Source organism: Pseudomonas sp. AC247, from assembly GCF_979258015.1.
This window is the reverse complement of sequence record NZ_OZ409829.1, coordinates 962,072-1,074,340: the sequence shown is the minus strand read 5'-3', so window position 1 is coordinate 1,074,340 and position 112,269 is coordinate 962,072. Positions and strand designations below refer to the sequence as shown.

The window sequence follows — 112,269 nt, the reverse complement described above, 5'->3', positions numbered from 1 at the left end:
CGAACAGCAGGCCTTCCTTCGACAGTTTGTCCAGGTACGGCGTGATGTTGCCTGGCGCGCCCAGAGCACCGACCGAGTGACCGGCCATGCTTTCCATCAGAATCACGACAACGTTCTTGATCGGCAGGGTCTTGTCGGCGGGCGGCGTGTAGTCGCGGCGCACGGCGGCGATGTCGGCATCGACCAGTTTGTCGTCCGGCATGACCAGCATCTGGCGCACTACTTTCTGCGCTTCTTCTTGCGGCAGTGTGGCTTTCCAGATGTTGTCGCGGTCTTCGCCCATGCGATCTTTTGCAGCGGCGATCAGCGACAGCGTGCCGTTGAGGCCGAGCTGGTTGGCGAAGTTCGATTCGGTGGTGTAGACGTCACCCCAACGCATTGGCGGGCCTTGACGCAGCGTGCCGCGCGCAGCGACCACGCAGATCAGCAGGCAGACCACGAATACGGCGAGGCGCGCATACCACGGCGCGACCTGACGCGTGCCGACGCTACCGCCGCTGAAAGGCCCGCGCGGACGTGTTGCACGATCAGCGCCCTTGAACGCCAGCGTCAGAATCACTGTGCCGATGACCCACGCCAGCAGATAACGCACGACCGGGAAACCGTACCAGAGCATGCTCATCACGGTTTTCGGATCTTCTTTCACGTACTGGAACACCAGGCCATTGAGGCGCTGGTGGAACTCACGGTAGAAGTCCATCTCCATCAGGCCGAGAAACAACGCGATGCTCGAGGCGACGGTGAGCCACAGACGGAAGAATCCGCGTGCGGCCATCGCGCGGGCACTGAACAGCGCCAGCACCAGCGGAATGCACACGTAGACCACTAGACGCAGGTCGAAACGCAGACCGTTGGCGAAAGCTTCGAGGAAGGTCGAAGCCGGGGTATCGAGGATCATCTCGCGGTTGTAGACCAGCAGCGCGAGGCGCAGCACGGAAAACATCACCATCATGACCAGTGCGCAAAGCAGCGTGTAGGCCAGATGCGATTTGACGGTCGGTTGCAGCAGGCGACTGGAAGATCGCTGCTGATTCAGGGCGTCCGGGTTTGCCATGTCGTTTTAGGACCCATTGAAAGTTGAAGTTGCAAAAATACAGCGGCGCCCTGCCCTCTATTGGTCATTCCAGACCCCGGGGCGTGCGCGGAGCGCAAATGTTGCACGATCACCCGCACCATTGCCATTGATTACTGCCCTGCCCCCAGACACTTTCATTTAGAGCAGGCACAGCGTGTAACAGCGCGGGCGAATTGTCTGGAACACTTTGTGAAAATTTCGTGCAACGCATATCTGGAAACACAATATAGATACAAAACAAAAACGCCCCGAATCGATCGGGGCGTTATCTGCAAAGCACGACGATTACTTCTCGGCGCGCTCTTTCAGGGCTTTAAGTGTGTTGAACGGTGCGTCAACCACGAACTTGTTGGCCACCATCGCCGGCACGCTGCCACCTGGCTCGGTGTGCACTTGATAGGTCACTTCGACCTGATCACCCTTGGGCACGAACTTCCAGAAGCCTTTGACCTGGGCCACACGGACGAAACCTTTTTCTTCCGGAAGGTACTTCGGCACACCGTCCAGGTTACGGGTCAGGCTGCCATCGGCGCCTTCAACGGTGGTGATGTGCAGCACCGAGTCACGCGGGGTAACCGGCCAAGGCGTATTGAACTGAGTGTAAGTCCAGCTCTGGTCGCCTTCGTGCTTGAGCAGTTTTTGGGTCTTGCACTCGTGAATCCAGGCGCAGGCGCCGGAAACGTCTTCCTGCAGTGCGCGCAGTTTGGCGACGGTGGTCTTCATCAGCGCCACGCCCTGATAGGACTTGTAGTCCGAACCCGGCACTTCGCTCAGTGAAACCTTGATGCCTTCTTCGTTCTTGGCGACTTTCCAGTCTTCTGCCTGAGCGACCGAAGTGGCCAGCACAGCGGTCAAACCACACAACACAGCGATACGATGCAGCGAACCCATAGTCTTATTCCTTATTGTTGAAGTTCCGTTCGTTTGACACATCACGCCGCCGTCATTTGCTCCCACCAGCCGATCAGTCTGATCGCTTCTTGCGAACTGCTGCCGCAGACTTCGATGTCGGCAGAGAAGCCGGAACAGACTGCCGGACGCTCCGGGCGGCCGAAAATGCTGCACAGGTTTTCGACCGAGAGTTGCACGCAACGTTCGCCGGCAGGTTTGCCATCAGGCATGCCGGGAATCGGCGAACTGATGGAGGGGGCGATGCAGCAAGCGCCACAGCCTTCACGGCATTTCATGACGAACAATTCCTCGCGACGGGCGATGTGTAAAAGGGACGCGGAACAGAGTAACCGCTAAAACGGCTGTTTTAAATTGCCTGAACCGGGGTTTTTAGCGATTACTGAATGTGACTGACCAGTCTCCGACAAAGCGTCTGGTCTGCGGGTCACAGCGGGGACGAATTTACTGCTTGAATTCGAAATCCAGCGCAGCGCCTTCCACTTCGCGACGCTCTTCATTGCGCAGCTGCAACTGCATTTCGTTGCTGAGCAAACGGCCATTGAGCTGAAAGCCGCTGTTTTTCTCGCCAAACATCTGCGGCAGGATCGGCTCGCGTTTCGGCAGGTCGACGGTGCCCTTGGGTTTCAGTTCTTGAACCATGTCTTTGGGCAGGCTGAGGTCAAGTCTGGCCGCCGGCAATCTGGTTTTCGCCACTTCACTGGCGGGTTTCGACTTGGACGCAATCGGCGCGCGTTTCTTCACGGGCTTGGCTTGCGGCTTCTTAGCGGGGACTGCCTTTTTCGCCGCCGGTGCCTTCTTGGCACTGGTCGTTGCTGGCGGTTTTTCCTGAACCGCAGCCGCCATGACACCGGGCGCATGACCGATCATCAGCATACACAGCACAACCCAGGCGGCAGGAACAATCGCTTTCATGGACCCAACGTGGCTAACGGCAGAGGGCCATATGCTCGCTTGTTGGGCGCGACAAGACAAGCATGAACGTCCGCTCGTTCAGAATCCGCCAGCCGTTTCCTGACACAGTTGGGTCGCCAGCAGCCCCAGAGTCATCAACGCCCGTTCCGCCTCGCGATTCCACGGAATGCCACAATTGAGGCGGATACAGTGGTTGAATTGCTCGGTATTGCTGAAGATCAGCCCCGGTGCAATGCTGATGCCCTGCTGCAACGCGCGGATATGCAACTCCTGAGTGTTCACCCTCCCCGGCAGACTCACCCAAAGGATGAAACCGCCCGTGGGCCGGGTCATTTGCGTGCCTTCGGGGAAGTACTGCTGCACCGCCAACTGGAAAGCGCTGAGGTTTTTTCGGTATTCCTGGCGGATGTACCGTAAATGCCGGTCATAACCGCCGTTTTCCAGATAAGCGGCAATCGCCATCTGCGTCACGCTGCACGCCGAATGGGTGCTGAAGGTCTGCAGACGCTGGATTTCCTGCTGGTACTTGCCGGCAATCATCCAGCCGATGCGCACACCGGGCGACAGGGTCTTGGAGAAACTTGAGCAGTAAATCACTCGGTCCAGGCGGTCGTAAGCCTTGAGGGCCTTGGTTTTGCCTTGCTCGAACATCAGTTCGCCATAGATATCATCTTCGACAATCTGAATATCGAAATCCGAAGCCAGGCGCAGCAACTGCTTCTGCCGCTCTTCGGGCATGGTGCCGCCCAGTGGATTGCTCAGGCGCGTGGTCAGCACCAGCGCTTTGATCGACCATTGGTTGGCCGCCAGTTGCAGGGCTTCGAGGCTCATGCCGGTAGCAGGATCGCTGGGGATTTCGATGACTTTCAGGCCGAGCAGATCCGCCAGTTGCAACAGACCGTAGTAAGTCGGTGATTCGGCGGCAATCAGATCGCCCGGCCGGGTCAGCACCCGCAGCGACATCTGCAGGGCATCGACACAACCGTGGGTGATCACCACTTCCGACGGGTCGACCACTACGCCGGCATCGCGCATACGAATCGCCACTTGCCGGCGCAGCGGTTCAAAACCGGGGCTGAACATGTAACTGAAGGCGCGCGGACTATGGAACCGGGTGACCTTGGCCAATTGCTGATGCAGCGCGCGCACCGGTAAATAATCGACGCTGGGCACAGCGGCACCGAGCGGGAATACGCCTTCACGACGCGACTCGACGAGCACTTGCTGAATGATGCTGCTGCGGGTGACCAGGCCTGGACGCTCGACCCGGGCGATATCCGGCGTTGGCGCGGTCAGCGCGGGGGTCTGGTGGACGTAATAACCGGACTGCGGACGTGCGCGAATCAGCCCCTGATCTTCGAGATTGGCGTAGGCCTGCAACACCGTTGCATGGCTGACGTTGAGCTGCGAACTCATCTTGCGCACCGAAGGCACGCGCTCCCCCGGTTGATAGACACCACGGCGGATGTCTTCGGCCAGTTGCTGAGCAATACGTTGGTAGAGCAAGAGATTGGTCATGACGCAGCACTCGATTTCACGGGCATTTTATTCTTGTGTGAAACAATACCGGAACAGTTTAGAAGTGTACTGGGACAGTTGCCACTTTAGTCGACCATACAGTGCGGTGTCTGCCCCTGACTGTACTGATTTGCGACCCATTCGACAGACGCAAAAAAGCCCGGTGCTTGCCGGGCTATGTACTGGAACGCTGTAGGAGCTGACGAGTGCAACGAGGCTGCGATCGTTTGATCCTTGTTTTTCAAAATCAAAAGCAAAATCAAAAGATCGCAGGCTTCGCCAGCTCCTACATGAGCAAACGCCCTTAACGGGCGGCGCCGAGTTGGCCTTTTTCGTCGGAGAAGACAATTTCCACGCGACGGTTCTGTGCCCGCCCACGCTCGGAAGCGTTGACGTCCACCGGGTATTCGTCGCCATAGCCTTCGACCTGAATGCGCTTGTCCTCGATACCGAGATCCATCAGCACGTCGGCCACTGCTTGCGCGCGGTCGCGTGATAGTTTGATGTTCTCCTGCTTGCCGCCGGTGCTGTCGGTGTAACCCTCGATGCGTACCACGCGTTTCGGATTCAGTTGCAGGAACTGGACAATCTTCAGCACCACGCGATTGGCCGAGTTTTTCAGCTCCGCTTCACCCGTGTCGAACAGCACATCGCCAAGGGTCATCACCAGACCACGATCAGTCTGCGTGGTGGCCAGTGCAACGATCTGTTCTTCCAGCCATTTGCCTTGCTGCTGAACGCTGAGCAGTTTCGATTCACGCAGGGCCAGTTGCAGGCGCTGACGTTCCAGTTCGAGTTTGGCCGCGCGCTCTTCGTTGAGCACCTGATTGGTGTGCTCGCGGGCGATTTCGCTGTAGCGCTGGCTCAGGTAGGCGTAATGCACCACGTCCGAACCGCTGCCCCAATAGGTCGACAGGCGATCGGCGCGGGCCAGGGATTCGCCAGCGCGGATCACGTCTTTCGGCGCGATGCGCAGCACGTTGGAGTCTTCTTTGACTTTCTGGAAGTCAGCACCCGCCTCTTGCAGAGCCGATTCGCTGTGTTGACCGGCGCAGCCGTAAAGGCTGGCGCAACCGGCGAGAATCAGCGCGCCGATGGTTTTGGATTTGACGCTCATTGGGCATCTCCCAGTTGCTTGCGCAGACGGACGATGCGGGTATTGAGCACATTCACCTGTTCTTCACTTTTCTGGGTCAGCACTTTGGCTTCGGCCAGACGCGCATCCAGCTCGGCCTGCTCGGCACGCATGCGCGCATTCCGATAGGACTCGTCAGCCATATTGCCTTTGGCGCGGTCGTACTTGGCTTCGGCCAGTTTCATTTCCGGCATGTCGTCGGCAGTGGCACCGACAGCCTTGGCCTGGGTAATGGCTTGTTCGGTGAGACGCATTTGTTCGTTAGGTGCCGGATCGCTGGCGCAACCGGCCAGGGCCAGAACGGCCATCGCCGCGAAAAGAGGTCGAATACTCACTAAGAATCCCTACTGTTTTGGGGCACTGACAGGTTGTTGCGGCTGTTGCTGCTGCGCCTTCCAGCGCTCGATATTGCGTTGCAGCGCGGCTTCCGTCAGTCCGGACGCGGGCAATTCTGTCATCTTTTTGGCCAGCTGTCCGCGCAACCACGGATCGTTGCAGGCCGAGTTGTGGGAAACCGCGAGGAACAGCCCCGGGCGGTCGATGGGTTGCTCGAACGCCAGCAGATCATTGGCCATGCCCAATGCCTGCGCGGCGGCCATGCCCGAGTAGCGTCCGGCGAGTACATATTCCACTTCGCCAAGGAGCAATTTCTGCAGGGCCTGGGTGAGGTTGGCTGTCTTGGTCAGGGTCAGATTCTGCTCGGCAAAAGTGCCAAATCCTTGCGTCATTCGAGACTTTTCCGACAGCGCGCCGGCGTGACCGTGCAGGTCTTTCGCTTCGCTGTAAACCAGTGTCGAGCCTTTGCGCGTCCACACCAGGTAGTCGTTCTCCAGCAGCGGCGGATAGATGTAGTCGAGGTTTTCCAGCTCATTGAAGGTCAGTGGCGCGTCAGCGAGCATGTCCATGCGGCCGCTGCGCACCTCATCGACAGCTTGCGAGCGTTTGCCGGCGTAGAGCAGCTCGACTTTGATGCCAAGGTCTTTGGCGACTTGTTGCAACAGGTCGGCACTGGCGCCGATCAACTGCTTGGGATTTTGCGGGTCCTGCCACAGGTACGGAGGCGCGTCGGGGCTGCCGGTGACAACGAGGCGCTCGCACTTGCCAGCGGCCATGGCCAAACCGGGCAACAGGGCCAAACCCAACAACCATCCGCAGCGCAGATCCATGGCAAAACGCTCCCACTCAAATCCGAGACAAAAAAAAGCCCGACCAACAGGCCGGGCTCTTTATAAGTGAAGCCGCTGGATTAAACCAGCTTCTCCAGCTCAGGAACTGCTTCGAACAGATCCGCCACGAGACCGTAATCGGCCACCTGGAAGATCGGCGCTTCTTCGTCCTTGTTGATCGCAACGATCACTTTGGAGTCTTTCATACCGGCCAGATGCTGGATCGCGCCGGAGATACCGACGGCGATGTACAGCTGTGGCGCAACGATTTTGCCGGTCTGACCGACCTGCATGTCGTTCGGTACGAAACCTGCGTCAACCGCGGCGCGCGAAGCACCGACAGCAGCGCCCAGCTTGTCGGCCAGGGCGTACAGGTGTTTGAAGTTGTCGCCGTTCTGCATGCCGCGGCCGCCGGAAACGACGATCTTGGCAGCGGTCAGCTCTGGACGATCGGACTTGGCCAGTTCTTCGCCAACGAAGCTCGAAGTGCCCGCGTCGTGTGCAGCGCCAACGGCTTCAACAGCAGCCGAGCCACCTTCAGCAGCAACCGGGTCGAAACCGGTGGCACGCACGGTGATCACTTTGATCGCGGCGGTCGACTGTACGGTAGCGATAGCGTTACCGGCGTAGATCGGGCGCTTGAAGGTGTCAGCGCTTTCTACCGAGATGATCTCGGAGATCTGGTCAACGTCCAGCTGCGCAGCAACGCGCGGCAGGATGTTTTTGCCGTTGGAAGTGGCGGCAGCCAGGATGTGGCTGTAACCAGCGCCCAACTCAGCAACCAATGGCGCAACGTTTTCCGGCAGCTGATGCGCGTAAGCCGCGTTGTCAGCGTTCAGAACTTTGCTCACGCCTGCGATTTTCGCAGCGGCTTCAGCCACGGCGCCAGCGCCTTGGCCAGCAACCAGAACGTGGATGTCGCCGCCGATTTTGGCAGCAGCAGCCACGGTGTTCAGTGTGGCCGGGGCCAGCACTTTGTTGTCGTGTTCAGCAATAACCAAGATAGTCATTTAGATTACCTTCGCTTCGTTCTTGAGTTTTTCAACCAGTTCAGCCACCGACTTGACCTTGATGCCAGCGCTGCGTGCAGCCGGCGCTTCGACTTTCAGGGTTTTGTTGGTGGAGGCGGTGGAAACGCCCAAAGCGTCCGGAGTCAGCACTTCGAGAGGCTTCTTCTTGGCTTTCATGATGTTTGGCAGAGACGCGTAGCGCGGCTCGTTCAAACGCAGGTCGGTGGTGACGATCGCCGGCAGTTTCAGCGAAACCGTCTGCGCGCCGCCGTCGATTTCGCGAGTCACGGCAACGCTGTCGCCTGAGACTTCGACTTTCGAGGCGAACGTGCCCTGACCGTAGCCGCTCAGTGCAGCGAGCATCTGGCCGGTCTGGTTGTTGTCGCTGTCGATGGCCTGTTTGCCGAGGATCACCAACTGCGGTTGTTCCTTGTCGACCACAGCCTTGAGCAGCTTGGCCACGGCGAGCGAGGTCAGATCTTCAGCGGATTCGACGAGGATGGCACGGTCGGCACCCAGAGCCAGTGCGGTACGCAGCTGCTCCTGAGCGGTGGTCGGGCCGATGGAGACGACGACGATTTCAGTCGCAACACCTTTCTCTTTCAGGCGTACGGCTTCTTCCACTGCGATTTCGCAGAACGGGTTCATCGACATCTTGACGTTGGCGAGATCGACGCCGGAATTGTCCGCCTTGACGCGGACCTTGACGTTGTAATCCACAACGCGTTTGACAGCTACAAGAACCTTCATGGATTCCTCGTTACTCTCCGGTGAAAAGAAAGTCGCCTAGGCGAACCTGGCGGTTGATGCTCATCAGGCTAAAAGGGCACCTCTAAAAACGCCGACTCGGGGTGTCTGGTGGCTGCACGGTATGAAGACCTGCGACCGTTCGTCAGGGGCGACCGACGAGTCATGGATCTTCACGCTGTGTAAACTGCGCGCCGGACTGCGCCGCGCATCACCTTTTATTGCCTGTGCCCTGTCTTTAGAGGTGCTCTTGAAACCGCCAGTCTGCCTACGACGAGCGCAAAACCGCCCGTATCTTGACCGGAACGCCTATTCCGGTCAATACAGCAAAATGACCATTCATAAGCCGCGCTTCTTTGATTTCTCTGGGCTGGAGCCAATTCAAACAAACGTTTGTATTGGACGCTCGGAGTGGTGTAGATATAATGCGCCGCCTAGAGAGAAAGGTGGTTTGCCCATTATTACCCTTGACGTTAACGTAAAGGCAATAACGGATGCGACACCGAACCTCCAAATTAGAAAAAAAACTGTGAGCCTTGAGTAGGAGATAGCCTGTGGAACGCGAATACATGGAATTCGACGTGGTCATCGTCGGTGCCGGCCCCGCTGGCTTGTCCGCCGCCTGCCGTTTGAAGCAGAAGGCCGCCGAAGCCGGTAAGGAAATCAGCGTCTGCGTGGTCGAAAAAGGCTCCGAAGTCGGCGCACACATCCTGTCCGGCGCCGTGTTCGAACCACGCGCTCTGAACGAACTGTTCCCGGACTGGAAAGAACTCGGCGCCCCGCTGAACACGCCCGTCACCCGCGACGATATTTTCGTGCTGAAAAACGCCGAAAACGCGCAGAAAATTCCAGACCTCTTTGTGCCCAAGACCATGCACAACGAAGGCAACTACATCATCTCCCTCGGCAACCTGTGCCGCTGGCTGGCCCAACAGGCGGAGAACCTCGGCGTAGAAATCTACCCGGGCTTCGCCGCTCAGGAAGCGTTGATCGACGAGCAAGGCGTGGTGCGCGGCATCATCACCGGTGATCTCGGCGTCGACCGCGAAGGCAATCCGAAGGAAGGCCTGTACACCCCGGGCATGGAACTGCGTGGCAAATACACGCTGTTCGCCGAAGGCTGCCGTGGCCACATCGGCAAGCAACTGATCAAGCGCTACAACCTCGACAGCGATGCCGACGCTCAGCATTACGGCATCGGCCTGAAAGAAATCTGGGAAATTGATCCGGCCAAACACCAGCCAGGCCTGGTAGTGCACACCGCCGGCTGGCCGCTGGACATCATGGGCACCGAGAACACCGGCGGCTCGTTCCTCTATCACCTGGAAAACAACCAGGTGGTGGTCGGTCTGATCGTCGATCTGTCCTACAGCAACACGTACCTGTCGCCGTTCGACGAGTTCCAGCGCCTCAAGCATCACCCGGTGCTGGCGCAGTACCTGGAAGGCGGCAAGCGCATCAGCTACGGCGCTCGTGCGATCTGCAAAGGTGGCCTGAACTCGCTGCCGAAAATGGTCTTCAAGGGCGGCGCGCTGATCGGTTGCGATCTCGGCACCCTGAACTTCGCCAAGATCAAAGGCAGCCACACCGCGATGAAGTCCGGCATGCTCGCCGCAGAATCGGTGGCTGACGCACTGTTCGCTGAAAAGGACGGCACTGAAGAACTGACCACTTATGTGGACGCGTTCAAGAAGAGCTGGCTCTATGACGAGCTGTTTGCCAGCCGTAACTTCGGCCCGGCGATCCACAAGTTCGGCGCCATCGTTGGCGGCGGTTTCAACTGGCTGGATCAGAACATCTTCGGCGGCAAACTGCCGTTCACCCTGCACGACACCAAGCCGGATTACGCTTGCCTCAAGCTCGCGGCCGACTGCAAGAAGATCGACTATCCGAAGCCGGACGGCAAACTCAGCTTCGACAAACTCAGCTCGGTGTTCATCTCCGGTACCAACCATGAAGAAGAACAGCCTTGCCACCTGAAGCTGAAAGACCCGAGCATCCCGATCAGCAAGAACCTGCCACTGTACGACGAACCGGCGCAGCGCTACTGCCCGGCCGGCGTGTACGAAGTGATCACCAAGGAAGACGGCGAGAAGCGCTTCCAGATCAATGCGCAGAACTGCGTGCACTGCAAGACTTGTGACATCAAGGACCCTTCGCAGAACATCACCTGGGTCACGCCGGAAGGCGCTGGCGGCCCGACTTACCCGAATATGTAAGTCGAACCGCTGAACATCAAGGCTCCCGAACCGGGGGCCTTTTTGTTGCCCGCAATTCCGCTAGCAACACAAATCCCTGTGGGAGCTGGCTTGCCAGCGATGGGGCCGTGTCAAACGACATCACGGCAAACTGAACCACCGCTATCGCTGGCAAGCCAGCTCCCACAGGGAGTGTGTAAATCCTCAGGCGGCGCGTTCGTCGCCCGGGCTACGCTCGAAATAGCGCTTATATTCGCGACTGAACTGCGACGTACTCTGATACCCCACCCGATGCGCCACCTGCGCCACACCCAAGCCCTCCGCCACCAGCAACGTCTGCGCCTTCAACAGTCGCAAGCGTTTCAAATACTGCACCGGCGACAACAACGTGCTGCGCTTGAAGTGCTCATGAAACGTCGACACGCTCATGTTCGCGCAACCGGCCAGCGTCTCCACATTCAACGGCTCGGTGTAATGCGCATGCAGATGACTGATCGACGCCGCGACCCGCGCAAATTGTCCCTGCTGTTCCACCAACGCACGCAGCACATCCGCCTGCGGTCCACGCAACGCGACAAACAACAATTCACGCACCCGCGCCGGCCCGAGAATCTGACATTCCAGCGGATCGTGCAGGCAACTGAGCAAACGCTCGACACAACCACGCATGTCATCGTCGAGCACCACGGAGGTCATCGACTCCGGCGTCTGCGCCGGAATATGCCGCCCCGGTGCCAGCCCCATGGCCAGCACCAACTCACCGAGCAACACCCGATCAATCGCCACTGACACCCCGAGCAACGGCGCATCCGGCAAGGCAAACGTCTCGCATTCGAACGGCACCGGCAGCGCCTGAATCAGGTAATGCCCAGCGCCATACTCCATCGTCCGCGGCCCGAGAAACGCCAGTTTGCTGCCCTGCGCGATGATCATCAGGCTCGGCTCATAAATGTGCGGGCCACGGGCGACGTCGCAACTGGCACGCAACACTTGCACACCGGGCAACCCGGTCGGGGAATAACCATCGCGCAGCGCCAGCGGTTCGATCAGCGAAACCAGCCGGGCATTGGCATCAAGATGACGGGTTAATTGCATCAAAGCTCTTCACTGAAAATGGAGCGAAAAAAGGGATGCAAGCATCATCGCAGATCCTTTTGCCAATGCGACCGATCAAACCCGCATGCCGGAGGATTAGGCATGAGACCCGGAGGAATCGTCATGGCCGACCGGTCAGTCAGCGCCCAGAATGCGCCGCCTCACTTGTTCCTGCTTTTGCGAGGTTTCACATGTACACCGCCATCGGCTATGCCGCCCAATCGGCCACCACGCCCCTCGCCCCGATGAAATTCGAACGCCGCAGCCCGCGCGCCGACGACGTCGCGATCGAGATCCTCTACTGCGGCGTTTGCCACTCCGATATCCACCAGGCGCGCAATGAATGGGGCATCGCCGTTTACCCGCTGATGCCTGGCCACGAGATCGTCGGAAAAGTCACCGCGATCGGTGCGAATGTCACCCAGCACAAAGTAGGCGATCTGGTCGGGGTTGGCTGCATGGTCGACTCGTGCCGCACTTGCGAAGCCTGCCAGTCGAACCTTGAGCAATACTGCCTCGAAGGCCCGACCATGACCTACGCCACCCCGGATCGGGTCGATGGCAGCAACACCATGGGCGGTTATTCGGACAGCATCGTCGTCAGCGAACACTTCGTTGTGCGCATCCCGGAAAAACTCGCACTGGCCAGCGCTGCGCCGATTCTCTGTGCCGGCATCACCACCTACTCGCCGCTCAAGCACTACGGCGTCAAGGCCGGCGACAAGGTCGGGATTCTCGGCATGGGCGGTCTGGGCCACATGGGCATCAAGTTTGCCAAGGCCATGGGCGCGGAAGTGACGCTGTTCACCCGCTCGGCGAGCAAGGCAGAAGAAGGTCGTCGTCAGGGTGCCGATCACGTGATCGTGTCCACCGACGCCGAGCAGATGAAAGCCGCTGCCGGTTACTTCGACTTCCTGCTCGACACCATTCCGGTGCAGCACGATCTGAACCCGTACCTCGACACCCTGCGCTTCGACGGTGTGCACATTCTGGTCGGTCTGATCGAGCCGGTTGATCCACCGGTACACGCCGGCAAACTGGTGATGAGCCGTCGCGTTCTGGCCGGTTCGCTGATCGGTGGCGTCGCCGAAACCCAGGAAGTGCTGGATTTCTGCGCCGAACACAACATCACTTGCGACATCGAAATGCTCGACATCCGCCAGATCAACGAGGCTTACGCGCGCATGATCGCCGGCGACGTGAAGTACCGTTTCGTGATCGACATGGCGACGCTCAAGGTTTAAACCTGCTTAAACCTTCAAGCCAAGCTCTGCCGAGAGCCGGGCTGTGACTCCTTTGATCAGGGGAATCAGCTCGGCCATTTTTTCCAGCGGCATGTACGGCACGGTGCTGGCGATACTGATCGCAGCAACAATGCCTTTGCTCGCATCGCGAATCGGCGCCGCCACACAGCGGATCGACGGTTCGTTGTCTTCCAGATCGAACGCGTAGCCACCGGCGACGTACTCGGTCATGCGCTGTTCGAGCTGTTCCCACGACTGCTGGGGATGCTGAGGCCAGAACTGACTTTTCCCACCCGCCGGCAGGCTGATGTCGTACAGCCGCTGCCAATCTTTCGGCGAGTCATCGAGCATCAACGCCTTGCCAATCCCGGTGCGTGCCAGCGGCATGCGATGGCCGACCCGCGAACGCATCTCCGGGCCATTGCGCCCCGGATTCTTCAGCAGGTACAGCACCTCGTCGCCTTCACGAATGCCCAAGTGCACGGTGTCACCGGTCAGCGCCGACAACTCGTCCAGATACGGCGCGGCCAGGGTCACCAGCGGCAATTCTTCGCGTGCCTGAAAACCCAGTTCAATCAGCTTCGGCCCGAGCAGGTAACCGACTTGCGGCACCACGCGCAGGTAACGCTCATCAACCAGGCAACTGGCCAGACGATGGGTGGTGCTGCGTGTGGTGCCGATCAGCCGGGCAATTTCCTTGAGATCGCGGGCGCCACTGGCCACTGCTTGCACCACACCCAGGCCGCGCAACAGCGTCTGGGTGCCGGTGGGCGCGGCGTCCTTGGTTTTTTCCGGAGCGTCTTCCTGCATATCCAGCCTTTACCGTTGAGCGAGGGAACGGGCGGCATTATGGTCGCCCGACGCAGGCCACTACAACTCGATACGCTCGACCTTGCCGACCAGCAGCACGTAGGACAAAGCACCGATCAATGCGAGAACCGCGATATAGGTGATCGCCGGCGCGAACGAATCGCCGCTGGCGAGGAAGCCGATGACGATCGGCGTGGCAATCGCCGACAGGTTGCCGATGAAGTTGAACACCCCGCCGGTCAGCCCGAGCAAGCGTGCCGGCGCCAAAGTCGATACCAGCGACCAGGTGATCGAGGCCAGACCGTTGCCGAAGAACGCCAGCGCCAGAAAAGCAATCACCAGCGGCGTCGACTCAACGAAGTTGGCGCCGATGATCGAGGTAGAAATCAGAAGCCCGCCAATGATCGGCAACTTGCGCGCAAAGCCGACGGTGTAGCCGCGACGGATCAAAAAGTCGGAAAAGAACCCCGAGCACAACACGCCAACGAACGCTGCGAGAAACGGCAGCGACGCGAGCAGGCCGGACTTGATGAAGTCCATACCGCGATATTTCACCAGGTAGGTCGGGAACCACGTCAGGAAGAACCACAGCGTCGAGTTCAGGCAGAACTGGCCGAGGTAAATGCCCCACAACTTGCGCTTGGTCAGAACGATGCCGAGATCGGTCCAGCTGAATTTGGCTTTGACCTTGGCCGATTCCTGCTGAATATCAACCAGACCACCGCCCTCGCGGATCAGGTCGATTTCGGCCTCGTTGGCGCCTTTGAAATCCCGTGGCTCGCGATACACCGCGTACCAGATCGCCGCCCAAATAATGCCGACGGCGCCGGTCGCGACGAACACCATGTGCCAGCCGAATTCGTGTTGCAGCCAGGCCAGAACCGGGGTCAGGAATGCCAGGCCGACGAATTGCCCGGAGGTGTAGAAACCGATGGCCGTGGCGCGTTCACGCTCGGGGAACCAGGTTGTTACAACGCGGCTATTGATGGGATAGGCCGGTGCTTCCAGTGCACCGACGGCCATACGCAGCACAAACAGCGCGATGAAACTGGCGGCGAAACCCAGCATCACCGTGGCAATCGACCACAGCAGCAGCGCGACGCTATAAAGGATGCGCGGCGGCACGCGATCGACCAGCCAGCCGCCGGGGATTTGCATGGCGGCGTAAGTCCAGCCGAACGCAGAGAAAATCAGGCCGACGTGAATCGGATCGATGCCCAGCTCACTGGTCAGCGCTGGCGCGGCAATCGACAGGTTGCTGCGGTCGAGGTAGTTGATGACCACGGTGATAAACAGCAACACCATGATGAAAAACCGCTTGCGGCTGGGCGTGACTAAAGACGCCTGCCCGGTGAGGGTTTGCGGTTGCATGGGGAGAGCCTCTTTTTATGTTTATTGAGGTCGGCCTGAGGCCTGATCGTTCCCACGCTCCGCGTGGGAATGCAGCCCGGGACGCTCTGCGTCCCAAAAGCGGACGCAGAGCGTCCATTGAGGCATTCCCACGCAGAGCGTGGGAACGATCTCACATTTGAACTGTGGTGAATCAGAAGGGACTCACCACTCGGCAAAGCTGCCATCGGCATGGCGCCAGATAGGGTTGCGCCAGCGATGCCCGACCGCCGCACGCTCGATCACGTACTCCTCGTTGATCTCGATGCCCAACCCCGGCCCGTTCGGAATCTTCACGAAGCCTTTGTCGTAATCGAACACCCGCGGATCTTTCACGTAGTCGAGCAAGTCGTTGCTCTCGTTGTAATGGATGCCCAGGCTCTGCTCCTGGATAAACGCGTTGTAACAAACCGCGTCCAGTTGTAAACAAGCCGCCAGCGCAATCGGCCCCAGCGGGCAATGCAGCGCCAGCGCGACGTCGTAGGCTTCGGCCATGTTGGCGATCTTGCGGGTTTCGGTGATACCGCCGGCGTGGGATGCATCCGGCTGAATGATGTCGACGTAGCCTTCGCTCAACACGCGTTTAAAGTCCCAACGCGAGAACAAGCGCTCGCCGAGGGCAATCGGCGTGCTGGTCAGCGGCGCCAGTTCTTTCAGCGCTTCGTAGTTTTCGCTGAGCACCGGCTCTTCGATAAACATCAGCTTGTACGGATCGAGCTCCTTCATCAGCACCTTGGCCATCGGCTTGTGCACGCGGCCGTGGAAGTCGACGCCGATGCCGACGTTCGGCCCGACCGCATCACGCACGGCGGCAACGTTGGCCAGCGCCAAGTCGACTTTCTCGAAGGAGTCGAGGAATTGCAGCTCTTCGGTGCCGTTCATTTTCACCGCAGTGAAACCACGGCTCACCGCCTCTTTCGCCGCACGCGCAGTGTCGGCCGGGCGATCGCCGCCGATCCACGAATACACGCGAATCTTGTCGCGCACCTGACCACCGAGCAGATCACTCACCGACACCCCAAGCGCCTTGCCCTTGATGTCCCACAGCGCCTGGTCGATACCGGCCAACGCGCTCATGTGAATCGCGCCGCCACGGTAGAAACCGCCGCGATACAGCACGGTCCAGATGTCTTCGATGTTGCGTGGGTCTTTGCCGATCAGGTAGTCGGACAATTCTTCGACGGCGGCGGCGACGGTGTGCGCGCGGCCTTCGACCACAGGCTCGCCCCAACCGGTCACGCCCTCGTCGGTTTCGATCTTGAGGAAGCACCAGCGCGGCGGAACGATGAAGGTCGTGAGTTTGGTGATTTTCATCTCTGCTCTCTTTTGTAAATGCAGCTCTTATTAGATGCAGCGCACGCAGCGCCAAAAAAGTCTTAGCGAAGGGCCTTCCACGCGGCCACGTAGGCCTTGGCATTCACCGCCACTTGCTCCGGGGTCATGCCCGGTTTGAACAGGCCGGAACCGAGGCCGAACCCTTTCACGCCAGCGTCGATGAACGCCTGCATGTTGTCCGGGGTGATGCCGCCGACCGGCGCCAGCACCGTCCCGGACGGCAACACCGCGAGCCAGGCTTTGACGACCGCCGGCCCCATCTGCTCGGCCGGGAACAGCTTGAGAATGTCCGCGCCCTCCGCCAGCGCCGCGAACGCTTCCGTTGGCGTGGCAACACCCGGCGACAGAAACAGCCCCGCCGCTTTTGCTGCGCGTAAAACCTTTGCATCGCTGTGCGGCATGACGATCACTTGGCCGCCGGCCTCTTTCACCAACTCAACCTGTTCCGGCGTCAACACCGTGCCAGCACCGATCAGGCAATCGGCGGGCAAGGTCGTACGCAAAATGCGGATACTTTCGTACGGCGAAGGGGAATTGAGCGGTACTTCGATGACGCGAAATCCGGCCGCATACAGGACTTCTCCGACAGCGGCAGCTTCCTGCGGATGCAGGCCACGCAGAATCGCGATCAGACCGTTTTGCGCCAATGCTTGCTTGAGCATGTCAGGCCTCCAGTCAGGGTTAACGGGATGAGGAATCGATCAGTCCGGCGGCCAGCGCCAGTTGCCACAAACCACGCTCGGTGGCCTGTTCGGCCAGCGTCACATTGGCGAAACCACAGGCATCGAGGGCGCGGCTGTAGCGCGCACAGAGTTGCGCGTTGCCAATCAGGATGATCGAAGGAAGATTGAGATTGTTACGGCGACGGCGTTGCGCGCCAGCCAGTGCTGCCAGTTCATGGCCGATCATCAGGCCGGACAGATAATCCGCCTGCGCCGTCTGGCTCAGTTCGCCGGTCAGGCCCAGGGTTCGGGCACTGAACAAGGTCGACAGCACGCCGAGCTCGCCGTCCGCCGACTGCGCGATCTGCACACCGCGGTCAAACGCCTGAGCATCGAACGCCGCGCCTTGCTTCAGGGTCCGGCCGAGAATGCTGTGCTCACTGAGCACGGCGAACACTTCGCCAGTCATGAACGTGTCGAAATGAGTGATGCAGCCATCGACCACGTCCACCCATTTCGAGTGACTGCCCGGCAGCCCGATCAGCAGATCAGCGCCCGCCTCGACCGGCAGATTCTGCAGAACGCCGAGCACTTGGGTCTCCTCGCCGCGCATCACATTCGGCAAGTGCGAACGCTGAATCACGCCCGGCACGATATGCACCCGCGTGCCGCGCAGACTGACAATTGTTTGTAGGGAGTTTCCGAGATTGGCGACGTTTGCCGGCGTATCGCAGTAGGCCGCTTCGCGCCAGCCCTGCGCACTGCCGACCATGCCGCAGGCAATCACCGGCAGATCCGGCTGCGCATCGAGCCAGTCGCCGCACGCGTCGTCGAAGGCCAATTCAAAACCATCGGCGCATTCGCGACCGTTGATGATTCGCGGAGTCTTGGGCAACTGCATGATCCCGGACGACAGCGCGCGCTGCTCCAGCACCACACCGCCCGCCGCGAGTTTGTAAGCACGTAATGAGGTTGTCCCCCAGTCGAGCGCGATCAATTGCGCCAGCATCGCTTCACCTGTTTTGTTTTTGGCAGTGAGTGCGACGGACTATAGACCTCTCAGACTGTAAATCTCAATATGTAATTTTGCATCCCATATTATGGGATTCGTAAGATTTACGTCGCCACGGCTTCCAGTTCCTCTCCAAACAGGAAAAGCCTGAAGTTTTCGGGGTAATTCGAACCAAAGACATGTGTATCGCCCTGAGCATCACTCAGCCCTTCTTCTTCCCTTCCATCCGAACGTTTAATGATGTATCGCACGTTCTGCCGGGGTTTTCGCGTCTGGGCATCGACGATTCGAAACTTGCCTTTCAGTGGTGCAAACGAACTTAATAACCCACTGTAAGGCAGGCCACTGCACACGCCTCCATGAACAATGGTATCTCCTGCGTGATAGCGTCTCTGCGTAATGCAAATCTGCTCGAATTGCAGCCATGACAGCGGCCGCAGTACTGGCGGCAATATTACATACTCTGGCGCCGTGATTACTTTTTCAACCTCAGCAATGATCCGAGAGGTGGGAACATACATAACCTTTGAATAATAAGCCTTATAAAAAGTAGCCGTTATTGTCACCTGACACGGAATATAGTCTTGCTTGCCCAACAACGACAATAACACCTCCTTTCTGATTATTCTGAAACTACTACCCTGATCGACATCCTCTTCAAACCTGAACCATACATCAAACTCATAACGTCGATCACCCTCCACAATACGAACATCGCTGACGGCACCTTTTCCGTAAAGACGAATTTTGTGAAGTATGGAAAAATCAACATCACCATCCAGCGAGCACTTCAACCAAGTACCAACCTGCTCATTAATACCGTGCGCCCTGTATAAATTGACCAAATCCCTATCAGACCTGAAGCGAAAATTATAATCTCCGTCCTTGTATTCAATAGATGTGAATTCAACCCGCGGCGCTGGCACATGCAACTGCATACACGAAGAACAGAGAACAAACAAGACAACTAAAATCAACCTATGCATCACCACCCCAAGAAACCAGATACACAATAAATATAAGTATCAATCTTTCAGAATTCACTCCTAATCCAAAGCACGAACAATACTTTCAACCGGAACATACATAACATTGGAAAAATAAGTATCTATCATTGTCGCACTGGCGAAAAACTTACAAGGCAACTGCTTTTTATTAACCAACAATTTTCTTATTTCTGCGGGCGTCAGATGCCTTTCGCTATTCCCATTGGCAACCGATTCACTGAAAACCACTGGCGAAACAAAATCCAAATGTGACCCTGATGCATCATCTGAAACCCCACCGCTCATAAAGCGCTTCATCTGATGCCCCTCACTAAAATCGGTATCGTCTTCTAGAGCGCAAAGCAATCCCACGCCAATCAACGATTTATAGGGCCCCAAAATATCAATATCAGAAGAAAAGTGCAGATCGTACAAGGGCGCATTACCAACGCGTTCGATTTTAGAGAACTGAAGATTTGCAGGAGGCTTGGCCTGTTTAAATGTGCAGCCTGCCACCACGCACATGCACAATAGAAAAACCGCCCTCATTATCATTACATTTCCCCCCTGAAATGCTTATTGACCGAGTTAATCATGTAATTCAAAGCCGACTTCCCATCCGCCAGCACCGTGGTATACATGACACCCGCTGATTCGTGATTTACGTCCATGATACTGTTCACGTTCGGCCCGCTTTCCACACGCCATTGTTCACCGATTCCGGCGATCCAGTCTGAGAGATTAGCGTCTGATGATTTCGCCAATATATTTATCCACAAACCGGCACTGGGTTGCGGTGTATCCGGGTAGATATTCGAAATACCGCCAACCAACGCGCCCACTCCAACCGGATCGAGAGTAATCAGCATTTTTACGGAGTAGCCCAAGCTACTCAAGTGGCTAGACAGATGAGCGCCATTCCATCCTCCCAGGCTGTGCCCGACAATATAAATAGCGTCACTTTTACATAGCCCCTGAAGCACGTTTAATTTGATATTTTCCTCACCAATTACTTGGTTATACCCAAGATGGTAAGACGTTACTCCAGGAAAATAATCGGCTTTGACCACTGAATCATCAAAGGACTTTTTTGCACGTGCAACGTTATTCTTCGGCCCAAAGCCATAATAGCTTTCCTTATCACCAGCGCCTCCGATGAAGAAAGCCGATGCCCGTCGCATGTATTTGAATTGTTTGACCGCCTCGTCTGTTGGGCATGTGAGCGTATGTGAGCCAAGGTTTTTTTTGTCATTCGCAGCCGTGTTATCCGTTCCCACTGCAGTTACTCCGCAAACAGTTCGATGGTTTCAGCTAGATGGGAGCTAACTGCATGTGTAAATCCGGCCGCATCGGTTACGCCGTGTTCTTCACTGCCATCCCCACGTTTGATTGTGTAAGGATGATTGGCAACAGGCTCGCCCGAGAACTCATCAACCAGCTGCATCTTGTCCGTAAAATGCACCGGCATCGGCAGCAATCCGCTAAACGCTGCCCCGCCGCCACTCTGGCCGATAATCACCGTCCCTGAACCACCAACCACGACATTGCCGTGGCCTCCGGTGCTATCGAGCGTGGCCGCGTTCAGGCCGTTGATGAATACGGTGCCGGAAACGGCTCCGGTAATCGGGCTGCCACACGCCGATTTATCGGTCATGCGCGCAGCCGCGAGTCCGTCGAAGAACACGTCGGGCGAGCCGGAGGCGATTGGATTGTTGCCATGGCCTGGCAACGGGCAGGCGGTCGGGTCGGTGACGCGTGCAGCGGGTTTACCACTCAATTCAAAGCTCCTTGCTTCTGGGGTTCCGGGTGCGGCTGGTGGAGATCGACGTCGGTCGCGGCAAAGCGCCAGCGGTTGTCGACGGGATCGAACAGGGCGTGGCAATGCTCACGGCTGTCGGGGGGTGTAGCGAATTGCAGAAGCTGCCAGGCTTCGTCGACCTGCCATGCCAGCTCGGCAGATGTCGCATCGTCGAGTTCGTTGAGCCAAGCGTTGTAGTTGCTAAGGTGATTGCGCTGGTAAGTCGATTGCAGCAGTTCGGCCATCTGTGTGCCGAGGTCCAGATGATGTTCGGCCGTCCACTGACCGATCTCGGAATAGGCGTACCAGCCCATCGGCATCAATCCGCCGTCCTTGAGCAGCGAATGCTCGGCAGGGGCGACGAAACCACAACAAATGTGCAGCGTCAGCCAGCCTTGATGGGCGTCGATAAACGCTGTCGGATCGAAAGTGCGCAGCGGTATCACGCGGTAATCGTCGAGCCCGGCACTGCGCGTCATCAACTCGGCATCGAGGCGTGACACGAACGCACGAATGGCGATTGCGCCCGTACGATTTGTGATGCACAGAATATCGACCGGTTGCCGCTGGGGGTTGTCAGTGGAGCCTGAGTTTTTCACCAGGCCATACAGACGCATTGTCGCCCGTAGTCCGCTCATCGCCGGTCACTCGTTGACGCAGCGAAGGCTCCACGGGCGTGGAGAAGTTGTGCCAGAGGCATTGCAGGTGTCGTCCGTGAGCGCGCAAAAATGGCGCGTAGAATGCCGGACTAGAGCGCTGGCGACAATCGAATTAGTACTGGATTGCCATCATTGTTTTCAGCCCTCGGCAAACTCGCGCAGGACCTTACTATCCATGCGATAGCGCACTCATCCCTGTTCCGAGATTGCGCACTGCCGACCATGCTGAGCTAACCACCGGACAATCCTGCTGCACATCGAGTCAGTCGCCCGCATATCAAGGAGCGGCATCAATCCATTTCGTCGACCGATCAACACTGGTCACGCCCTCTTCAGCGAACACTTTCACGACTTCATAATCTTCTGCGCCAAGGTGATGAGTGTGACCATGCTCGTCAGAAACCCCCGGTTCCTGACGGCCATCCCCGCGCACAATGACGTATGTCGTCAGCGGTTTTGGCGTCAGATCCGACGAGGACACGATGCTCAGAGCCAATCGATACGGTGCAAACGAGGCAAGTAATCCGACGTAGGGCAGGTCGTCGCAAAGGCCAATACGATCGAGTTCGTCATACGGTGTTTCGGCAATGTGTCGCCAGCGCACGATGCAAATCGGGGCCTCTGGCAACAGCGTACGCATGCGATCCTCGGCCAGTAGAGTGACCCGTGGCGGTGCTACCCGCGGACTGCGCACTTGATCAATAAAGCGTGAAGTTGGCAGGTACATGACTTTCGAGTAATACGCCACGAACGGGAACGCCGTAATCACTACCTTGCACGGTATGTATTGCTGCGGTTTGAGCATGCGCACCAGTTCAATCGGCCTGATGTCATTAAAACCATCATTGATGCCGTGATTCTCGACCCTGATATGCGCAAGCATCTCGTACCGCCGATCTCCCTCGATCAGACGCATGGCGCTGACGCGTCCCGACGCCTCCATCTCGATTCGATGTTCGATGGAAAAATCAGCATCGCCATTCAGCGAACAATGAATCGTCGTACTGATCTGGCCTTGCCTGCCGTAATCCTCATACAGACTGATAAGGTTTCGGTCAGAGGTGAAGCGCAGGTCGTAATAAGAAGAGTTGGCGCGCTCGATTGAAACAAACTCAAGTCTGGCGGGGGGAACGTTCAGGTGCATGCACGCCGTGCAGGATAAAAAACTGCCAATCAGCATCCACTTGAAGATACGCATATTCAACGGTTTACCCCCCGCTCTATCACGAGAATAAATTCGGAACTCGGAATACCGACGGGAGATCCTGTCAATTAACAACAACCCGATCTTGATGCACACAGCAGTTCAAATAATCAGCGCTCACGTGCTGAGCGCCCTTATAAAATCCATGGCCGGGATACGCATAAAATCTGAAAAATAGGTTTTGTATTTCGTTGTATGCACTCTAAAAACGCACACAACCACGTCGCTCACCCTTAAAGCTCTGCGCAATTCATCTCCCGCAAGAATACGTTGTGTACCCCGCACAGCTCCGGTCTCTCGAAAAATGACCCGGGAGATATAATTTCCTTTCGAAGCGTTTCCGCTCAACTCAACGATGCCGCTGCCGTAGCGTTTCTGGTAATGGCCAATCGAAAAATCCGCATCGCCGTCCAAGGCACAGACCAGCTCTTGGCCGATCCTGGATTGGAACAATGTCAAAAGATCCGTATCACTTGAAAACCGTACGAAAAACGAACTTGCGCTCGGCGTCATTGCAACACTTTCGAAGTCAAGCTTCGCTATTGGCCTGCCGTGATTCGAAGTACATGAACTGCAAAGCAAAAAGACGAGCGCTATATACCAGTGCATTGCCGCCCGCAGTGTGCTCATCGCCGGTCACTCGTTGACGCAGCGAAGGCTCCACGGGCGTGGAGAAGGGGTGCCTGAAGCATTGCAGGTGTCATCCATGAGCGCGCAAAAATGGCGCGTAGAATGCCGGACTGGCAAAGTGCCGACAATCGAATTCACGCCAACGTTGTTCAGCCCTCGGCAAACTCGCGCAAGACCTTGCCATCCATGCGGTAGCGCACCCACTCCTCCTGCGGTTGCGCACCAAGGGATTTGTAGAAATCGATGGCCGGCGTGTTCCAGTCGAGCACGCTCCATTCGAAGCGACCGCAGTCATTGGCGCAGGCGATTTTCGCCAAGTGCCGCAGCAAGGTTTTGCCGGCGCCGCCGCCACGTTGTTCGGGGGTGATGTAGAGGTCTTCGAGGTACAGGCAGTTGCTGCCCAGCCAGGTTGAATAGCTGAAGAAGAACACCGCAAAGCCGATCGGCAAGCCGTCACGCAGGCAGATCAGGCCGTGGGCGGTGGCGCCTTCGCTGAACAGGCTGCGCTCGATGTCGGCGACACTGGCGATGACTTCGTGGCGGGCTTTTTCGAAATCGGCCAGTTCGGTGATGAAGGCGAGGATTTGCGGGGCATCACTGGGGGTCGCCGGGCGGATTTCGATCGTCATGGACGGGCCTTGTCGGAAAAGGAAAACGCCATACTAAGGCCGTGGGCGGCGCTCGTCACACTCCAAACGTGGTAGAGAACCCTGTGGTGAGGGGATTTATCCCCGACGGGTTGCGCAGCAGCCCATTTTTTGGGGGTCGCTACGCGCCCATCGGGGATAAATCCCCTCACCACAGAAGTATCATCAAGCGAAATCCACGACAGCCTGCAAGGATGCTCATGAACGAAACTGCTTTTGCTCCGCTCGCCTCACTCGCTGCCAAGCTGCTGCCCCACGCCCTGGAACCCTCAAACGACGGCGCGCACGACCTCGCGCACCTGCAGCGGGTCTGGCACAACGTGCGCACGTTGCACGAAGACGAAGGCGGCGATCTGCAAGTCTTGCTCGCCGCCGTACTGCTGCACGACTGCGTGGCCGTCGAGAAAAACTCGCCACTGCGTGCACACGCCTCACGTCTGGCGGCAGAAAAAGCGGCGGCGGTGCTCGCGGCGATGCATTGGCCCAGCGAAAAAATCGCCGCCGTCGCCCACGCCATAGAAGCCCACAGTTTCTCCGCCAACATCAGCCCGCTCACCCTCGAAGCGAAAATCGTCCAGGACGCCGACCGTCTCGACTCGTTGGGCATGCTCGGCGTCGCCCGTACCTTCTACATTGCCGGGCGCATGGGCTCGGCGCTGTACGACCCGCAAGATCCCCAAGCGAAGCAACGCGACTACGACGACAAACGTTTTTGCCTCGATCATTTCCAGACCAAACTGCTGCACCTCGCCGACGGCTTCCAGACCGCTGCCGGCCAGCGTCTGGCGCAGATACGTCATCAGCGCTTGAAAGGCTTCATGGAGCAATTGCTGGAAGAAATCGGCATCGTCTGAGCGTTACTCCGGCCAGTGCTGAACCTGACTTCGCCAACCTCAGACCTAACCCGCGCGGGCGACGTGTTAAACAGATGACGCTCAATTTTTTCCGGTCAAGGAACGCGTCATGTCGCAAGCAACGCCACAAGTGTCAGGCAAGCTGTTTGGCCTGTTCTGCCTCGCCAGTTACCTGTTGTCGCTGTCGTATGGCTCGACGTTTTTGCTGTCGCTGCTGATCAGTTCGCGCGGCGGCAATGAACACGATGCCGGCAGTGTGATTTCGGCGGCGATGCTCAGTACGTTTGTCGCGGTGCTGGTGTCCGGGCACTTGTCCGACATGCTCGGCGCGGCGCGGTCGATTGCGCTGTTCGGGTTGTTGCTGGTGACGGCGAGCCTGGGTTTTGCGATGACGCCGGGGTTCGGCCATCTGCTGCTGTTCTTCGGTTTGCTGTTAGGTCTGGGCTGGGGCGTTTTCTACACCTTGGGGCCGATCATCGTTGCCAGTCTGGTGACCCCGGCGCAGCGTGCGAAGTACTTTGCCTTGCTTTCGGGCAGCATGATGACCGGGATCGGCAGCGGCCCGTTGCTCGGGCGCGCCGCCAGTGCGCTGGGCTGGCCGGTGACTTCAGCGTTTTATCTGGCGGCGTTGGCGAGCCTGATCGGTGTGCTGCTGTTCTGGCGCCTCGGTGCTCGATTGAAAAGCACCCAAGCCACGTCGGCGGCAAAAATCACCTGGCAAGCGACCACTCAAGTCCTCGGCTCGCGCGCGGTGTTTCCGATCATCATGGTCGGGCTCGGCGGCTGTGTATTTGGCGGACTGTCGAGTTTCCAGACCAGTTACGCGACCGCGCGCTCGCTGGATTATTCGCTGTTCTTCCTCGGTTTTATGAGTGCAGCGATCAGCAGCCGGATGCTGATCGCAGGTTATGTGGTCAAGCGTGATCCGCTGCGCGCTTCCTGCCTGTTGTCGGGGCTGATGCTCGGCTCGATCGTGCTGTTCGCCTTCGGCGTGCACAGTGGATTCACCTATCTGCTGGCGGCGCTGATGCTCGGCGTCGGCTATGGCCTGACGTATTCGGTGATCAACGGCCTCGCCGCCAACGAAGCGCCGACTGGCAGCACTGCGCAGGTGTTGTTGCTGTTCAGTCTTTCGTATTTTATCGGCGTGTTCGGCTTTCCGTTGCTGGCCGGGAAAATCATCGTCGAACTGGGGATGGCGACGCTGCTGCTCACGGTATTGGCCGTGGCGCTGGTGAACTGGCTGATCACCGTGGCTCGTCTGCTCTGGCGTCGACTCAACGTCAAAACGGCGACGCCGGCCTAGACCGTTCGTCGTTCATCAGGCACCAATCCGATCACCGGGCAGACCAACGACAGGTAAGGATTCCAATCACTGGAGAAGCCCTATGATCCCGTCAAGGTTGACCGCTTTCGTATTCAGCGCCCTGCTCTGCCCTGCGGTTTTCGCCGCATCCGCCACCGCTGCGGGCACCGGCCCTACCGATCCGACCCCACCCCGCGCCCCCGCCATCAACAGTGCTCCCGGCATGAACACCGATGGTTCCGGCGTACCGTTGATCAATCAGCCGCCCGCCACCGGCACTGATCCGCGTACCCAGGGCAGCGACCCGGGTCGCCAGGGCGGCATGAACACCCCCGATGCCCCTGCCACGCCAGACAACGCGGGGCCCGGCATCGGCTCGAAAACCACCACCGGTGGCTCCGGTTCCGAAGGCTCCGGTCAGTAGTTCGCCGACGCGAGCGTCCTATTCAATCCAATGAAGAGGTAACCATGAACGTCGATAAAAACCTGGAAAAAGAAGTCCTCACCCGCCTGCTGCACGCCCACCCGAGCGGCCTGGGCAAGGAGGTGCTGGACAATTACCGGGGCGAAAAGGTCGTGGCTGGCGCCCTCGCCGCCCTGCAGGATCGCGGACTGATTCACCACGGTCATGTGACCTGCAACGAGGCCGGCGAACATTCGTTGAACCTGCCAATCAAGCTCAGCGCTGCCGGTGTCGAGGCTGCACGCAAGCTCGAAAGCTGAGCAATGTGATCGTATGATCGTGTGATCGTGTGATCGTGTGATCGTGTGATCGTGTGATCGTGTGATCGTGTGATCATTAATCATGTAGGAGCTGCCGCAGGCTGCGATCTTTTGATTTTCAAGATCAACAGATCGCAGCCTGCGGCAGCTCCTACATGGCAATTCATCTGCCGATGCAAGGAGAAATCCCATGCCTCGTGGAAGCAAAGACAAATACACCACCGAACAGAAGCGTAAAGCCGAGCATATCGAAGACAGCTACGAGAAAAAGGGCGTGTCGAAGGATGAAGCCGAGGCGCGGGCCTGGGCGACGGTGAACAAACAATCGGGCGGCGGCGAGAAACGCGGCGGTTCCGGACGCAAGAAACCGGCGCGCGCCAAGTCCGAAGACCGCCAGGAATCAGCGCGGCGCGCAGTGGCCAGTCGCGAGGGACATTCGCGTAAAAGCCCGGCTTCGCGGGATGCGCAGACGGTTGATAGTTTGATGAAGGAGGCGCGGGACAAGAAGATTCCCGGGCGGTCTTCGATGCGTAAGCAGGAGTTGATCGAGGCATTGCGCAAGGCCGGCTGAAAGTCCCCTGTAGGAGCTGCCGAAGGCTGCGATCCCTTGACTTTGAAGATCAACAGATCGCAGCCTTCGGCAGTTCCTACATTGGATTGATGTGCGACACAGATTCAATGTGGGATCTGGCTTGCCGGCGATTGCTATAAATCAGGCGCCGCTGGACTCACGGATAAATGCATCCACTTCAGCCGCCCCCGGCGAGGTCGCCGGCCCCCAGCGCGTCACCGCGATAGCCGCCGCCGCGTTCGCCCGCCGCGCCGATTCGTGCGCCGTCAAACCCTGCGCCAACCCCGCCACAAACACCCCGGCATGCGCATCGCCAGCGCCATTGCTATCCACCGCTTTGACGGCAAACCCCGGCACATGCCGACGCTCACCGCGCTGATGAATCCAGCAGCCTTGCGGACCGTCGCGCACGACCATCAACACGTCTTCAGGCAGATGCTCAGCCAGTCGATCCAGCGCCACAGCAAGCTCTTCAGCGCCGGTAAACCTGAGCGCCTCGACACTGTTGCTCGTCCACACATCAATGCGCGGCAACAGCGCCTGCATCATCGGCGAGTCGGGCGACTCCACCAGCGGGCCTGGATCGAACACCACGTTGATCGAGCCCGGTAGCGCCAGCGTCCAGTCGAGCAGCGCTTGCGCCTTGCCTGCGTGCAACAGGCTGTAGCCGCTGAGATAAACGTAATCGCCGGCCTCGGCGGCGACGCTGTTCAGATCCTCCTCGGTCACCTCACCTTCAGCGCCGATGTAGGAAATGAAACTGCGCTCCGCCGACGCATCGGTCAGCGCCACACACAAACCGGTGTCGCGCTGCGCACGTTCCTTGATGCCGATATGAATGCCTTCAACGTTCATCGCCTCACGCGCGAGATCGCCGAAACGCCCGCTACCGTGGCGACCGAGGTAGACCACCGGCAAGCCATTACGCACCGCTGCGGCCATCACGTTGAAACCGCCACCCGCTTCGAAACCCGCCGACTGCGCGAGCACATCACCGCCAATCTGCGGCAGTTTATCCACGGCCATGACCAGGTCGATGATGACCTGGCCGGTGTGCAACATCTTAGGCATGAGCATTCTCGGTTGGCGCGGCGCGGCGATCTTTCGCCCCGCCGAGGACGAAGTAAATGCCACCGGCGACGACAAAGGTCACGATCCAGCCGAGGCCGTTATGGCCCAGCCAGGAGTCGGACAAAAAGCCTTTGAACCAGACGTTCTCGGCGGTGGTGCCGATGGTGGTGAAGCTGAAGCCGAGGACGATGGCAATCGCCCACGCGCCGAACGCGCGCCACTCGATGCCGCCGTTGTACCAATAGGCGCTGCGCGGGCTGACGTCGAGCAGGTCTGTCGGGCTGTAGTAGTGACGGTGAATAAGGTCGACAACGAAGATCCCGACCCACGCGGTGATCGGCACCGCCAGCAGGGAAATGAAGGTGATGAACGGGCCGTAGAAGCTGTCGGCGATCAGCATGAAGTAGATCGAACCGGCGAAGATCGCGACGATATCGACCACCACCGCGTAGACGCGTTTTACCTTCAGACCGAGGGTCAACGTGGTCAAACCGGCGGAGTACACCGACAGGTTGTTCGACAGCAGCAGACCACCGAACGCGGTGATCAGGTACGGCACGGCCATCCACGTCGGCAGCATGTCGCGGATCGCCACGATCGGGTCAGTCGCCGAAGCGAGGTCGTTGTTGCCCACCGACAACAAGCCGCCGAGGGTGATCAACAGCACCAGCGGAATGCCCGCGCCGAATGCAGCCGACGCGACCAAGCGTACGGCTTTGACGCTGCGATGCTGATAGCGCGACATGTCGGCGCCAGCGTTGGCCCAACCGATGCCGGTGCCGGCGGCCATGGTACCGATGCCAATGATCATGGCGCTCATCGGTGCTGGCGTGGCGTTGAACACCGCGCTCCAGTCGATGGTCGCGCAGAGGAAGCCGCCGACGAGAATGTTCAGCGCGCCGAACACGTAGGTCGCCCACTTCTGGATCACCAGCAAGGTCGCATGGCCGAGGCCCGACACCGACAGGGTCAGCAAGACGAAAATGGCGATGAAGATCAGCGTCAGTACCGGTGCGCTTTTTGCTTCCACCGGCGAGCCGAACAGGATCGAGCACAGTGACAGCAGCACGAATGCGGCGGTGGTGGTGTTGACGGTTTCCCAGCCCAGACGCGACATCAGCGAGACCAGCGTCGGGCCGATATTGCCGCGTACGCCGAAGATCGCTCGCGACAACGTCAGGCTCGGCGCACGGCCACGGCGACCGGCAATCGAGATGATCCCGACCACCGCGAACGAACCGGCAGCGCCGATGATCGCGACGATGATTGCCTGCCAGATCGCCAGCCCGCGAAACGCCACCAGCGTGGCGCCCAACGGCAGACCGAGGATGGAAATGTTGGCGGCGAACCAGACCCAGAACAATTGCAGCGGATGACCGTTGCACTCGGCTTCCGGCACCGGTTCGATGCCGCGGGTTTCCAGTTGCCCGGCGCTTTGCCCGGCGTTTGCTGAACTCATGAAGGTGCTCCTGTTTGCCTTTTTTGTGGTTGTGGCAATGACGCAAAACGACAAGACATCGCGGCCGTCCTCGGCCTGTCTGCGCGATCCATTGCGGGTTGGAAATTCGAAATTTGCGGTGCGCCTATCGCTGGCAAGCCAGCTCCCACAGGGATCAGGGTGTACACAAATGTGTGTTCACAGCAAAAACCTGTGGGAGCTGGCTTGCCAGCGATGGCGTCAGTTCAATCAGCGCAAGGCCAACAGCCCCTGCACCAATGGCTCAAGCTGAAGATGATTAACGGTTTTCACCGTCTCGATCATCTCGGCAGGCCAGCTCTCAAGGCCCAGGCAGGCCCCGAGCATCGCGCCGAGAATCGCCGCGATGGTGTCAGTGTCGCCACCCAGACTGGCAGCCATGCACAGCGCATCAAACGCGCTCATCTCACCGACCGCAACTTGCTGCGCCAGCGCGAACGAGACCACCACCGATTCCTGCGACGCCACCGAAGTACCGATCACGTCGTAGAGCAAATCCGCCAGCAGAGCCTTGTCGCTATCGACACTGATCGTGCGTGCCCAACTGATGCGCGAGGCGATTCGTCCACCGGCGACCCAGTGACCATGCGCTTCCGCTTGCTGAGCGATTTGCTGACCAAGGTTCAACGCCTCGCCCAGGTCCATGCCGTTGATGCCGGCCGAAACCACCGCCGCCACCGCCGCCGCGCTGGAAATCCCCAGCGTGGTGTTGTGAGTCACCTGACAGGCCTGCACCACCGCCGCAATAAAGCGCTCGGGATCGGCAACATCCGCCGCGATCCCGACGGGGGTGATGCGCATTGCCGCGCCATTGGTGGTGCCGTAACGCCCAGCCTCTACCGGCGAATGACCAGCAAGGATCATTTCGATGGCGCGTTTGGTCGATGGCCCGAGCAAATCCTGCGAGCCCTTGGCCTGCATCTCGGCTTCCCACTCGATCAGGCGTTGCGCGAGGATCGCCGGCTCGATATGGCCTTTGCCTTCAACCAGCAACTCGCCGACCAGGATTGCCTGTTCGGTATCGTCGGTGATCGAGCCTTTGGGCATGTTCGCGGCGATGGGTTGCAATGGCCCGGCGTCCTGTAGATCGGTGATCTGGCCGAAACGCGCCTTGATGGTTTCGCGATTCAGCGATTGCGTCGGCATGCCCAGCGCGTCGCCGAGGGCCAGGCCATAGAAAGCGCCGAGGGCACGGTTGAGCGGGGTCATTTCGATTCTCCAAATTGCAGGTGCAGACGGAAATGCACCGGGTCGAGCAGGCTTTCGACCTGCTCCATGAAACGGTTCTGCCGGTCGTAGGTGGTGCGCAGGGCTTTGAGGAACACCGTGCCTTCCGGGCGGCCGAGCAGTTCAGCGTCGACGGCGTTCAGCGGTTCGGCGCCGATCCATTGATCACCGCGCTCGCCGATGTAGCCGTAAGCGGCCAGGGTGATGGTCAGGGAATTGTCGATCAGACCGACGCGCGGCAGGCTTTCCAGGCCGCCGGTGGCCGGCATCAAAGAACGCTCAAGGGACACCAGCGTGCCTTCGGTGGAACGGCGACGACGGTCGAGGGTGATGAATTGGTCGGTGCCGAACCGCGACAGCAGGTCGGGGCGGATCACGGCTTCCAGGCGCAACACTTCAGTGTTGATCATTGCGCCGCTGTCGGCCAGCGCCTGCGCCCAGCCGTTGCGTTGGTCGAGGGCGACACCATCGAAGGTGACGATCGAGCCGACGCCGCCTTGCGTAGCGATGTATTTGCGCCGCTTCAGTTCGGCCAGCGCTTCGCGCAACGTGCCACGGCTGACGTTGAATTCTTGAGCCAACTGATGCTCGCCGGGCAACAGAAAGCCGTCCTCCATGAGACCGCTTTCGATGCGCCGGACGAGCTCGTCGACCACCCGTTGTTTCTTGTCAAATCGTACCTGTCTAATCATGTACAAAGTGATAACCGAAACGGGCGCTAACGGGCAAGAACAATTTCAGCAAGCTGACAAAAGGCGCATACCCCTGTAGGAGTGAGCCTGCTCGCGATAACGGCGGCACATCCAACATCAACGTGGCTGAAAGTACGCTATCGCGAGCAGGCTCACTCCTACGGTTTTTGCAGTGAACCGGTGTTCACTGCTGACCGCGAATCCCTGTGGGAGCTGGCTCGCCAGCGATGGCGGCGGAACATCCAACATCTGACCGCGAATCCCTGTAGGAGTGAGCCTGCTCGCGATAACGTCGGCACATCCAACATCAACGTGGCTGAAAGTGCGCTTTCGCGAGCAGGCTCACTCCTACAGTTTTGCGGTGAACCGGTGTTCAGTGTTGACCGCGAATCCCTGTGGGAGCTGGCTCGCCAGCGATGGCGGCGGTACATCCAATATCTGACCGCGAATCCCTGTAGGAGTGAGCCTGCTCGCGATAACGTCGGCACATCCAACATCAACGTGGCTGAAAGTCGCTATCGCGAGCAGGCTCACTCCTACAGTTTTGCGGTGAACCGGTGTTCAGTGTTGACCGCGAATCCCTGTGGGAGCTGGCTCGCCAGCGATGGCGGCAGAACATTCAAAGTTGATGTTGAATGATCTACCGCAATCGCTGGCAAGCCAGCTCCCACAGGTTTGCGTGTCGGGAATGGGGTCAGCGTTGTTTGAGGCGGTCAATGACGACGGCCAGCAGCAGGATCGAACCGCGGATGACGTATTGGTAGAAGGTATCGATGTTCTTCAGATTCATCGCATTCTCGATGATCGCCAGAATCAACACCCCGGCAATCACATGCCGAATCATGCCAATACCGCCGCTGAGCGACACCCCGCCCAACACGCAAGCCGAAATCACCGTCAGCTCAAAACCCTGCCCAATCATTGGCTGCCCGGAGGTCATCCGCGACGCCAGAATCACCCCCGCCAGCGCACCAATCACACCGTGCACGGCAAAGATAATGATCTTGGTGCGATCAACGTTCACGCCCGCCAGCAGCGCCGCTTCCTGGTTGCCGCCGATGGCCATGGTGTTGCGCCCGTAGGTGGTGTAATTCAGCAACCAGCCAAAAAACAGAAAGCAGACAATGGTGATCAGAATCGGCACCGGCACGCCAAACAACTGACCGTTGCCGAAGACGAAAAATGATTCCTGCGAAACACCCACCGCTTTGCCATTGGCAAAAATGTAAGCCAGACCGCGAACAATCTGCATGGTCGCCAACGTCGTGATCAACGCATTGACGCGCAACTTGGCAATCACGATTCCGTTGATCAGCCCGACAATCAGGCCCATCACCAACGCTGCACTGACACCGAGAAAGACGCTGTTGGTGTCGCGCATCACCACCGCCGCGACCACGCCGGCGCAGGCAATCACCGAGCCCACCGACAAGTCGAAATGCCCCGACGCCAGGCAATACAACATCGTGCACGCGGCGATCCCGGTGGTGGAAATTGCCAGGCCGAGACCACGCATGTTCAGCGGCGAAAGGAAGTTGTCGATCAGCAGCGTACAGGCAACAAAAATGCCCACCGCCGCCAGCAGCATGACCCAGTCATCAAGGAAGCGGCGCATGTCCAGCGGTTTGCGCTCTTTGGGCAGGGTTTCGTTTTGGGTTGTCATCATAGTCACCTCTCAGTTCGCCACGCCGTCAGCGCGGTGGCGCGGCAAAGCCAGTTGCAGCAGGTTGGATTCATTGGCCTGGTCACGGCTGATTTCGCCGCGCAGGGCGCCTTCGCAGAGCACCAGAATGCGGTCGGAAATGCCCATCACTTCCATCAGGTCGCTGGACACCACGATCACCGAAATGCCCTCGGCGGCGAGGTTGTGGATGATCTGGTAGATCTCCGCTTTGGCGCCGATGTCGATGCCGCGCGTTGGTTCGTCGAGCAGCAAGACCTTCATCGGCATCGACAACCAACGGCCGAGAATGGCCTTCTGCTGATTGCCGCCGGAAAGGAATTTGATCTGCTGACCGGCATGCGGGGTTTTCACTTTCAGCGCTTTGATTTGCTTATCGGCGTTGCCCTTTTCCCATAAACCGCGAATCAGGCAGCCGAGCCCCGAATGCGCGCCACGGGCACTGATGTTGATGTTCTCGGCAACGCTGGCCAGCGGGATGATGCCTTCCTTCTTGCGATCCTCCGGGCACAGCAGAATCCCGGCGGCAATCGCGTCGCGCGGTGAGCGCAATTTCAGTTCATGGCCACGCAATTCGAGGCGTCCAGCGGTGTTGCGTTCCAGTCCGCTGAGCAGGCGAAACAGCTCGGTGCGCCCTGCCCCGACCAATCCAAACAAGCCAAGAATTTCACCCTTGTGCGCTTCGAAACTGATCGGCTCACGCAGACCCGGGCCTAGCAAGCCATCGACCTTCAGCGCGACGGCGCCGCGTGGACGATGGCGATAATCGTAGATGTCCTGAATGTCGCGACCGACCATGCAGGTCACCAGTTGATCGTGGGTCAACTGGCTCATGTCCTCGAAGGTGCGCACGTAGCGACCGTCCTTGAACACCGTCACCGCGTCGCAGATACGGAACACTTCTTCCATACGGTGCGAGACGTAGAGCACCACTTTGCCCTCGTCACGCAGACGACCAATGATCGCCATCAAGCGGTCGATCTCACGGGCCGAGAGGCTGCTGGTCGGTTCGTCGAAGGCGATCACATGGGCGCCGCGTGACAGCGCTTTGGCGATTTCCACCAGTTGCCGCTGGCCGAGGGACAGGCGTCCGACCTTGGTCTGCGGATCGATTTCGTCGGCCAGACCTTTCAAGCAATTCAAGGCTTGCTGACGCAAGGCGCCGCGATTGATCAAACCGAAACTCGCTGGCAGATGGCCGAGAAACAGGTTTTCGGCGACGGTCATTTCCGGCACCAGATGCAGCTCCTGGTGAATCACCGCGACGCCGCTGCCGATGCTGTCGGCGGTCGACCTGAACGCCATGGTCTGCTCGCCGATCTGCAACTCGCCGCTGCTCGGGATGTAAGCGCCACCAAGGATTTTCAGCAGGGTCGATTTGCCGGCGCCGTTCTCGCCCATCAAGGCGTGAACCTGCCCCGGATGCGCGACGAAGCTGATGGCGTCCAGCGCCTTCACACCGGGAAAGGTTTTGCCGATCCCGTTGAAGCGCAGGCTGCCGCTGGAGCTGTGTTGTTGTGTCTGTACTTGCGCGTGCATAAAGCCACCTCTTCACACCGAAAAACGGCCCGGCTGCCCGGGCCGTCGCTGCATCAGTTCCACAAGCCGATTTTTTCCAGCTCTTGCTTGAAGTTTTCGCGGGTGATCAGGGTGACGTCGTCCATCGCGGTGTACTTCGGCGGTTCTTTGCCGGTGGTGACCCACTCGTACATCATCTCGGCGGTTTTGTAGCCCTCGATGTGCGGGCTTGGCAGCATCGAGCCGAAGAAGCCGCTGTTAGGCTTTTTCAGTTCGCCAATGGCGTCGGTGCCGTTAATGCCGATGCCGATCACGTTGGTCGCAGCAAAACCGGCCGCTTCAGTGGCGCGCACGCCGCCGAGCACGGTGTTGTCGTTCATGCCGCCGATGATCAGGTTTTTCGCCGCGCTCGGCAGTTTCACCAGCGCCGAGTTGGTGGCGTCCATGCTGCCCGGTACGTCGAGGGTTTTCAGCGCGGCAAAGAGGATGTGATCCTTCGGCATGCCGGCGTCTTCAAGGGATTTCACCGAGCCGTCAGTGCGTTTCTTGCCGGTGTCGAGTTCGTTGTAGGTGTTGACCACCGCGTAGGTGTCTTTCCAGTCCCAGTTGCGTTTTTTCGCTTCGGCGACCATCGCGTTGCCTTGCTTCTGGCCGACTTCAAACGCGGCCATGCCGAGGTATGGCACGTCTTCCATGAACTTGCCGTTGGCGTCGACGAAACGGTCATCGACAGCAATCACTTTCAGGTCATTGAGTTTGGCTTTGGCCATGATCGCCGGGCCGAGCGAGACATCCGGCGGGCAAATCACGAAACCCTTGGCGCCGTTGGCAGCGAGGCTGTCGATGGCCGAGAGGGTTTTCTCGCCATCCGGCACGGCGATCTTGATCAGTTCAAAGCCCTTGTCCTTGGCGGCTTTCTCGGCGAAGGCCCACTCGGTCTGGAACCACGGCTCTTCAGCCTGCTTGACCAGAAAACCGATTTTCACGGTGTCGGCAGCGAGCAGCGAACTGCTCAGGCTGAATGCAGTGACCGCCAGGGCGGTAGTGCACAGGGTACGAATCCCGAAACGACGTTTCATAAGCTGACTCCTTGTTATTTTTTTTGAGCAATGTTTGAAAAGCGTTAAAGCGTGTTCCTGCAAAGCCTGTTGAAAATAGTCATATCGTATGATGATTGGATTTCACCCGGATCTATCCGTGTGAAAGCTGCAGCGCTCAGTCGTGGTACATCACCGAGCGGCCACCATCGATGGTGATGCATGACGCGTTGATAAACGGTGCTTCATCACTGGCCAGTAACACCGCAGTCATCGCCACTTCCAGCGGCTGACCGATGCGTTTCGGCGGGTGCAGATCGAAGGCGCGCTGACGTTCGGCGTGCGGGTCGGCGAAACCGTTCCAGTAATCGACGTTCAACTGAGTTTCAATGTAGCCCGGCGCAATCGCGTTGACGCGAATGCCTTTCGCCGCGTATTCGATGCCGAGCGCGCGGGTCAGGCCGAGCAAACCGTGTTTGGCCACCGGGTACGGGAAGCAGCCGGGAATGATGTGGCTGGAATGGGTCGAGGCGATGTTGATGATGCTGCCGACGCCTTGCTCGATCATCTGCGGCAGCACCGCTTTGCAGCCGAACCAGGCGCCATCGAGGTCGATCGCAAAGCAGCGATGCCAGTCTTCGTCAGTCATTTCCAGCGGATCACGGAACACGTTGACCCCGGCGCAGTTGACCAGCACGTCGATACGACCGTGCAGTTCAACGGCGCGTTTGGCCATGGCGTGCAAATCGTGCTGACGCGAGACATCCGCCTTCAGCGCCTGCACGTCAAAGCCCTGCTCGCGCCAGTGCGCGGCGACCTTTTCGACTTTTTCAGCCTGGATATCGCTGATCACCAACTTCGCTTGCTGCGAGGCGAAGGCAGCAACGATGGCTTCGCCGATACCTTGCGCGGCACCGGTCAGCAGCACGACCTTGTTTTTCAGACGCTCGCCCTTCGGCGGTGCGGGCACCGGCGGCAGGGAAAGAGGTTCAGCCATGGATCAGAACTCCTGTTTCGCAGGCACAAAAAAACCGGCCATCTGATATGTCCGGTCTGGAAGGCGTTTTGAACGAAACAGGCAGGCGTCGCCGACGGCATCGAGCCGTTGCGAGACGCTGACTCCACTCGGGAGTGCGATAGACATTCGCTGCATCACTTCACCTGTTTTGTTCTTTTTAAGTGTGAGTGCGTGTTACTGCTGCAGCCGACTATAAACCCGACCGCCAAATAATCTCAATATATAATTTTGCATCCCATATTTTGGGATCATCCAGCAAAACGGGTGCAGAGTTTTCCGGGCACATCGACGCGCATCGACAGCACCGCGCCATCCAGCGGATGGTTGTGCGGACTCTTGGCACTGGTGATGTACAGGGTTTTCAAATCTTCACCGCCAAACACGCAACTGGTTGGCCGACTCACCGGCAGATCGATCCGCCGGTCGATATAGCCCTCCGGCGTCAGGCGCAACAGGCAACTGCCGTCCCAACGGGCATTCCACACGTAGCCTTCGGCGTCCATCGCCGAGCCGTCCGGGCCGCCCTGCTGATCGGGGCCGTACCAGATGTAAGCGGTGTCGAGGTTGCCGTCGGTGTGAATGAAATAGCGGTACAGCGTGCTGTCGAGGCTGTCGCCGAACAGCAGCGTGGTGCCGTCGTTGCTCCACAGCAGCGTGTTGGGAATGCCCAGACCGCGCAGCAACGGCGTGACGCGTTTATCCGGATCGACGCGAAACAGCCCACCGGAACGGCGGATGATCGGCAGATCCTCGCCCTGCTCGCCGATGTTGTTTTGCATGGTGCCGAGCCACAACCGGCCCTGAGCATCGCACCGTGCTTCGTTGGGACGATTGCCCGGTTGCGGGTCGGCGACGCAGAACAGCGTCAGGCGCGGTTCGAGGCCGGGGGAATCGAGATCGAGGCGATAGACGCCGCTGCTCAGGGTCACCAGGGCGTCGCCGCTGTTGCACGGGATGAATGCGGAAATGTGCTCGGGCATCTGCCAGATCTGCACGTTCTGGCCGATCAGGCGCAAAGCCTGTTTGCCGGCAATGTCGACCCAGTACAGCGCCTTGGTCGGCGCGTCCCAGAACGGGCCTTCACCGAGTTGGGCGCGGTGTTGGGTCAGGGCGGTCCACGGCATATAACGGTCTCCATTGTTCTTGTTTTTTACTGTAGGAGTGAGCCTGCTCGCGATCGCGGTGGATCAGTCGAAGCTGCTTTGCCTGATACGACGCAATCGCGAGCAAGCTCACTCCTACAGGGGAATTAGTTGTTAGCCGGCTTTTTTGTCGGCCATGACTTTTGGATAGAAGCGTTTTATCGCCAGGTCTGCATTGTCGATCAGGGTCATGCACGCCCACACGCCGCGCGCGGAATCGCGGGCGGCGATGGCATCGGCCATGTCTTTGTGGATCGGCAGTGTGCGGCGCAGTTCATCCGGATCGGCGGCAGAGACTTCGAACGACACCGCCAGCAACGCGCCGAGGGCCGGGACCATTTGTTCAATGAACTGGTTATGGCTGGCCGCGAGAATACATTCGTGGAAAGCCTGATCGGCGCGGTTGTAATCGATGCCGCTGTCCACCGCTCGTTCAAGGGCATTGAACGCCAGTTGCACGGCTTCGATCTGCTCCTGCGTTGCCCGCTCGCACGCCCAGCGCACCGCCATCGGTTCGATGGTGCGGCGCAAGTCGAGCAGGTCATCGACAAAGTTTTCCGGCAAACCGTTGCGCGACAACCAGCCGACGACTTGTGGATCAAACAGGTTCCAGCGCCGCACGGGCAATACGCGGGTGCCGACTTTCGGCCCGACTTCGAGCATGCCTTTGGCGACGAGGGTTTTGATCGCTTCGCGGATGACGGTGCGGCTGACCCCGAGTTGCTCGCCCAGATCGGCTTCGACCTTGATGGTCTGCCCCGGTTTGACCTGGCCAGCGGCGATCCAGCTGCCTAGCCAGTCAACGGTCGACGCATGAAAGCTGCTGGACATGAACACCTCAAAGCGGGACGCGATGGGTGATCAAGCTAATGATCATATGATTGGGTGTCAACGACAAAAAAAGATCGCAGCCTTCGGCAGCTCCTACAGGTGTACGCCATGTAGGAGCTGCCGAAGGCTGCGATCTTTTAAGGTTCGAGGCCGATGCGAAAGAACTCGCCGCCGCTCCATACGCCCAACCAACGTTGGCCATCGATCTCACGACTGACCGCCAGTTCCACCAGTTGGTAGAACACATTGCGGTGGATCAACGCTTCGAGGTTGGTGCGTACATGCACGTAAGGCGCAGGCTCTTGCGTTGCCGGATCAATCTCGACGCGAATCGGATGCTCAGGCCCGGCCTCAGCCGTTTCATCCACGTTGGTGGTAAAACGCAACAGTTGCGCCTCCCCCTCGCCTTCAACCTCGACAGCAATCGCCACAAACGGCGCATCGTCGACCTTGATCCCGACCTTCTCGACCGGGGTGATCAGGAAATAGTCATCGCCATCGCGGCGCATGATCGTCGAGAACAGCCTGACCATCGGCTTGCGCCCGATCGGCGTGCCCAGGTAATACCAGGTGCCGTCGCGGGCGATGCGCATGTCGATGTCGCCGCAAAAGTCCGGGTTCCACAAGTGCACCGGCGGCAGGCCTTTGGTTTTCGGGATCTGTCCCAACAGGTCATTGGCTTTTTGCGGGCCACTCATGGCGTTCTCCTTTGAATTATTGGTCGCCGACTCCCAGCAGGCTGCGCGCGTATTGCGCCAGCGGCGGGCCGATCAGGTCTTCGGGTTTGCTGTCGTGGAACGTCAGTAAACCGCCACGACTCTTGATGCGTGCAGTATCAATCAAATACTGGGTGCTGGTCTCGATCAACATGATCTGAATCACGCCGCCGTCGATGCCCAGGCGATCCACAGCTTCCTGATCGAGCCACTCATCGGAGTTGCCGATGCGGTCGTCAGCCTTGGCGAAACGGGTGTAGAGCAGATAGTGCGCGCCGGCGTCACGGGCTTCACCCATTGCCTGATCGAGGCCTTCCGGCGCGCGGGCACGGCGCACCATCGGGAAATATTCGACGAAGCCCTTGAAGGCTTCCTCAGCCACTACGTTGGGGCGCGGGTAAGAACCGCCCGGCGGCGCAAACGAACCTTGCGCGATGTAGATGAACGAGTCCGGCTGAATGCGGAAGTTGTTCACGCGGCGGCTGTCACTGTGATCCAGCAGCCCCGCATCGCTCATCTGATAGCGAGTGCCCTCGGCCATATCACTGACAGTCATACAGCCGCCAAGCGCCAAAACGGCCAGCAGCAAAACCAGGCTACGCATCCTATTCCTCCAGAGGCCGGTGACGGAAAACCGGCGAATGGCCGTTGGATGCAGCTTTTGCGCCAGCTCGGGATCTTGGTTGATTTATAGAACGCATTCGCGGGCAAGCCTTGCTCCTACAGGATCGCATAACTCTGTAGAAGCAAGGCTTGCCCGCGAATGGGGAGTATCAGCCGCCAATGATCTTCATGACGGTGGCGCCGCCGGAAAACGCCACTTCCTGCTTGTCCCCCAGCGCCTTGACCAGCAGACGCTGCAGCGCTGGCAGTGCCTGATGACGCGGCTTATCAAGCAGATCGCCGACGTAATGGCGGTTGCTCGACGACAGGCAGCCGTGCAGCCACCCGGTCGACGAGAGGCGCAAGCGCGAGCACGTCCGACAGAACGGCACGCTTTCGTTGGCGATCACGCCGAAATTGCCCAGGCCAGGAATCGCATAGCGCACGGCGGTCGCGTCGATCGGCGCGTCAGTCTGTGCGTACTCGTAGCGCTCGCCGATCAGGCTAAGCAATTGTTCAAGGCTGACGAACTGTTGCAGGAAAGCATTGGAGTCTTTGGCCAGGTGGCCCATGCGCATCAGCTCGATGAAGCGCAACTCGAAGCCGCGTTCAAGGCAGTAATCGAGCAACGGCATCACCTGATCGAGGTTCTGCCCGCGCAACGGCACCATGTTGACCTTGATCTTCATCCCCGCCGCAGCGGCTTGATCCATGCCATCGAGCACAGTGGCCAGGTCGCCGCCACGGGCGATGCTGCGGAACGCACCCGCGTCGAGGGTATCGAGGGACACATTGATGCGGCGCAGACCGGCATCGACCAGCAGCGGAAGTTTCTTCGCGAGGAGTTGACCGTTGGTGGTCAGGCTGATGTCTTCCAGGCCCATCTTGCCGACGGCGGTCATGAACGATTCAAGCTTCGGGCTGACCAGCGGCTCGCCGCCAGTGATGCGCAAGCGCTCGATGCCGGCGGCCTCGATCAGGTACTCGACGCCGCGTGCCATGGCCTCAGCCGACAGTTCATCCTGCGCAGCCACCAACCGCTTGCCGTTGGGCACGCAGTAGGTACACGCGTAATTGCAGGCTGAAGTCAGGCTGATGCGCAAATTGCGAAAACGCCTGCCTTGACGGTCAACGATCATGATCACTCCGGCGATAGAATTTCGAGCCGCTAAAACTTGACTCACAAATCAAGTTTTAGCAAGCCCTATGCCTGAGTATATTCCTGCGGTACTGCGTCATGTAGCGAAATCATGGCGCAATAAGGCAGCTGAATGGCTCAGCTGCTCGGCGTTTCCGGGTCGCGCTTGCGCTTGTTGCCCATGCGCACGCCGATGTCCATCAGAAACTGGAAGAAACCTTCCTGATCTTCCAGCACATTGCTCCAGAACGGCGAGTGATACAGCGCCACAGCGCCATGCACCAGCGCCCAGGATGCGCAGTAGTGGAAATACGGCGGCACGTCTTCGAGCTTGCCTTCGCTGATACGGCCCTTGATGAGCAGGGTCAGACGTTCGAAGTTCGAGGCACGAATCTTGTGCAACTCCTCGACCATCTCCGGCACTTGATTGCCCTTGACCACCTTCTCTTCGAGACGGTCGAACAGGCGATAGCGCTGTGGGTCACGCATGCGGAATTCGAAGTAGGCGCGGGACAGCGCTTCCTTGTCCTTGTCGACATCAGCCGAATGCAGCAGCTCGTTCAAATCGCGCTCGTAATCGAGCATCAGGCGCAGATAGATCTCAGCCTTGGATTTGAAATGCTTATAGATCGTGCCTTTGCCGATACCCACGGCATCAGCAATCATCTCGACGGTGACACTGTCTTCACCTTGGTCGAGGAACAGCTTGAGCGCGGTATCGAGAATTTCTTGCTCGCGGCGACGAAACTCACGGACCTTACGAGGTTCTTTGTGCATAAGAAAAGGTCTGAAGGGTCAAAATTCGAAGCCGCGTATTATGCCTAACTTGCGCAAAAATGCACGGATCATCCGACCATATCTGTGTTTCTTGTTCATTTTGAGAACGTTTTGGGCGCAATGAGAACTCAACTGAAGCAAACGTATTCCAAATTTGTTTAAAAACCCCGACCGGCTCACTGGACTGCACGCCAGACTGATCAATACTTCAACTGTCGGGCGACATCTCCCCCAAGTGCCGCGCCGATAAAGGTACCAACGGACCGCGTGCCTTTGTTTTACTCCTAATGGTCTTAACCCGGATTCACCCCCCAGAACCCGGGTTTTTTTTGCCCGCGATTTGACCTTTATCCCACATCACACCTGTAGGAGCTGCCGCAGGCTGCGATCTTTTGATCTGGCTTTTTTAAGATCAAAAGATCGCAGCCTGCGGCAGCTCCTACAGGGCAGAATTGACCGAAGCCAGAGGAAACAGACGCTTGAAGTTCTCGGTGGTCTGTTCGGCAAAGCGCTCGTAATTCTCACCGCGCAACATCGCCAGGAATTCCGCAACCTCACGCACATACTGCGGCAGGTTTGGCTTGCCGCGATACGGGATCGGCGCCAGATACGGCGAATCGGTTTCCACCAGCAGGCGGTCGGCCGGAACCTTGCTCGCGACATCGCGCAACGCATCGGCATTACGGAACGTGACGATCCCCGACAGGGAAATGTAATAACCCATGTCCAGCGCTGCTTTGGCCATGTCCCAGTCTTCGGTGAAGCAATGCAGCACACCGGCCTGCGGCAACGCCGCTTCGCGCAGCAGTTCAAGGGTGTCGGCCCGCGCGCCACGGGTGTGGATGATCACCGGTTTGCCAGTCTGCTGCGCCGCTTGCAGGTGCAGACGAAACGACTCCTGCTGCAATTCAGCGGCTTCCGGCTCGTAGTGATAGTCCAGACCGGTTTCGCCGATCGCCACTACTTTCGGGTGATTGAGTTCGTGCAGCAACCAATCCAGCGCCGGCGCCGCGCCCGGTTGTACATCCAGCGGGTGCACGCCAACCGAGCAATCAACGTCGTCGTACCGTTCAGCCAGGGCTTTGACGTCGGCGGCGTTGTCGGCACTGACGCCGATGCACAGAAAGTGCCCTACTCCGCGCTGCCGGGCTGCATCGAGTGCGGCATCCAGCGAGCCATCATGGGCGGCGAGGTCGAGGCGATCGAGGTGACAATGGGAATCTACGAGCATAAAAAGGACGGCTACTTACATCGTATGAGTGGGACGGTCGGACTTGAGGGCTCCGGCCAGATGGGTTTCGATGCGACTGCGCGCGGTGTTGTCGCCATCATTGAACTGCACGCCGACACCGGCGGCGCGATTGCCTTGCGCCCCTTTGGGCGTGATCCAGGTGACCTTGCCGGCCACCGGAATCTTTTCAGCTTCGTCCATCAGATTGAGCAGCATGAACACCTCGTCGCCCAACTTGTAGCTCTTGTTGGTCGGGATGAACAAGCCACCGTTCTTGATGAATGGCATGTAGGCGGCGTAAAGCACCGATTTGTCCTTGATGGTCAGGGACAAAATGCCGTTGCGCGGCCCTGGGCTGACGGGTTCATTCATGTTGACCTCCACTGCTGATGTTCAGAGTCTAGGTACACATTGTTATCTTTGGCCAGGCAATCCCGCCCATTGCACCAACAACGCTTCCAGCAACAGCGCCGGATTGAGGTTGGCCTTGCTCATGACTTTCTGCCGCTGGGCGAGAATCCAGTCCTGAATCTCGAGGACTTTGCCCTGCGCACTTTTCTGCGCCAGGTACTGCACGACTTTACGCATATCGGTAAGGCCGAGGCCTGCTTCATCCTGCGTCAATTGATAGCGCAGGATCAGGCTCGACCAATCACAGAACCAGTCGAACAGGCGCAGCATCGGAATGCTTTTCCATTCTTCAGCCAGTTGCGTCGGCGATTGCTGCTGCTTGAGCAACTTCTTCACGCCTTCGACCACTTGCGCGCGCTGTTCACGCACGCCCTGGGATTGCAGACTGACTGCCATCAACGGCGAACCGGCCGCCAGCGTCAGCAGTTCGACACGTTCTTCTTCAGAGCAATCCGGCAACGCCTGAGCCAGCCATTGCAGGCTCATCGCCTCGCCCGGCAGCGGACAAGCCTGCTGCACGCAACGGCTTTTGATCGTCGGCAGCAAACGGCTGGTCTGATGGCTGACCAACAGCAACACAGTATCGCCGGAAGGCTCTTCAAGGCTTTTCAGCAAGGCGTTGGCGGCGTTGATGTTCATCGCCTCGACCGGCTCGATCAGCACCACTTTGCGCCCACCCAGTTGCGCGGTCTGCACCACGAAACTGACCAGATCGCGCACTTGATCGACCTTGATGGCCTTATCGGCTTCTTCCGGTTCGAGGATGTAATTATCGGGATGACTACCGGCCCTGAGCAGCAGGCAGGATTTGCACTCGCCGCACGCTTCTGGCGTCGGACGCTGACACAGCAGACTCGCCATCAAGCGCTCGGCCAGCGCGCGCTTGCCGATCCCGGCGGGGCCATGCAGCAGATAGGCGTGCGCGTGCTGCTTGCGGCCGGCCAGTTGCTGCCAGAGGCTGTCCTGCCATGGATAGGCCTCAGCCACGGGCCAGCTCCAGCAAGTTCGGCATCAAGGTATCCAGCGATTGTTGAACTTTGGCTAACGGCTGACCGGCATCGATGCGCACATAGCGCGCAGGGTCGGCTTCAGCGCGCTTGAGAAACGCATTGCGCACCGCCTCGAAAAACGCCCGGCCTTCCAGCTCGAAACGATCCAGACGGCCACGAGCGCTGGCGCGAGCCAGGCCGATTTCCACCGGCAGATCGAAAATCAGCGTCAGGTCAGGACGCAGATCGCCCTGAACAAAGGTTTCCAGCGTGGCGATACGCTCCAGCGACAAACCGCGACCGCCACCCTGATAGGCATACGTCGAATCGGTGAAACGGTCGCACAGCACCACCGCGCCACGGGCCAGTGCCGGGCGGATGACTTCGGCCAGGTGCTGAGCACGCGCGGCAAACACCAGCAACAGCTCGGCGTCCGGGGTCATGACTTCGTCGGCCGGCGCCAGCAACACTTCGCGAATCCGCTCGGCCAGCGGCGTACCGCCGGGCTCACGGGTCAGCACCACCTCAATACCGGCGGCGCGCAGGCGCTCGGCGAGGTATTCGCGATTGGTGCTTTTGCCGGCACCTTCCGGGCCTTCCAGGGTAATAAACAAGCCAGTCACAGGCAGTCCTTAATCAAAGTCATTGCGCGTTTTGTGGAGCAGCGGCTTCCGGGGCCGGGGTCGGCGCAGGTTCCTCGGCGGGAACTTGCGGCAACGCCTCCGGCGCCGTATCGGGCGAAGCCGCAGGAATCGTTTCCTCGGCAGGCGCAGCGGCTTCAGGCGTCGCCGTCGGGGCCGGGCTCGAACGATAATCTGCGCGGCGCTTGAGCTGGAATTCACGCACCGCACTGTTGTGCGCATCAAGATCGTCGGAGAACACATGGCTGCCGTCGCCGCGTGCGACAAAGTACAGGCTGGAGCCTTCCACGGGGTTCAGCGCCGCGTGAATCGCTTCACGCCCGACCATCGCAATCGGGGTCGGCGGCAAGCCGGGAATCACGTAAGTGTTATACGCCGTCGGCTCTTTCAAATGCGCACGCGTGAGTTTGCCGGTGTAGCGATCGCCGAGGCCATAAATGACCGTCGGATCGGTCTGCAATTGCATCCCCAACGCCATCCGGCGCACGAACACGCCAGCGATCTGCCCGCGCTCCTGCGGCACGCCGGTTTCTTTCTCGACCAGCGAGGCCATGATCAACGCTTGATACGGCTCGCTGTACGGCGCATCGGCCGAACGTTTTTCCCATTCATTGGCCAACACTTCGTCGAGACGCTCGAAGGCTTTCTTCAGCAACTCGGCGTCGGACATGCCGCGCACGAAGCGGTAAGTGTCAGGGAAAAAGCGGCCTTCCGGGAACAGACCCTTATGACCGATCTTCGCCATGACGTCGCTGTCACTCAAACCATTGAGGGTCTGGGTGAGTTTTTCGTCTTTGGCCAATGCCGCGCGCACTTGATGGAAATTCCAGCCTTCGACCAGTGTCAGGCTGTATTGCACCACGTCGCCACGCTTCCACAAGTCGATCAGGCCGTTGACGGTCATGCCCGGCTGCATGCGGTATTCACCGCTGTGGATTGGTGTACCGGCGAGGTTGAAGCGCCAATAGACCCGCAACCAGAACGCGTCCTTGATGACGCCATCGGTTTCGAGTGTAAGGAAAGTACGGGTCGGGGTGGAGCCTTTCGGCACATCCAGCAGTTCTTCCTGCGTGATGTTCAGGGGCTGTTCCAGCGCGGAGTGAATCTTCCAGGCGCTGGCGCCCAACAGCAGCCCTGCCAGAACCAGTCCGGTTTCCAGCAGCAGCAAAAGTTTACGTCTCACGAATCAGGCATCCAGTAGGGCGCGGGCAATGGTTTGCAGTTTACGGGTGAGCGGGCCAACCGGCCAGCTCAGTGCAGCGTAGGCGCGTACCGGCCAGACGCCATAAACGCTGTTGCAGAGAAACACTTCGTCAGCCCATTGCAGCTGTTCGAGGCTGATGTCGGCGATTTGTGTGGGGATGGCCAAGGACTCGGCCTGAAACAATATTTCGGCGCGCATCACACCGGCGACGCCGCAGCGCTTCAAGTCCGGGGTGATCAACACACCGTCGCGCAGCAGAAACACATTGCTGAACACCCCTTCGATCACTCGACCGGCCTGATCGAGCATCAAGCCTTCGGCGTGCTCGCTGTCCTGCCATTCGGCACGGGCGAGAACCTGTTCAAGGCGATTGAGGTGTTTGAGCCCGGCAAGCAACGGCTGCGTAGCCAGACGCGTGCTGCACGGGAACAGGCGCACGCCGTGCTCGGCATGAGCAGCAGGATAAACAGCAGGAGGATTGCCTTGCAGGATGCGTCGGCCCGGCGCCGCCGGATCGGGCGCATAACCGCGCAAACCGTCACCACGGCTGAGGATGAGCTTGAGCACGCCCTCGCCCATCGCTGCCGCATAGCTCAGCAGCTCGTGGCGAATCAGCTCGATATCGGCCGCGATGGCCAGACGCGAACAGCCATCGGCCAATCGCGCCAGGTGCCGATCCAGCAGGATCGGCTGGCCACGATGCACAGCGATGGTCTCGAACAGACCATCGCCGTAAGCCAGGCCGCGATCTTTCAGCGACAGACTGTCAGCCGGTTGACCGTCGACCCAGCTGTCCATCAGCCTGCGAACCGACGGAACGCCAAGGTGCCGTTGGTGCCGCCAAAACCGAAGGAGTTGGACAGTACGACATCGATGTCCATGTTGCGCGCGGTGTGCGGCACGAAATCGAGATCGCAGCCTTCATCCGGCTCTTCAAGGTTGATGGTCGGCGGTGCCACCTGGCTGTTGATCGCCAGCACGCTGAAGATCGCTTCGACCGCGCCCGCTGCACCCAACAGGTGACCGGTCATCGACTTGGTCGAGCTGACCGCCAGTTTGTAGGCGTGCTCACCGAACACCGACTTGAGCGCATTGGCTTCGGCGAGGTCGCCGGCCGGGGTCGAGGTGCCGTGGGCGTTGATGTACTGCACTTGATCGACGTTGATCTTGGCATCGCGCAATGCATTGGTGATGCAGCGTGCGGCACCGGCGCCGTCGGCCGGTGGCGAGGTCATGTGGAACGCATCGCCGCTGGTACCGAAGCCGATCAGCTCAGCGTAGATGGTCGCGCCGCGTGCCTTGGCGTGTTCCAGCTCTTCGAGAACCAGTGCGCCGGCACCGTCGGACAGGACGAAACCGTCACGGCCCTTGTCCCACGGACGGCTGGCGCGGGTCGGCTCATCGTTGCGCGTCGACAGCGCACGGGACGCGCCGAAGCCGCCCATGCCCAGACCGCACGCAGCCATTTCGGCACCGCCGGCAATCATCACGTCGGCCTCGTCGTACATGATGTTGCGCGCCGCCATGCCAATGCAGTGCGTACCGGTGGTACACGCGGTGGCGATGGCGTAGTTAGGTCCCTGTGCACCCAGATGGATAGACAGAAAACCGGAAATCATATTGATGATCGAGCCAGGCACAAAGAACGGAGAAATCCGGCGCGGGCCAGTCTCGTGCAGGGTGCGGCTGGTTTCTTCGATGTTGGTCAGACCGCCAATGCCCGAACCCATGGCCACGCCAATGCGTTCACGGTTGGCGTCGGTAACTTCGAGCCCGGCATTGCGCACAGCTTGAAAGCCCGCGGCGAGACCGTACTGAATGAACAGGTCGAGCTTGCGCGCTTCCTTGACCGACAGGTATTCCTCGACATTGAAGCCCTTTACCGAGCCGCCAAAGCGGGTGGAATAGGCAGAAAGGTCGGTGTGTTCGATCAGACCAATGCCACTGCGGCCAGCCAGAATGCCCTGCCAACTGCTCGGCACATCCGTGCCCAGTGGCGACAACATACCCATACCGGTGACTACGACGCGTCTACGCGACACAGCACTCTCCTTTTTCAAATGACGACGACTTTGCATCAGGCCTAAAGAAAAAACCGCACGCCATGATGGCAGTGCGGTTTTTCCATGACAGCAAACAACGATTACAAACTATTACGCCTGGTGGCTAGTAACGTAGTCGATTGCAGCTTGTACAGTAGTGATCTTCTCAGCTTCTTCGTCAGGGATTTCGGTCTCGAATTCCTCTTCCAGAGCCATCACCAGCTCAACGGTGTCAAGGGAGTCGGCACCCAGGTCTTCAACGAAGGAAGCAGTGTTGACCACTTCTTCTTCTTTAACGCCCAGTTGCTCGGCAACGATTTTCTTGACGCGCTCTTCGATGGTGCTCATACCTTGTTTTCACTCCTAATGGACAAATTCAGGCAGCTGGCCAGTGGGTAAGTGTATAGAAAGACTTTTCAGCTTTTCAACTGAAAGCTTCACTCCTCAAACCCTGCGGCCCTCTGCCTATAAATAGATTGCAGCTTTATAACGGATTTTAGACAGCTCGTATGACATTTTTTTGAAGCAATCCGTCACATTTTACTTACATGTACATCCCACCGTTCACCGGGATTGTAGCCCCAGTGACGTATGCCGCACCGTCGGATGCAAGAAAAGCGACCACAGACGCGATCTCTTGAGCTTGTCCCAGACGACCCAGCGGAATCTGCGTCTGCAAGGCTTCACGCTGTGCTTCAGGCAGTTCGCGGGTCATATCGGTGTCGATGAACCCTGGGGTTACCGAGTTGACCGTAATCGAACGCGAACCGACTTCACGCGCCATTGCACGGCTGAAACCTTCCAGACCGGCCTTGGCGGCTGCATAGTTTACTTGGCCAGCGTTGCCCATGGCACCCACCACCGAGCCAATACTGATAATTCGGCCCCAACGCGCCTTGGTCATGCCGCGCAGAACGCCCTTGGACAGGCGGAATAGACTGTTCAGGTTGGTATCGATCACGTCGTACCACTCATCGTCTTTCATGCGCATCATCAGGTTATCGCGGGTGATACCGGCATTATTGACCAGGATCGCCACTGGCGCACCAAACTGTTCCTGAATGCTTGCCAGTACCGCGCTGACGGACTCGTCGCTGGTGACGTTCAGCTCAAGGCCAGTGCCCTGAATACCGTTTTCCTTCAGGGTCGCAGCAATGCGCTCAGCACCCGACGCGGAGGTCGCGGTGCCAACAACGATGGCGCCCTGACGACCCAATTCCAGCGCGATGGCCTGGCCGATACCGCGGCTTGCACCGGTGACCAGTGCAACTTTACCTTGCAGACTCATGCAAGTTTCTCCTGATTCAGGCTTGCGCTGCACGAGCGGCAGCGAAAGCGTCTGGGGTATTGAGGTTGGAAGTCGCCACGCCTTCGGCGCAACGTTTGTTCAGACCGGCCAGCACTTTGCCCGGGCCGCATTCGACCAGATTGGTCGCGCCCTTGGCGGCCAGCGTCTGTACCGACTCGACCCAGCGCACTGGCTTGTAGAGTTGTTCGAGCAGATCACGCTTGAGGGTTTCCAGATCAGCCGGCACTTGCGCGCTGACGTTCTGTACCACCGGGATCTGCGGCGCCTGCCAGTCGATGGCGGCGATGGCTTCGGCAAAGCGCTCGGCGGCCGGACGCATCAGTTCGCAGTGCGAAGGCACGCTCACCGGCAGCGGCATGGCACGCTTGGCGCCACGGGCCTTGCAACCTTCAATGGCGCGCTCGACGGCAGCCTTGGCGCCGGCGATGACGACCTGGCCCGGCGAGTTGAAGTTGACGGCGCTGACCACCTCGCCTTGCGCAGCTTCAGCGCAGGCCGCCAGCACATCAGCGTCTTCCAGACCGAGAATGGCAGCCATGCCGCCCTGCCCGGCCGGAACCGCTTCCTGCATCAGTTGACCACGGCGCTCAACGAGCTTGACCGCGTCAGCCAGCGTCAGGCTGCCAGCAGCAACCAGCGCGCTGTATTCGCCCAGGCTGTGACCGGCAACAAAGGCCGGGCGCGCGCCACCTTCCGCCAGCCACAGACGCCACAGGGCGATCGAAGCGGTCAGAATGGCCGGTTGGGTTTTATCGGTTTGATTGAGCAGCTCTTCCGGCCCCTGCTGGGTCAGTGCCCACAGGTCATAACCCAGAGCCTCAGAGGCTTCTTTGAATGTTTCGAGGATCAACGGATATTCCGCGCCCAGCTCGGCCAACATGCCGAGGGACTGCGAACCCTGTCCTGGAAAGACGAATGCGAGGGAAGCAGACATGTAACAAGCCCCTAATGATCTTGTCGTCGGAAAATGACGCCCCGCTTGGGGACGCAAGAAACTGACAGTTGGATGGCCCTTTGAACCGGGCGGTCACATTTAAGCATTGTCCGACGAAAACGCCTAAGACAACAAATCCTCCAGACGACCGTGGAGGCGCTCAGGCAAGTTCTCCTGAATCTCGATCAGCGCACGCTGAATCGCACTCTGAAAGCCCTGCACCCCGGCCGAACCGTGACTTTTCACGACGATACCCTGCAAGCCGAGAAAGCTTGCGCCGTTATGTCGCGCCGGCGCCAGATCCGCCTGCAAGCGCTTCATCAATGGCAGCGCCAAAGCACCGACCGCACGGGAAGCGAGATTCTTCTTGAACAGCGCCTCGATACGCGCCGCGATCATTGTCGCCAGGCCTTCGCTGGACTTGAGCAGGATGTTGCCGACAAAACCGTCGCACACCACGACATCGGCCTCACCACGGTACAGGCCATCGCCTTCGATGAAGCCGATGTAGTTGATGCCACGAGCAGCCTGCAACAACGTCGCCGCGAGCTTGACCTGCTGATTGCCCTTGATGTCTTCAGTGCCGATGTTCAGCAGCGCCACACGCGGGCGATGGATACCCAGCGTCTGCGCTGCCACCGAGCCCATCACCGCAAACTGCAGCAGATGCTCGGCACTGCAATCGACATTGGCGCCCAGATCGAGCAACTGACAAAAACCCTTCTGCGTTGGAATCGCCGCCACCATCGCCGGGCGATCAATACCCGGCAGCGTCTTCAGCACAAATCGCGACAACGCCATCAGCGCACCGGTATTGCCGGCACTGACACACGCTTGCGCCTTGCCATCACGCACCAGCTCCAGGGCGACACGCATTGATGAGTCCGGCTTGCCACGCAAGGCCTGGGTCGGTTTTTCATCCATGGTGATGACTTCGCTGGCCGCAACAATCGTCAGGCGCGCGCGATCAGCAGCCGATTGGCCGTGGATCAGTTCTTCAAGAAGGGAGGGTTGACCGACGAGGGTCAGGTGTAGCGAGGGCGTAGCAGACAGGCAAGCGAGGCTGGCCTGAACAATGCTGCGGGGACCGAAGTCCCCGCCCATTGCGTCAATCGCGATGACTTGAGCGGACAAGTGATTACTCGTCAGCGCCCTTGTCGATCACTTTACGGCCACGGTATACGCCTTCTGGCGATACGTGGTGACGCAGGTGAACTTCACCAGTGGTTTTTTCTACAGACAGGGTGCTAGCCTCGAGAGCGTCGTGCGAACGGCGCATGTCACGGGCAGAGCGGGATTTTTTGTTCTGCTGAACAGCCATAATTGATTAACTCCTAAACGTTTGGGTCACGCTTTAACTGCGCCAATACACTGAACGGGTTGGACCGCGTTGACTCGTCCTCGCTCGGTTCGGGCTCATCGAGACCCGCCGGCTGCTGGCATTCTTCCGGATGATGAGCAGGCACAATGGGCAAGGCGAGCAGAAGCTCCTCCTCGATCAGTGACTGCAGATCCAATGGATCTTCGCCCAGTTCCAGCACGTCATAACCTTTCGGCAACGACTGGGTATTCGCACCCTCTTTCACCACAGCATAACTGCATTCGCTGTGGATCGGCAGGGTGACCAGCTCAAGACAACGCTGGCAAACCATTTTGACCTCGGTGTCGATAAAGCTGTGGATCACCACAGATTTACGTTCATCTCGTTCAAAAACGAATTTCGCCTGCACCGTACCGACATCGTCGGAAAGCGGGTCGCAGAGTCTCTTCAAATCGGCTAGCAGCAATTCACCTTGAAGGGTGGTGCCACGATCAGCCAATTTGCGCGGGTCAACGTGAGGTGGAATCGGGTCATTCAACATAGGCGCAGCATTATAGGGATGCACCCACCCATGTCAAAGGAAATTGTGCCCTGTCCGTCACTTGCGTGCCTCCGCTAGAATCTGCACCTGCCTCAGGAGACGCGAATGCTGCCTTTATTACTCGCTTCAAGCTCGACCTATCGTCGCGAATTGCTCGCCCGCCTGCACCTGCCGTTCGTCTGCAGCTCGCCGGATATCGATGAAAGTCATCGCCCGGGCGAGTCAGCCATCGAACTGGTCAAACGCCTCGCCGAACAAAAAGCCCGGGCGCTGACCGACAGCCATCCCGCTCATCTGATTATCGGTTCCGACCAGGTTGCCGTGCTCGGCGAACAGATCATCGGCAAGCCGCACACGTTCGAGAAAGCCCGCGAGCAACTGATGGCCGCCAGTGGCGCCAGCGTGACCTTCCTCACCGGCCTGGCGCTGCTGAATAGCCAGACCGGCGAATGCCAGGTCGACTGCGTGCCGTTTACCGTGCACATGCGTCAGCTCGATCAGACGCGCATTGAGCGCTACCTGCGCATTGAGCAGCCGTATGACTGCGCTGGCAGCTTCAAGGCCGAAGGGTTGGGGGTGAGTCTGTTTCAGTCCACTGAAGGGCCTGACGCGACCAGCCTGATCGGTTTGCCACTGATTCGGCTGATCGACATGTTGCTGGTTGAGGGCGTGCAGATTCCTTAAAAGCAAAAGATCGCAGCCTTCGGCAGCTCCTACATGGGAATGTAAAACCCTGTAGGAGCTGCCGCAGGCTGCGATCTTTTGATCTTTACAACGAATTAACGCAACGAAGGCCCGTGGAACCCCATCCACATCGCCAACTGCTCAGCCACGCTGGCACCGAGCTTTTTCGAGAAGCGATCAAACGGCGATTCCTGAACGGTGAAATCCACCAACTCCTTCTCGCCAATCACATCCCGCGCAACCGAACTGGCATTGCCCAGCCCATCGATCAACCCCAGCGGCAGCGCCTGCTCGCCCGACCAGACCAAACCGGAGAACAGCTCCGGATGCTCTTTGTCTTTCAAGCGATCGCCACGACCCTGCTTGACGCTATTGATAAACTGCTTGTGCGTGGTATCCAGCACCGTTTGCCAGAACGCCGTCTCATCAGGCTTCTGCGGCTGGAACGGATCAAGGAACGACTTGTGCTCGCCCGACGTGTACGTGCGACGCTCGACGCCCAGCTTGTCCATGGTGCCGACAAAACCGTAACCGGCCGCCGTCACACCAATGGATCCGACCAGACTGGCCTTGTCGGCGTAGATCTGATCCGCCGCACTGGCGATGTAATAGGCACCGGAGGCACCCAGATCGGAAATCACGGCATACACCTTGATATCCGGATGCAGGCCTCGCAGACGCTTGATCTCGTCATACACATAACCGGACTGCACCGGACTGCCGCCCGGGCTATTGATGCGAAGGACAACGCCTTTGACCTTCTTGTCATCGAACGCGGCACGCAGACTGCCGACAATGTTATCGGCGCTCGCAGGCTCCTTGTCGGCGATCACCCCGGTGACATCGATCAACGCAGTGTAGTTATCACTGCGGGTCGCACTCTTTTCCATGTCCATCAGCGGCGTGAACAGGATCAACGCCACAAACAGATAAACAAACGTCAGCAGCTTGAAGAAAATCCCCCAGCGCCGCGAACGACGCTGTTCCTGCACACCAGCCAGCAGCGTCTTTTCCAACAGCTTCCAGCTTTTCTCGTCACCGCCGTCGGCACTTGCCTTGGCCGGTGCTTTCCATTCGTCGGTCATGCCATCTACCCCAGCAAAAACGTATTAAGCCTGCTGCGCCAGCCAGGCATGCAATTCGGAAAAACGGTCGATCGACAGGCGCGGCTCGAACTGCTGCAGCGATTCGATCGATTGCGCGCCATAACTGACCGCCACCGAATCCATCCCCGCGTTACGCGCCATCAGCAGATCGAAGGACGAATCCCCGACCATCAGCGCCTGCTCGGCACGCACACCGCAATGAGCAAGGATCTGCTCCAGCATCAGAGGGTGTGGCTTGCTCGCAGTTTCATCGGCAGCGCGGGTGATATCGAAATAATCTTCCCAGCCATTGGCCTTGAGCACCCGATCCAGGCCACGGCGATTCTTGCCGGTAGCGACAGCCAAGTGATAACCCTGCTCACGAAAGGACGCCATCGACTCGACTACGCCTTCGAACAACGGCGAAGGCACGGCTTCAGCGGCGATGTAGTGATCCGCGTAATACTCGCGAAACAAGGTCATTTCGGCGTCGCTGATCTCGGGATACAGCGTGCGGATAGCCTCGGGCAAACCCAGGCCGATGATGCCTTTGACGGCAAAATCATCACGCAACTCGAAGCCGGAACGCCCGGAGGCAGAGTGCATCGCCTCGACAATCCGATGGATGGAATCAGCCAGCGTGCCGTCCCAATCGAAAATCAGCAGCTTGTAATCAGATGGGCGCACTCAATCGCTCCACGGTCTTGGCCCACATTTCGTCGACCGGTGCTTGCAGGGTCAGCTTGCCACCGTCCGGCAGCGGCACGGTCAACATGTAGGCGTGCAGGAACAGACGTTTGCCGCCCAGATCGCGGATTTCCTTGGTGAAGTCTTCATCGCCATATTTGCTGTCGCCAGCAATGCAATGACCGGCATGCAAAGTGTGCACGCGAATCTGGTGGGTGCGGCCGGTAACCGGTTTGGCTTCGACCATGGTGGCGAAATCACCGAAGCGGCGCAGCACCTTGAACATCGTCAGGGCTTCTTTGCCTTCTTCGTTGACTTCAACCATGCGTTCGCCGGAACGCAGATTGCTCTTGAGCAATGGCGCGCTGACTTTCTTGATCGAGGTTGCCCAGTTGCCACGGACCAGCGCCATGTAGCGTTTGTCGACGCCATCGCCGCGCAATTGCTCGTGCAAGTGGCGCAACATGCTGCGCTTTTTGGCGATCATCAGCAGGCCGGAAGTGTCACGGTCGAGACGGTGAACCAGCTCTAACTCTTTGGTATCCGGGCGCAACTGACGAAAGGCTTCGATCACCCCGAAATTCAAGCCACTGCCGCCGTGAACCGCAATGCCGGCGGGCTTGTTGATCACGATCAGGGCTTTGTCTTCGAAGACAATCGAGGCTTCCAGGCGCTGCAACAGCCCTTGGGCCAGCGGCACCGGTTCGTCGCGCTCAGGCACGCGAACGGGCGGCACGCGCACGATATCGCCGGCCTGCAGCTTGTATTCGGGCTTGATCCGACCTTTGTTCACGCGCACTTCGCCTTTGCGCAAAATGCGGTAAATCAAGGTCTTGGGCACGCCTTTGAGCCGGGCGAGGAGAAAATTGTCGATTCGTTGGCCGGCATACTCCGGCGAGACTTCAAGCAATTGAACGCCTGGAGTCGAAGGGGCAGTAGTTGTCATGCCGCGGATGATAACAATTTTTATGGAATTGAAGCACTTAATCATTGCTGCTATAGTCGCGAACGCCGCCAAAAGCGGCCTGGACAGCGGCACCACGGTCAAAAACCGGCCCTGACCAACGCAATTCACCAGGACGCGAGGCCGTCCTACGGGGCTTTCGCTACGTAACGGTGGAGTTTGCAGTTGTAACAAGCGCAGGTGACATGAGGCCTGAATTACACCGTCGAGCAGAGTTTTTACTCGCCTGACAGGCACACATTCAAGGCCAGTTCACAAAGTGCAGTCAGCTGCAGATGACCCCGAGCGAATGCTTCGGAAACATCGCCTGAATTAGCCATGATGCGTGACCTCCCCTTTCGGAGCTCACGGTAAATGCCAACCCGCTGCGGATTCTGCGCGCGGCAGCACCCGAATTATCAGGGATACGTGTAGGGTGGAGATGCACAACCGCTGGACTGTGTAGCAATAGGCTTTATCAAGACGCTTCATCTCGTCCACAGCCACGGTTGATTCCTCCTCCTGACTGAGTGCTTAAGTAGCCACAGCAAGCAGGACGCGTACGTCGCTATATCGGCCCAATTGGCCGCATATCGCTGGACACGGGAATGGCCAACCACTCCCGACGCACCTGACACCGACCGTGAGAAGTCGTGTGTGCCGAACGCCGTTTCCGGCAGCCCGGAAACCGACGGTACTACATGAAAAGAATGCTGATTAACGCAACTCAACCCGAAGAGTTGCGTGTTGCACTGGTAGATGGCCAACGCCTCTACGACCTGGACATCGAATCCGGTGCACGCGAGCAGAAGAAGGCCAACATCTATAAAGGCCGCATCACTCGCATCGAACCAAGCCTTGAGGCTGCCTTTGTCGATTTTGGCTCTGAGCGCCATGGCTTCCTGCCCCTCAAAGAAATCTCCCGCGAATACTTCAAGAAAGCCCCTGAAGGCCGCGTCAACATCAAGGACGTCCTGAGCGAAGGCCAGGAAGTCATCGTTCAGGTCGAAAAAGAAGAACGTGGCAACAAGGGCGCCGCCCTGACCACCTTCATCAGCCTGGCCGGTCGTTACCTCGTGCTGATGCCGAACAACCCGCGTGCCGGCGGTATCTCCCGTCGCATCGAAGGCGAAGAGCGCAACGAACTGCGTGAAGCGCTGAACGGTCTGGTTGCACCGGCCGACATGGGTCTGATCGTGCGCACTGCCGGCCTTGGCCGCAGCAGCGAAGAAATGCAGTGGGACCTCGATTACCTGCTGCAACTGTGGACCGCCATCAAAGAAGCCTCGCTGGATCGCTCCGCGCCATTCCTGATCTACCAGGAAAGCAACGTGATCATCCGCGCCATCCGCGATTACCTGCGCCAGGACATCGGCGAAGTGCTGATCGACAGCGTTGAAGCCCAGGACGAAGCCCTGACTTTCATCCGCCAGGTGATGCCGCAGTACGCCAGCAAGATCAAGCTGTACGAAGACAGCGTGCCGCTGTTCAACCGTTTCCAGATCGAAAGCCAGATCGAGACCGCTTTCCAGCGCGTCGTTGAACTGCCTTCCGGCGGCTCCATCGTCATCGATCCGACCGAAGCCCTGGTGTCCATCGACATCAACTCGGCACGCGCCACCAAAGGCAGCGACATCGAAGAAACCGCCCTGCAGACCAACCTTGAAGCGGCTGAAGAAATCGCCCGTCAGTTGCGCCTGCGCGACATCGGCGGCCTGATCGTCATCGACTTCATCGACATGACCCCTGCCAAGAACCAGCGCGCCGTGGAAGAGAAAGTCCGCGAATGCCTGGAAGCCGACCGTGCTCGCGTACAGATCGGCCGCATCTCGCGCTTCGGCCTGCTGGAAATGTCGCGTCAGCGCCTGCGTCCATCGCTGGGCGAAAGCAGCGGCATCGTCTGCCCGCGTTGCAACGGCACCGGCATCATCCGTGACGTTGAATCGCTGTCGCTGGCGATCCTGCGCCTGATCGAAGAAGAAGCCCTGAAAGACCGCACTGCCGAAGTTCGCGCACAAGTGCCGATCCCGGTGGCCGCGTTCCTGCTCAACGAAAAACGCAACTCGATCACCAAGATCGAACTGCGCACCCGTGCCCGCATCGTCATTCTGCCGAACGATCACCTCGAAACGCCGCACTTCGAAGTTCAGCGCCTGCGTGACGACAGCCCGGAAGCCGCGACCAACCAGTCCAGCTACGAAATCGCCGCCGCCGCTGCCGAAGTTGAAGAAGTTCAGCCAGCCGCCGCGACCCGCACCCTGGTTCGCCAGGAAGCTGCAGTCAAGACTGCGCCGGCGCGTGCCAACGCTCCGGTGCCGACCGAAGCCGCCGCACCAGTCGCTGTTGCACCGGCTCCGGTTGCCGTGCCAGAACCAAGCCTGTTCAAAGGCCTGGTGAAATCGCTGGTCAGCCTGTTCGCCACCAAAGAAGAGCCAGTTGCCCCGGCCGTGGTTGAAAAACCGGCTGCCGAGCGTCCGGCCCGTAACGAAGAGCGTCGCAACGGTCGTCAGCAGAGCCGCAACCGTAATGGTCGCCGCGATGAAGAACGCAAACCGCGCGAAGAACGTGCTCCGCGTGAAGAACGTGCCCCACGCGAGCCGCGTGAAGAACGCGCTCCACGTGAAGCCCGCGAAGTGCGTGAGCCGCGCGAAGCCCGTACCGAAGCAGCCCCGGCCGCTCGTGAAGAACGCGCGCCACGTGCGCCGCGTGAAGAACGTGCACCGCGCGCTCCGCGTGAAGATCGCAAGCCACGTGGCGAGCGTGAAGAACGTGTACGTGAACTGCGCGAGCCACTCGACGCCGCCCCTGCCGTGACCACCGAGGTGGCTGCTGAAGAGCGTCCGGTTCGTCAGCCACGCGAAGAGCGCGCACCGCGTCCGCCGCGTGAAGAGCGTCAACCGCGCGCCGAACAGGCCGCTGCTGCCGTCGCGGAAGAAGAAGTGAACACCAACGAAGAGCAACTGCCGGAAGACGGTTCGGAGAGCGCCGAAGGCGATCGTCCACGTCGTCGTTCGCGCGGTCAGCGTCGTCGCAGCAACCGTCGTGAGCGTCAGCGTGATGCCAACGGCAACGTGATCGAAGGTTCGGAAGAATCCGAAGCCGGCGAAAACGCTGAAGAGCCAAGCACTGCCGATCTGGCCGCCGGCCTGGCTGTTACCGCAGCCGTTGCCAGCACCGTGATCAGCGCTCCGGCCGAAGCCCAAGCCTTTGAGCAAGCCGAACGCGCCACCGCTGCTGTTCAGGAAACCGCTCCAGTGGAAGCGCCGGTTGTTGAAGCGACCACTCCAGTAGAAGTGGTTGCTGCTCCGGAAGTCGAAGTGGCTCCGGTTCAGGAAACCCTGCCTCAGGTAGAACCAGCGCCAGTTGTGGAAGCCGAGCCGGCGGTTGAAACCGTCACTGAAACCGTGACCGAAACCGTGCGTGAAGTTCGCGAAGAGCAGACTGCCTTCAACTGGGTAGCCGAGCCGGTTGTCGCTGAAACGCCAGCGCCAGTGGTTGAAGCACCGATTGTTGAAGCGCCAGTGTTCGAAGCACCGGTTGTTGAAGCACCAGTGTTCGAAGCGCCTGCGCAAGCGCCTGTTGTCGAAGAGACCCAGGCTGCCGAGCCAGTGGTTGTCGCCGAGCCAGTTCCAGTCGTCGAAGCGCCTGTAGTTGCCGAAGCGCCTGCTCCGGTTGCTGAAGTCGCGCCAGTCAGCGCTCTGACCCCAAGCGGCCGCGCGCCGAACGACCCACGTGAAGTGCGTCGCCGCAAGCGCGAAGAAGAGCGTCTGCAGAAGGAAGCCGAACAGGCTGCCGCTGCTGCTCCGGTTGCTGAAGTGGTCACTGAACAAGCGGCTGTTGAAGCCGTGACTGCTGAAGCACCACGCTCCGTTCAGGACGCGGTCGAGCAGCACGAAGAGGCCCAGGAAAAAGAACACGAGCCTAAACCACTCGCCTGATTCCAAAAGCCGTTAAAAAGCCCCGCCCGGTGAAAGCCTGGCGGGGCTTTTTTTATTCCCTTTATAAGATCAAAAGATCGCAGCCTTCGGCAGCTCCTACAGGAGTCGTATGTAGGAGCTGCCGAAGGCTCGGGCCGCGTTCGGACGATCTTTTGATCTTGCTGTTATTTAAAAACCAAAGCCTCAGGCACATCGATATCCCACAACACTCCGGGATCATCCACCACCACTTCAACCACCCTGCCCTGTTTGAACAACGGCCGAGCCCCGCGATCTCCGCTCAATGCCAACAACCCCGGACCAAACGCGCGACCAAACCCCACCGGATGCCCAAACTCGCCATCCTGCACCGGCACGCTCACCGCATCATCAGCTATGGCTGCGACCACCCGCTCAATACTCGACGGCAAGATAAACGGCATATCCCCCAGCACAATCAGCCACCCATCGACGTCAGGGCAAGCCGCAACACCCGCTGCAATGCTGTCGCCCATACCGGTGGACTCGATCGTCACAACCTCACAACCATAAGCTTGAGCCATACGCATCGCTTGCGGTCGCGCTTCAGTGGTGACCAGTACGCGCTTGTCGAGACTCGCTGGCAGATTCACCAGAATCTGCTCGATCACCGAACGCACCGCGCCATCGCGTCCCGCACAGTCGGCCAACAATTTGTCCTTATCAACACCCGCCACCTGGCGAAAGCGACTGCCCTCGCCCGCCGCCAATACGATCACTGCGATGGATCGACTCATGCGTCCTCCAGGGGTTTCTTCTGTTTCAACTCGACACCGTTCTTGATCGCGACGATCTCCGCCAACAGCGATAACGCAATCTCCGCCGGCGAATGACTGCCGATGTGCAAACCGATGGGGCCATGCAGTCGATCAATCGCCTGTACCGACAAGCCTAGCTGAGCCAGATTATCCCGGCGCTTCAGACTGTTGACCCGCGAGCCCAGCGCACCGACATAAAAGGCTGGCGAATCCAGCGCCGTGAGCAGTGCCATGTCATCCAGCCGTGGGTCATGCGTCAACGCGACAATCGCCGTACGTTCGTCGGTCTGGATACTCAGCACCGCTTCATCCGGCATGCCTGCAACGAAACGTCCGTGATGCTCTTCCCAGCCATAAACGAATTCAGTACGTGGATCGCAGATCAGCACTTCGAAATCCAGCAGCCGCGCCATGTCCGCTACATAGCGCGACAATTGCCCGGCACCGATCAACAGCAATCGCCAGCGCGGGCCGTAGATCGCGCGTAAGGTCTTGCCGTCGAATTCGAGCGAATCGGTTTTGCTCGCCGCCGACAGCACAACCTCACCGGTTTCGATGTTCAGCTCACGGGCAACGATCTCGTGCGCTTCGCAACGCGCCAGCAACTCGGCAACCCACTGGGGATCGCCGACCCGTTCTTCGGTCAAGCGCAACGTGCCGCCACACGGTAAACCAAACCGCGCGGCTTCCTCACGGGTGACACCGTAGGTAATCAGTTGCACGGGCGGGCCATCGCTGGCGATACGCCCGTCGTGCAGGCGCGCGATCAAATCATCCTCGACGCAACCGCCCGACACTGAACCGATCACCACGCCATCCTCGCGCAAAGCGAGCATGGCACCGGGTGCCCGAGGCGCCGTGCCCCAGGTCTGCACGACACTGAAAAGCACCACCTGCTGCCCGGCGCGGCGCCATTCAAGCACGCTGCGCAGAACGTTGAGGTCGACGCTGTCCATTACGCCTCAGCCTTCTGCCAGCCCTGCAACTGATAACGCACCGGCAGGTTGCGAATACGCTTGCCGGTGGCAGCAAAGATCGCGTTGCACAGCGCCGGCGCAATCGGCGGCACACCGGGCTCACCAACTCCACCCAGCGGCACGTCGCCCGGCGGCGTCACCAGATGCACGGCGACTTCTTTCGGCGCCAGCGACATGCGCGCCACCTCATACATATGGAAGTTGTCCTGCTGGACCTTACCGTCCTTGAAGCTGATTTCACCCAGCACCGCGTTACCCAGGCCCATCACGCAAGCCCCCTCGAACTGCGAGCGAATCCGCTCAGGGTTGATCTGCGGCCCGCAGTCGACGGCAATATCCGCCTTGTGCACGATCAGCGTGCCATCGTCTTTAACTTCGACTTCGATCACTGCCGCCACGTAAGTGACGAAGCTGTAATGCACGGCCAGCCCCAGACCACGCCCCTTGGGCAGTTTGCGCCCCCAACCGGCGGCTTTGGCAGCGGTTTCCAGCACGGTGCGCATGCGCCCGGTATCGATCGGATAACGCTCGGGAGATTCGCCGTAGTTCCACTCTTCACTCAGCGTGCGCGGGTCAATCTGGCGATCAGGGCCGAGCAGTTTGATCTGGTACTTGAGCGGATCCTCGCCGGCCTTGTGCGCCAGTTCATCGACGAAACTCTGGATCGCAAAACCATGGGGAATGTTCGACACCGAGCGATACCAGCCGACCCGCGTGTGCACGGTCGCTTCGGGGTTTTCCAGGCGCACATTGGGAATCGCATAAGCCATGTTGGTGAAGCCCATGCCCAGCTCGAACGCCGCTTCATGGTTCATGCCCGGCGCGAACAGCGCGGTGATGCTCGGTGCCACGGTGCGATGCAACCAACCGGACGGCATGCCATCCTTGCCGACGCTTGCTTTCAAATATTCGGCGGACACGGTGTGGAAGTACGAGTTGTGGATGTCATCTTCACGCGTCCACTGCACCCGCACCGCTTTGCCGGGAAACTCCTTGGCGAGGATCGCCGCTTCAACGACGAAGTCCGGTTTTGACTTGCGACCGAAACCACCACCAAGCAGCGTGACATTAAAGGTGACGTTGTCGAACGGCAGCCCGAGACGCTCAGCAATCCGTTCGCGGGTGACTTGTGGCGCCTGACTCGGCGCCCAAGCCTCGCAAACACCGTCCTTGTAACGGGCGATGGCAACCATCGGCTCCATTGGAGCCTGCGCCAGATGCGGCAAATAATACGAAGCTTCGAGGGTGCTGGCAGCGCCGCTCAAAGCCTTGTCGATATCGCCGGTGTTGCGCACGACTTTGCCGGGTTTCAGCGACGCGGCTTCGAGTTCCTTGCGATAGGCGATCGAGTCGTAACTGGCGTTGGGGCCGTCATCCCATTCGATTTTGAGCGCTTCGCGGCCCTTGATTGCAGCCCAGGTATTGCTGGCAACCACCGCCACGCCACCCAGCGGCTGAAACTCCGAAGGCAGTGGACGGCCTTCAATCTGAATCACTTTCAGCACGCCGGGGACTTTCAGTGCGGCGCTGTCATCCAGCGATTTGACCTTGCCGCCATACACCGCCGGACGGGCAATGGTCGCGTACAACATGCCGTCGAAATGCACGTCGGCACCGTACACGGCGCGGCCGTTGACGATGTCGTCGCCATCGATGGCTTTGGTGCCTTCCTTGCCGATGTAGCGAAATTCCGATGGTTGCTTGAGGCGCAGGCTGTCACGCGCCGGCACCGTCAACGCACTGGCTGCGGCGGCGAGTTCGCCGTAACCCAGCTCACGCCCGGATGGCTGGTGAATGACTTTGTGCAGTTGCGCGTGGCATTCGCCGACCGGCACTTTCCACTGCGCGGCCGCCGCTTGTTCGAGCATCGTCCGGGCCGCAGCGCCGCAACGCCGCATCGGTTCGTACCAGTGCCGCATGCTGCGCGATCCGTCGGTGTCCTGATTGCCGAAACGCACTTCATCGCCCGGCGCCTGCTGCACTTTGACCTTGGCCCAATCGGCGTCCAGCTCATCGGCAACGACCATGGTCAGACTGGTACGCACGCCCTGGCCCATCTCCGAGCGATTGCAGACCACGGTGACGGTGCCGTCAGCCGCAATGCTCACATAGACTTTCGGATCATCGATCCAGCCGTTGGGCATGCCGTCAGCGCCGAATTTCTTTTCTTTCTCGTCGGCCAGCGCATCCTGCCAACCCCAACTCGCGGCCAGCACCAACGCGCCTGTCGCGCCGACGCCTTTGAGGAAACCGCGGCGACTGAGATTGCTCAGGGCGAAATCGTTCGGAAGGCGGCTCATGCTTTCGCCTCATTCAGATGCGTGGAGGCCTGGCGGATTGCAGTTTTGATCCGGTTATAAGTGCCGCAGCGACAGATGTTGCCGACCATGGCTTCTTCGATCTGCTCGTCGCTCGGGTTCGGATTGGTTTTGAGCAATGCGGTGGCCGACATGATTTGCCCGCCCTGACAGAAACCGCACTGCGCGACCGCCGTGTCGAGCCAGGCTTGCTGGACGACTTGCCCGACGGGGTCGGCATGCAGGTTGTCGATGGTGGTGACGTTCTGCCCGATCACCGAGCCAATCGGCGTGATGCAACTGCGTGCCGGCAGACCGTCGATGTGAATGGTGCAGGCACCACACAGGCCCATGCCGCAGCCGAATTTGGTGCCGTTGTAACCGGCGACGTCGCGGATGGCCCAGAGCAGCGGCATGTCTTCCGTGACATCAAGGGGATGGTCTTGACCATTGAGTTTCAGGGTAATCATGGGCACGCCCGCATATTGTTGGTGGTTATGGGGTCGAGCAATCTGCCGCCGTTGCATCGGCGGTGGTTCACGCAGATCGACTCAGGCTAATGAGGCTCTCTTGTGTCGACGCGAACGTCTGCACCGGGCCTTTGGTGGAGCAAATGACGGTTATCGTTAGCTCGCTAAGTTAACCCAGCATTAACGAAAAAGCCCTGCACTTTTTCATCAGTGCAGGGCTCTGGATGGCGCTTGGAAAGCGTAGCCTCAATAGCGATTGGGCTCCATTTCCAGGTCGACATTGAAACGTTCGGCAATGTCTTTCTGGATACGTTGCGCCAGATCGAACAATTGCAGGCCGGTCGCGGTGCCGTAATTGACCAGCACCAGCGCCTGCAATTTGTGCACGCCGGCATCGGCTTCGCGGAAACCTTTCCAGCCGGCGCGCTCGATCAACCAACCAGCGGCCAACTTCATCTGGCCGTCCGGCTGCGCGTAAGCCACCACATCCGGGTGCTGCGCTTTGATCTGCGCGACGATGGCCGCCGACACCAGCGGGTTTTTGAAGAAGCTGCCGGCATTGCCGAGCACCGCCGGATCCGGCAGTTTTTCACTGCGGATGCTGCAGATGGCGCGGCTGACATCGGTCGGCGTCGGATGCTCAATGCCCTGCTCGGTCAGGCGCTGACGCACCGGGCCATATTCCAGATGCAATTGCGCGACGCGATTGAGCGTGAAGCGCACCCGCAGGATCAGCCAACGCCCCGGCTGCTGCTTGAACAGGCTGTCGCGGTAGGCGAAGTTGCATTCTTCCAGGGTGAAATCGCGCAGCTCGCCGGTCTGACGATCCAGCGCGGTGAGCCCGGCGAACACATCCTTGATCTCGACGCCGTAAGCGCCAATGTTCTGCATCGGCGCAGCGCCGACGGTGCCCGGAATCAGGCTGAGGTTCTCCAGTCCGGAGAAACCTTGCGCCAACGTGTGCTGTACGAACGGATGCCACGGCTCGCCCGCTTCCGCCTCGATCACCACGCGACTGCCGTCGTCGCTGATCACACGAATGCCACGGGTGGCCATGCGCAGCACCAGCGCCGGAATGTCTGCGGTCAGCAGCAAATTGCTGCCACCACCGATCACCAGCAACGGCATGTCGTGGGCAGTGGCATAAGCCAGCGCTTCGCGAACGTCAGCATCGTTGTGGACTTCGGCGAACAATTGCGCGCGAACATCCACACCAAAACTGTTGAAAGGTTTGAGGGAAACCTGCGATTGCACCTGCAAACTCATAACCGGCCCTTCACTTCGATCAACAATTGGTCACAAGCCGCTTCAATCAGATCCAGCACCTGCTCGAACCCTTGATCGCCGTCGTAATACGGGTCCGGCACTTCATCGACCAGCCCGGCATAACGGCGCAGGAACAGATCCAGCTCGGCTTTACCGGTGGACGGCTGCAGGGTCTTGAGGTTGCGCAGGTTGCTGTTGTCCATCGCCAGAATCAGATCGTAACTGGCGAAGTCGGCACGGCTGACCTGTTGCGCGCGTTGCGCCGACAGGTCATAACCGCGCACTTTGGCGACGGCCTGACTGCGTTTGTCTGGCGGATTGCCGACGTGCCAGTCACCGGTGCCGGCGGAGGCCACTTCGACCTGTTCCGCGAGCCCTGCTTCACGCAATTTGTGGCGCAATACGCCTTCGGCCGTGGGCGAACGGCAAATGTTGCCCAGGCACACAAACAGAACGCGCATCAGGCCCCCAGCAGGCGACGAACGCGCTCAAGGTCTTCAACGGTGTCGACGCCGGTTGGCGGAGCGATCAGCGCGTCGGCAACATGAATGCGCACGCCGTGCCACAGGGCACGCAGCTGTTCGAGCGACTCAGTGTTCTCCAGCCAGCACGGGCCCCAGCTGACGAAATCCTCGAGGAAACCGGCGCGGTAGGCATAGATGCCGATATGGCGACGGTACGGCACGCCTTCGGGCAATTGCTCGCGGCTTTTGGCGAAGGCATCGCGTGCCCACGGCAAAGTCGCGCGACTGAAGGTCAGCGCCAGACCGTTGATGTCGCTGACGACCTTGACCACGTTCGGGTTGAACAGGGTGTCGACGTCTTCGATCGGCTCAGCCAGGGTGGCCATGCGCGCTTCGGTGTGGGCAGCGAGGTTGGCAGCGACCTGATCGATCACGCTTGGCGGAATCAGCGGCTCGTCACCCTGCACGTTGACCACGATCGCGTCGGGCTCAAGGCCCAGTTTCGCCGCGACTTCAGCCAGACGATCGGTGCCGGAGTTGTGATCTTCACGGGTCAGCACCACTTCGGCGCCAAAGCCTTTGCAGGCCTCGACGATGCGCGCATCGTCAGTCGCAACCACCACACGGGTGGCGCTGCTTTTGCTCGCCTGTTCCCAGACGTGCTGGATCATCGGCTTGCCGGCGATGTCCAGCAACGGCTTGCCCGGCAGGCGGGTCGAGGCATAACGCGACGGGATGACAACGGTGAAGGCGGTGGTCATTTATCCAGACGCTCGTCGGTGGTCAGGGTGCGCGCTTCGCTTTCGAGCATCACCGGGATGCCGTCGCGGATCGGGTATGCCAGGCCGGCACCCTTACTGATCAGTTCGGTCTTGTCGGCACTGAGCTTGAGCGGGCCTTTGCAGATCGGGCACGCGAGGATGTCGAGCAATTTGGTGTCCATGAACATTCCCTGGATAAAGAGTTAAGGCAAAAGACGATCGGGCAACAGGCGCATCAGCTGTGTGTCGAACCAGGCCACGAAGGCCGGCGACGGCACGGCATCAACCGCCAGATACCACCAGTCGGCAGCAGCAAAGGCACGGCACTTCACCGCGTCCTTTTCGGTCATCACCAACGGCAATGACGGGGTGAAATTCAACGCCTGCACGCTGTATTCGGCGTGGTCGGCAAACGCATGCGGGACTGCGCGCCAGTCTAGCGCTTCGAGGGTATTGAAGAAACGTTGCGGATTGCCGATCCCGGCGACCGCGTGCACGGCCTGGCCTGCTGGAAAAAGATCGAGCGGTTTACGCTCGCCGCTGCGCAGATTGACCAGCGCGGTCGGCTGCAGATGGAAAGCGAAACCGTCGTCGCGATCAGCCGTGGCACCGTTGAACAATACGCCGTCGACACTTTGCAGACGCTCGATCGGCTCGCGCAACGGCCCCGCCGGCAGGCAACGTTTATTGCCGAGTCCACGGGCAGCGTCGATCAGCACCAACTCCAGATCCCGCGCCAGACGGTAATGCTGCATGCCGTCATCGGAGAGGATCAGATCCAGCGGTTCACTGGCGAGCAAGGCTTTGACGGCGGCGCTGCGATCGGGGTCGATCATCAATGGCACGCCGGTGCGCTGGACGATCAGCAGCGGTTCGTCGCCAGCAACGTCGGCGGCCTGATCAGCCTCGACCCGCCATGGCAACTGCGGCGGCTTGGCGCCGTAACCACGGCTGACTACGCCAACACGCAGACCGCTGCGCCGGCAGTGTTCGATCAGCCAGAGAATCATCGGCGTCTTGCCGGTACCACCCACGGTGATGTTGCCAACCACGATCAACGGCACTGGCGGCTGGTAAATCTGGCCTTCACCGTCGAGAAAACGCTGACGTTTGTTGACCACCACGCGGCGGTACAACATTTCCAGCGGCCGCAGCAGCGTCAGGGCCGGGTGACCCTGATACCACGCGGCGAGCAAGCGATCGGCCAGGCTCATCAGGATTTCGGCGCCGCCTCAACCGTGGTCATGCGCAGATGGCTGAAACCGAGCTTGCCGGCCGCGTCCATGGCGGTGATCACTGATTGATGCTGAGTCTTGCCGTCGGCACTGATCGACAACGGCATAGTGGTGTCGCCGTTGGATTCTTTCTGCATGGCTTCCATCAAGGTCGCCAGATCATTTTTCGGCAAAATCTTGTTGTTCACCGAAAACACGCCTTCAGCGCTGATGGCCACGTCGATCTGCTTGAGTTGCTGATCTTCGGCCGGCGAGCCACTGACCGCTTCCGGCAGATCGACGCGCAACTGGGTTTCGCGGGTAAACGTAGTGGTCACGACAAAAAACAGCAGCAGGATGAACACCACGTCGATCAACGACGCGAGGTTGATGTCGATCGTTTCCCGAGGCTTGCGACGGAATTTCACGCGCGGCCCTCGGCCAGGTCAACGTCACGGTCGCCCTGCACCACTTCAACCAGTTTGATCGCTTCCTGCTCCATGCCCACCACCAGCTCATCGATGCGGCGTTGCAGGAACCGATGGAAGAACACCGCCGGAATACCGACCATCAGGCCTGCCGCAGTGGTGATCAGCGCTTTCGAGATACCACCGGCCAATACCGAAGCGTTGGTGGTCATGCCGGAACCGGTGAAGGCGCTGAAAATATCGATCATGCCCAGCACCGTACCCAGCAGGCCGAGCAACGGCGACATCGCAGCGATGGTGCCCAGCGCATTGACGTAGCGTTCGAGCTCGTGAATGACGCGGGCGGCGGCCTCTTCAATGCACTCTTTCATGATCTCGCGACCATGCTTGGAGTTGGCCAGACCGGCGGCGAGGATTTCGCCCAGCGGCGAGTTGGCACGCAGTTCCTTGAGTTTTTCTTTGTTGAGCTGCTTGTCCTTGATCCACACCCAGACCTGGCCCAGCAGATGCTCGGGGGTGACGCGACTGGCGCGCAGGGTCCACAGGCGCTCGGCGACAATCGCCATGGCCGCGATGGAACTCAGAATGATCGGCAACATCATCCAGCCGCCGGATTTGACCAATTCCCACACAGTGACAGTCCCCTCGAAAAAGTGCGCCACTTTACCATACCGATCCGCGATTAAGACCCGCCCCTCCGACGACCGTGATGTGCCATCCATGCTGGCACCGATCAACGGGCGAGCGCAGGCGGATCGCGCCAGAAACGCCGCTGTTGACGCATCGTCCACGGTGGCGTGAAGCGACCCAGTTGCAGATGAATAGCGCCCTGCTCGGCACTGTCATAGATGCGCAGGCCTTGTTTACGATAGCGCGCCAGTACGGTCGGATGCGGATGGCCGAAGGAATTGCCGTGACCTCGGGAGATCAACACGGCTTCAGGCTTCAGCGCCTTGAGCAGGGCCATGGACGACGAGCTGCGGCTGCCATGGTGCGGGGCCTGCAACCATTGCGTGGGCACGGCCAATGGACTGTCGAGCAGAACGCGTTCGGCGTGAGTGTCGATATCGCCCGTCAGCAATAGACGTTCGCCACTGGCCTCGATCTGCAACACGCAGGAGCGCTGGTTGCTGTCGTGGGCGTCCGACCATACCCAGAGCTGAAAACGCACGCCATCCCACTCCCATTGCTCACCACTTTCGCAGGCTTGAGCGCCAAGCTCGGCCGGCAGTCCCGGCGGATCGCCACTGAGTACCCTGCCGACCTTCAGGCCTCGGGCGACGGCCAGCGCACCGCCGGCATGATCGGCATCGGCGTGGCTGAGCAGCATCAGATCGAGGTTCTCCACGCTGAGTTTGCGCAACGCCGGCAGCACCACGCGCTCGCCCAGATCGAAATCGCCGAAACGCGGGCCGGCGTCATAGAGCAGCGCGTGGTGACGGGTTCTGATCAGGATCGCCAGCCCCTGACCGACATCCAGTTGCCAGACGTCAGCCAGACCTTCGTCCAACCGCTCACGCGGCGGCACCACCAGCATCAGCAACAATGGCCAGCCCAGCGGCCGCATCGGCACGCCGCGCGGCAACAGCAACAACACGGCACCCAGACTGCCGAACGCCCACATCCATGTGGATATCGACGGTGCTGTCCACGCAGGCCAGATCCCGGCAATCACCGCCAGCGCGCGAAACAGCCCATCGATCAATCCACCGGCCAGCCACAGCAAGCTTTCGCCGACATAGGGCAGCGGCAACAACAACGTGCCGAGCAAGGCCGGCGGCAGCACCACCAGGCTGACCCACGGCACCGCCAGCAGATTGGCCAGCGGCCCGCTGAGGCTGATTGGCAGGTTCAGCGCCAGCAACACCGGGCATAAGCCGATGGCAATCAACCACTGCGCTCGCGTCCAGGTTTGCCACCAGCGCCACGCGCCCAGCCGACCGCTGAAGGTGAAAACCAGCACCGCCACAGCAACGAAAGACAACCAGAAACCCGGGCGCAAGCTGGCCAGCGGGTCCAGCAACAACACGCCGTTGAACGCCAGCAGCAGCGGCCACCACGCCCCCAGATGGCGAAAGCGCAGGCGCCACAGCAGCACCAGCCCGACCATCACGCAAGCGCGCTGCACCGGCACATCAAAACCGGCGAGCAAGCCGTAACCGACGGCAGCGGCGAAAGCCAAGCCACAGGCCCACGGCAGCCACGACCAACGCAGCGGCCACAACCCGTAACGAGCGAGTCCTGCAACCAGCAGGTACATCACCGCCGCGAGCAATCCGATGTGCTGGCCGGAAATCACCAGCAAATGCACGGTGCCGGTGTCCTGCAGGACCTGCCAATCCTCGCGACTGAGCCCGGAACCGTCACCGAGCACCAGCGCCGCCAACGCGCCTTCGCGACCTTGCGCATCGACTTCAAGCAAACGCTGACGAAGGCTGTCGCGCCACGCCCATCGCGCCGTGCTCAGACGCTCACCGTCCTTGATCGTGCCCGTTGCACCGATGCGCTGCGCCAACAGCCACGCTTCGTAATCGAAGGCATCAGGATTGAGCAGGCCGGCGGGACGCTTGAGCTTGACCGCCAGACGCCAGCGCTCGCCGCTGTTGACCGGCGGCCCGGCATACCAGGCCAGACGCATCAGCGGCGGCAACGTTGCGTGACGCGAACGCGCATCGGCCAATTCAAAACGCACGACGCCATCACTGTGTTGCGGCAGGCCGACGACTCGCCCCTCCAGCCAACGCGTCTCGCCGTCGAGATGGCTCGCCAGTTGATCATCCAGTGCCCAGTGCGCGCCGACACCGGCCCAGGTGAAACCGAACAGCAAAAACGCCAATGGATAGCTGCGAAACGGCAGCAATATCAGCCCCACCGCCGGCAATACCACCAGTAACCCGACCGGCGGTAAACCCGGCAAAAAAACCACCACCAGCAGACCGACTGCCAGCGCCATCATCCCTGTGCGCATAAGCCCGTCCTTGAGAGTCGCACCTCTAGGCATAGCGGCTGTTCGGCATGGCCGTCGTCAACAATTGTCACAAAGTCTGAATGGGCGCCCCCTAGAATCCAGACATACTTGCCGCCTTAACCGACCGAGAAGCCTTATGCCCCGGCGCTTATTCAAACGTTACATGCCCGACCCGACGAGCATCAGGGAACACAAATCCTTACGCTTTCTCGGCAAGTTGCTGCATGACCCCAACCTCTGGCACCTCAATCGCCACTCGGTCGCGCGGGCGATGGCCGTCGGTTTGTTCGCCGCTTTCCTGCCCATTCCAGCACAGATGCTGGTGGCGGCCGCGCTGGCCATCACTGTGCGCGGGAACATGCCGATTGCCGTCAGCCTGGTGTGGCTGACCAACCCGATCACCATGCCGGCGGTGTTTTTTTGCACCTATCAGGCCGGGGCGTGGTTGATGGATGTGCCGGCGCGGCATCTGCCGGATGAGCTGACCTGGGAGTGGATCAGCGGGGAGCTGTCAACGCTGTGGCAGCCGTTTCTGCTGGGTTCGGTGGTGTGCGGGCTGGTACTGGGTGCCCTCGCCTACTTCGTGGTGATGATGTATTGGCGCTGGTGGGTGGCGCGACAGTGGGCGCGGCGCAAGAAAAGCCGCCAGCCTTGAACGCAAAACGGCCTCCGCAATGGGAGGCCGTTTTGTTTGGTGCTGCCGGACACGACCTGCAGGAGCTGCGGCACGCTGCGATCTTTTGATCTTGAAGGTCACAATCAAAAGATCGCAGCGTGCCGCAGCTCCTACAGGGATTGTGTGTGGATCAGGTACGCATCCCGCGGCCACTCACAAGTAAACGCGCACAACCGAGATACAGCACTACAGTCGCCACCAGCATGAAGGTGATCGCGATGCCGATCTTGATATCCGACACACCGAGAATGCCGTAACGGAACGCATTGACCATGTGCAGCACCGGGTTCGCCAGCGACACGGTCTGCCAGAACGGCGGCAGCAAGGTGATCGAGTAGAACACCCCACCCAGATACGTCAGCGGCGTCAGTACGAACGTCGGGATGATCGAGATGTCATCGAAGTTGCGCGCAAACACGGCGTTGATGAAGCCCAGCAGCGAGAAGATCGTCGCCGTCAGTACTACCACCAGAATGGTCACGCCGAGGTGATGCACCTGCAAATGGGTGAAGAACAGCGACAGAATCGTCACGATCACGCCCACCATCAGACCGCGCAATACACCGCCAATGGTGAAGCCGATCAGAATCGTATGCGGCGATACCGGTGAGACCATCAATTCTTCGATGGAACGCTGGAACTTGCTGCCAAAAAAACTCGAGACCACGTTGCCGTAAGAGTTGGTGATCACCGACATCATGATCAGGCCCGGCACGATGTACTCCATGTAGGTGAAGCCACCCATGTCGCCGATCTGCCGGCCGATCAGGTTCCCGAAGATCACAAAATACAGAACCATGGTGATTGCTGGCGGCAGCAGGGTCTGCGGCCAGATCCGCGTAAAGCGTTTGACCTCGCGGTAAACGATGGTCTGCAGGGCGACGAGGTTGGGACGGAATTCGGAACTCATACCGCCACCTTCGACAGATTTTTCTCCACCAGGGACACGAACAGCTCCTCAAGGCGATTGGTTTTGTTGCGCAGACTCAGCACTTCAATGTTCTGCTGCGCCAATTGGGTGAACAACGCCGTGATGCCCATGGATTTGTCGACCTGGACTTCCAGGGTATGGCTGTCGATCAACCGCGCGGGGTAGCCGAGCAATTGCGGCGTGACGCTCAAGTCGTTTTTCAGGTCGAGCAAGAAGGTTTCGACGTGCAACTGGCCCAGCAACTGTTTCATGCTGGTGTTCTCGACGATGGTGCCGTGGTCGATGATGCCGATGTTGCGGCACAGCTGCTCAGCCTCTTCCAGATAGTGCGTGGTGAGGATGATGGTGATGCCTTTCTGGTTCAGTTCGGTGAGGAACGTCCACATCGAGCGGCGCAACTCGATGTCGACACCTGCGGTCGGCTCATCGAGGATCAGCAGACGCGGTTCGTGCACCAGCGCGCGGGCAATCATCAAACGGCGCTTCATGCCGCCGGACAGCGAACGCGACGGCACATCGCGCTTGTCCCACAGGCCCAGTTGCGTCAGATACTGCTCGGCGCGTTCCTTGGCGACTTTCGCCGGAATGCCGTAGTAACCGGCCTGAGTGACGACGATGTCGAAGGTCTTCTCAAACTGGTTGAAGTTGAATTCCTGCGGCACCACGCCGATCGAGCGCTTGAGCTGCGCAGGATTTTTGTCGAGGTCGTGACCGAAGATATTCACCGTGCCGCTGGTCTTGTTGACCAGGGTCGAGAGAATGCCGATGGTTGTGGATTTGCCGGCACCGTTAGGGCCGAGCAAGGCGAAAAAGTCACCTTCGGCGACGTCCAGATCGATACCACTCAAGGCCTGGAACCCGTTGCCGTAGGTTTTGGTTAGCTGCCGGATGGACAGAGCGGAACTCATATCTGATTTACGCACCATTGAAGGAAAAAAGAAGACGGCGGCGAAGGATCGAACCGCAGCGCAAGTGCGCAATGGTGCTTGCCGCCGCCGTACAAGTACAGTCAAGTGTGTCGATAGTAGGTATTAAGTCAACGCGGTCATGACTGCTTTCTGGTAGGCCGGACGCTGCTTCAGGCGCTCGTACCAGGCCTGCAGATGCGCTTGCGGGGCGCGTTCGATGGGCATCTCGAACCAGGCATAAATGAAACTGCCGAGCGGGATATCGCCCATGCCAATGTCTTGGCCGGAAAGATACGGTTGGCTGGCCAACGCCTCGTCGGCCATGCTCAGCAACTCGCTGCATTCCTTGATCGCGGCGTTGATCGCTGGCCAGTCCTGCTTGTCCGCCGGGGTGCGCAAGACGCCCCAGAACACCGTGCGGAACGGCCCGGCAAAACTCGACGTGGTCCAGTCCATCCACTTGTCAGCGATGGCGCGGGCTTGCGGACCGGCCGAATACCAAGTGCTGTTCGGCGCATGCTTGCCCAGCAAGTAGCGCACGATGGCGTTGGATTCCCACAGCACGAAACCGTCGTCTTCGATCACCGGCACGCGACCGTTCGGGTTCATCGCCCGGTACTGCGGTGTGTCGACCACACCGAACGCGCCACCGGCATCAATCGCCTCGTAGGCCAAGCCGAGTTCCTCGGCGGCCCACAATGGCTTCCTGACATTCGATGAGTTTTTCCGTCCCCAGATCTTCAGCATGACCGCCTCTTTGCAAATGCGTGGGCGGCCAGCATACGCCGGATCAGACGCGGCTTACATCGTTGTGCATGTCGCCCAACAGTTGTGGCTGCTGATCGCCGAACAGGTGCGGATAGCATTTCTCCAGGTGTTCGAAGAAGAAGGTTTCCGGCACATCGGCGAACTGACCGTGATCGACCAGGTACTCCATCAATTGTGCGCCTTCACGATTGAACGGATGGAAAACGCTGTCATTGATGCCGTCGAATTCCAGCGGCGCGACGTTGAACAGTTCGCACAGTTTCTGGTTGAACGCCGGCGTTGCCTTGACCCAACGATCGTTGAGGAAAAACTCGGTGTAACCGTGCATGGCGAACATGTCGCTTTTCAGCAATTCGAGCAGACGCGGCGTCGATAAATGATTCTTCACGTCGGCCAGACCGATCCGCGCCGGGATCCCGCAATGCCGCGCGCAACCGGCGAGCAGCGTGGCTTTGGGCACGCAATAACTCTCCCCCGCCGCCAACGCGTAGCTGCCGCGCAGGGTTTGCGGATCGCGACTGAAAGTGTAGGGGTTGTAGCGCACCGCTTCGCGCACGGCGTAATAAAGATTGATCGCCTGCTCGACCGGGTCGCGACTGGCACCCCGATGTCGTTCAGCGAACTCCACCACCGCCGGGTGGTCACTATCGGTGAAGCGGCCGGGACTCAGATACTCGTGCATGACGGCAGTCTCCTGAATGAATCTGGAGTCTAGCGACAGCTCAAGCACAGAGATAACGACGTTTCGGCCAAACATGGATGCAAAGACGCGGGATCACCGAACGATTTCCCACACGTGTTGCCCACCGAACCTACGAAAACGATCCGGGGTTTCCCACGATTTCAATCACCTTGGTCTGACCACCCGGTTTTGCAGATGCGGTCTAAGCTCTGGAGGGTCGATTTGCCTTGGTTCACGGAGGACTGAAATATGCTGTTGTTGTGGATACTGGTTTTGGTTGTCGGCGTGGCGTATATCGCCCACCGGCGTATCGCCCCGTTGCCCGCGTTGGGCATCGTTGCCGTCTACTTATTGGCAATGGGCATTTTCAGTCACGCACCGGGCTGGTTGCTGCTGGTGTTCTGGGTGCTGCTAGCGGTGGTCGCCGCGCCGTTGCTGCTGCCTGACCTGCGCCGCAAACATTTCACCGCGCCGCTGTTCAACTGGTTCCAGAAAACCTTGCCGCCGATGTCGCAGACCGAACGCGACGCGATCGATGCCGGTACCGTGTGGTGGGATGGCGAGCTGTTCAGCGGCCGTCCGGACTGGGACAAACTGCTGGCCTATCCCAAGGTGCAACTGACTGAAGAAGAACAAGCCTTCATCGATGGCCCGACCGAAGAACTCTGCGCGATGGTCACCGACTGGCAGATCGGCCAGTCGATGGATCTGCCGCCCGAGGCCTGGACGCACATCAAGGAACACGGTTTTTTCGCCCTGATCATTCCAAAAGAATTTGGCGGCAAAGGCTTCTCGGCCTACGCCCACTCGCAAGTGGCGATGAAACTCGCAACCCGCAGCGGCGACCTCGCCTCCACCGTGATGGTGCCCAACTCCCTCGGCCCGGCTGAACTGTTGCTGCATTACGGCACCGACGAACAACGCAATCACTACCTGCCCCGTCTGGCCCGTGGCGACGACATTCCATGCTTCGCCCTCACCGGCCCGCTCGCCGGTTCCGATGCCGGTGCAATGCCCGACACCGGGATCATCTGCAAAGGTCAGTGGGAAGGTCAGGAAGTCATTGGCCTGCGCCTGAACTGGGAAAAACGCTACATCACTCTCGGGCCGGTGGCGACACTGCTCGGCCTGGCGTTCAAAGCGTATGACCCGGAACACTTGTTGGGTGAGAAGGAAGACCTCGGCATCAGCCTCGCGCTGATCCCGACCGACACCGACGGCGTCGAAATCGGCCGTCGTCACCTGCCACTGGGCGCTGCGTTCATGAACGGCCCGAACTCCGGCAAAGACGTGTTCATCCCGCTGGACTTCCTTATCGGCGGTCAGGAGATGCTCGGCAAAGGCTGGATGATGCTGATGAACTGTCTGTCGGTCGGCCGTTCGATCTCGCTGCCAGCGGTGGGTACCGGCGCCGCCAAGTTCACCAGTCTGGTCACCGGTCAGTACGCGCAAATCCGAGAACAATTCAACGTGCCGCTGTCAGCGTTCGAAGGCATTCAGGAAGCGATGGCGCGCATCGGCGGCAACGCGTGGATGATGGACGCCGCGCGGATGCTCACGGCCAACGCGGTCGATCTGGGCGAAAAACCGTCGGTGCTGTCGGCGATTCTGAAATACCACCTCACCGAACGCGGCCGCGAATGCATCAGCCACGCCATGGATGTCCACGGCGGCAAGGCGATCATCATGGGCCCGAACAATTACCTGGGGCGCAGTTGGAACGGTGCACCGATCTTCATCACCGTGGAAGGCGCGAACATTCTGTCACGCAACCTGATGATCTTCGGTCAGGGCGCGATTCGTTGCCATCCGTTCGTGCTCAAGGAAATGGCCCTCGCCGGCCGCGAGGACAAGGATCAGGCGCTGAAAGAGTTCGACGGCCTGCTGCTCAAGCACATCGGCTTTGCCGTGAGCAACGCTGCCAGCACGTTGGTGCTGAACCTTGGTTTCGGCCACTTCGAGCATGCGCCGGGCGACAAGATCAGCCAGGGCTATTTCCGCGCGCTTAACCGTCAGGCTGCAGCCTTTGCGATGCTCGCCGACTTCAGCATGATGCTGCTCGGCGGCGAGCTGAAACGCCGCGAGCGTCTGTCGGCACGACTGGGCGATGTGTTGAGCAACCTGTACCTGGCCTCGGCGGCGCTCAAGCGTTATCACGATCTGGATTCGCCGGCATATATGGAGCCGCTGTTCCGCTGGGCCATGGAAGAAAGCCTCGGCCAGGCGGAGCGGGCAATGGACGAGTTGCTGCGCAACTTCCCCAACAAAGTCTTCGGTTGCCTGCTGCGCGTCATCGTCTTCCCGTTTGGCCGTCGTCACAAAGGCCCGTCGGACAAACTCGGTGCCGAAGTGGCTGGCGTGATTGGTCGCGCGAAGGGCGATCCGGCGCTGGAAGAACTGCTCGCCGGTTGCTATCGCCCACAGTCGCCGGACGATGCGGTCGGTGCGCTGCAACACGCCAGCGATCTGCTGACGGCTGCGCAACCGCTGCATAAAAAGCTGCATGTGTCGCTGAAAAGCGGCCAGGTCAAACCGGTCGCCGGCGAACACGCGATCGACGCGGCACTGGAGGCCGGCGTACTGCAAGCGGTGGAAGCGCAGAGCCTGCGTGATGCCGAAGCGGCGCGACGCAAGGTGATCGATGTCGATGATTTCGACAAAGAGGAGCTGAAACAGGCAGAGGGCAAAGTCCGCTGATCCTAAGACCCATGTCCAAGCGGGCGCAGGAGCTTTATACTCCCGCGCCCGTTTTGCTCTTGAGGACTTATCTCGTGTCCAACGTCGTTGCCGATCATCTTGTGTTGCTCGACCACCTGCGCAGTATCCTGGTCGCCGTAGGTGAGGCCGAACAGGTTCCCGAAGAAAGCCATGCCTTGTTTCTGGAGCGTTTCGACGAACTGCTCGCATCGCTGCCGATCGATCCGATCGAAAGCCAATACCTGGGCCAGGACATCCTGACTCAAGTGATTACCCGTTATCCGCAAATCGCTCACCTGATTCCGCGGGATCTGCTGTGGTTCTTCGCCGGTGACTGCCTGCATTATCTGTCCGATGAAGAAATCGACATGTACCAGGCGCTGGAAGAGCGTCGTTACGAAGCTGAACAGAACGACGAACCGTTCGACTGGAATCAGGAAAAGCAGTTGCTGGCGATGTCCGCTCAGGACAGCAAGCACTGATTTAACATCAAAAGATCGCAGCCTTCGGCAGCTCCTACAGGAAGGCGCATTCCTCTGTAGGAGCTGCCGAAGGCTGCGATCTTTTGCTTTTGCGCTACAACAACCCTTCACTTTCCGGCAGCTCATACGCCATCGCCGCGTTATTCACACTGCCCGCCTTGCCCGGCTTGCTCAACGTCGGCTCCCTCTCCAGACACTCCACCAGATAGTCGATGAACACGCGCAATTTTGGCGGCAAATACCGCGTGGGCGAATGCAACAGCCAGAGTCCACCGTGGTAGGAAGCCAGGAACGTCCAGTCCGGCAACACCTGCACAATCAACTTCTGCTCCAACGCATAACGCGCGGTGAAGTACGGCAGGCTGCCAATGCCGATGTGCTGCAACACCGCGCCCAACCGCACACCCGTATGGTTGGCGGCATATCGACCACGTACTCCGACCGTTACCGACTTACTGCCCTTCTTGAATTTCCAGCGCGCATCGCTCGGGGTTTCGCCCAGGTAAATGCAGCTGTGGTTGAGCAAGTCATGCGGGTGCGTCGGCGTGCCGTGTTCGGCCAGGTATTGCGGGGTGGCGCACAGCATATGGTCGATGGTCAGCAATTGCCGACCGACCAACCCGGCCGGTGGCCGGTCGGTGATGCGAATGGCCAGATCAACATGATCGTCGATCAGATCAACCTGACGGTCCTCCAGCAGCAACTCGACATCGACCTTGGGATAGCGCCGCAAAAACTCCGGCATGTGCGGATGAATCACAAAGCGCCCGACCGCTTTCGGCACGCTGACCCGCACCAGCCCTTCGGCTTCATGCGTGAACTGGCCGCTGATTTCCATCACTGACTTGGCCGCGCTGACCATCTCCTGACAGCGCTTGAACACTTCTTCGCCGCCGTCACTCAAGCGCAGCTTGCGTGTGGTGCGCTGCAACAAGCGGGTGGCCAGAGCTTTTTCCAGGCGGGAAATACTGCGACTGACTGCGGACGGTGACGACCCCAGTTGGCGGGCTGCTTCAGAGAAGCTGCCGGTCTCCACGACCTTGACGAAAATCGCCATTTCACCGAGCAGCGGTAGCGGCAGATTTATGCTCACAGCGCACAAGTCCTTTGATGTTTGAACGGATTATCACGTTATTACACGATTCATATAATAAAAACAGAAACTTTAATAAGGGCATGGAATATGACGCTTCGCCTCTTTTTCCATAGCGATGACCTCAAGGCTAATGTGGAAGTGCTCGATTGCACGGCCCATGAGCAAGAATTCGCCGTGGTGCTGCGCGCCACGCTGTTTCATCCGCAGGGTGGTGGCCAGCCTTGCGATACCGGCTGGATCGGAGAAGCCCAGGTTCTGCGCGTGGTGCAGGATCCGGAGCGGATCATTCATTTCGTCGACCGCCCTGTTCCGCTCGGCATGACCGCTATCCGGGTTGACCAGCCGCGGCGCGAGTTCAACACGCGCATGCATTCTGCCGGGCACCTGATCGGCCATTTTGTCCAGGCCATGGGCTGGATGCCGATCAAGGCGCATCACTGGCCAGACGAAGGCCGGGTGCAATTCAAACCGAGCGACAGTGCACAGGAGGTCGACGCGCAGACCCTCCAGTCCGGGATCGGGCAGTGGATCGACGACGATCTGCCGCGCCTGACCTCGCTGCGTGAAGGCGCACGGGAAATCGGTTTTGGTGAACTGCCGGCCTATGGCTGCGGCGGCACCCACGTTCGTAGCCTGAAGGAGTTGGGCACAGTCACGATCGCGTCCCTGTCGCAGAAGAAGGGCACGCTGTCCGTCCACTACCACGTGGATTGAGCATTTCGGGCGCTGCCCTGCGCAGCGTCCGACGCCGGGGAACCGCACTCGCAGGTTCCGTTGACTATCGATAGATGGACCTAAAAAAATGATGCTAGACGTCGAGCGTCTCGATGAGACGTGCATAAAAAAACTGGCCAACGAAGAAGTCCTCGCCATCCGCGTCAAAGGCTTTTTGCCCACGCCGCTGGCCATCGAAATTGGCGACAAGATTCTCGCTCCAGGCTTTGAGGGGTACATCAACGCACCGAGCATCGGCCGCATCGGCATGGCGTTTTACGAAGCAGAAAACCAGCCGCTGTTGATCGAGGATTACTTCGAACGCGCCACCGGCAATATTGCTGAATTGCGCAATCGCTGCGCGCCCTACTCTTCGCCGGTCGATACCTTGCGCTGCATGCTCGACGAATCCTGGCCGGCCGGCGCGCATCTGGAAAACCTCTACGGTCGCAAAATGTATGTCGGCCTGTCGCGGGTGGTGAAGCCCGGGGTGTGCTTTCTCGCCCACCACGACATTTTTGCCAAGGACGCGCCGGACAGTTTTCAGGCACGCAGCCTCGAAGCGCAATTTGCCTGCAACGTCTACCTGAACATGCCGACCGAGGGCGGCGCGTTGCAGATGTGGGACGACGACATCAGCCCGGATCAGTTCGACGAAATGCGTGGTGACAGTTACGGCATCGACCCGGCGCTGCTCGGTCCGCCAGCGCTTGAAGTACGACCGCAACCCGGCGACTTCATCATGTTCAATTCGCGCTGCATGCACTCGGTGACCCCGGGCGTGGCAGATCCGCGCTTGAGCCTTTCTTTCTTTGTCGGCTATCGCGGCAATGCTTCACCCCTGACTTTCTGGAGCTGAGATGTATTCGAATTACCTGGGCGAGTTTCTGGCGCTGGCCACCATTCACTTTCTTGCCGTGGTCGCTCCCGGCCCGGACTTCGCCGTGACCATCCGCCAAAGCGTACGCTTCGGACGGCTGGTGGGGATTTGCACGGCACTGGGCATCGGCGCGGGAATTTCCGTGCACGTTCTGTACACCTTGCTCGGCGTCGGCGCGTTGATGCACACCACCCCATGGTTGTTGACCGTGGCCAAGGTAGTCGGCGGTGCTTACATTTTGTATCTGGGGGTCAGCCTGATCCGCAGCAAACCGAAAACCACCCTTGAAGGCGAAAAAGCCGCCGATGAACCGTTGGTGGAACAATCGTTGTTCAAGGCGTTCAGTACCGGTTTCCTGACCAACGCCACCAACCCCAAGGCAACGCTGTTCTTTCTGGCGATTTTCACCACGATCATCAGTGCCAGCACGCCCCTGCAAATCCAGGCCTTTTATGGCTTGTGGATGTGTTTTGTGAATGCGTTGTGGTTCGTGATCGTCGCGCTGTTTTTCTCCAGCAACAAGGTGCGCGTGCTGTTCATGCGCATGGGGCACTGGTTCGAACGCAGCATGGGCGTGATCCTGATTCTGTTCGCCGGGCGCTTGATGCTGTCGATGTAAGCGACAAAAAAGTCCCGGCAATCGCTTGCCGGGACTTTTTCATTTCTGCGCCTCTTTTGCGTTTCTGTGCGACAGATCAAGTTTCAGGACTCCCTGGGTAATCGCCCACAGTGTTAGTTTGCAAAATGTTTCTGACGCAACCGTCAGAAATATTTCTCATCAATTGCCCGCAAGGAAAGCCTCCGTAATGGATTTCTCCCTCAAGCAACTGGCCGCCGCTACCCTGATGCTGGCCAGCCTCGCGTCATTCACTAGCGCCGCTCAAGCCAACATCACGCCACAGCAAAGCGCGGTCATCCTGAAATCCTTCGACGACAAAACCGTCACGGATTTCCGCGAGTTTCTGGGCAGTCTGGCCAAGAGCGACATCGCCAAAAGCGAAAATCTCGGCCCGGCCATCAGCGCCTTCCTCGACAACAAGACCCTGACCGCTGAACAACTGAACGAAGTTCACCGTCTGCTGGGTATCTACACCCGCGTGAAATACGGCAAAGCTGCGCTGGAAACCCTGCGTGAACTGGTCGAGATCCCGACCTTTCAGAAGGAAGGTGTGGCCCAGCACGACAATCCTGAGTTCATCAAGATTGCCGCGAAGATCCAGAGCCTGGCCGAATCGTTCAATCTGAAATTCCGCAACGTCGACAACCGCGTTTACGAAATTTCCCTCGACGGCGCAGGCGATGAAGTTGTCGGCATTCACGCCCACGCCGACGTGGTGCCGGTGACGCCGGAAAACTGGGTGCTCAAGGACGGTACCAAGCTTAACCCGTTCAAAGTCACCCTGATTGGCGATCGCATGTACGGACGCGGCACCGAGGATGACAAGAACGGCATCGTTGTCGCGTTGTACGCGATGAAAGTGATCAAGGAAGAAAAGCTGCCACTGGCACGCAACTTCAAACTGCTGGTCGACACCACCGAAGAGACCACTGGCGACGCCATCCCTTACTACTTCGAAAACAACCCGACGCCGGCCTACAACATGGCGCTGGACGGTGGTTACCCGGTGGTGATTGCCGAAAAAGGCTACGGCACCGTGATGGCCAAATTTGCCAAACGCACAGCCGAAGGCAAAGGCGCGGAAATCACCTCGATGACCGGCGGCCTGGCGACCAACCAGATTCCTTCGGCGTCCGTCGTCACATTGCTGACCGACAAACCTGCCGAACTGGCCGCCAGCCTGCAAAAGGCCGGCAACGAGTTCGCCAAGCACAATGGCGGCAACTTCGAAGTGGCGGCCAAGGTTGACGGTAAAGACGTCAAGCTGACGGTGACCGGCGTTTCTGCGCACTCCTCCGAACCGGAGTCCGGCGTGAACCCGGTGGCGCGCATGCTGGTGTTCATCAATAGCCTGAACGGTAAAGTTGCCCTCAAGCACAACCAGTTCACCGATGCCGCCCGCTACGCCGCCGACAACTGGGGCCTGGATTACTTGGGCAACACTTTGAAGGTGGGCTTCTCCGACAGTTTCATGGGTCCGTTGACCACCTCTCTGACGTATGTCGGTGAGGATGACAAAGCCTTCAAACTGGCGGTCAACCTGCGCGTGCCGAAGGGCAAGTCGCCAGAAAAACTCAAGGCTGAAATCGCTGACAAACTCAGTGCCTGGACGAAGAAAACTCACGTCGCCGTGGCCTTCGATTACTCGGTTGCCGAACCGATGTACCGTAATCCGGAAGGTGAATGGGTCAAGGCATTGCTGGCCGTATCTACAGAAAACCTCGGCATGAAGCACGAGTTCGGCACCTCTGCCGGTGCCACGTCGGTGCATGAACTGCCTAACGGCGTGCAATTTGGCCTGGCACGCCCTGAGGTGAAATACACCGGGCACACCGATGGCGAGTTCAAGACCGTTGACCAGTTCTTGCTGGACCTGCAAATCGTCACCGAAATGATGGGCCGCATCGGGCAACTGCCGAAGCTGTGATCGATCGTTCGAACCCGGTCAGCGCATGGCCGGGTTCTGGCAGACGCAAAAAAAGGACCGTGAAGGTCCTTTTTTGTGGGCGACGACAAATCGCGCACAAACAAAAACGCCGATCATCACTGATCGGCGTTTTTGTTGAATATGGAGCGGGAAACGAGACTCGAACTCGCGACCCCGACCTTGGCAAGGTCGTGCTCTACCAACTGAGCTATTCCCGCAATGGCGTCCCCTAGGGGACTCGAACCCCTGTTACCGCCGTGAAAGGGCGGTGTCCTAGGCCACTAGACGAAGGGGACACAGGCTACAACTTTCACTAATAAAAACGCCGCTCACTGAGCGGCGTTTCTAGAATTTGGAGCGGGAAACGAGACTCGAACTCGCGACCCCGACCTTGGCAAGGTCGTGCTCTACCAACTGAGCTATTCCCGCAAATGGCGTCCCCTAGGGGACTCGAACCCCTGTTACCGCCGTGAAAGGGCGGTGTCCTAGGCCACTAGACGAAGGGGACACGCTACCCGGAACACATGGTGTGTGTTTCGGTGTCCAGATCCGCGTCCGAAGATTTGGTTCTGGTTTCACTCAGCACCGCCCGAAAGCACTGCTGTTTAAAAATGGAGCGGGAAACGAGACTCGAACTCGCGACCCCGACCTTGGCAAGGTCGTGCTCTACCAACTGAGCTATTCCCGCATTGGCGTCCCCTAGGGGACTCGAACCCCTGTTACCGCCGTGAAAGGGCGGTGTCCTAGGCCACTAGACGAAGGGGACACACTACAACTTCACTCCCTACCGCGTTTCGCTGTGCGCTTTACGCTGTAAGTGGCGCGCATTCTATGGATGGATTGAGAGGTCGTCAACCCCCCGATATAAATTTATTTAAATCAATGACTTCGCCCTGCTTTACGAGGCCAACCGGGCTTTTCCGTCGCCCGACGTTTGACGCCTATATTCCGCCACCCGCCAAGACGTTATAGTCAGCGCACAGTGATGGCAATCTGCACATCAAGCGCCAGCATTCATATAAGCAGCTCGCGGCCGATACAGATTGAACCTGCCGATCCAACTCGTCGAGCGGCGCTAGGCGCCTAAATGCCCAGCCACTACACTCGCATGCGAACCCTATAAAGAGGTCTTACCGGTGACACCACTCATGATCACCCTGCTAGTCATAGCCGGGATCGCAATTCTGATCGCCATTGGCTACATGAACCATGTGGTGGAAAACAACAAACTGGAGAAGGCCCGCACCAAAGTCGAACTCAACGACCGCCTGCGCCGCTGCGGCGAACTGACCGAGACCTTCCCCGGCCAGTTCATGACCCCCGGCCTCAAACTGCTGTTGACCCGTCTGGAACTCAACGTCTGCCAGCGCCTGTTGAACCTGGAAAAAACCAGCGCCACCACCAAAGCTCGTATCACTGAACTGAGCGCACTGGTCGCTCAGGGCGAATCAATCCCGGTCAACAACCCGCCGGCGCCGATCCTGACCGAAGCCAAAGCCAAGGACGTGCGCTTCCTCCTCGAAGCCTTGCACGGCCAGATCACCCGCGCTGCCCACGACGGCTTCCTGCCGCCAAACGAAGCCAAGCAGTGGATTCGTGAAGTCCGCCACATCCTGGTGCTGCTGCACATCGAGTTCTTCAACAATCTCGGCCAACAGTCCCTGCAACAAAACCAGCCCGGCCAGGCCCGCCTCGCCTTCGAACGCGGCGTGCAATACCTGCGCAAACAGCAGGATCCGCAGATATACGCCGAACAACTGCAATACCTGGAAAAACTGCTGGCCCGCGCCAACGCCCAGGTCATGGACAAAATTGCCCCGGTCGAAGGCGAAGAGAACCAACTGACAGCCGGCCTCAAAGACGTCGAGGCGGACGCAGACTGGAAGAAGAAAGTCATCTACGACTGATCGCAGGGGATGAAAGAGAAGCCACCGAGGGGTAATGCCGATCAGTTAAGCCTTCTCGCTTGACCTTTGGCCGCAAGAAATCAAAATCCGATGCCTGTACTGGCATCGGATTTTTTTATGCGTCTCGCTCGGGCACTGGAACTGACCCACAACATCGCCTCTACCCCCAACGCCATTGAGGGATTGGATGCTTTGCTCGATCCTTCTTTGGTCGAACAGGCGCTTGAACAAGCTGGTGTGGCGACGCTGCGCAAGCGTCGTTTGCCTCTGGAAATGATGCTCTGGTGCGTGATCTCCATGGCGTTCTTCCGGCGCATGTCGGCCTGGGATGTGGTTAGTCGCATGAATATCATGTTGCCGGGTCAGCGCCCGTTGGTAGCGCCCAGCGCCGTAGTCCAGGCTCGTCAGAGATTGGGCAGCGAAGCTGTACGACAAGTCTTCGATTTGACCCAGAAAAGTTGGCATGAGGCAGCCGGTCACCCGACTTGGGCCGGTCTGCGTTTGTTGGGTGTCGATGGCGTTGTCTGGCGCACGCCCGATACGCCGGAAAATCGGGCGCGCTATGACTCCGCCAGCAACCAGCATGGCGACACCGGTTTTCCTCAGGTGCGCATGGTCTGCCAAATGGAGTTGACCAGCCATTTGCTGATTGGAAGTGCGTTTGACGGCTACCGCAGCAACGAAATGAAACTGGCCGAGCAACTGATCGAAACCACCCCCGATCACTCGCTGACGCTGTTTGATCGTGGTTTTTACTCGTTAGGTTTACTGCATCAGTGGCAGCAGGCAGGTGTCGAACGCCACTGGCTGATGCCGCTGAAAAAAGGCTCGCAGTACGAGGTGATCCAGCGTTTGGGGCGCCAGGATGCGATTATTTTGCTGAGCACTTCGCCACAGGCCCGCAAGCAATGGCCTGGGTTGCCGGAGCGGCTGACCGCGCGACTGCTGAGCAAAACCGTCAAGGGCAAGGTGTGTCAGATTCTGACCTCGATGACTGACCCACTGCGTTTTCCTTCCGACGAGATTGTTGATCTATACAGCCAGCGCTGGGAAATCGAATTAGGCTTTCGGGAAATGAAGCAGACGCTGCTCAACAGCAGCTATACGCTGCGCAGCAAGACACCCGAGATGATCGAGCAAGAGTTGTGGGGTGTGTTGTTGGGCTACAACTTGTTGCGCTATCAGATGGTGGAAATGAGTCGCCACTGTCCTGGCATTTACCCGTGCGAAATGAGCTTTACTGCGTGTACCTGGGCGATTCTTGGGTTTATCAACAGCGTCTCGGCCGATCGTTCCGGGAACATCCCCAAGTATTTGGCCGAGCTTCATGCTTCAGCGCCGCACTACGTTCTGCCGCATCGACGGGAGGAGCGCGTTTACCCTCGGGCCATCAGGCTTAAATCCCCGAAATATCCGATCAAAAATAAAAATGCCAGTCAGCTTAACTGACTGGCATTAGCCACCGAGGGGTGGCTTTTTTTGTGGGTGGTCGAGGGAGATTGGGGGGGAATGTCAGGCCGCTATTGCTGGCAAACCAGCTCCCACAGGGATTGGGTACTGTTTTAGAAATGGTTAGAGCGCTATCGCGAGCAAGCTTTGCTTCTGCAAAAGAAGATCAAAAGATCGCAGCCTTCGGCAGCTCCTGCATGAAACTTGTGCACATTCAATCGTGGAGGGGCTGCCGAGGGTCAGAGCCGAAAGTGGCCGACCATCGAGCGCAACTCATTGCCCAACTGCGCCAGCTCAACACTCGACGCCGCATTCCCGCGCATCGCCAGCGACGACTGATCCGCACTCGCCCGAATACTCGTGACGCTGCGATTAATCTCCTCAGCCACCGAACTCTGCTCCTCGGCCGCCGCCGCAATCTGCTGATTCATTTGCTGAATCAACGAAACCGCTGCCGCAATACTCCCCAGCGCACTCTCCGTCTGCAACGCATCACTGACTGCCAGCTTCACCAGCTCACCACTGCCCTGAATCTGCTGCACCGACGAATGCGCCGCTGCCCGCAACGCACTGACCAAGCGCTCGATCTCCTCGGTCGATTGTTGCGTGCGCCGCGCCAACGCACGCACCTCATCCGCCACCACTGCGAAGCCCCGGCCCTGCTCCCCGGCCCGCGCCGCTTCGATTGCCGCGTTGAGCGCCAGAAGATTGGTCTGCTCGGCCACGCTCTTGATCACCTCGAGCACCGTTCCGATATTCTGAATTTCCGCGCTCAGGCTCTCGATGCTGGAGCTGGCCGATGACGCCGAGTCCGCCAACTGCTCGATCCGCGCCATGCTCTGACGCACCACCTGCTGACCACTCTCGACCTTGCCATCCGCCGTTTGTGCGGCTAACGCCGCTTCTTCGGCGTTGCGCGCCACATCGTGAACGGTTGCGGTCATCTGATTCATGGCCGTGGCGACCTGCTCGGTTTCCTCTTTTTGGCTGCTGACCTCAAGATTGGTCTGCTCAGTCACCGCCGACAGCGATTGCGCCGAACTGGCCAGTTGCTCGATGCCCGCCTGCAAGCCGCTGACAATCGTGCTCAACCCCGCGCCCATCTGTTGCATGGCCTGCATCAACTGGCCAATTTCGTCCCGTCGCGTCACTTGCACCGTGGCGCTCAAATCGCCGGCAGCAATCTGCTGCGCCACCTGAATCACGCTGCGCAACGGCGCCACGATCAAGCGGGTAATAACCCATGCGGCGATCAGGCCCACCAACAATGCCAGCGCCGACGACCCAAGAATCAGCAACGAATTTTTCTTCAGCTCCGCCTGCATCGCACCGTCTTCAGCGACATAGGCCTGATTGACCCGCTCCACCACTTGCGCGGCGCGCTGGTGCAATTGTTCGTAGACGGTTTTTTCCTGCGCCAGCAGCCCGGTGTATTCGGCCAGTTTGTCGTTGAACCCGGCGATGTGCCCGGACACCTCATTGAGCACCGTCAGATAGCCCTCGTCCTTGACCGTTGCCTTCAGCTCCTCGGCCTGCGCCTGAGCCTGTGCCGCCTGTTCGATGTTGCCCTTGCCCGCACTGTCGGCATCGCCCTTGCGGCTTTGGTCCAGACGAATTCGCGCCTCGTTCATCGCTTGCAGCATCAAGCGCGAAACCTGGCTGACCTGGCTGGCTTGCTCGATAAACTGCGCACCGTCCTTGCCCTCGGTGTCTTTCAACGTATAAGCACCATCATCGGCCAGCCCGGCCTGCAACACATCGAGATTGTTGGCCACGCTGGACACCGACCAACTGGCCATCTCCAGCGCCAGATCCTTGGCTTGTGTCAGCGATACGAACTCATCGAACGCCTTGCGATAGGCGCCCAGCGACTGCTCGACATCACTCATCACCGGCACATTGGCGGGCGACAGCGCCTTGAGTTCGTTGGCCTGGGCAATCAGCCCATCGACGCCTTGACGCAAGGCATCGGCGGTTTTCGGGTCACCGCGCAAAGCGTATTCCTGCTCCAGCAGGCGCACCTTGAGCAGGCCACTGTTCAGCGCAGACATCTGCTTGAGCCCCTCGAAGCGCTGACTGATGGTCTGCAGGGACCAGACCCCGATGGCCGCGACCAGCGCGGTCAACAACAGCACCAGGACAAACCCGACACCCAGTTTTTTCGCCATACCGAGGTTGGCAAAACGTCCTTGCACGGCCGAAATCATTGCGCGTAGTCCCCTGCCATAGTCTGTGCACGAAGATTCGCAACGGCCACGAACCAGCACAAGTCTCTGGCGTCGGAATAATGGCAAAAAGCTACGCTCGCGTCGTTTTCAGAACACTCGAGGTCGATCCGCACAGGTACTGCGAAAAAACTGCCGAGCCCGAGGGTCGCAGGCGTAGGCGACGTTGATCCGGTGCCACTCGCTGGCCTCACCGCTGGGGCTGAAGGCGTTCGGCGCAGACAACACCACATCATTACGCTGCGCGTGTCGGCGCAGACGCACATGATCGGTCATGGAAGAACGCGCCCAGATGAACAACCCGCCGGTCGGCTTGCCGAAAACCTCCCAGTCAGCGTCTTCGAGCGCTTGCAACGCCGCTGCGCGATCGGTATTCAAACGCTGGCACTGGCGCTGCACCAGTTTGCGATAAGCGCCGCTACCCAAAAGGCTGGCCAGCACCGCCTCGCTGAACCCGCAAGCGCCCAGGCAACTGATCATCTTGACCTGCGCCAGCCGGGCGATCAGCTCGGCGTCAGCCAGAATGAAACCGACCCGCAGCGAACTGCTCAGGGTTTTCGAAAAACTGCCCACATAAATAACCTGTTCATCCAGCGCCGCCAGTCGCGTGCCGTTACCACTGTGCAGATCGGCGTAGACATCATCTTCAATCACGCGCACGCCGTGCAGCCTGCACAGCTGCAGGATCTGCTGCGCCACAGTCGCCGTCAGGCTGGTGCCGGTCGGGTTGTGATGATGACTGTTGATGAACATCGCGACCGGCTGAAACTCCCGCAGCAGCGCCTCGAGTGCGACGACATCGGGCCCCAGCGGGGTGCGGCGCACCTCAAGCATGTGCACGCCATGCAAGCGCAGCAGGTTGAACAATGGCGCATAACCCGGGGTTTCAACCACCACGCAATCCCCGGCCCGCAACAGCGTCCGCACGATCAGATCAAGCGCGTGGCTGGCCCCCGCCGTGGTCAGTAGCTGGCTTTCATGGGCTTCGATGCTGAGGGTTTTAAGGCGTTTGACGATCTGCTCTCGCAGAGTGAAAAGGCCCAATGCCGAGCTGTAGCCGAACAGACTGGCCATGTCGGTGCGAGCGACCTGCCTGATCGCGTAGCTCAGGTCGTCAGACTCTCGCCAGCCCTGAGGCAAACCCCCGCTCCCCAGCTTCAAGCCCCCCACTGTTGCACACATCCCTGCGCAGCCGACCTCGCCGGCCGTTCTGCTCAGTGTTTTGGGTGACGCCGCCACCATAAATCCCGCGCCCTGACGGGAGGCCAGAATGCCTTGGGCAACCAGCCGTTCGCAGGCCTCGGTCACACAGGACTGACTGAGCAGATTGCCCCGGGCAATTTGTCGAACCGAGGGCAGACGCGTGGCGGGTGGCACGCCACTTCGCATGATCCAGTCAGTGAGTCCGTCAACAATCTGCTGCACTACCGGCACCAATGCCTGGCGGTCAATTCTCAATTCCATGAGCTCGTAAACTCCTGTCCGTTTTGCTGGCGGCAGTAAATCACAGCCGCGCCGCACAGGCTGTGCGACAACGCCGTCAAAAGCGACCGTTCTAACGCCTTGATACACATTGTTTAGCGGATACACAGAGCAGGACGCCGGCATAAAAAAACCCGCACCAGGGCGGGTTGGTTTTCAGGCACTGTTTCAGAACGCGGTGACGCCACCGTCCACGGCCAGCGAGTGCCCTGTGGTGAAGGCGGCGCCGTCGCTGCACAGGTACAGCACGGCGCTGGCGATCTCCTCGACTTTGCCGATACGGCCGACCGGGTGCATGGCATTGGCGAACTCGCCCTTCTTCGGATCAGCCTCATAGGCACGACGAAACATGTCGGTGTCGATCACCGCCGGGCACACCGCATTGACGCGGATTTTCTTCTTCGCGTATTCAATGGCTGCCGATTTGGTCAGGCCGATCACCGCGTGTTTCGACGCTGCATAGATGCTCATTTTCGGCGCTGCGCCAAGTCCGGCCACCGAGGCGGTGTTGACGATCGCCCCGCCGCCCTGCGCCAGCAGCAATGGCAACTGATACTTCATGCACAGCCAGACGCCTTTGACGTTGACGCCCATGATCGCGTCGAACTCGTCCATCGAGCCTTCCGCCAGTTTGCCTTTCTCGATTTCGATGCCGGCATTGTTGAAGGCGTAGTCGAGACGGCCGTAGGTATTGATCACCTCGTCCATCAGATTTTTCACTTCGCTTTCGACGGTCACGTTGCAACGCACGAAGGTCGCTTCGCCGCCGGCTGTACGAATCAGCGCCACGGTGCCCTCGCCCCCCGCGGTATCCAGATCGGCCACCACCACTTTCAAGCCTTCGGCGGCGAATGCCTGGGCGGTCGCACGGCCGATGCCGTTGGCCGCGCCTGTGACTACGGCAACCTGACCGGAAAACGTCATGCTCATTGTTATGTCCTCGAACGCAAAGATGCAGGGGGATGCTTGTCGTTGCAGCATAGCGACAGCGGGTTATCAGACGTCAGCACTATCCAGTGGCTGTTTAAGTGCTCATGCGTCGCAGTGATAAACCTGTGCGGGTGACTATCACTGCACTGGATCGACTAGCATTCGCCGCATCAGCCAACCTTGCGACGTTGCCGTCGAAGGTCTATCAACAAAGCTTCATTCAACTCGAGTGCCTGTCATGACTTCCCAGACCAATCGCCAGTTCCTGCTCGCCAAACGCCCGGTGGGTGCGGCCACCCGCGAGACTTTTACCTATCAGGAAGTACCGGTCGGCGAGCCGGCGGCGGGACAGATTCTGGTCAAGAACGAATACCTGTCCCTCGACCCGGCCATGCGTGGCTGGATGAACGAGGGCAAGTCCTACATCCCGCCGGTCGGTCTCGGTGAGGTGATGCGCGCACTGGGCGTAGGCAAAGTCATCGCCTCGAACAATCCAGGGTTTGCTGTCGGGGACTACGTCAACGGTGCCATTGGCGTGCAGGATTATTTCCTCGGCGAGCCCAGAGGTTTCTACAAAGTCGATCCGAAACTGGCGCCGCTGCCGGTGTATCTGTCCGCACTGGGCATGACCGGCATGACCGCGTATTTCGCCCTGCTGGATGTCGGCGCACCGAAGGCTGGCGACACCGTGGTGCTGTCCGGGGCGGCGGGTGCGGTGGGCAGCATTGCCGGGCAGATCGCCAAGATCAAAGGTTGCCGTGTGGTCGGCATTGCCGGCGGCGCCGACAAGTGCAAGTTCCTGGTTGATGAACTGGGTTTCGACGGCGCCATTGATTACAAAAACGAAGACGTGATCGCCGGCCTCAAGCGCGAATGCCCGAAAGGCGTGGACGTGTATTTCGATAACGTTGGCGGTGACATTCTCGACGCAGTACTCAGCCGTTTGAATCTGAAAGCACGCGTTGTGATCTGCGGTGGGATCAGTCAGTACAACAATAAAGAGGCGGTCAAAGGCCCGGCCAATTACTTGTCGCTGCTGGTCAACCGTGCGCGCATGGAAGGTTTTGTGGTGATGGATTACGCGGCGCAATACGCCAGCGCGGCGCAGGAAATGGCCGGCTGGATGGCCAAGGGGCAGCTCAAGAGCAAGGAAGACATCGTCGAAGGCCTGGAGACGTTCCCGGAGACGCTGATGAAGTTGTTCAGCGGTGAGAACTTTGGCAAGTTGGTGTTGAAGGTTTAACGTCGAAGATCAAAAGATCGCAGCGTGCCGCAGCGCCTACAGGGGTTTACATAACCTGTAGGAGCTGCCGAAGGCTGCGATCTTTTAACGTTTTCGACCACAAGACAGGCAAGATCAAAAGATCGCAGCGTGCCGCAGCTCCTACGGGATCAGGCGATTTCGGCTACAACTGCTGCCAGCGCCTTGGCCGGGTCAGCCGCCTGGCTGATCGGACGACCAATCACCAGATAATCGGAACCGGCATCCAGCGCCTGACGCGGGGTCAGAATGCGGCGCTGATCGTCCTGCGCGCTGCCCGCCGGGCGAATCCCCGGGGTCACCAGTTGCAGCGACGGGTGCGCGGTTTTCAGCGCCGTCGCTTCCAGCGCCGAGCACACCAGACCGTCCATGCCAGCCTTCTCGGCCAACGCGGCCAGACGCAACACTTGCTCTTGCGGCTCGATGTCCAGGCCGATACCGGCCAGGTCTTCACGTTCCATCGAGGTCAGCACAGTCACGCCGATCAGCAATGGCTGCGGGCCGCTGCGCTTGTCCAGCTCTTCACGGCAGGCGGCCATCATGCGCATACCGCCGGAGCAATGCACGTTGACCATCCACACGCCCATCTCGGCGGCGGCTTTCACGGCCATCGCGGTGGTGTTGGGAATGTCGTGGAATTTCAGATCGAGGAATACTTCAAAACCCTTGTCACGCAGGGTGCCGACGATTTCCGCGGCGCAACTGGTGAACAGTTCCTTGCCCACTTTGACCCGGCACAGTTTCGGGTCCAACTGGTCGGCCAGCTTCAGTGCGGCGTCACGGGTGGGGAAATCCAGGGCGACGATGATAGGAGTCTGGCAGGCGGACATGAATGGGCTCTCAGGCAGGTCGAAATCGGCGCGCATTGTAGCGGAACCGGCGGCGGCGCGGCACCCGATGATCGGTAAATCGTCGCGCCGACCGTGATCAGCATAGCGCTCGCTGCTATTGTGTCGACTCCGATACACAACCGACACGCCAGCAACAAGCGCCCGCGCTAGCCTCGCCAGCCGCAACACGCCCTTACATCAGCACTTCCCGCCTCACGGCCGGACGCCTATGCTGAAACCACAACCTCGCAGCCCATCTTTGTGGTTGGCGGCCTACCTGGCAGACGAACAGCCTCATGCACAACACCCAAACGACCGCGACTGATGAGCCTAAAGACGACAAGCGCTGGAGCATTCGCGCATTGATCGTCGACGACGATGTGCCGATCCGCGAGCTGATGATCGACTACCTCGCCCGTTTCAACATTCACGCCAGCGGCGTCACTGACGGTGCAGCGATGCGCATGGCGATGCAGGCCGAACATTTCGACGTCGTCGTGCTCGACTTGATGCTGCCGGGTGAAGACGGTTTGTCGCTGTGCCGCTGGTTGCGCGCCGAATCGGACATCCCGATCCTGATGCTCACCGCACGTTGCGAGCCGACCGACCGCATCATCGGCCTGGAACTGGGCGCCGATGACTACATGGCCAAGCCATTCGAACCGCGCGAATTGGTCGCGCGCATTCAAACCATTCTGCGCCGGGTACGCGATGACCGTACCGAGCAACGCGCCAATATTCGCTTCGACAATTGGCGCCTGAACAGTGTCTTGCGTCAGTTGATCGCCGACGACGGCCTCGTGGTGCCGCTGTCCAACGCCGAATTCCGTTTGCTGTGGGTTTTCATCGAACGCCCGCGCCGGGTGCTCAGCCGCGAACAATTGCTTGATGCCGCCCGTGGTCGCTCGATTGAAGCGTTCGACCGCAGCATCGACCTGCTGGTGTCGCGCTTGCGGCAGAAACTCGGTGACGATCCAAAAGCTCCACAGTTGATCAAAACCGTGCGCGGTGAGGGTTATCTGTTCGACGCCAGGGATATCGGCTGATGCGGGCGCGCTTCGACACGCTGTTCGGTCGCCTGTTTGGCGTGCTGTTCGTGGCGATTGTCCTGGCGCACCTGTTGGCTTTTGCCTGGTTCCACCATTACGGACCGCCGCCCCCTCCGCCGCCGCCTGAATTCTCCCAAGCGTTTGACGGCCAGCGGCCCGCGCAAAGTCCACGCTTCGAAATCCGTCCGCCGCGCCCCTGGTTTGGCGGGCCGGTAGTACCACTGACCTTTCAATTCATTACTTTGATGATCGCTGCCTGGTACGGCGCGAAACTGCTCAGTCGGCCGATCCAGCGTTTGAGTGACGCCGCTGAACGCCTCAGCGAAGACCTCGACAGCCCACCGCTGGACGAGTCCGGCCCCCGTGAGGCGCGGCAGGCGGCGCACACCTTCAACCTGATGCAACAACGCATTCTCGAGCAGGTTCAACAACGCGCGCGCATGCTCGGTGCCGTCTCCCACGACCTGCGCACACCGTTGTCGCGCCTGAAACTGCGCCTGGAAAACATCAGTGACGACAAGCTGCAAAGCCAGATGCGCCAAGACCTCAACGACATGATCGGCATGCTTGACGCCACCCTCACCTACCTGCACGAACAGCGCACCAGTGAAGCCTTGCAGTTGATGGATGTGCAGGCGCTGGTCGAATCGTTGTGCGAAAACGCTCAGGATCAGGGCGCTGACGTTGAGGTCAACGGCCATTGCGCACCCTTGCCGGTGCAACCGATGGCGCTGCGCTCGTGCCTCAACAACCTGTTGGACAATGCCCTGCGCTATGCCGGCCAGTCACGCATCGAACTGCACGATCAACGTGAACAGTTGCTGATCCGCGTGATCGATCACGGCCCGGGAATTGCCGAGGACAAGCGTGAAGCGGTGTTTGAACCGTTTTATCGCCTGGAAGGTTCGCGAAATCGCAATTCTGGCGGTGTCGGTCTGGGCATGACCATCGCCCGCGAGGCCGCGCAGCGTTTGGGTGGACAACTCAATCTGGAAGAAACCCCCGGCGGCGGCCTCACCGCGATCATTCGCCTGCCGCGCCCCTGAAAACACCACTCCCCCTGTAGGAGTGAGCCTGCTCGCGATAGCGATTTATCTGTGAGAGTTGCTTTGAATGACACACCGCTATCGCGAGCAGGCTCACTCCTACAGGGTTCGTGGTGTGCTTTCAGTCTGTGTACCCCTCGGTACAAACCTCACATACCCCTGACAACTTAATCCCTGAGGCTGCATAAGCCGGTACACCCACCGGTTTTCCATTCCAGGGAGTGAGTCCGATGATCGGTAGCGTCAGCAACTACACGAGCTATACCAGCACCAGCAGCACGACCACGCAAAATGCACGCAGCCAGCAACTGCAAAAAGAACTGTTCGCCAAACTCGACAGCAACGGCGACGGCGCGGTGGATCAGGACGAACTGAACAGCGCCCTGTCGCAAAAGTCCGACGACGGCCTGCTGGTCAGCCTGAGCAAGCAATTCGGTGATCTGGACAGTGACGGCAGCGGCGGCCTCAGCGCCGAAGAAATGACCGCCATGGCGCCACCACCGCCACCGTCCGGCAATCAACCGCCGAACACCGACCTCGCCGACGCCCTGATCAGCGCCCTCGACCTCGATGGCGACGGCGCCATCAGCAGCGACGAACTCAGCAGCGGCCTGACCAGCGCCGGCAGCACCGCCGACAGCAGCAAAATCTTCTCGGCTCTGGACAAGAACGAAGACGGCGTCGTCAGCCAGGACGAACTCACCGCCAGCCTGACCCCACCGCCACCACCGCCACCGTCAATCAACAGCGACGAATTGTTCGGTCAACTCGACGCCGATGGCGACGGCAGCGTGAGCGCGACCGAACTGAGCAGCGCACTGCAAGCCAGCGACAGCACCTCATCGAGCAGCACCGACACCAGCGCCGCACTGCTCAAAGTCCTGGACAGCGACAGCAGCGGTGGTGTGAGCAGCGACGAGTTGAAAGCGGCATTGCAAGCGGGACGCGAACGTCCAGATGACCAACAGACAGCCTCGACCCAAAGCACCACCGAAGCGCTGAATCGCATGATTGCCAACCTGAGCAAACAGTATTCGCTGGAGCAAACGGCGTCGGTGGGCAAGTATTTGAACGTCGCGACGTGAGCTGACCGGGTGAACGGTGATCGTTTCCAGGCTGGGTCTGGAAACGATCATTTATGTGCCTTGCAGAGGATATTGGCGGGCTGCAATGCCCCATCGCGAGCAGGCTCACTCCTACAGTTTGAATAGTGTGCATTCAGAGGGAAATGGGTTGACTGGCAGGCCATCATCGCTGGCAAGCCAGCTCCCACAATTTGATTCGGGTGCATTCAGAGGGAAATGGGTTGACTGGCAAGCCGTCATCGCTGGCAAGCCAGCTCCCACAATTTGAATCGGGTACGTTCAGAGGTAAATCGGACGGCGGTCAGGCCGTCATCGCGAGCAGGCTCACTCCTACAGAAATCAAAAGCCGACCGCGTGCTTCTAACCACTCAACACAATGAGCGTTAGCTCGAGTGCAGCTCTTGATCTGAAGGCCCGTCGGCAGGCTGAGTGGAGGGATTGATCCGGGGGTGGGAGCGCAGCGACCGTTCGACGAAGTCGAACACATCGAGAGGAGGTGCAGCGCAGCAAACCGGAGGCGATGCCCCCGGATCGATCCCGGAGCGAAGGAACCCCGAGCCCCAGCGAGCGGGCCGAACGTCAGGGCACAGACCTTTTGGTTACTTTTGGGGCGTTTGCCAAAAGTGACCCGCCGTAAGGGCGGAACCCTAAGCAGCCGTTACCGCAGCAACGGATCCACCCCAAAAAATCAACGCCGCTCCTCAACCCGCGACTGACTCTTGCTCCAATCCGTCAACAAACTGTAAGCCACCGCCAACAACGTAGGCCCGATAAACAAACCGATAAACCCAAACGCAATCAACCCGCCAAACACCCCGAGCAAGACAATCACCAACGGCAAATTCCCGCCACGGCTGATCAGATACGGCTTGAGCACGTTATCCACGCCACTGATGATGAACGTCCCCCAGATCCCGAGAAACACCGCCATCCCATACTCACCCTTCCAGGCCAGCCAAGCCGTGGCCGGCACCCACACCAACGGCGGCCCCATCGGAATCAGACTGAGCAGGAACGTCACAATCCCCAACACCAGCGCCCCCGGCACCCCGGCAATCAGAAAGCCGATCAACGCCAGAATCGCCTGCGCCGCCGCCGTACCAATCACCCCGTTGACCACCCGCTGCACCGTACCGGCCACCAGCTCGATGTAATAACCGGCACGATCACCGATCAACCGCTCCAGCAGACTGTGCACAAACGCCGCCAGTCGCGGCCCGTCACGGTAGAAAAAGAACACAAAGACAATGCTCAGCGTCAGCTCGAGAATCCCGCCCCCAATCTGCGCACTGCGCGCCAGCAACCAGTTGCCGACCTGCCCCAGATACGGCTTGATCGACACCATCAATGCCGCGCCCTGCTGATCGATGCTGTTCCAGAGGCCGACCAGCCGTTCGCCCACAAACGGCACAGTGCCCAGCCAGACCGGCGCCTCCGGCAGGCCATCAACCTGAACATCCTTGATAAACGCCGTGGCATCGCGCACATGATCGGCCAGGTTGAACCCCAGCCAGACCAGCGGCGCCGCCACCAGCAACATCCAGCCGAGGGTCAAAATCGCCGCGGCCAACGCCTCGCGCCCCTTGAGCAATCGGGTCAGCAAGCGCATCAGTGGCCAACTGGCGAACGCCAGCACCGCGCCCCAGAACAGCGCCGACCAGAACGGCGCCATCACCCAGAAGCTGGCGCCAAACAACACCAGCAGCAGGATCTGCACCAGCAGTCGATCGTTATTGAGCATGTGAGATCTCGAAAAAGTCAGTCAGGCCAAGAGTAGGCGAACACGCCACGCGTGCTCGCCCGGCACAGCTTAACGCAACAGATCGATGCGCAGGCCCACGCCATCGATGCTGCCTGTCTCCATGCGTGCCGCGCGCACGCCCTGATTGATCAGGGCCTGGCGCCACGCTTCGGCTTTCGGCCCGGACACCGTGACCCGCTGGGTGGTATCGAGGTTCAAGCCACGGGAGATCAGCCGCAGCCAGGTGTCATCCGGATCATTCACCAGTTTCGGGAAATCCAGCTCGCCGGTGCTCTTGAGCTGGCGCAGCAAGGTCGCCGAGGTGGGCAACAGCTCGCCCAACGGTGCCGCAGCCTCGAACTGCTCGACATGCAGATAGGCTTTGCGATTGCCGCGAGTGATGCTGTAGAGCGCCACCAGCGTGTTGTCGCGCGGAGCGGCCAGTCTCAACAACAGATACGCCTGTTGTTCATCGGCGCCGTACAGCTTGGAGTTGCCGAACACCTCATTGGCCCACAGGCTGCTCTCGCCGCAATCGCGGGCCTGACACCAGAACAGCAACTCGGCGTCCTGTTTTTGCAGGGCCTCGCGGGCGGCGGTGAAGGCTTCGGTGGCGGAGTGTTCGGGCGGCAATTCATAGGTCACCGACGTGGTCTGGCCACGGGCAGTGACCTGGCCGTCGAAACGTAATTGGCCGCTGATCTTGCGGATCGAGCCCAGCGGGTAGATGCGCTCGAGCTCGACGCTCGGCCGATAGTCGACAATTTGCGCATCGGCCAGGCGCGGCACGATCTGCAGATCCTGACTGCCAGGCACATCGGCGGCGAAAGAAACGGAACTGAAACAGCACAGCGCCAACAGACTGAGTGACCGCGTAGTCAGGCTCATCGGATCGGCATGACTGTGTTATTCGGGGTCGCAGCGGTATAGAAATCCATCGTGGTTGTCTCCCATTTCAACCCGCCCAGCCTCGACAGTTGCCTGCGGCAAGTCAAGGAATGGCGAAGAAGCGATTGAAACAGTCTGCGACAAGATCCGCCCCGGCCTCGTCGTTCAGGTGCAAATGGTGCCCGCCTGGCAACTGTTCCCGGCTAAAGGGTAGACGCTCCAGCAACTCCGGGTGCCTGGCCAGCATGCCGTCGGCGGCGACCACCAATTGCGCGGGGCAGCCGATGCGCGCAACGAACGCCATTGCCTGCTCCTCGGTCAGGCGCAGTGGCGACGGCAAGGTCAGGCGATTGTCGGTGCGCCACGTGTAACCGCCAGGCACCGGCATCAGTCCACGCTGAGCCAACAACTGCGCCGCTTCGCGACTGACCGCTACCAGACCTTTCATGCGCGCTTCGATCGCACGGTCGAGGGTGTTGTAAACCGGTTTGCGCTTCTCGCGCAGATCCAGTTGCGCTTGCAGGGCCATGCCCATGCGTTCGGCAGCATTTTCGCCTTTGTCCGTAGGAGGAATCACGCCGTCGATCAACGCCAGATGCGTGATGCGCTCCGGCAATGAGCCCGCCAGCACCATGGACACAATGGCGCCCATCGAATGCCCGAGCAGGCCGAAACGCTGCCAGCCCAGTTGCTCGGCGACTTGCAACACGTCATGGGCGTAATCCCACAACGCATAGCCAGCCCCCTGCGGCCGATGCCCGGAATGCCCGTGCCCGGCCATGTCCAGCGCAATAATGCGCAAGCCCTTCAGCTTCGGCGCCAACCGGGCGAAGCTGTTGGCGTTGTCGAGCCAGCCGTGCAGGGCAATGACCGGCACACCGTCCTCGGGCCCGAACAAATGCGCCGCCAGTTCGATGTGTGGCAGGCTCAGGCGCACTTCTTCAAAGGTCGGGCTCATGCGCAATCCTTGTCCTGACGGTTTTCCCAGCGGCTGAACAGGGTTTTCAGCAACCGCGCCGTGTCCTGCGGGCGCTCGAGCGGGAACATATGGCCGCCGGGCATGCTCAGCGCTTCGCCTTGCGGCATGCGCGAGACGAAACGGGTGTGATGGCGCATCACCACGCTGCTCTTGTGTCCGCGCACCACCGCCAGCGGCACCTGCAATTGGCGAGTGCGGCCCGGGCTGGTGTGCGGCACACCGCGATAGATGCTGATTTCGGTTGCTGGATCAAAACGCAGGCGCAGCTTGTCGCCGACCGGATGCAGACCGTGTTGCAAATAGGCGTCGAAGCACTCCGGGTCGAAACCGCGAAACAGGGTTTTGCCGGCAAAGTAGCTGCGCGCGCTGTCGAGATCGGCAAACTCTTCACGTCGGCCCAACGTGCGGCCGGCCGGTGTCAGCCTGTCGATAAAACCGAAACGCTTGGCCGCGCGTATCACCCACTGATCGGTACGGGTCAGCACCGGCGAATCAAGCATCACCACGCCGCGATACAGTTCAGGGCAACGCAGTGCTGCGTGCAGGTGCAGGACGCCACCAAAGGAATGACCGACGCCCCACACCGGCTGATCCTGCTGTTGCAAGTGATGGATCAGCTCATCGACCAGGTTGTACCAGTTGTCATCAGCGGGGAAGCGCGGGTCATGGGCATGCTGTTCCAGATGCGCGACCCGGTACTCGGGCGCCAGCGCCGCGAACAACTTGCCATAGGTGCCCGAGGGAAACCCGTTGGCGTGGGCGAAAAAGATCGGTTGCGACATACGGGCAAATCCATGAGCGGGAAACGTGGCGTTGATTGTCCGCAAGAGCTTGCGCCACAGCAATGACCATAACTGCCAGAAAGGGTGGTGGAGATGCTTCAGAAGCAAAAGATCGCAGCCTGACATAGGTACCCCTGCAGGAGCTGCCGAAGGCTGCGATCCTTTGATCATGAAAACCCATCACCGCGCCGGCGGCTGCTCACCCAACGGCACCACCGCCATGGTCAGCCGCGACACACAACTGGCTTTACCCTCATCGCTGGTCAACCGAATATCCCAGACATGCGTGGTGCGCCCGATATGAATAGGCTTGGCCACCGCCGTCACCCGGCCACTGCGCAAGCCGCGCAAATGGTTGGCGTTGATCTCAAGCCCCACGCAATAGAATTTGCTGGCATCGATGCACAGATAGCTGGCCATCGAGCCGACAGTTTCCGCCAGCACCACCGAGGCGCCGCCGTGCAGCAAACCGTAAGGCTGATGCGTGCGATGGTCGATGACCATGCTCGCCGTCAGCGACTCTTCGTCGAACGCTTCGAAGCGGATGTCCAGCACTTCGCCGATGGTGTTTTTCTGGATTGCGTTCAACTGCTCGATGTCGGGAGTGGTACGCCACAAGCTCATCGCAGACTTCCTTTGTTGTTTTAGTCGTCGCTCAATCCTGCCACAGCACCGCCTCACTGCGCTCGCTCCATTCTTCGAAGCGGGCACCGTAAGTGGCTTCGATGACATTGCGCTTGAGCTTCAGGGTCGGGGTCAGAAAGCCGTTTTCCACCGCCCAGCTGTCCTTGACCACCACCAGACGCCTCAGTTGCTCATGCTTGTCGAGCACGGCGTTGACCTCTTCCAGCAGTTTCTCCAGGCTCGAATGCAGGCTCGCCCGGGCCTCCTGATGATTGACCGTCGAGAGCACGCACAAACCCAATGGCGCACTCAGCCCCTCGCCGACGACACACACCTGTTCGATGCGTGAATGCACGGCCAGGCGATTTTCGATCGGCGCTGGCGCGACGTATTTGCCCTTGCTGGTCTTGAAGATTTCCTTGAGTCGCCCGGTCAGGCGCAAACGCCCTTCGCCATCCTGCTCACCCTTGTCGCCAGTGCGCAGAAAGCCATCCTCGGTAATCGTCTCAGCGGTTTTCTGCTGCTCCTTGAAGTAGCCGAGCATGATCGCCTGACTGCGTATCTGCACCTCGCCGGAGGCGTCGATTCGCACCTCGACATCCGGACACGGCCTGCCGATCCAGCCTTGGCGGTATTGCCCCGGCAGGCAAATGTGCGAATAACCGCAACTTTCGGTCAAGCCATAGACCTCCAGCACATCAAGGCCGAGTTTCTGGTACCAGTCGAGCAGCGTCTGCGGCACCGCCGCCGCGCCGGACAACGCCACGCGCAAGGCATCGAGCCCCAGCCCCGCAAGCACTTTGTGCCCGACGCGCTGGCCAATGAACGGCAGTCCGAGGAGCCAATCCAGGCGTTTCGCCGGGATCTTGCTGTACACGCCCATCTGGAATTTGGTCCAGATGCGCGGCACGCCAAACAGCGCGGTCGGCCGTGCACGCTGCAGGTCAGTGATAAACGTGTCGAGGCTTTCGGCAAAGAACACGGTCTGCCCGGTGTAGATCGAGGCCAGCTCGACAAACATGCGCTCGGCGACGTGGCACAGCGGCAAATACGAAAGCAGCCGGTCATTTTCATTAAGGCCGAACAATCGCGTGCCACGGCTCGCGGCAAACCCGAAATTACCGAAACTGTGCATCACGCCCTTGGGCAGGCCGGTGGTGCCAGAGGTGTAGATGATGGTTGCCAATTGCTCGGCGGGTGGACGCGGATCGTCCTGAATCGGCGAACTGCGCTGCAAGTCTGTCCAGTTGAAATCGAACGCGCCGGGCGGGTGCAGCGGCAGGCTGATGGTCGGCAGATCCGCCGGCACGCCTTGCGACATGCTCGGCCAGTCATCCAATTTGCCAATGAACGCAAGAACGCTTTCCGAGTGATTGAGCACTTGCGCGACGGAGTCAGCGGTAAGGTTGGGATACAACGGAACGGAGACGTGCCCGGCCATCCAGATGGCCAGATCGGCGATGATCCAGTGCGCGCAGTTTTTCGAGATCAGGGCGATGTGGCTGCCTTGCGGCAACTCGCGGGCGCGCAGCCAGTGCGCAGCACAGCGGGCCTGGTGACCGACGTCGGCCCAACTCAGTGTTTCGACCTGTCCGCCGCCCGTGGGCTGCACGAGGAAGCGCTGGCGCGGATGCCGGGCTTCACGTTCATAAAACACGTCCAACGGCAAACGGAAGGCGGCAGACATGCGACTCGCTCCTGTTTTTAGGTCTGGAGCAAGCGTAGTCAACCAAGCAAGTGCTTGGTTGGAAAATTCACACAAATAATTTCAGGTGTACGCGGCACCTGTAGGAGTGAGCCTGCTCGCGATTGCGGATTATCAGGCGGTATTTATGTCGACTGACACGGCCTCATCGCGAGCAGGCTCACTCCTACAGGGGGCGGTGTTCACAACTTCAGGGGTGTTTGAGGCTGTTAAGGGTCATCGAGCCAATCAACAGTTCAGGACTTTCCAGCTCGGCCAGCCCCGCGGTGCTGACTTTCTCCGGCGGATACCCGGCGCCATGCTGCAGATAACTGAGCAGATTGCCCACCAACGGGTTATGGCTGACCAGCAGCACATTGCTCACCGAGACCAGTTGATCGGTGACCTTGTCCGGATCGACCTCCGGGGTCAGCCATTCGACCGTGCGAATCTCCGGTTCGAAACCCAGCGCCTCGCGAACAATCTGCGCGGTCTGCTGCGCACGCAGATAAGGGCTGGCGTAAATCGCCGTCAGCGGCTGGCCGATCAAGCGTGCGGCGCTGCTCAAGGCTTCTTTGCGACCGTGCTCGGTCAGCTCCCGTTCGGAGTCGGGGCACGAGCCATAAGGCACGGCCTCACCGTGACGCAATACCCAGAGTTTCATAGCTTGGGTTCCTCATCTCGGACCGGATGCGGTGCAGGGGCGACGGCGTGCGGCGCTTCACCTTCCGGGGTACGCGGCGTTGGCCAGTCGGAGAACGGCCACGGTTTCTGGTCGCTGTGGAAACTGCCGAAACGGCCGATCTGCGCCAGGAACTGGCTCAGGCTGTCGCCGAAATTCATCAGGCTGGCGCTCGGCGCGCCATAGATCAAACGATAGATCAGTTGCACCAGCACCACCGCGCCGAGGATGAACTGCGCCACTTGCCAGACCAGCACGTAGACGATCATCCACAGCACCCGCAGGAGGATGGATTCGTACTTGGCTTCGGTTTTCGGATCGTTCATGGCTTGCTCCGTGCTGGGGTCTCAGTTGAAACCACTGGTGGAAATAAAGTCGACGTCGGTTTTCGGCTCGGCTCGCATCAGTAGACCGATCACCTGCTCCAGCGTGCGTCCCTCAAAGAGGATCGCGTGCAGCCCGGCGACCAGCGGCATGTACACACCGACTTCCTGCGATTTGGCCTTGAGCACCTTCAAGGTGTTGACCCCTTCGGCGACTTCACCGAGGCGCGACACCGCTTCGTCCAGACTCAAGCCCTGACCGAGGGCGAAACCGACCTGATAGTTGCGACTCTTCGGCGACGAGCAGGTGACGATCAAATCGCCGACGCCGGCCAGACCGAGGAAGGTCATTGGGTTGGCGCCCTGATTCACCGCAAACCGGGTCATCTCGGCTAGGGCGCGAGTGATCAGCATGCTTTTGGTGTTCTCGCCCATCTCCAGCGCCACCGCCATGCCGGCGATGATTGCGTAGACGTTCTTTAACGCCCCGCCCAGCTCGACGCCGAAGCGGTCGGCGCTCGCATAAACGCGGAAGGTGCGGCCGTGTAGCGCGGCTTGCACTGCTTTGCACAGATCTTCGTCTTCACTGGCGACCACTGTGGCGGTCAGCGCGTGTTCGGCGATCTCGCGTGCAAGGTTCGGCCCGGACAGCACGCCGATGCGTGCCTGCGGGGCAATTTCTTTGAGAATCTGGCTCATCAGTTTGAAAGTCTGGGCTTCGATGCCTTTGGTCAGGCTGACCAGCATTTTGCCGCTCAGACGCTCGGCGTGGGCAGCCAGCACCGTGCGCAGCGCGCTGGACGGCAGCGCGACAAAGCACAGATCGCAGGCGTCAAGCGTGGTTTGCAGGTCGGTGACTGCGGTCACACCTGGGAGAATCTTGATGCCTTTAAGGTAACGCGGGTTTTCGCGATTGACCCGGATGGCCTCGGCCTGCTCGGGGTCACGCATCCACTGCAGGACTTGATGGCCGTTCTCGGCCAGTAAATTGGCCACGGCGGTACCAAAACTTCCGCCTCCCAGGACCGCAATCGGGCGCTGTTCAGTCATATGCAATCCGTTAATCCATACCAGTGGCGATGCCGGCATTATACGGGGCGACCCGATGGCGGCCAGCCCCTGCGTCAATTACCGGCACTTGTAGGAAGAAGACCAATAAAACCTAGGAAAATGCCTGCAACGTGACTGGAAAAGTCGCTGCCCTCGGTTAACATGCGCGCCAATTCTTTGCTTTCAAGGCTGTGTCGTGTCTGTCGGTTCCCCTCCCCCGCGTTCATCCCTGTTACTGGCGCTGCTGTTCAGCCCGGTTTTGCAGGCGGACGACCTGTTCATGGACGGCGAAGCGCTGCCGCAGGTACTGACGGCCACCCGGCTGAAACAGACGCCGGCGGAAGTGCCGGGGAGCATGACCGTGCTCGACAGTGAGTTGATCCACACCAGCGGCGCGCGCGACATCAGCGAACTGCTGCGCCTGGTGCCAGGCATGATGGTCGGCAACATCAGCGGCAATCAGGCGGCGGTCAATTACCACGGCACCAATGCCACCGAAGCGCGGCGCATGCAGGTATTGATCGATGGCCGCTCGGTGTACCGCGCCGGTTTGGCCACGGTGGACTGGAGCGATATTCCGGTGGCCATGGAAGACATCGAGCGCATCGAAGTTTTTCGCGGCCCGAACACGGTCAGCTACGGTGCCAACGCGCTGATGGCGGTGGTCAACATCATCACCCGCCACCCGGCGGACAGCCACGGCACGCGATTGAAGATCACCCGAGGCCAGCGCGGCATCAATGACTTCTATGCCAGCCAAGGCACCGGCTGGAATGGCGGTGATTTGCGCCTGTCGCTGTCCGGCCAGGAAGACGACGGTTTCGACAGCGACCGTAGCGGCGCCGATTACCGTGACAGCCGTCGCTTGAACCGTTTCAGTCTCGCCGTCAGCCAGCCCCTCAGCGACAACCAGAGCCTCGACTGGCAGGTCAACGCCAAGGACGGCAGCAACCAACGGCCCTACACCTACCATCCGGTGTTCTCCGGGATTACTGCCGCCGGGAACAATTCCGACGTGGTGGCCAAGGATTACGCAGGTTCTGTGCGTTGGAACCTCGACATCAACCCCGAGCACAGCCTTTATGTGCAAGCGTCGGCGCAACACTGGGACCGCCAGCAAACCTGGCGCGCCTGCGATGCCGAAGTGTCGTTCAGCCCTGAACTGACGCAACTGTGGCAACTCAACCCGAACTACACCGAACGTCTGGCACGCAACATCACGCAGTTCACCGGCCCCGGCGCGGCGCCCGGTACGCCACAGGAAATGGCCCTGGCCAACCGGGTGCTCGATCAATGGCGCAACGGTGCCAGCCAGACACTGTGCGGCGACATCGACCAGAGCGCTCGCGAGTCGCGATACGACCTCGAGCTGCAGGACACCCTCAGCCTGTCCGACAGCCTGCGCCTGGTCAGCGGCATGAACTATCGTTACGACCGCGCCGATTCCGAAACCTATTTCAACGGCACGCTCGACGACACCACCTGGCGCGCGTTCGGCCAACTGGAGTGGCGCGCCACTGAACATTGGCTGTTGCAAGGCGGGGCGATGTTTGAAGACACGCAACTGATCGGCAGTTCGCTGACGCCGCGATTTGCCGTCAACTACCTGATCAATCCACGCCATGGTCTGCGCGCGGTGTACTCGGAAGCCATTCGCTCGCCGGACATGTTCGAGAACAATGTGAACTGGAGCTATCAGGTCAGCAACCTGCGGCCCTCGGCTTACGGTCAGTCGTCGGCGCGCTACTTCGTCAAGACCCGTGGCCCGGGCGATCTCGATCAGGAACACATGCGCTCACGGGAGTTGGGCTACAACGGCTATTTCGCCGACCTTGGCCTCGCGCTCGACGTGAAGCTGTTCTACGACGAAATCACCGGGATGATCAGCGAGCCACTGCGTAACAACCAGTACATCGCCAGTAACGCCAACAGCTCACGTTTTCGCGGCACCGAAACCCAGCTCGACTGGCGCGTAAGCCTGGCCGACCGCTTGCGCTTCACCTATGCCTTCGTTGATGCCGAGGCAAGCAACCCGCTGGATCAACAGTTCACTTCGCGCAACAGCGGTTCCGCCGGTTGGCTGCGCGATTGGGGCCATGGCTGGAACAGCGCCCTCTTCTATTACGGCGACAATGCGCTCAACGGCTACCGCTTCGAACGGGTCGACACACGCATCGCCAAACGCATTCCGCTGGGCAAAGCCCAGTTGCAATTGGCCGGCGTGCTGCAACAGCGCCTTGATCATGAGCCGACCACGTTCGTCGACAACAATTACGACGAACGCCGGGTCATGTATTTCAGCGCCGAGCTGGAGTTCTAGGATGCGATTTGGCTCGTCACGGAAGACGCCAACCCTTGGCCACTGGCTGGCCGGACTCTGTCTGTTTGTGACCGCGTGGCTGCACGGCGTCGCGGTGCAGGCTGCCGACATCCTCTTGACCGGCGCCGAGGAAAGCCCCGGTGTGCAGGCGTTCGTCCAGGCACTCAGTGAACTGCGCCCCACTGACAATGTGCGTTTCCAGCCGCTGGCCAGCTTGCCGGCACCGGGCAAATTACCGGCCAGTCTGCGCCTGATTTTGCTCGACCTGCCCAGCCTCGACTGGCGCCTGCAAGATGCTCAAGGCCCGGTGACACTGGTATTGCGCATCACTCGTTTGCAGGCACGAGAACGCCTGGGCACGACTCATCCGCCACACTTGAGCCTGTTGTGGAGCGATCCACCGTTAAGCCGCCAACTGCAATTGATCCGGCGGATTCTGCCGCAGGCGCGCCGCGTCGGTGTGCTGTTCGACCAGCACAGCGAGTTCCTGCTCAAGGAGCTGACTCTGGCGGCCAAGCCATTGAATCTGCAGATCGTCAGCGAGCGCTGGGACAACACCCACGACAGCCGTCCCTTGCAAGCGGTGCTGAAGAATAGCGACGTGTTGCTGGGCCTCGACGATCCCGATTTGTACAACCCGAAAACCGCGAAAAACCTGCTGCTCAGCAGTTACTCGCGGCAGGTGGCATTGGTCGGCCCCAACGTTGCTTTTGTCCGTGCCGGCAGTCTGGCCAGTAGCTACAGCGACCAGAACGACTGGCTGACGGTGCTCGATCAATTACTCGACCAGCCACCGGCCTCCTGGCCGCGAACCCTCTACCCGACACATTTCAAGGTCTCAAGTAATGCGCAGGTGGCTCGTTCCTTAGGCATCGAACCGCCCAATGATGCGTCCGTTGCCAAAGCATTGGCTGAAGGAGAACGCCGTCCATGATTTTCCGTCGCCGCTGGGACATCAATACCCGCACCCAGCTGATCAGCCTGGGCCCGGCGCTGTTGCTGACCTTGCTGTTGATCAGTTTCTTCACGTTTGTGCGGATTCAGGATTTGCGCCAGGAGCTGACCCACACCGGCCAACTGATCGCCAACCAACTGGCGCCGGCCACCGAATACGGGGTGATTTCCGGCAACAACGAAGTGCTGGAAAGCCTGCTCAAGGCCACGCTGGCCACGCCCAACGTGCGTTTTCTCGAAGTGCAGGACAGCGCCAACCGGATTCTGGTGTACGTCGAACAACCGGCGGCGGCCCACAATCGCCCGCATCAGGTCGAAGTGTTTCAGGCACCGGTGCGGCTGCAACGGATCTCTCTGCACAATGATTTTTTCCAGGACGGCAAGGTCACTAACGGCGCCGCGAACGAAGATTATCTGGGGCGGGTGATCGTCGGCTTGTCCAACGATGCCTTCAGTCAGCGCCAGCAGGAAATTCTGCTCAAGGCCGGGATTCTGGCGCTGTTCGCCCTGCTTTTCACGTTTGTCCTTGCGCGGCGTCTGGCCGGCAGTCTGTCGCAGCCGATTCGCGACATCGGCCACGCGGTCAAGGCGATTCAGGACGGCGACTACAAAACTCCGCTGCCGATTGTCGATGACACCGAGCTCGGCGCATTGTCGCAGCACATCAATAACCTCGCCCAGGCACTGGAACAGGCCAGCCGCGAACAGCATCAGGCGATGGCGCAATTGATCCAGACCCGCGAGGAAGCGGAAAAAGCCAACAACGCCAAATCCGACTTTCTGGCGATGATGAGCCATGAACTGCGCACACCGATGAACGGCGTGCTGGGCATGCTGCAATTGCTCGAAACCACCGAGATGACTGAAGAACAGGTCGAGTACGCAGCCCTGGCGTCCGAATCCACCGAACACCTGCTGAAAGTCATCAACGACATTCTCGACTTCTCGCGGATCGAGCGTTCGGAGCTGGAGCTGGAACACATTCCGTTCAACCTTGCCGAACTGATTGGCGCCTGCGCCCAGTCGTTCCAGCACAGCGCGGCGCAGCGCGGGCTGGCGCTGAACCTGCGGATTCCCGAGGACATGCGCGGCTTGCAGGTGCAGGGCGATCCGACGCGGATCCGGCAGATCCTGGTCAATCTGGTCGGCAACGCACTGAAATTCACCGAACAGGGCCGGGTCAGCATCGAGGCGCAATGGCAGTCGCTCGATCACGAACTGCTGTGGTTCACCTGCTCGGTGCGCGACAGCGGCATCGGTATTTCCGCGGAAAGCCTGGAATTGATGTTCAACGCCTTCCAGCAGGCCGACAGTTCGATTTCCCGCCGTTACGGTGGCACCGGCCTGGGCCTGCCCATTGCCCGGACACTCGCCGAGCGCATGGGCGGTACCTTGCGTGCGCAGAGTGAGGAAGGCCTCGGCTCGGTGTTCACCCTGGAAATCCCCTTGGCGCTGTATAAAGAGGCGCTGCCGCCACTGGCGGCACCGCGAGCGTTCAACGGCGACAGCCATGGCGAAGGACGCAATGTGCTGCTGGTCGAAGACAACCCGGTCAACCAGACGGTTATCGAGGCGATGCTGCGCAGCCTGGGCTTTACTGTCAGTGTCGCCACCGATGGTGCGCAGGCCGTGCGCAGTGCCGAGAGCAATGATTTCGAAGTGATTCTGATGGACTGCCGCTTGCCGATCATCGACGGTTACGAAGCGACCCGACAGATTCGTCGCCTGCCCGGACGCGCCGACGTGCCGATCATCGCGCTGACCGCCAACGCCCTGCAGGGCGACCGGGAAACCTGCCTGTCGGCTGGCATGAACGATTATCTGGCGAAGCCGTTCAAACGTAATGATCTGCAGCAGATTCTGCAGCGCTGGGTGTCGTAGTGTGGGCCTTTCGACCATCTGCGACTGGCGTGAAAAGCGAAAGTGCGGCAGTCTTAGGCACCCGAACGAGCCTCAAAAGAGGCTTGAATAAAAATTTCAGTGCACAAGTGTACATTCATGTCCTTGGTGCTGTGACTTTCACCACAACGCAATAGTCTATGAGTAGGCTGCCGGTTCGAGGCATGAACGCTTCGAACGGTCGGGAAGATTTGCCCCACCTGCCGCATGGGATTATTGAGGAGCTCGCATGACCAAACAAAACGCCTTTACTCGGGAAGATCTGCTGCGCTGCAGTCGCGGTGAGCTGTTCGGCCCAGGTAACGCGCAACTGCCCGCCCCGAACATGCTGATGGTGGATCGCATCACCCATATCAGTGAAGAGGGTGGCAAGTACGGCAAAGGTGAATTGGTCGCCGAACTGGATATCAACCCTGACCTGTGGTTCTTCGCCTGCCACTTCGAAGGTGATCCGGTGATGCCGGGCTGCCTGGGTCTGGATGCCATGTGGCAACTGGTCGGCTTCTTCCTGGGCTGGCAAGGCCTGCCGGGCCGTGGCCGTGCGCTGGGTTCGGGCGAAGTGAAATTCTTCGGCCAGGTCCTGCCCACCGCC

At 59.5% G+C, this 112,269-nt stretch carries 110 protein-coding genes, 6 tRNA genes and 1 pseudogene (2 of these 117 only partly in view); 26 read left to right on the top strand and 91 right to left on the bottom strand.

Going from position 1 to position 112,269, the window contains the following annotated elements:
• The 10 genes from ACZZ0B_RS05175 to ACZZ0B_RS05130 form a co-directional block, all read right to left on the bottom strand.
• On the bottom strand, positions 1 to 1,054 hold the 5' portion of the coding sequence (locus ACZZ0B_RS05175; RefSeq protein ID WP_008087398.1) for an LTA synthase family protein. Its footprint begins 1,040 nt before the window's first position; the window shows 1,054 of its 2,094 coding nt (coding positions 1–1,054); the start codon lies at positions 1,052 to 1,054; the stop codon falls past the left edge of the window.
• Between the two features lie 306 nt (positions 1,055 to 1,360).
• Positions 1,361 to 1,966 (bottom strand): START domain-containing protein, encoded by a 606-nt coding sequence (locus tag ACZZ0B_RS05170; protein WP_463544515.1) that lies wholly within the window; start codon positions 1,964 to 1,966, stop codon positions 1,361 to 1,363.
• Between the two features lie 41 nt (positions 1,967 to 2,007).
• Positions 2,008 to 2,262 (bottom strand): YkgJ family cysteine cluster protein, encoded by a 255-nt coding sequence (locus ACZZ0B_RS05165; RefSeq protein ID WP_008087400.1) that lies wholly within the window; start codon positions 2,260 to 2,262, stop codon positions 2,008 to 2,010.
• 166 nt (positions 2,263 to 2,428) lie between these two features.
• Positions 2,429 to 2,899 (bottom strand): hypothetical protein, encoded by a 471-nt coding sequence (locus ACZZ0B_RS05160; protein WP_008087401.1) that lies wholly within the window; start codon positions 2,897 to 2,899, stop codon positions 2,429 to 2,431.
• Between the two features lie 78 nt (positions 2,900 to 2,977).
• Positions 2,978 to 4,417, bottom strand: coding sequence for an aminotransferase-like domain-containing protein (locus tag ACZZ0B_RS05155; RefSeq protein ID WP_008087402.1), 1,440 nt, complete (start codon positions 4,415 to 4,417; stop codon positions 2,978 to 2,980).
• A 304-nt stretch (positions 4,418 to 4,721) separates the two neighbouring features.
• Positions 4,722 to 5,534, bottom strand: coding sequence for an OmpA family protein (locus tag ACZZ0B_RS05150; protein WP_463544514.1), 813 nt, complete (start codon positions 5,532 to 5,534; stop codon positions 4,722 to 4,724).
• Positions 5,531 to 5,887, bottom strand: a complete 357-nt coding sequence (locus ACZZ0B_RS05145) for a DUF4398 domain-containing protein (RefSeq protein WP_177323332.1) — start codon at positions 5,885 to 5,887, stop codon at positions 5,531 to 5,533. Before ACZZ0B_RS05145 ends, ACZZ0B_RS05150 begins: the two co-directional genes overlap by 4 nt.
• A gap of 9 nt (positions 5,888 to 5,896) precedes the next feature.
• Positions 5,897 to 6,718 (bottom strand): substrate-binding periplasmic protein, encoded by an 822-nt coding sequence (locus tag ACZZ0B_RS05140; RefSeq protein ID WP_440097062.1) that lies wholly within the window; start codon positions 6,716 to 6,718, stop codon positions 5,897 to 5,899.
• A gap of 80 nt (positions 6,719 to 6,798) precedes the next feature.
• The gene (locus ACZZ0B_RS05135) at positions 6,799 to 7,728 is read right to left on the bottom strand and encodes an electron transfer flavoprotein subunit alpha/FixB family protein (RefSeq protein WP_007908340.1); all 930 of its coding nucleotides are present in this window, start codon (positions 7,726 to 7,728) and stop codon (positions 6,799 to 6,801) included.
• Positions 7,729 to 8,478, bottom strand: a complete 750-nt coding sequence (locus ACZZ0B_RS05130) for an electron transfer flavoprotein subunit beta/FixA family protein (RefSeq protein ID WP_007908338.1) — start codon at positions 8,476 to 8,478, stop codon at positions 7,729 to 7,731.
• A 551-nt stretch (positions 8,479 to 9,029) separates the two neighbouring features.
• On the opposite strand from ACZZ0B_RS05130, the gene ACZZ0B_RS05125 reads away from it, so the two are divergent.
• On the top strand, positions 9,030 to 10,694 hold the full coding sequence (locus ACZZ0B_RS05125) for an electron transfer flavoprotein-ubiquinone oxidoreductase (protein WP_158830349.1): 1,665 nt from the start codon (positions 9,030 to 9,032) through the stop codon (positions 10,692 to 10,694).
• 183 nt (positions 10,695 to 10,877) lie between these two features.
• Here ACZZ0B_RS05125 and ACZZ0B_RS05120 read toward each other — a convergent pair whose 3' ends face one another.
• Positions 10,878 to 11,768 carry an AraC family transcriptional regulator gene (locus tag ACZZ0B_RS05120; protein WP_008085522.1) on the bottom strand — a complete coding sequence of 297 codons (891 nt, stop codon included), beginning with the start codon at positions 11,766 to 11,768 and terminating at the stop codon, positions 10,878 to 10,880.
• 191 nt (positions 11,769 to 11,959) lie between these two features.
• Here ACZZ0B_RS05120 and ACZZ0B_RS05115 point away from each other — a divergent pair, with 191 nt between their 5' ends.
• Positions 11,960 to 13,012, top strand: coding sequence for an NAD(P)-dependent alcohol dehydrogenase (locus ACZZ0B_RS05115; RefSeq protein WP_141127034.1), 1,053 nt, complete (start codon positions 11,960 to 11,962; stop codon positions 13,010 to 13,012).
• A 6-nt stretch (positions 13,013 to 13,018) separates the two neighbouring features.
• Here the strand turns inward: ACZZ0B_RS05115 and ACZZ0B_RS05110 are convergent, their stop codons facing one another.
• From ACZZ0B_RS05110 to ACZZ0B_RS05050, 13 genes are all read right to left on the bottom strand, one after another.
• On the bottom strand, positions 13,019 to 13,822 hold the full coding sequence (locus ACZZ0B_RS05110; protein ID WP_008085521.1) for an IclR family transcriptional regulator: 804 nt from the start codon (positions 13,820 to 13,822) through the stop codon (positions 13,019 to 13,021).
• Positions 13,823 to 13,882: 60 nt separating this feature from the next.
• Positions 13,883 to 15,193 carry an MFS transporter gene (locus ACZZ0B_RS05105; protein WP_008085520.1) on the bottom strand — a complete coding sequence of 437 codons (1,311 nt, stop codon included), beginning with the start codon at positions 15,191 to 15,193 and terminating at the stop codon, positions 13,883 to 13,885.
• A gap of 183 nt (positions 15,194 to 15,376) precedes the next feature.
• Positions 15,377 to 16,525 (bottom strand): galactonate dehydratase, encoded by a 1,149-nt coding sequence (gene dgoD / locus ACZZ0B_RS05100; protein WP_030131992.1) that lies wholly within the window; start codon positions 16,523 to 16,525, stop codon positions 15,377 to 15,379.
• Positions 16,526 to 16,587: 62 nt separating this feature from the next.
• On the bottom strand, positions 16,588 to 17,208 hold the full coding sequence (locus ACZZ0B_RS05095) for a 2-dehydro-3-deoxy-6-phosphogalactonate aldolase (RefSeq protein WP_397482913.1): 621 nt from the start codon (positions 17,206 to 17,208) through the stop codon (positions 16,588 to 16,590).
• Positions 17,209 to 17,227: 19 nt separating this feature from the next.
• A complete protein-coding gene (locus ACZZ0B_RS05090) occupies positions 17,228 to 18,217 on the bottom strand; it encodes a 2-dehydro-3-deoxygalactonokinase (RefSeq protein WP_463544513.1) in 990 nt (329 codons plus the stop codon).
• 107 nt (positions 18,218 to 18,324) lie between these two features.
• Entirely contained in the window at positions 18,325 to 19,158 is an 834-nt protein-coding gene (locus tag ACZZ0B_RS05085; RefSeq protein ID WP_463544512.1) for a hypothetical protein, read from the bottom strand.
• A 108-nt stretch (positions 19,159 to 19,266) separates the two neighbouring features.
• On the bottom strand, positions 19,267 to 19,755 hold the full coding sequence (locus ACZZ0B_RS05080; protein ID WP_463544511.1) for a hypothetical protein: 489 nt from the start codon (positions 19,753 to 19,755) through the stop codon (positions 19,267 to 19,269).
• 5 nt (positions 19,756 to 19,760) lie between these two features.
• The gene (locus ACZZ0B_RS05075) at positions 19,761 to 20,483 is read right to left on the bottom strand and encodes an alpha/beta hydrolase (protein WP_463544510.1); all 723 of its coding nucleotides are present in this window, start codon (positions 20,481 to 20,483) and stop codon (positions 19,761 to 19,763) included.
• 5 nt (positions 20,484 to 20,488) lie between these two features.
• Entirely contained in the window at positions 20,489 to 20,983 is a 495-nt protein-coding gene (locus ACZZ0B_RS05070; RefSeq protein WP_008085510.1) for a PAAR domain-containing protein, read from the bottom strand.
• The gene (locus ACZZ0B_RS05065) at positions 20,980 to 21,642 is read right to left on the bottom strand and encodes a hypothetical protein (protein ID WP_008085509.1); all 663 of its coding nucleotides are present in this window, start codon (positions 21,640 to 21,642) and stop codon (positions 20,980 to 20,982) included. The genes ACZZ0B_RS05070 and ACZZ0B_RS05065 overlap by 4 nt, the downstream gene beginning before the upstream one ends.
• 298 nt (positions 21,643 to 21,940) lie before the next feature.
• Positions 21,941 to 22,867, bottom strand: coding sequence for a hypothetical protein (locus ACZZ0B_RS05060; RefSeq protein WP_463544509.1), 927 nt, complete (start codon positions 22,865 to 22,867; stop codon positions 21,941 to 21,943).
• 117 nt (positions 22,868 to 22,984) lie between these two features.
• Entirely contained in the window at positions 22,985 to 23,497 is a 513-nt protein-coding gene (locus tag ACZZ0B_RS05055; protein ID WP_463544508.1) for a hypothetical protein, read from the bottom strand.
• A gap of 149 nt (positions 23,498 to 23,646) precedes the next feature.
• Positions 23,647 to 24,126 carry a GNAT family N-acetyltransferase gene (locus tag ACZZ0B_RS05050; protein WP_008085506.1) on the bottom strand — a complete coding sequence of 160 codons (480 nt, stop codon included), beginning with the start codon at positions 24,124 to 24,126 and terminating at the stop codon, positions 23,647 to 23,649.
• A gap of 218 nt (positions 24,127 to 24,344) precedes the next feature.
• On the opposite strand from ACZZ0B_RS05050, the gene ACZZ0B_RS05045 reads away from it, so the two are divergent.
• The 5 genes from ACZZ0B_RS05045 (at position 24,345) to ACZZ0B_RS05025 (ending at position 27,598) form a co-directional block, all read left to right on the top strand.
• The gene (locus ACZZ0B_RS05045; protein ID WP_463544507.1) at positions 24,345 to 24,998 is read left to right on the top strand and encodes an HD domain-containing protein; all 654 of its coding nucleotides are present in this window, start codon (positions 24,345 to 24,347) and stop codon (positions 24,996 to 24,998) included.
• 109 nt (positions 24,999 to 25,107) lie between these two features.
• Positions 25,108 to 26,304 (top strand): MFS transporter, encoded by a 1,197-nt coding sequence (locus tag ACZZ0B_RS05040; protein WP_463544506.1) that lies wholly within the window; start codon positions 25,108 to 25,110, stop codon positions 26,302 to 26,304.
• 82 nt (positions 26,305 to 26,386) lie between these two features.
• Positions 26,387 to 26,728 (top strand): hypothetical protein, encoded by a 342-nt coding sequence (locus ACZZ0B_RS05035; protein ID WP_008085503.1) that lies wholly within the window; start codon positions 26,387 to 26,389, stop codon positions 26,726 to 26,728.
• Between the two features lie 44 nt (positions 26,729 to 26,772).
• Positions 26,773 to 27,027, top strand: coding sequence for a hypothetical protein (locus ACZZ0B_RS05030; RefSeq protein WP_008085501.1), 255 nt, complete (start codon positions 26,773 to 26,775; stop codon positions 27,025 to 27,027).
• 190 nt (positions 27,028 to 27,217) lie between these two features.
• The gene (locus tag ACZZ0B_RS05025; RefSeq protein WP_463544505.1) at positions 27,218 to 27,598 is read left to right on the top strand and encodes a Rho termination factor N-terminal domain-containing protein; all 381 of its coding nucleotides are present in this window, start codon (positions 27,218 to 27,220) and stop codon (positions 27,596 to 27,598) included.
• Between the two features lie 141 nt (positions 27,599 to 27,739).
• Here ACZZ0B_RS05025 and ACZZ0B_RS05020 read toward each other — a convergent pair whose 3' ends face one another.
• From ACZZ0B_RS05020 to ACZZ0B_RS04890, 27 genes are all read right to left on the bottom strand, one after another.
• The gene (locus tag ACZZ0B_RS05020; RefSeq protein ID WP_463544504.1) at positions 27,740 to 28,669 is read right to left on the bottom strand and encodes a PfkB family carbohydrate kinase; all 930 of its coding nucleotides are present in this window, start codon (positions 28,667 to 28,669) and stop codon (positions 27,740 to 27,742) included.
• A complete protein-coding gene (locus ACZZ0B_RS05015) occupies positions 28,662 to 30,128 on the bottom strand; it encodes a purine-cytosine permease family protein (RefSeq protein ID WP_463544503.1) in 1,467 nt (488 codons plus the stop codon). The genes ACZZ0B_RS05020 and ACZZ0B_RS05015 overlap by 8 nt, the downstream gene beginning before the upstream one ends.
• Before the next feature lie 228 nt (positions 30,129 to 30,356).
• Positions 30,357 to 31,355: an ADP-ribosylglycohydrolase family protein gene (locus tag ACZZ0B_RS05010; protein ID WP_463544502.1), complete on the bottom strand. Its 999-nt coding sequence runs from the start codon at positions 31,353 to 31,355 to the stop codon at positions 30,357 to 30,359.
• Positions 31,352 to 32,065, bottom strand: coding sequence for a GntR family transcriptional regulator (locus ACZZ0B_RS05005; protein WP_463544501.1), 714 nt, complete (start codon positions 32,063 to 32,065; stop codon positions 31,352 to 31,354). Before ACZZ0B_RS05005 ends, ACZZ0B_RS05010 begins: the two co-directional genes overlap by 4 nt.
• Before the next feature lie 694 nt (positions 32,066 to 32,759).
• On the bottom strand, positions 32,760 to 33,728 hold the full coding sequence (araH, locus tag ACZZ0B_RS05000; protein WP_026000669.1) for an L-arabinose ABC transporter permease AraH: 969 nt from the start codon (positions 33,726 to 33,728) through the stop codon (positions 32,760 to 32,762).
• 12 nt (positions 33,729 to 33,740) lie between these two features.
• Complete coding sequence (gene araG, locus ACZZ0B_RS04995) at positions 33,741 to 35,285, bottom strand: L-arabinose ABC transporter ATP-binding protein AraG (RefSeq protein ID WP_008087259.1); 1,545 nt, start codon at positions 35,283 to 35,285, stop codon at positions 33,741 to 33,743.
• Positions 35,286 to 35,338: 53 nt separating this feature from the next.
• Positions 35,339 to 36,343 (bottom strand): substrate-binding domain-containing protein, encoded by a 1,005-nt coding sequence (locus tag ACZZ0B_RS04990; RefSeq protein ID WP_008087257.1) that lies wholly within the window; start codon positions 36,341 to 36,343, stop codon positions 35,339 to 35,341.
• 136 nt (positions 36,344 to 36,479) lie between these two features.
• Positions 36,480 to 37,298 carry an SDR family oxidoreductase gene (locus ACZZ0B_RS04985; RefSeq protein WP_463544500.1) on the bottom strand — a complete coding sequence of 273 codons (819 nt, stop codon included), beginning with the start codon at positions 37,296 to 37,298 and terminating at the stop codon, positions 36,480 to 36,482.
• A 269-nt stretch (positions 37,299 to 37,567) separates the two neighbouring features.
• Complete coding sequence (locus tag ACZZ0B_RS04980) at positions 37,568 to 38,443, bottom strand: SMP-30/gluconolactonase/LRE family protein (RefSeq protein WP_463544499.1); 876 nt, start codon at positions 38,441 to 38,443, stop codon at positions 37,568 to 37,570.
• Between the two features lie 132 nt (positions 38,444 to 38,575).
• On the bottom strand, positions 38,576 to 39,292 hold the full coding sequence (locus ACZZ0B_RS04975; RefSeq protein WP_008087251.1) for a FadR/GntR family transcriptional regulator: 717 nt from the start codon (positions 39,290 to 39,292) through the stop codon (positions 38,576 to 38,578).
• A gap of 137 nt (positions 39,293 to 39,429) precedes the next feature.
• Positions 39,430 to 39,990, bottom strand: coding sequence for a DUF1285 domain-containing protein (locus ACZZ0B_RS04970; protein WP_463544498.1), 561 nt, complete (start codon positions 39,988 to 39,990; stop codon positions 39,430 to 39,432).
• A gap of 16 nt (positions 39,991 to 40,006) precedes the next feature.
• Complete coding sequence (locus tag ACZZ0B_RS04965; protein ID WP_158830369.1) at positions 40,007 to 40,612, bottom strand: DUF4823 domain-containing protein; 606 nt, start codon at positions 40,610 to 40,612, stop codon at positions 40,007 to 40,009.
• Between the two features lie 169 nt (positions 40,613 to 40,781).
• Complete coding sequence (locus ACZZ0B_RS04960) at positions 40,782 to 41,750, bottom strand: GTP 3',8-cyclase MoaA (protein WP_463544497.1); 969 nt, start codon at positions 41,748 to 41,750, stop codon at positions 40,782 to 40,784.
• 137 nt (positions 41,751 to 41,887) lie between these two features.
• Complete coding sequence (locus ACZZ0B_RS04955; RefSeq protein ID WP_007908276.1) at positions 41,888 to 42,526, bottom strand: TetR/AcrR family transcriptional regulator; 639 nt, start codon at positions 42,524 to 42,526, stop codon at positions 41,888 to 41,890.
• Positions 42,527 to 42,965: 439 nt separating this feature from the next.
• Positions 42,966 to 43,757, bottom strand: a complete 792-nt coding sequence (locus ACZZ0B_RS04950) for a TatD family hydrolase (RefSeq protein ID WP_463544496.1) — start codon at positions 43,755 to 43,757, stop codon at positions 42,966 to 42,968.
• A 15-nt stretch (positions 43,758 to 43,772) separates the two neighbouring features.
• Positions 43,773 to 44,129, bottom strand: a complete 357-nt coding sequence (locus ACZZ0B_RS04945) for a PilZ domain-containing protein (protein WP_008086261.1) — start codon at positions 44,127 to 44,129, stop codon at positions 43,773 to 43,775.
• A 42-nt stretch (positions 44,130 to 44,171) separates the two neighbouring features.
• Positions 44,172 to 45,155, bottom strand: coding sequence for a DNA polymerase III subunit delta' (locus ACZZ0B_RS04940; protein WP_008086262.1), 984 nt, complete (start codon positions 45,153 to 45,155; stop codon positions 44,172 to 44,174).
• Complete coding sequence (tmk, locus tag ACZZ0B_RS04935; protein WP_463544495.1) at positions 45,148 to 45,780, bottom strand: dTMP kinase; 633 nt, start codon at positions 45,778 to 45,780, stop codon at positions 45,148 to 45,150. The genes ACZZ0B_RS04940 and tmk overlap by 8 nt, the downstream gene beginning before the upstream one ends.
• Before the next feature lie 19 nt (positions 45,781 to 45,799).
• Positions 45,800 to 46,981, bottom strand: a complete 1,182-nt coding sequence (gene mltG / locus ACZZ0B_RS04930) for an endolytic transglycosylase MltG (RefSeq protein WP_463544494.1) — start codon at positions 46,979 to 46,981, stop codon at positions 45,800 to 45,802.
• A 3-nt stretch (positions 46,982 to 46,984) separates the two neighbouring features.
• A complete protein-coding gene (pabC, locus tag ACZZ0B_RS04925; protein WP_463544493.1) occupies positions 46,985 to 47,800 on the bottom strand; it encodes an aminodeoxychorismate lyase in 816 nt (271 codons plus the stop codon).
• Positions 47,800 to 49,044 (bottom strand): beta-ketoacyl-ACP synthase II, encoded by a 1,245-nt coding sequence (gene fabF / locus ACZZ0B_RS04920; protein WP_008086266.1) that lies wholly within the window; start codon positions 49,042 to 49,044, stop codon positions 47,800 to 47,802. The genes pabC and fabF overlap by 1 nt, the downstream gene beginning before the upstream one ends.
• 111 nt (positions 49,045 to 49,155) lie before the next feature.
• Positions 49,156 to 49,392, bottom strand: coding sequence for an acyl carrier protein (gene acpP / locus ACZZ0B_RS04915; protein WP_003175607.1), 237 nt, complete (start codon positions 49,390 to 49,392; stop codon positions 49,156 to 49,158).
• 196 nt (positions 49,393 to 49,588) lie between these two features.
• Positions 49,589 to 50,332, bottom strand: a complete 744-nt coding sequence (fabG, locus tag ACZZ0B_RS04910) for a 3-oxoacyl-ACP reductase FabG (RefSeq protein ID WP_008086267.1) — start codon at positions 50,330 to 50,332, stop codon at positions 49,589 to 49,591.
• 16 nt (positions 50,333 to 50,348) lie between these two features.
• Entirely contained in the window at positions 50,349 to 51,287 is a 939-nt protein-coding gene (fabD, locus tag ACZZ0B_RS04905) for an ACP S-malonyltransferase (RefSeq protein ID WP_440097084.1), read from the bottom strand.
• A 123-nt stretch (positions 51,288 to 51,410) separates the two neighbouring features.
• Positions 51,411 to 52,421 carry a phosphate acyltransferase PlsX gene (gene plsX, locus ACZZ0B_RS04900; RefSeq protein ID WP_463544492.1) on the bottom strand — a complete coding sequence of 337 codons (1,011 nt, stop codon included), beginning with the start codon at positions 52,419 to 52,421 and terminating at the stop codon, positions 51,411 to 51,413.
• A gap of 4 nt (positions 52,422 to 52,425) precedes the next feature.
• Positions 52,426 to 52,608, bottom strand: coding sequence for a 50S ribosomal protein L32 (gene rpmF / locus ACZZ0B_RS04895; protein WP_003179396.1), 183 nt, complete (start codon positions 52,606 to 52,608; stop codon positions 52,426 to 52,428).
• Between the two features lie 13 nt (positions 52,609 to 52,621).
• Entirely contained in the window at positions 52,622 to 53,149 is a 528-nt protein-coding gene (locus ACZZ0B_RS04890) for a YceD family protein (protein WP_008086273.1), read from the bottom strand.
• A gap of 105 nt (positions 53,150 to 53,254) precedes the next feature.
• Between ACZZ0B_RS04890 and ACZZ0B_RS04885 the strand changes: the two genes are divergently transcribed.
• On the top strand, positions 53,255 to 53,833 hold the full coding sequence (locus tag ACZZ0B_RS04885; protein WP_463544491.1) for a Maf family protein: 579 nt from the start codon (positions 53,255 to 53,257) through the stop codon (positions 53,831 to 53,833).
• A gap of 95 nt (positions 53,834 to 53,928) precedes the next feature.
• Here ACZZ0B_RS04885 and sppA read toward each other — a convergent pair whose 3' ends face one another.
• The 3 genes from sppA to rluC are packed head-to-tail and all read right to left on the bottom strand — an operon-like array spanning position 53,929 to position 56,551.
• Positions 53,929 to 54,918: a signal peptide peptidase SppA gene (gene sppA, locus ACZZ0B_RS04880; RefSeq protein WP_008086279.1), complete on the bottom strand. Its 990-nt coding sequence runs from the start codon at positions 54,916 to 54,918 to the stop codon at positions 53,929 to 53,931.
• 24 nt (positions 54,919 to 54,942) lie between these two features.
• Entirely contained in the window at positions 54,943 to 55,605 is a 663-nt protein-coding gene (locus ACZZ0B_RS04875; RefSeq protein ID WP_053122618.1) for an HAD-IA family hydrolase, read from the bottom strand.
• On the bottom strand, positions 55,592 to 56,551 hold the full coding sequence (gene rluC / locus ACZZ0B_RS04870) for a 23S rRNA pseudouridine(955/2504/2580) synthase RluC (protein ID WP_045123283.1): 960 nt from the start codon (positions 56,549 to 56,551) through the stop codon (positions 55,592 to 55,594). The genes ACZZ0B_RS04875 and rluC overlap by 14 nt, the downstream gene beginning before the upstream one ends.
• Before the next feature lie 698 nt (positions 56,552 to 57,249).
• On the opposite strand from rluC, the gene rne reads away from it, so the two are divergent.
• Complete coding sequence (rne, locus tag ACZZ0B_RS04865; RefSeq protein WP_463544490.1) at positions 57,250 to 60,486, top strand: ribonuclease E; 3,237 nt, start codon at positions 57,250 to 57,252, stop codon at positions 60,484 to 60,486.
• 164 nt (positions 60,487 to 60,650) lie between these two features.
• Here the strand turns inward: rne and ACZZ0B_RS04860 are convergent, their stop codons facing one another.
• The 12 genes from ACZZ0B_RS04860 to ACZZ0B_RS04805 all read right to left on the bottom strand — a co-directional run bounded on the left by ACZZ0B_RS04860 (position 60,651) and on the right by ACZZ0B_RS04805 (position 72,107).
• Positions 60,651 to 61,241, bottom strand: a complete 591-nt coding sequence (locus ACZZ0B_RS04860; protein ID WP_463544489.1) for a nucleotidyltransferase family protein — start codon at positions 61,239 to 61,241, stop codon at positions 60,651 to 60,653.
• Positions 61,238 to 62,218: an XdhC family protein gene (locus ACZZ0B_RS04855; protein ID WP_463544488.1), complete on the bottom strand. Its 981-nt coding sequence runs from the start codon at positions 62,216 to 62,218 to the stop codon at positions 61,238 to 61,240. The genes ACZZ0B_RS04860 and ACZZ0B_RS04855 overlap by 4 nt, the downstream gene beginning before the upstream one ends.
• Complete coding sequence (locus ACZZ0B_RS04850) at positions 62,218 to 64,539, bottom strand: xanthine dehydrogenase family protein molybdopterin-binding subunit (RefSeq protein ID WP_463544487.1); 2,322 nt, start codon at positions 64,537 to 64,539, stop codon at positions 62,218 to 62,220. The genes ACZZ0B_RS04855 and ACZZ0B_RS04850 overlap by 1 nt, the downstream gene beginning before the upstream one ends.
• On the bottom strand, positions 64,536 to 65,006 hold the full coding sequence (locus ACZZ0B_RS04845) for a (2Fe-2S)-binding protein (protein ID WP_440097093.1): 471 nt from the start codon (positions 65,004 to 65,006) through the stop codon (positions 64,536 to 64,538). Before ACZZ0B_RS04845 ends, ACZZ0B_RS04850 begins: the two co-directional genes overlap by 4 nt.
• Before the next feature lie 246 nt (positions 65,007 to 65,252).
• Positions 65,253 to 66,272, bottom strand: coding sequence for a UDP-N-acetylmuramate dehydrogenase (gene murB, locus ACZZ0B_RS04840; RefSeq protein ID WP_463544486.1), 1,020 nt, complete (start codon positions 66,270 to 66,272; stop codon positions 65,253 to 65,255).
• Positions 66,269 to 66,733: a low molecular weight protein-tyrosine-phosphatase gene (locus ACZZ0B_RS04835; protein WP_463544485.1), complete on the bottom strand. Its 465-nt coding sequence runs from the start codon at positions 66,731 to 66,733 to the stop codon at positions 66,269 to 66,271. The genes murB and ACZZ0B_RS04835 overlap by 4 nt, the downstream gene beginning before the upstream one ends.
• Complete coding sequence (gene kdsB / locus ACZZ0B_RS04830; protein ID WP_463544484.1) at positions 66,733 to 67,497, bottom strand: 3-deoxy-manno-octulosonate cytidylyltransferase; 765 nt, start codon at positions 67,495 to 67,497, stop codon at positions 66,733 to 66,735. The genes ACZZ0B_RS04835 and kdsB overlap by 1 nt, the downstream gene beginning before the upstream one ends.
• Complete coding sequence (locus ACZZ0B_RS04825; protein ID WP_003174668.1) at positions 67,494 to 67,679, bottom strand: Trm112 family protein; 186 nt, start codon at positions 67,677 to 67,679, stop codon at positions 67,494 to 67,496. The genes kdsB and ACZZ0B_RS04825 overlap by 4 nt, the downstream gene beginning before the upstream one ends.
• Positions 67,680 to 67,700: 21 nt before the next feature.
• Positions 67,701 to 68,711, bottom strand: a complete 1,011-nt coding sequence (lpxK, locus tag ACZZ0B_RS04820) for a tetraacyldisaccharide 4'-kinase (RefSeq protein WP_463544483.1) — start codon at positions 68,709 to 68,711, stop codon at positions 67,701 to 67,703.
• On the bottom strand, positions 68,711 to 69,139 hold the full coding sequence (locus ACZZ0B_RS04815) for an ExbD/TolR family protein (protein ID WP_008086304.1): 429 nt from the start codon (positions 69,137 to 69,139) through the stop codon (positions 68,711 to 68,713). Before ACZZ0B_RS04815 ends, lpxK begins: the two co-directional genes overlap by 1 nt.
• Entirely contained in the window at positions 69,136 to 69,771 is a 636-nt protein-coding gene (locus ACZZ0B_RS04810) for a MotA/TolQ/ExbB proton channel family protein (protein ID WP_007908216.1), read from the bottom strand. The genes ACZZ0B_RS04815 and ACZZ0B_RS04810 overlap by 4 nt, the downstream gene beginning before the upstream one ends.
• Positions 69,772 to 69,872: 101 nt before the next feature.
• On the bottom strand, positions 69,873 to 72,107 hold the full coding sequence (locus ACZZ0B_RS04805) for a DNA internalization-related competence protein ComEC/Rec2 (protein WP_463544482.1): 2,235 nt from the start codon (positions 72,105 to 72,107) through the stop codon (positions 69,873 to 69,875).
• 136 nt (positions 72,108 to 72,243) lie between these two features.
• On the opposite strand from ACZZ0B_RS04805, the gene ACZZ0B_RS04800 reads away from it, so the two are divergent.
• Positions 72,244 to 72,762, top strand: coding sequence for a DUF2062 domain-containing protein (locus ACZZ0B_RS04800; protein WP_008086309.1), 519 nt, complete (start codon positions 72,244 to 72,246; stop codon positions 72,760 to 72,762).
• Positions 72,763 to 72,913: 151 nt separating this feature from the next.
• Here ACZZ0B_RS04800 and ACZZ0B_RS04795 read toward each other — a convergent pair whose 3' ends face one another.
• The 4 genes from ACZZ0B_RS04795 to ACZZ0B_RS04780 form a co-directional block, all read right to left on the bottom strand.
• Positions 72,914 to 73,693, bottom strand: a complete 780-nt coding sequence (locus tag ACZZ0B_RS04795; protein WP_008087860.1) for an ABC transporter permease — start codon at positions 73,691 to 73,693, stop codon at positions 72,914 to 72,916.
• The gene (locus ACZZ0B_RS04790) at positions 73,690 to 74,622 is read right to left on the bottom strand and encodes an ABC transporter ATP-binding protein (RefSeq protein WP_463544481.1); all 933 of its coding nucleotides are present in this window, start codon (positions 74,620 to 74,622) and stop codon (positions 73,690 to 73,692) included. Before ACZZ0B_RS04790 ends, ACZZ0B_RS04795 begins: the two co-directional genes overlap by 4 nt.
• Positions 74,623 to 74,745: 123 nt before the next feature.
• On the bottom strand, positions 74,746 to 75,369 hold the full coding sequence (locus ACZZ0B_RS04785) for a glutathione S-transferase family protein (protein ID WP_463544480.1): 624 nt from the start codon (positions 75,367 to 75,369) through the stop codon (positions 74,746 to 74,748).
• A 43-nt stretch (positions 75,370 to 75,412) separates the two neighbouring features.
• Positions 75,413 to 76,072, bottom strand: coding sequence for a transglutaminase-like domain-containing protein (locus ACZZ0B_RS04780; RefSeq protein WP_463544479.1), 660 nt, complete (start codon positions 76,070 to 76,072; stop codon positions 75,413 to 75,415).
• Between the two features lie 249 nt (positions 76,073 to 76,321).
• On the opposite strand from ACZZ0B_RS04780, the gene ACZZ0B_RS04775 reads away from it, so the two are divergent.
• Positions 76,322 to 78,769, top strand: coding sequence for an acyl-CoA dehydrogenase (locus tag ACZZ0B_RS04775; RefSeq protein ID WP_463544478.1), 2,448 nt, complete (start codon positions 76,322 to 76,324; stop codon positions 78,767 to 78,769).
• Positions 78,770 to 78,843: 74 nt separating this feature from the next.
• Positions 78,844 to 79,251 carry a PA2817 family protein gene (locus ACZZ0B_RS04770; RefSeq protein WP_008087850.1) on the top strand — a complete coding sequence of 136 codons (408 nt, stop codon included), beginning with the start codon at positions 78,844 to 78,846 and terminating at the stop codon, positions 79,249 to 79,251.
• A 94-nt stretch (positions 79,252 to 79,345) separates the two neighbouring features.
• On the opposite strand, the gene ACZZ0B_RS04765 is transcribed toward ACZZ0B_RS04770, so the two are convergent.
• The gene (locus ACZZ0B_RS04765) at positions 79,346 to 80,344 is read right to left on the bottom strand and encodes a LysR family transcriptional regulator (RefSeq protein ID WP_008087848.1); all 999 of its coding nucleotides are present in this window, start codon (positions 80,342 to 80,344) and stop codon (positions 79,346 to 79,348) included.
• 90 nt (positions 80,345 to 80,434) lie between these two features.
• Between ACZZ0B_RS04765 and ACZZ0B_RS04760 the strand changes: the two genes are divergently transcribed.
• The 4 genes from ACZZ0B_RS04760 to ACZZ0B_RS04745 all read left to right on the top strand — a co-directional run bounded on the left by ACZZ0B_RS04760 (position 80,435) and on the right by ACZZ0B_RS04745 (position 84,487).
• Positions 80,435 to 81,061: an alanyl-tRNA editing protein gene (locus tag ACZZ0B_RS04760; protein WP_440097104.1), complete on the top strand. Its 627-nt coding sequence runs from the start codon at positions 80,435 to 80,437 to the stop codon at positions 81,059 to 81,061.
• A gap of 88 nt (positions 81,062 to 81,149) precedes the next feature.
• Positions 81,150 to 81,920, top strand: a complete 771-nt coding sequence (locus ACZZ0B_RS04755; RefSeq protein ID WP_008087844.1) for a 2OG-Fe(II) oxygenase — start codon at positions 81,150 to 81,152, stop codon at positions 81,918 to 81,920.
• A gap of 1 nt (position 81,921) precedes the next feature.
• Entirely contained in the window at positions 81,922 to 82,560 is a 639-nt protein-coding gene (locus tag ACZZ0B_RS04750) for a LysE family translocator (protein ID WP_008087842.1), read from the top strand.
• A gap of 187 nt (positions 82,561 to 82,747) precedes the next feature.
• A complete protein-coding gene (locus tag ACZZ0B_RS04745) occupies positions 82,748 to 84,487 on the top strand; it encodes a dipeptidase (protein WP_463544477.1) in 1,740 nt (579 codons plus the stop codon).
• Positions 84,488 to 84,629: 142 nt separating this feature from the next.
• Here the strand turns inward: ACZZ0B_RS04745 and ACZZ0B_RS04740 are convergent.
• The 6 genes from ACZZ0B_RS04740 to ACZZ0B_RS04715 all read right to left on the bottom strand — a co-directional run bounded on the left by ACZZ0B_RS04740 (position 84,630) and on the right by ACZZ0B_RS04715 (position 85,253).
• Positions 84,630 to 84,705 (bottom strand) — tRNA-Gly (locus ACZZ0B_RS04740).
• Positions 84,706 to 84,707: 2 nt separating this feature from the next.
• Positions 84,708 to 84,783: transfer RNA gene (locus tag ACZZ0B_RS04735), tRNA-Glu, on the bottom strand.
• A gap of 57 nt (positions 84,784 to 84,840) precedes the next feature.
• A tRNA-Gly gene (locus ACZZ0B_RS04730) sits at positions 84,841 to 84,916 on the bottom strand.
• Positions 84,917 to 84,919: 3 nt separating this feature from the next.
• A tRNA-Glu gene (locus tag ACZZ0B_RS04725) sits at positions 84,920 to 84,995 on the bottom strand.
• Positions 84,996 to 85,099: 104 nt separating this feature from the next.
• Positions 85,100 to 85,175 (bottom strand) — tRNA-Gly (locus ACZZ0B_RS04720).
• 2 nt (positions 85,176 to 85,177) lie between these two features.
• Positions 85,178 to 85,253, bottom strand: a tRNA-Glu gene (locus ACZZ0B_RS04715).
• Between the two features lie 382 nt (positions 85,254 to 85,635).
• On the opposite strand from ACZZ0B_RS04715, the gene ACZZ0B_RS04710 reads away from it, so the two are divergent.
• Together ACZZ0B_RS04710 and ACZZ0B_RS04705 are read left to right on the top strand one after the other, a co-directional pair.
• Positions 85,636 to 86,394, top strand: coding sequence for a hypothetical protein (locus tag ACZZ0B_RS04710; RefSeq protein WP_045123332.1), 759 nt, complete (start codon positions 85,636 to 85,638; stop codon positions 86,392 to 86,394).
• A 117-nt stretch (positions 86,395 to 86,511) separates the two neighbouring features.
• Positions 86,512 to 87,843, top strand: a complete 1,332-nt coding sequence (locus ACZZ0B_RS04705; protein WP_463544343.1) for an IS4 family transposase — start codon at positions 86,512 to 86,514, stop codon at positions 87,841 to 87,843.
• Positions 87,844 to 88,082: 239 nt separating this feature from the next.
• On the opposite strand, the gene ACZZ0B_RS04700 is transcribed toward ACZZ0B_RS04705, so the two are convergent.
• The 4 genes and pseudogenes from ACZZ0B_RS04700 to ACZZ0B_RS04685 form a co-directional block, all read right to left on the bottom strand.
• Complete coding sequence (locus ACZZ0B_RS04700) at positions 88,083 to 88,946, bottom strand: methyl-accepting chemotaxis protein (RefSeq protein ID WP_463546912.1); 864 nt, start codon at positions 88,944 to 88,946, stop codon at positions 88,083 to 88,085.
• A pseudogene (locus ACZZ0B_RS04695) lies at positions 88,944 to 89,168 on the bottom strand (HAMP domain-containing protein); the annotation flags it as partial. The gene ACZZ0B_RS04700 and the pseudogene ACZZ0B_RS04695, both read right to left, overlap by 3 nt.
• Before the next feature lie 990 nt (positions 89,169 to 90,158).
• Entirely contained in the window at positions 90,159 to 91,532 is a 1,374-nt protein-coding gene (locus ACZZ0B_RS04690) for an aminotransferase-like domain-containing protein (RefSeq protein WP_440097202.1), read from the bottom strand.
• Positions 91,533 to 91,718: 186 nt separating this feature from the next.
• Positions 91,719 to 92,480 (bottom strand): SDR family oxidoreductase, encoded by a 762-nt coding sequence (locus tag ACZZ0B_RS04685; protein WP_285420994.1) that lies wholly within the window; start codon positions 92,478 to 92,480, stop codon positions 91,719 to 91,721.
• Between the two features lie 238 nt (positions 92,481 to 92,718).
• Here ACZZ0B_RS04685 and ACZZ0B_RS04680 point away from each other — a divergent pair, with 238 nt between their 5' ends.
• The gene (locus ACZZ0B_RS04680) at positions 92,719 to 93,723 is read left to right on the top strand and encodes an NADP-dependent oxidoreductase (RefSeq protein WP_463544476.1); all 1,005 of its coding nucleotides are present in this window, start codon (positions 92,719 to 92,721) and stop codon (positions 93,721 to 93,723) included.
• 149 nt (positions 93,724 to 93,872) lie between these two features.
• On the opposite strand, the gene pyrF is transcribed toward ACZZ0B_RS04680, so the two are convergent.
• The gene (pyrF, locus tag ACZZ0B_RS04675; RefSeq protein WP_283439123.1) at positions 93,873 to 94,571 is read right to left on the bottom strand and encodes an orotidine-5'-phosphate decarboxylase; all 699 of its coding nucleotides are present in this window, start codon (positions 94,569 to 94,571) and stop codon (positions 93,873 to 93,875) included.
• Positions 94,572 to 94,867: 296 nt separating this feature from the next.
• Between pyrF and ACZZ0B_RS04670 the strand changes: the two genes are divergently transcribed.
• From ACZZ0B_RS04670 to xopAW, 3 genes are all read left to right on the top strand, one after another.
• A complete protein-coding gene (locus ACZZ0B_RS04670) occupies positions 94,868 to 95,617 on the top strand; it encodes a response regulator (protein WP_463544475.1) in 750 nt (249 codons plus the stop codon).
• A complete protein-coding gene (locus ACZZ0B_RS04665) occupies positions 95,617 to 96,666 on the top strand; it encodes an ATP-binding protein (protein WP_463544474.1) in 1,050 nt (349 codons plus the stop codon). The genes ACZZ0B_RS04670 and ACZZ0B_RS04665 overlap by 1 nt, the downstream gene beginning before the upstream one ends.
• Positions 96,667 to 96,896: 230 nt before the next feature.
• Complete coding sequence (gene xopAW, locus ACZZ0B_RS04660; protein ID WP_463544473.1) at positions 96,897 to 97,751, top strand: XopAW family type III secretion system calcium-binding effector; 855 nt, start codon at positions 96,897 to 96,899, stop codon at positions 97,749 to 97,751.
• Positions 97,752 to 98,439: 688 nt separating this feature from the next.
• Here the strand turns inward: xopAW and ACZZ0B_RS04655 are convergent.
• The 9 genes from ACZZ0B_RS04655 to ACZZ0B_RS04615 form a co-directional block, all read right to left on the bottom strand.
• Positions 98,440 to 99,492 (bottom strand): AI-2E family transporter, encoded by a 1,053-nt coding sequence (locus ACZZ0B_RS04655; RefSeq protein WP_008087822.1) that lies wholly within the window; start codon positions 99,490 to 99,492, stop codon positions 98,440 to 98,442.
• Positions 99,493 to 99,561: 69 nt separating this feature from the next.
• Positions 99,562 to 100,380 carry a DUF4892 domain-containing protein gene (locus ACZZ0B_RS04650; RefSeq protein ID WP_463544472.1) on the bottom strand — a complete coding sequence of 273 codons (819 nt, stop codon included), beginning with the start codon at positions 100,378 to 100,380 and terminating at the stop codon, positions 99,562 to 99,564.
• Between the two features lie 103 nt (positions 100,381 to 100,483).
• Complete coding sequence (locus tag ACZZ0B_RS04645) at positions 100,484 to 101,338, bottom strand: alpha/beta hydrolase (RefSeq protein WP_463544471.1); 855 nt, start codon at positions 101,336 to 101,338, stop codon at positions 100,484 to 100,486.
• Complete coding sequence (locus ACZZ0B_RS04640; protein ID WP_008087815.1) at positions 101,335 to 102,141, bottom strand: alpha/beta fold hydrolase; 807 nt, start codon at positions 102,139 to 102,141, stop codon at positions 101,335 to 101,337. The genes ACZZ0B_RS04645 and ACZZ0B_RS04640 overlap by 4 nt, the downstream gene beginning before the upstream one ends.
• Before the next feature lie 180 nt (positions 102,142 to 102,321).
• Entirely contained in the window at positions 102,322 to 102,765 is a 444-nt protein-coding gene (locus tag ACZZ0B_RS04635; RefSeq protein ID WP_008087813.1) for a hotdog fold thioesterase, read from the bottom strand.
• 31 nt (positions 102,766 to 102,796) lie between these two features.
• Positions 102,797 to 104,452 carry an AMP-binding protein gene (locus ACZZ0B_RS04630; RefSeq protein WP_463544470.1) on the bottom strand — a complete coding sequence of 552 codons (1,656 nt, stop codon included), beginning with the start codon at positions 104,450 to 104,452 and terminating at the stop codon, positions 102,797 to 102,799.
• Positions 104,453 to 104,660: 208 nt separating this feature from the next.
• Positions 104,661 to 105,113 carry a phosphohistidine phosphatase SixA gene (gene sixA, locus ACZZ0B_RS04625; protein ID WP_007917466.1) on the bottom strand — a complete coding sequence of 151 codons (453 nt, stop codon included), beginning with the start codon at positions 105,111 to 105,113 and terminating at the stop codon, positions 104,661 to 104,663.
• Entirely contained in the window at positions 105,110 to 105,457 is a 348-nt protein-coding gene (locus tag ACZZ0B_RS04620; protein WP_463544469.1) for a DUF4389 domain-containing protein, read from the bottom strand. The genes sixA and ACZZ0B_RS04620 overlap by 4 nt, the downstream gene beginning before the upstream one ends.
• A 21-nt stretch (positions 105,458 to 105,478) precedes the next feature.
• Complete coding sequence (locus tag ACZZ0B_RS04615) at positions 105,479 to 106,504, bottom strand: NAD(P)H-dependent glycerol-3-phosphate dehydrogenase (RefSeq protein WP_463544468.1); 1,026 nt, start codon at positions 106,502 to 106,504, stop codon at positions 105,479 to 105,481.
• Positions 106,505 to 106,700: 196 nt separating this feature from the next.
• Between ACZZ0B_RS04615 and ACZZ0B_RS04610 the strand changes: the two genes are divergently transcribed.
• The 4 genes from ACZZ0B_RS04610 to fabA form a co-directional block, all read left to right on the top strand.
• Positions 106,701 to 108,824: a TonB-dependent receptor plug domain-containing protein gene (locus ACZZ0B_RS04610; RefSeq protein ID WP_463544467.1), complete on the top strand. Its 2,124-nt coding sequence runs from the start codon at positions 106,701 to 106,703 to the stop codon at positions 108,822 to 108,824.
• Between the two features lies 1 nt (position 108,825).
• The gene (locus ACZZ0B_RS04605; RefSeq protein WP_463544466.1) at positions 108,826 to 109,758 is read left to right on the top strand and encodes an ABC transporter substrate-binding protein; all 933 of its coding nucleotides are present in this window, start codon (positions 108,826 to 108,828) and stop codon (positions 109,756 to 109,758) included.
• Positions 109,755 to 111,659 (top strand): response regulator, encoded by a 1,905-nt coding sequence (locus ACZZ0B_RS04600; RefSeq protein ID WP_463544465.1) that lies wholly within the window; start codon positions 109,755 to 109,757, stop codon positions 111,657 to 111,659. The genes ACZZ0B_RS04605 and ACZZ0B_RS04600 overlap by 4 nt, the downstream gene beginning before the upstream one ends.
• A 247-nt stretch (positions 111,660 to 111,906) precedes the next feature.
• Positions 111,907 to 112,269, top strand: partial view of a 3-hydroxyacyl-[acyl-carrier-protein] dehydratase FabA gene (gene fabA / locus ACZZ0B_RS04595; RefSeq protein ID WP_003172830.1) — the 5' portion only. It continues 153 nt past the right edge of the window; 363 of the gene's 516 nt are visible here — the first part of the coding sequence; the start codon lies at positions 111,907 to 111,909; its stop codon lies beyond the right edge, outside the window.

What these genes read in the sequence shown, in the direction of transcription:
- ACZZ0B_RS04705 (WP_463544343.1), top strand. Translation starts at nt 86,512, where the DNA reads ATGCGTCTCGCTCGGGCACTGGAACTGACCCACAACATCGCCTCTACC.
- ACZZ0B_RS05105 (WP_008085520.1), bottom strand. Translation starts at nt 15,193, where the DNA reads ATGCAACCGCAAACCCTCACCGGGCAGGCGTCTTTAGTCACGCCCAGC.
- ACZZ0B_RS04990 (WP_008087257.1), bottom strand. Translation starts at nt 36,343, where the DNA reads ATGAAACGTCGTTTCGGGATTCGTACCCTGTGCACTACCGCCCTGGCG.
- ACZZ0B_RS05130 (WP_007908338.1), bottom strand. Translation starts at nt 8,478, where the DNA reads ATGAAGGTTCTTGTAGCTGTCAAACGCGTTGTGGATTACAACGTCAAG.
- ACZZ0B_RS04775 (WP_463544478.1), top strand. Translation starts at nt 76,322, where the DNA reads ATGCTGTTGTTGTGGATACTGGTTTTGGTTGTCGGCGTGGCGTATATC.
- ACZZ0B_RS05035 (WP_008085503.1), top strand. Translation starts at nt 26,387, where the DNA reads ATGATCCCGTCAAGGTTGACCGCTTTCGTATTCAGCGCCCTGCTCTGC.
- sixA (WP_007917466.1), bottom strand. Translation starts at nt 105,113, where the DNA reads ATGAAACTCTGGGTATTGCGTCACGGTGAGGCCGTGCCTTATGGCTCG.
- ACZZ0B_RS05140 (WP_440097062.1), bottom strand. Translation starts at nt 6,718, where the DNA reads ATGGATCTGCGCTGCGGATGGTTGTTGGGTTTGGCCCTGTTGCCCGGT.
- ACZZ0B_RS04885 (WP_463544491.1), top strand. Translation starts at nt 53,255, where the DNA reads ATGCTGCCTTTATTACTCGCTTCAAGCTCGACCTATCGTCGCGAATTG.
- ACZZ0B_RS05165 (WP_008087400.1), bottom strand. Translation starts at nt 2,262, where the DNA reads ATGAAATGCCGTGAAGGCTGTGGCGCTTGCTGCATCGCCCCCTCCATC.
- ACZZ0B_RS04955 (WP_007908276.1), bottom strand. Translation starts at nt 42,526, where the DNA reads ATGCACAAAGAACCTCGTAAGGTCCGTGAGTTTCGTCGCCGCGAGCAA.
- ACZZ0B_RS04860 (WP_463544489.1), bottom strand. Translation starts at nt 61,241, where the DNA reads ATGAGTCGATCCATCGCAGTGATCGTATTGGCGGCGGGCGAGGGCAGT.
- ACZZ0B_RS05020 (WP_463544504.1), bottom strand. Translation starts at nt 28,669, where the DNA reads ATGCCTAAGATGTTGCACACCGGCCAGGTCATCATCGACCTGGTCATG.
- murB (WP_463544486.1), bottom strand. Translation starts at nt 66,272, where the DNA reads ATGAGTTTGCAGGTGCAATCGCAGGTTTCCCTCAAACCTTTCAACAGT.
- ACZZ0B_RS04620 (WP_463544469.1), bottom strand. Translation starts at nt 105,457, where the DNA reads ATGAACGATCCGAAAACCGAAGCCAAGTACGAATCCATCCTCCTGCGG.
- ACZZ0B_RS04790 (WP_463544481.1), bottom strand. Translation starts at nt 74,622, where the DNA reads ATGAGTTCCGCTCTGTCCATCCGGCAGCTAACCAAAACCTACGGCAAC.
- fabD (WP_440097084.1), bottom strand. Translation starts at nt 51,287, where the DNA reads ATGTCTGCTTCCCTCGCATTCGTCTTTCCAGGACAGGGTTCGCAGTCC.
- ACZZ0B_RS05095 (WP_397482913.1), bottom strand. Translation starts at nt 17,208, where the DNA reads ATGCTCAAGCAAGCATTGGCGCAAAACGGTCTGATCGCGATTCTGCGT.
- ACZZ0B_RS05160 (WP_008087401.1), bottom strand. Translation starts at nt 2,899, where the DNA reads ATGAAAGCGATTGTTCCTGCCGCCTGGGTTGTGCTGTGTATGCTGATG.
- ACZZ0B_RS04970 (WP_463544498.1), bottom strand. Translation starts at nt 39,990, where the DNA reads ATGAGTGGCCCGCAAAAAGCCAATGACCTGTTGGGACAGATCCCGAAA.
- ACZZ0B_RS04655 (WP_008087822.1), bottom strand. Translation starts at nt 99,492, where the DNA reads ATGCTCAATAACGATCGACTGCTGGTGCAGATCCTGCTGCTGGTGTTG.
- ACZZ0B_RS04745 (WP_463544477.1), top strand. Translation starts at nt 82,748, where the DNA reads ATGGATTTCTCCCTCAAGCAACTGGCCGCCGCTACCCTGATGCTGGCC.
- ACZZ0B_RS05015 (WP_463544503.1), bottom strand. Translation starts at nt 30,128, where the DNA reads ATGAGTTCAGCAAACGCCGGGCAAAGCGCCGGGCAACTGGAAACCCGC.
- sppA (WP_008086279.1), bottom strand. Translation starts at nt 54,918, where the DNA reads ATGACCGACGAATGGAAAGCACCGGCCAAGGCAAGTGCCGACGGCGGT.
- ACZZ0B_RS05055 (WP_463544508.1), bottom strand. Translation starts at nt 23,497, where the DNA reads ATGAGCACACTGCGGGCGGCAATGCACTGGTATATAGCGCTCGTCTTT.
- ACZZ0B_RS05040 (WP_463544506.1), top strand. Translation starts at nt 25,108, where the DNA reads ATGTCGCAAGCAACGCCACAAGTGTCAGGCAAGCTGTTTGGCCTGTTC.
- ACZZ0B_RS04975 (WP_008087251.1), bottom strand. Translation starts at nt 39,292, where the DNA reads ATGTCCAGCAGCTTTCATGCGTCGACCGTTGACTGGCTAGGCAGCTGG.
- ACZZ0B_RS04750 (WP_008087842.1), top strand. Translation starts at nt 81,922, where the DNA reads ATGTATTCGAATTACCTGGGCGAGTTTCTGGCGCTGGCCACCATTCAC.
- ACZZ0B_RS04800 (WP_008086309.1), top strand. Translation starts at nt 72,244, where the DNA reads ATGCCCCGGCGCTTATTCAAACGTTACATGCCCGACCCGACGAGCATC.
- ACZZ0B_RS04845 (WP_440097093.1), bottom strand. Translation starts at nt 65,006, where the DNA reads ATGATTACCCTGAAACTCAATGGTCAAGACCATCCCCTTGATGTCACG.
- ACZZ0B_RS04780 (WP_463544479.1), bottom strand. Translation starts at nt 76,072, where the DNA reads ATGCACGAGTATCTGAGTCCCGGCCGCTTCACCGATAGTGACCACCCG.
- ACZZ0B_RS04680 (WP_463544476.1), top strand. Translation starts at nt 92,719, where the DNA reads ATGACTTCCCAGACCAATCGCCAGTTCCTGCTCGCCAAACGCCCGGTG.
- ACZZ0B_RS04710 (WP_045123332.1), top strand. Translation starts at nt 85,636, where the DNA reads ATGATCACCCTGCTAGTCATAGCCGGGATCGCAATTCTGATCGCCATT.
- ACZZ0B_RS04985 (WP_463544500.1), bottom strand. Translation starts at nt 37,298, where the DNA reads ATGGCTGAACCTCTTTCCCTGCCGCCGGTGCCCGCACCGCCGAAGGGC.
- ACZZ0B_RS04760 (WP_440097104.1), top strand. Translation starts at nt 80,435, where the DNA reads ATGACGCTTCGCCTCTTTTTCCATAGCGATGACCTCAAGGCTAATGTG.
- ACZZ0B_RS04950 (WP_463544496.1), bottom strand. Translation starts at nt 43,757, where the DNA reads ATGCTCGTAGATTCCCATTGTCACCTCGATCGCCTCGACCTCGCCGCC.
- ACZZ0B_RS04890 (WP_008086273.1), bottom strand. Translation starts at nt 53,149, where the DNA reads ATGTTGAATGACCCGATTCCACCTCACGTTGACCCGCGCAAATTGGCT.
- ACZZ0B_RS04755 (WP_008087844.1), top strand. Translation starts at nt 81,150, where the DNA reads ATGATGCTAGACGTCGAGCGTCTCGATGAGACGTGCATAAAAAAACTG.
- ACZZ0B_RS04850 (WP_463544487.1), bottom strand. Translation starts at nt 64,539, where the DNA reads ATGAGCCGCCTTCCGAACGATTTCGCCCTGAGCAATCTCAGTCGCCGC.
- fabG (WP_008086267.1), bottom strand. Translation starts at nt 50,332, where the DNA reads ATGAGTCTGCAAGGTAAAGTTGCACTGGTCACCGGTGCAAGCCGCGGT.
- ACZZ0B_RS05050 (WP_008085506.1), bottom strand. Translation starts at nt 24,126, where the DNA reads ATGACGATCGAAATCCGCCCGGCGACCCCCAGTGATGCCCCGCAAATC.
- ACZZ0B_RS04855 (WP_463544488.1), bottom strand. Translation starts at nt 62,218, where the DNA reads ATGGACAGCGTCGACCTCAACGTTCTGCGCAGCGTGCTTGAATGGCGC.
- ACZZ0B_RS05090 (WP_463544513.1), bottom strand. Translation starts at nt 18,217, where the DNA reads ATGCTGGCGCAATTGATCGCGCTCGACTGGGGGACAACCTCATTACGT.
- ACZZ0B_RS05025 (WP_463544505.1), top strand. Translation starts at nt 27,218, where the DNA reads ATGCCTCGTGGAAGCAAAGACAAATACACCACCGAACAGAAGCGTAAA.
- ACZZ0B_RS04615 (WP_463544468.1), bottom strand. Translation starts at nt 106,504, where the DNA reads ATGACTGAACAGCGCCCGATTGCGGTCCTGGGAGGCGGAAGTTTTGGT.
- ACZZ0B_RS04630 (WP_463544470.1), bottom strand. Translation starts at nt 104,452, where the DNA reads ATGTCTGCCGCCTTCCGTTTGCCGTTGGACGTGTTTTATGAACGTGAA.
- ACZZ0B_RS05150 (WP_463544514.1), bottom strand. Translation starts at nt 5,534, where the DNA reads ATGAGCGTCAAATCCAAAACCATCGGCGCGCTGATTCTCGCCGGTTGC.
- ACZZ0B_RS04635 (WP_008087813.1), bottom strand. Translation starts at nt 102,765, where the DNA reads ATGAGCTTGTGGCGTACCACTCCCGACATCGAGCAGTTGAACGCAATC.
- ACZZ0B_RS04640 (WP_008087815.1), bottom strand. Translation starts at nt 102,141, where the DNA reads ATGTCGCAACCGATCTTTTTCGCCCACGCCAACGGGTTTCCCTCGGGC.
- pyrF (WP_283439123.1), bottom strand. Translation starts at nt 94,571, where the DNA reads ATGTCCGCCTGCCAGACTCCTATCATCGTCGCCCTGGATTTCCCCACC.
- ACZZ0B_RS05080 (WP_463544511.1), bottom strand. Translation starts at nt 19,755, where the DNA reads ATGAGGGCGGTTTTTCTATTGTGCATGTGCGTGGTGGCAGGCTGCACA.
- ACZZ0B_RS04650 (WP_463544472.1), bottom strand. Translation starts at nt 100,380, where the DNA reads ATGAGCCTGACTACGCGGTCACTCAGTCTGTTGGCGCTGTGCTGTTTC.
- ACZZ0B_RS04665 (WP_463544474.1), top strand. Translation starts at nt 95,617, where the DNA reads ATGCGGGCGCGCTTCGACACGCTGTTCGGTCGCCTGTTTGGCGTGCTG.
- araG (WP_008087259.1), bottom strand. Translation starts at nt 35,285, where the DNA reads ATGCACGCGCAAGTACAGACACAACAACACAGCTCCAGCGGCAGCCTG.
- ACZZ0B_RS05030 (WP_008085501.1), top strand. Translation starts at nt 26,773, where the DNA reads ATGAACGTCGATAAAAACCTGGAAAAAGAAGTCCTCACCCGCCTGCTG.
- ACZZ0B_RS04605 (WP_463544466.1), top strand. Translation starts at nt 108,826, where the DNA reads ATGCGATTTGGCTCGTCACGGAAGACGCCAACCCTTGGCCACTGGCTG.
- ACZZ0B_RS05085 (WP_463544512.1), bottom strand. Translation starts at nt 19,158, where the DNA reads ATGCAGTTGCATGTGCCAGCGCCGCGGGTTGAATTCACATCTATTGAA.
- ACZZ0B_RS04685 (WP_285420994.1), bottom strand. Translation starts at nt 92,480, where the DNA reads ATGAGCATGACGTTTTCCGGTCAGGTTGCCGTAGTCACAGGCGCGGCC.
- lpxK (WP_463544483.1), bottom strand. Translation starts at nt 68,711, where the DNA reads ATGAGCCTGGCCGATCGCTTGCTCGCCGCGTGGTATCAGGGTCACCCG.
- ACZZ0B_RS05045 (WP_463544507.1), top strand. Translation starts at nt 24,345, where the DNA reads ATGAACGAAACTGCTTTTGCTCCGCTCGCCTCACTCGCTGCCAAGCTG.
- ACZZ0B_RS05005 (WP_463544501.1), bottom strand. Translation starts at nt 32,065, where the DNA reads ATGATTAGACAGGTACGATTTGACAAGAAACAACGGGTGGTCGACGAG.
- ACZZ0B_RS04945 (WP_008086261.1), bottom strand. Translation starts at nt 44,129, where the DNA reads ATGAATGAACCCGTCAGCCCAGGGCCGCGCAACGGCATTTTGTCCCTG.
- araH (WP_026000669.1), bottom strand. Translation starts at nt 33,728, where the DNA reads ATGACAACCCAAAACGAAACCCTGCCCAAAGAGCGCAAACCGCTGGAC.
- pabC (WP_463544493.1), bottom strand. Translation starts at nt 47,800, where the DNA reads ATGGACAGCTGGGTCGACGGTCAACCGGCTGACAGTCTGTCGCTGAAA.
- ACZZ0B_RS04700 (WP_463546912.1), bottom strand. Translation starts at nt 88,946, where the DNA reads ATGGGCGCGGGGTTGAGCACGATTGTCAGCGGCTTGCAGGCGGGCATC.
- xopAW (WP_463544473.1), top strand. Translation starts at nt 96,897, where the DNA reads ATGATCGGTAGCGTCAGCAACTACACGAGCTATACCAGCACCAGCAGC.
- ACZZ0B_RS05065 (WP_008085509.1), bottom strand. Translation starts at nt 21,642, where the DNA reads ATGAGCGGACTACGGGCGACAATGCGTCTGTATGGCCTGGTGAAAAAC.
- ACZZ0B_RS05110 (WP_008085521.1), bottom strand. Translation starts at nt 13,822, where the DNA reads ATGCAGGAAGACGCTCCGGAAAAAACCAAGGACGCCGCGCCCACCGGC.
- ACZZ0B_RS04980 (WP_463544499.1), bottom strand. Translation starts at nt 38,443, where the DNA reads ATGCCGTGGACCGCCCTGACCCAACACCGCGCCCAACTCGGTGAAGGC.
- ACZZ0B_RS05115 (WP_141127034.1), top strand. Translation starts at nt 11,960, where the DNA reads ATGTACACCGCCATCGGCTATGCCGCCCAATCGGCCACCACGCCCCTC.
- ACZZ0B_RS05120 (WP_008085522.1), bottom strand. Translation starts at nt 11,768, where the DNA reads ATGCAATTAACCCGTCATCTTGATGCCAATGCCCGGCTGGTTTCGCTG.
- ACZZ0B_RS05010 (WP_463544502.1), bottom strand. Translation starts at nt 31,355, where the DNA reads ATGACCCCGCTCAACCGTGCCCTCGGCGCTTTCTATGGCCTGGCCCTC.
- ACZZ0B_RS04785 (WP_463544480.1), bottom strand. Translation starts at nt 75,369, where the DNA reads ATGCTGAAGATCTGGGGACGGAAAAACTCATCGAATGTCAGGAAGCCA.
- ACZZ0B_RS04825 (WP_003174668.1), bottom strand. Translation starts at nt 67,679, where the DNA reads ATGGACACCAAATTGCTCGACATCCTCGCGTGCCCGATCTGCAAAGGC.
- ACZZ0B_RS05135 (WP_007908340.1), bottom strand. Translation starts at nt 7,728, where the DNA reads ATGACTATCTTGGTTATTGCTGAACACGACAACAAAGTGCTGGCCCCG.
- ACZZ0B_RS04805 (WP_463544482.1), bottom strand. Translation starts at nt 72,107, where the DNA reads ATGCGCACAGGGATGATGGCGCTGGCAGTCGGTCTGCTGGTGGTGGTT.
- acpP (WP_003175607.1), bottom strand. Translation starts at nt 49,392, where the DNA reads ATGAGCACCATCGAAGAGCGCGTCAAGAAAATCGTTGCCGAGCAACTG.
- ACZZ0B_RS04690 (WP_440097202.1), bottom strand. Translation starts at nt 91,532, where the DNA reads ATGGAATTGAGAATTGACCGCCAGGCATTGGTGCCGGTAGTGCAGCAG.
- ACZZ0B_RS04795 (WP_008087860.1), bottom strand. Translation starts at nt 73,693, where the DNA reads ATGAGTTCCGAATTCCGTCCCAACCTCGTCGCCCTGCAGACCATCGTT.
- ACZZ0B_RS04965 (WP_158830369.1), bottom strand. Translation starts at nt 40,612, where the DNA reads ATGCGTAGCCTGGTTTTGCTGCTGGCCGTTTTGGCGCTTGGCGGCTGT.
- ACZZ0B_RS04835 (WP_463544485.1), bottom strand. Translation starts at nt 66,733, where the DNA reads ATGCGCGTTCTGTTTGTGTGCCTGGGCAACATTTGCCGTTCGCCCACG.
- ACZZ0B_RS04600 (WP_463544465.1), top strand. Translation starts at nt 109,755, where the DNA reads ATGATTTTCCGTCGCCGCTGGGACATCAATACCCGCACCCAGCTGATC.
- rpmF (WP_003179396.1), bottom strand. Translation starts at nt 52,608, where the DNA reads ATGGCTGTTCAGCAGAACAAAAAATCCCGCTCTGCCCGTGACATGCGC.
- kdsB (WP_463544484.1), bottom strand. Translation starts at nt 67,497, where the DNA reads ATGACCACCGCCTTCACCGTTGTCATCCCGTCGCGTTATGCCTCGACC.
- rne (WP_463544490.1), top strand. Translation starts at nt 57,250, where the DNA reads ATGAAAAGAATGCTGATTAACGCAACTCAACCCGAAGAGTTGCGTGTT.
- ACZZ0B_RS05155 (WP_008087402.1), bottom strand. Translation starts at nt 4,417, where the DNA reads ATGACCAATCTCTTGCTCTACCAACGTATTGCTCAGCAACTGGCCGAA.
- dgoD (WP_030131992.1), bottom strand. Translation starts at nt 16,525, where the DNA reads ATGAAAATCACCAAACTCACGACCTTCATCGTTCCGCCGCGCTGGTGC.
- rluC (WP_045123283.1), bottom strand. Translation starts at nt 56,551, where the DNA reads ATGACAACTACTGCCCCTTCGACTCCAGGCGTTCAATTGCTTGAAGTC.
- ACZZ0B_RS05170 (WP_463544515.1), bottom strand. Translation starts at nt 1,966, where the DNA reads ATGGGTTCGCTGCATCGTATCGCTGTGTTGTGTGGTTTGACCGCTGTG.
- ACZZ0B_RS04670 (WP_463544475.1), top strand. Translation starts at nt 94,868, where the DNA reads ATGCACAACACCCAAACGACCGCGACTGATGAGCCTAAAGACGACAAG.
- ACZZ0B_RS04960 (WP_463544497.1), bottom strand. Translation starts at nt 41,750, where the DNA reads ATGATCGTTGACCGTCAAGGCAGGCGTTTTCGCAATTTGCGCATCAGC.
- ACZZ0B_RS04645 (WP_463544471.1), bottom strand. Translation starts at nt 101,338, where the DNA reads ATGAGCCCGACCTTTGAAGAAGTGCGCCTGAGCCTGCCACACATCGAA.